The following is a 115,343-nucleotide window of genomic DNA, read 5'->3' on the forward strand; positions in this document are numbered from 1 at the left end:
GTTGCCGGACAGCGTCAGGGTGCCATCGCCGGTTTTGGTCAGACTTCCTTGCGATGAACCATCAACAATATTACCGGCAAAGGCCGTGTTATCCGTTACCGCTGCATTGTTAACGGTCAGTGTTGCGCCATTAAGGCGCACGTCGCCAGCGGAACCTCCCAGACGATTTACCTGCTGGTTATTACCGTTCAGGTCGAACAGGCCGCCATTAATGTTCAGCTCACTGCTGCTGGCAATGCTGTCTACAGCGTCGGTACGCAAAGTACCGCCATTGAGTGTCGTGCTGCCGGTGTAGGTATTGAGGGCGGAGAGGACTAATAATCCGCTGCCAGCCTTCGTCAGACTTTTACCATCCCAGCCCGTCGCGAAACCGCCCGCAGGTACTGTCTGATCGGCCAGCACGGTGTCGACATCAAATGCAGTACTCTCATTTAACGTAAAATTACCGGTACCTTTCGCCTGTGAGCCTTCAGTCCATGCCAGGCGGAAGCCAAGGTTGTAATCCTTACCGTCTAAAGAGAGATGCCCATCGTGCAGCAAGTAGTCCAACCCGGACTCATCAAGTGGGTTGTTGACGAAGTCGCCTGTGATACCGTTCGTGGTATGGATGACTGTCCACGTGTTGTTGGCCACTTCGCTGGCCTTAACCGGCGTAGGGCTAGCAACAAATCCGTTGACGATAATCTGGCCATCAATGCTGGCCGTATCAGCCGTAATGACAGGTGCGTCTGGAGCTCGCAGTGTAGTATTCAGCACTGAGTTTGCTGCCTGGGTGAAGATACCCCCTACCGCCAGAGTGGAGTTATTCCGTCCGATATCAGTTGTGGCACCGGTCTGCGTGGTGTAATCCCCAGCCGTAGTGAACCCGTCTGCCTGCTCAAAGCGCAGCGTGCCTGCGGTGACTTTTGCATTGTCCACCGAACTGCCCGTACCGGATAACACGGTAGTGCCAGTGCCCTGTTGGGTCAGTGATCCGGTACCCGAGATCGTACCCGCAAGCGTTATTTGCGTTGGGTTATTAATGATCAGGGCTGCATTATCGAGAATACTCCCCACAATTGTGCCAGAAGTGGTGCCGTCACCGAGCTGCAGGGTCCCTGCACTGATGGTGGTGCCACCGGTATAAGTGTTATTGGCAGTCAGCACGGTGGTGCCAGCGCCGGTTTTGATTAACGAGCCTGCGCCCGCTGCACCATTGCTGATCACGCCAGCAACTGTGTATACACTGCCGCTAGTGACGTCAATGGTACCGCTGACACCATTCATAACGATATTGCGGTTCGCGGCTGTACTCGCCGTCACCTGCAGAGTACCGTTGTTGAACGTGTTACCTCCGGTGCTGCCAAATGTCAGAGTACCCGATTGTACGCCCAACGCGTCGTCGCTATTTATTCTCAGTATCCCTTGTGCGAGGGTCCACGGTGTCTTAGCCGAGGTCGTGCCGAGTAATGTCCAACTGCTAGTGCCTACTTTTTCGAAATGCCCGAAGCCAGCAAACTCCTGACCGGCATTGAGGCTGGCGGTATTGAAGGTGGATGGAGTCGCGCTGTTGCCACCCAACGCGAGGGTGTCATTCGTCGTTTGCCCCATGATCGCACCATCGATGACATAACCATTTTGCAACTCCAGGCGGTTAGTACCGCCGTTGAATTGAATCGCATTGGCTTGTACGCCGTTGGGAGTGCCGTTGATAAGCTTCCTGCCGCCTGCGATTCTACCCGATGTGATAATGTTAAGATCTGCACCGGTAATACCATTGCCACCAAGCCCAACCCCGTTTGCCCCTGAAATTGTGCCAGCATTAATAATAGTCAGATTGGCTCCGCCAATCCCAGAACCGCCACTACCGCCTGAACCACCCGAGCTGCCCGCGCCACCGGAGATCTGGCCCGCTGATTCGTTGGTTATCGTAACATGACTACCGTAGATCCCCAGTCCACCCCCGCCACCACCTGGACTCACCAGAGTGGGTCCAAAGCCACCCGCACCACCAGTGATGGAGCCAGAATTGGTTAATGTGGATGCTAATCCCGACAGGAATTCCACAGCGTTACCGCCCCCGCCGCCCCCGCCGCTTCGTCCACCGTTACCAGGAGCGCCACCAGCGCCGCCAGTAATGCTGCCGCTGTTGGTAAGGCTGTCAATGCCACTGGTAAAACGTATCGCGGCGTTGCCACCACCGCCACCACCGCCACCGCCAATATTATCGCCGGCCAGTCCACTACCGCCGCCGCCGCCACCGCCGCCGCCACCAGTACCGCCATTACCGCCATTACCGCCAGTGCCTGTATTACCCGAGCCCGTAGTCCCCGTGCCACCGAGACCGCCAAAAGCCCCCCCGAGACCGCCGCTGCTGCCGCCGCCACCGCCGCCACCGCCGCCGCCATTAGTCGCAGAACCTCCGTTGCCTCCACCTGTGCCACCTGTACCCCCCGTGCCACTTGCACTAGCAGAGCCAGCTGAGCCTGGAGAGCCTGCATTGGTGCCAGTTCCGCCACCGCCGCCGCCGCCGCCATTACCCCCAGCAGAAGTACCAGAAGACCCGTTAGATCCTGCCTCGCCGCTGTTACCAACCAACACCCCTGTATTGGTGATGGCGCCGGAGGATGGCGTAGTAGGGTTAGCACCAGCCGCACCACCGTTGCCGCCAGGGTCATTGTTAACTGGATTAGAGCCACCCACGCCGCCGCCACCGCCGCCGCCAGCGGCTCCTGAAGTGCCAGATTGACCATTCCCGCCAACAGTTCCACCGGAACCACCGACCTGGCCTGCAGCATCGACGCCACCATTACCACCAGTAGATAGAGCCCATGCTGGTGCCGGCAGCGTTGAGATCGCAAATAATACGGCTGCTGCAATGACAGTAAGGCGTGTTGCTGTCATATGCATCGCACCTCGGGTATTGAAGACCAACGGTAAATCGCCGCTTCTATAGGTACTATCGCTATAATTGTTGTGTGATATTACTTGTGTTTTCATCATGATAATATTTCTCGGTTGTATTAAACCACATGCTTGATTGATTTTGTAAAATGGCATTGCCTATTTTTATTATTTACCGCAAAGCAAAGCTCCGATGCGGTGATTATTCTTCCTTAGTTTCAGCATACATAAATCACACCAACACACTTCCCAAATGAAATGATAATTAGCTAATTCACGCCATCTGGAAAACATGTTGTTATTAATAAATAATCTCAAGTAAATTCTAGAGCGCCAATAGCAAGAATCTTATCATTCAATTACTTTGACGATTGCTGATACATATATCCTCATTCATTTTCTTTGCATAAAACAGAACTAAGCTGAAGTAAACATGACTTTAGTTCAGCCTTTAATAAAACAGCATCTTTAGTTGGCGTCAACCTCCGTCCCTCACGAATAAATAATGGTGCACCACAATATAATTGCGTGCGCTTGATGTTATGGCTAATGGTCGCCACCGAACACCCAAGCAATCGCGAGGCATTATATTGACTGCCTGTTTCCATCGTAACGATGAATGAAATAATTGATTTCAAATCAATGTCTTTTAGCCCATAAATTGATACCATATTTTATTTTAATCCATTATGATTATAGAGATTACCATTAACTTAACAGTGTCGCCCTTCACTCCTTATAAATATTAGCGCATTGAATTCGCCCAATATTCCTCACTACCGTACCGCAATCATATTTTACAGTTACATTACTGCCAACTTTCATGGCTAACACTTTATCTAACTTTAAGTAGTGACCGGTTTGCTTCGTAGTTTTAATAGTAATGATGCTCGTTGCGTGTATCGCACTTTAGTATTATAACAGGCTGACCAATATGAGAGGCTACGCGAGTCTAATATCACTCTGACACTCCTGTTATATCCAGTACCTAAATGCTCACTCAAAGGATTCGCAGCATCCCGTATCGAATAGGTCACCCCCTGTTTTATAAAATTAAATAGCTGCCTTATCAATTTTTTCGAAGGTAAGTCACTGTCACAGTCCACAACAGTTAACAACGATGATTTTTGTATTTGTAGTAGATAATGATTCATAATCGCATTCTGGCAAGTCAAATTATCCTGAGTTTTCCTCAACAATAAAACAGGCCTTTCAACGCCTGAAGCATCAGCTCGTAATCTCTCATATCGAAGAAAACTCACGACATCATCACCAAATAAAGAGGCTGATGACGTATTGATGATCACATAGCAAGACTCCTTGTCATCATTGCGGAAACTATCCCAACTCTTGTAATCTGTGAAGCATGAAAACGAATAAATTTCGCTTTCCTTATTGAAACAGGAAATAAAGGTCTCAATTGCCAGTCTGTCATAAACGCATTCATCAACAATCGCGATAACCTTAACCAACCCACATTTATGAGAGAAATCCTCCACCGCCATGCTCACCTTTATAGTTTCTTCAGTCATATCCGTCTCTGATGCTTTTACAGTATGAAACATTATTTTCAGATAGTAATACACAATTACATAAGAGTTCAATTTAGATAATGTTTGTCCGGCGGGAGGTATTACATAAAGAAAACTTATACTGTATATTCAGATTCAACGAAAAAAACCAGTAGACATAAAAACACAACCCACTGATTCGGAATAAATATATTCTATAAAACATTAATAAACAGTCATGTTTTTTAAATAGTTAAAATTATTTAAATAATTAAAACAGAAACACCTCTTAATTATTTCGCAGCTTGAAATCATTGCGATCTTTGAAATTATAAGTACATGCTAATGTTAACATGCGTACAGCCTTCACAGTAAATTGACATATATCAATTTAAATCTTATTTCATACGCAATGAACCGAACAATGATTAGGCATATTTAACAATTCACAAAATCATAAATGTTAGACTTCTCTAGTATATTAATTGCAATTGCGTGATGCGCATCACAATTATCTAGCGATTATTCCAAAGAGAATCCCTCTTTGAGCGGAGTTTAATCAATTTGTCGCAGGTGGCTGATAAATGCAGCCGGTGCAGCGTTAAGGTAACATAAAGGGCCTTAACATGTTTATGCGGAAAGATATTAATGAAATCAGCCAATTGATGGGATGTCTCGCCAATTCAGGCGGGTAAGATTTTTGACCTTCCCCCTGAAAACATTTGCCAATCCGGGCATGACCGAGTTACGGCATCTACAGCAGCGACAGGATGAAAATCTGCGGCTGAAGAAACTGTCTGGATAAGGAGATGCGATAAGAAGTGCTGAAACTAAAGTTCTGAGGCCAGTTCAGAAACTCCAGCGCACAGCCTGAGTAAAAAACACGCTGCAAAATCAACAAAATATAATCAACTTGCTTAATTACTCTGCAATCGGGTGAAAACATGCAGAAAAACACAATTTCCCTCTTGCCTCATTCGTTCTGTGCCGCTAATATTCGTCCCCGTTGTCACCTACAACGTTGCGTTCATAGCTCAGTTGGTTAGAGCACCACCTTGACATGGTGGGGGTCGTTGGTTCGAGTCCAATTGAACGCACCATTTTGCGTCCGTAGCTCAGTTGGTTAGAGCACCACCTTGACATGGTGGGGGTCGGTGGTTCGAGTCCACTCGGACGCACCAAATCAATTCCCGTTGATTTGGTGCTTACTTTCTCGTTTTCCCTCAATATTTTCATTTTCTCAAAAAATAATTTCACTGATTGCTATTCAGCCTTCAACAATTGGCTGTGGCTGCCTGCCATCCTCACCGTCCTACAGGCAACCATCCGTTTAGAAAAACGCCTTAATTCACATCTGCTATACAGACCACATGACTGCTTTTTCTGGTATTCGTCACTATCCCGTTACTCATATTCAACGTATTTTTACTGCCCAGTTCATCTATCCAGTACGACGCGTTGACCCAGCTGCCGCCAAAGTTGTACAACGGCCCCCATTCGCTCCACCAGCGTCCGGTTGATGCCGCTCGCTCGCCGTTGCGGGTCGATTCTTCTGCGGTCGGTCGGCGATAGCCATCATCTTGTTTACCGCACCAGTCATTATTAAACCCTGTTGGATTGCCGTCAGTAATTAGCCACTTCGTGACCGTAAAGGTATAAGCATAAGATCCACCATCATTTTTCGACCGTAGGGTAATGGTGGCGGTTTTCTCCGCCCCCTCAGGCCGACGGTTAAACGTCACCACGCCCTTCTCATCCACGCTCAACCACGACCGATTATCGCTCCAGCTGTAATCGCGGTTGCTGGCAGCATTGCCATTCATACGCAACTGAAAGCTGGCGCCGACCAATCCACTGTGAGGAAATCCGCTCTGAGTATCAAACGTGGCGCCATTGACGTGAATCGTCGTTGCTCCGGGAACGACGCTGACGCCACCTGCTGCGACGCGTTCACTGACCGTACTGACCATTGTCCCCGTTACCGTGTCATAGCTTGCCGGCGTGGCTTCCACCACCAGATAGCGATTTACATCCTCCGCAACGGGGGTATAGCTTTTTTCAACCGCCCCACGAATTGCCGTTTTTCCGGCTGTACCTGCGGCATTATCCGCACGAAACCACTGAAAACGTGACCGGTCGGGAATCGTTGCGTTCCCCTGATAGAGATAGTAAAGCGTGATTTCATCCCCCTCACGTGGCGCCGGTATCGCTAAATTGACGATCGCCGGGAGCGTGTCCGGCGTACCGGTTTGCGCGCACACCACGGTCTGTCTGCTGGCGTTTGCCACCGCGCGACTCCGCCCATCGGTAAACGCGTTAATCACCGTATGGTGCGTATCATTGAGCGCGCGTGTCGTCCAGATAGCGTTACGTCCAGCAATGCCATAGGTATGTTGTAAATCGCCTTTAGAATCTTGCCCCACGCGGTTTGCCCGAGTGTAGGTCACAAACATATCCTGCAGATCGCCCTCGTCGGGTAAACGCATGCTGTTATTCGCACAGTGCATATACGCATCCCCCCAGCGCAGCGCTGGCGAAGCATAATTAAACGCAGCCGCCAGATCTGTTCGCGCGGGCAGCACCGGCGCGTTCGCGTTTGGGCTGATAAAAGGCGCTTCCGGTCGGTCGGGATCGGAAGGTTCAATCTCAACCGGCAACACCTCGACCGTCAGGTAGCGTTTATTCTGCGCGGGACCGGGAGTGAAAAGCCGCTGATTCGCCCCGGAGATGACCCGTTCGTCGGCCAACCAGCGAAACAGGGTCTCTGAGGTACTTTCCTGCAAACCATCGGGATCGTGAAATTGATACGCAATCTCCAGCGCATCTCCCTGAGCCGGATTTAACCCCGGCGCAGAGGTGTTGATCACTTGCAGTTGACCGGCAACGGGCAGGCGTCCTTTTACCGTCCCGGTCTGTGCTGTCACCGCCAGGGCTTCAGTGGCGACAAAAACAACCAATATGCCCGCGGCGCTGCGCACAATGGGTGGCATTAATTCACCTCGATCTGGATCTTACGTTTCTGATCCCCGGCAACCGGTTTGTAAGTCTTACCGTTCGCACCTGGAATATTTTGGTATACGCCAGAACCAATCGCGGTCTCAATCTTCCACTGATAGGTGCCAGCATCACCGGTGCTGCCGTCAGCCAGTTGTACGACAGCGCTAAGTTCAGTATCAACCTGCGGGAAGCCATTCACTGCGCCATCGATTTGTACGGCGATCGGCGTCGATGCAGAAGCCGCCGACAGCTCATTTGACGCAACGGCGATACCGGTATCCGGATCGGTTATCGTCGGATCAGTATGCGGCGTAACCAGCACGGTTATCTTTTTGCCTAAATCACTCGCCGTCACGGTGTAGGTATCACTGGTGGCCCCCGAAATATCTGCCCCATCGGCCTGCCACTGATAGGTTCTTTGCGATTCAGCATCCCCGTCCGGATCGCTGAACGCACCCTGCTGGCTGATGGAAATCACATCGCCAATGTCGAAGACGCCGTTGCTGTTGGTATCGGCAGAAACAATCGTGCTCTGGGTGATAACCGGCACGCGCCCTTTTACGGTATCGGTTGGATCGGACAAGACGGCCAGGGCTGGGAATGACAGTATTAACATCGCGCTGCTGGCGGTTAAGGTAAAGTTTTTGCGTTTCATTTGCGTACTCAATAATAAAAAAGAATTAAGGCGTCAGCCGGGAAAATATGGTTTCAGGGTGATTCTTGTGTTTCCACGCGCAAAGCACGTTTTTGCCATTCGCCAGACACAACATAGATATGGCCCGTCGCCTGTGGAATCGCGGTGAACTGGTTACTGCCTGCAGCGGTTTCCCCCTGCCACTGAAAATGTTCTGGCTGCTCTTCGCAGACAATCTCACCGCACATGACGACAGCGGATAAGCGGTCGCCCACCTGCGGATGGGTGGTCAGCACTTGCCCATTGCGCAGCACTTTCACCGATGATGCAAAGGGCGCAAAATTAACCGACACGTGCTCGCCGCGACGATTAATCAGCGCCACAACCTCGCTGCGCCCCGTAGTCGTACTCGTCAGGGTCGCGGTTATCACACCGTTCGCATCGGTCACACCCTGTGCAGAAGCTCGTGCGCCGTGGCTGGCCCTAAATTTCACCTGTTGCCCCGCCACAGGATTACCAAACGCATCCCTGACGGTCGCGCTGACTTTATTTTCAGCCGTACCGTTAGCTAAGGCGTTATCCGCGATGATGCGCAGGTCGCCAGGGAAGATGGTGGCGCTACCTTCATCAGGTAAAAAAGTGAGTTCAACCTGCTGAACATGCCCGTTTAACATCACCGACACCACGGATTTTCCGGCGATACGGTTAGTCACCATGGCCATTGCTTCACCTTCGCTATTGGTCATCACCGAGGTGGGTACTGCTGCTCCGTTAGTCGCCACGAATCGCACCGCCTGCGCGCTGGCCGGACGCCCATCCGCATGGTGTATTGTGACTTTCACCTGATTTGCCGATCTGCCATTGGCCGGCGCATTGTTTGTGACCACCTGGGTGACGCCCTGCCCGGCTTCCCCCACTTTTGGCGTGAGCGTGACGCTCACCGGAGTAACCGCAAAGTGATGGTCATTCACATTGACAGAAATCTCGGCAACCCCCGCCGTTACGCCAGATAACGACACTTTATACAGGCCGTTATGGTTATCCTTAGCCTGACTGATGGTCGCGCCCTCAAGAGGAGTGGTGAAGGTCACTTTTTGCCCGGCAACCGGGTTGCCCTGCTGATCCCTTAATAAAAAGTGAATAAATGATTCAGCATTGCCATTCGCTTCAATACGTTCAGGGACAACGTTCAGTCGGGATTTCGCCGGATCCAGGCTGTCATCATCAACGGCAAAACTCGTTGCAACTTCCTCTGTGCTGCCGTTCAGCTCAACAATGACCGTAACCTCACCCGCGACCCGACTGGTCAACGACACCGTGACCTCGCCGTTCGCATCGGTGGTGGCAGCCGGTGGAATATCCGCATGATTGTTCGCATACAGTCGTACGGTTTCACCCGCTGCAGGCGTCCCATCCGCGTTAAAGGTGGTGATTTTAATGACATTCTCATCTACACCATCCGCTAGCGCATGATCGTCAAGCACCACCACCGCCTCAAGACTGACCGAATTGTCATCACGTACCAGCTTGACCACCGTCGGCTCGATGGTGGTCAAAAAGCCGTTAACGTGTGTCCTTATTTTTGCGTTTCCGGTTGCAGTGCCCGTCAATGTGGCGGTATACGTACCATCTTCCCGGTTAGTGATGTTGCTTATCGTCGTTCCGGCGAGGCTACTGGTAAATCGGACGTTTTTTTCTGTCAGTGGGTTTCCGCTGCTGTCGGTTAACTGCAGCACCAGAGTCGATTCCGCATTACCATTGGCAGATATTCTGCCCGGTGTCGCATTCAAAGAAGATTGCTGCGGGTCGACCGGGTTACCGGTGGAGATGAGGGTGACCGGACGGCGCAAGGTCTTCGCCACGACATTTCCCTGCATAACCTGCACCACGCCTTTCCCGGCATGAATACCACTCAACTTCGCGCGATAGATACCCGGCGCGACTTCACGCACTGCACTGGAGGTGGTATTGGGCACACCGGTCACCTGAAACGACACGTTCTCCAGCCCGGTCACCGGTTCACCCTCGCTGTTACTGGCTTTGTAGGTCATGTCAGCAACATCTTCGCCATCGGCCCGAATCACCGCCGGGTTCACCAGCAACGCAGAATGCATTTCATCGACACCTGAATTTGCCTGGCTATACAATACTTTTACGCTCTGGCTCAGTTCATGTACCCTGGCCGTCGCCGTTGCCTGACCTGCAACGTGAGATACCACGCTGTACATCGCACGCCCAGCCGCATCACTCATCACATCCTCAGCGGTGATACTGCCGTCGGCGAATGTCATTCCCATGGTGATATTTTTTCCGCTAACCGGTTTGCCATCATCATCAACCAGGGTTGCGGTCACAGTGACCGGCGTTTTACCATCAGCGGGCGCGCCGTTACCGGTGACCTGTAACGCATCGCCAAAAGCCAGATTTACCGGCAGAACCTCAATCAGCAAAGTCTGGGCATTGCTGGTATTCCCTTCGGTATCTTCTGCCATCGCAACGACGCGATACTGATTTGCCGTCCCGTCTGAGGATGGCGAGCGTTGGTAAGGAGGCAGCGTCAGCGAAAACATATTCCCGCTCAGCTCGCGAAACTCTCCGCCAGCCGCCAGAAACGCCGCGTTATCCCAGGTGACCTGCGCCAGCGGGTATTCACTCATGACATCGGTCGAAATCGTATGCACCGTATATTCAGCGTCCTGAATCGCCTCTTCAGAAAGCGTCAACTGCACAAGATCCTGTGCCTGATATTCCAGAGTGATGACATTATTACGATCAACCAGGCTGTAGCGGCTACCTTCCAGCTCGCGCAGAGAGGCCACTTCATCAGGCGAAAGTTGAGACTCCAGGGTTTCACCCGGTCGCCACGCCAGCTCCATCTGCACGCTGGTGTCACGTTCATCCCCCTTTTCCATACTCTGCTCAATACCCAGCGTCATCAGTGGGAACGGCGTCCAGGTGATGCCGGTCGTGAAAGCCCAGGCATTTTTCTCACGTTCATCTTCGCCAGACAGCCCAACCTCATCGCCAAAATACTGCTCATAGATAAACTTGCCGCCAAGGTGCGGATAATCAGGCAGCCAACCTTGCACTCTGACATCAAAACCGTTCGCCGGGCGTTCATCATAATTTTCCACATCTTTCGAGGCCTTCCAGTCAGACAGTCTGAAATACCCGTTGGTAGCAAGTTGAAAATAGTCGCGCCACAGCTCAGCCCCAACGCCAAGGCGACGATGATCGCCACTCAAATCGGCGTCATAAAAGGTGTTAAATCCCAGCATCCAGTCATGGCTAAAATGACGCACGCCCACACCGACGTTCAGCGTATTGCGGTCGTCCTGATTCTGATAACCCAGTTGGGTGAATAAAACGTTCGTCTGTGTTTCATATACCGGCACGAGCCAGTCTATGCTGCTGTCATCAAGGGAAAACTGTTCACCGACATTCAACTGCGCCCGTACCGTGCCAAACTGCCCTAACCAGCCAGTGACCGTTTCGTTCGCTTTACTGTTAATTTCAGAACGGACCAGACCGCTGGCCGCTTGTGCCGCATCGCCGTTTTCCAGAATATTCGCCAGGCCCGAAGCACCGCTGGCAAGGCGTTTAACCCCGGCGTCGCTTTCCTGTTCCTGGTATAGCTTGTTACTCGCGCCTGCCGCCTTATTCCCACCGGAGGCCGGGGCCGGAATATCAAGCTCATCACCCTGACCTAATTGTTCAAACGGTTTGTTAAATGTTCTGAATTGGTTGAAATAGCGCAGTTGGGTGGCCGTCAGACCTAAGCGTTCGGCAACGGAATCCGTTGTTTCTTCGGCCTGTAGTACATATACGACAGAAGGTCGTGCAAGTAATTCGCTTTGCCATTGCGACGATTGAGGTTTGCTTGTTATTGTTGCCAGTACCGGCGTCGTGATGATCGACAGGTGTACAATCAGGCAAAGCCATGCAGTTCTTTCGATCATAATAAGTACGCGAATTTTTATAGAGGGTTCGGGGTTTAATTTGTAATACAAGTTAATTAAACGTTATTCATTCGGTAAAATTTGCTTAAGTATTAACTCGTTACCCCTGAATTCTGACAGTGTCCCTAAATTTGCGCGGTATTCTAGTCAGATTCATCTCATGCGTCTTGCAAACAATGCGCATAACATTATGCGTAATAGATATAATGCGTTATCGTTTCTGCTACAGTAGTATCAGCAGTTGTTTTCTACCGCACCATTGAATTGTATAAATTGATATAATCTGCGTAATAATACATCGCAGATAACCTTCACAAGACATATCTGAGGTCTCAGTGGTCCAGAAAATTAGCTTTAACGATAATGAACTCCGTATCCTTTATGAACTTTCGTGTACCCGTAGTTTGAGTCTGGCTGCGGAAACACTGAAAATTGCGCAACCTAATATCAGTAGAACCTTGCAACAGCTGGAGGACCGTTTTGGATTCTCCGTGTTCGACCGCTCCTGTCGGCCGATCAAATTGACCCGTTTCGGTGAAGAGCTTCTCCCCTACGTCAAAAAACACATGAAGTCATGTGAAGATATCCAGACGTTTACAATGGCCTATAAGCTGGCGTCTGATGGGTTTGTCAGAATCCATGCCCCTACCGGTCAGCTGTTATTTATCTCCAAGTACGTCATTCCTGGGTTGAAAGCGCAGCATCCGGAAATTAAGTTAATGCTGACCACCAGTAACCTCAGCAACGCTGAATTTACCCTTGGCGTCCCATTTAGTGATGACTGCGATATCCTGTTTACACATTCATTACCCGACAATGATGAACTTATTGCGCGAAATATTGCATCGATTCCGGCCAATATATATGGCACCCGCGACATGATTGCGAGATATCCGATCCACACCATTGAAGATTATGGGAACAGTCCCTGTATACTTTTTTTCTCGCATATGGAAGACAATCATAACATCTGGTATATAAACGACGACTCACATAAAGAAATAAGAAAGATAATCATTAACGGTGATTTTGCCTGCGATAACTCTTATGCCGCAGTCGAACTTGCCAAAGCGGGACTTGGTTATTTATTTATGCCTGAGTTGATCATTAAAGAAACAGATATCGATGGTCTGCTCCCTACGCTCCCTGATAACTTCTCCACCCAGCTGGATTTGTTTGTGATTTACAGTAAAAAAACACAGCAGCCTTTCCGGGTACAGCTAATCATTAATTCAATTGTTAATATCTTAAAAGAATTATTACCCAGGTAATTATTGTCATTTGCATTGAATAGCCGCTCAGATACAATAATACAACGTTTTAGACGTCCGTCATTCATTTCGGACCTTGAATTCAGGACTCTCTACATTATGTCATGCCCCGTGACGCTCTTCGCTGCCGGCAGTTTACGACTGGCCTTTACCCCACTGATAAACCAGTTCACAAAAGAAAGCGGAATAGAGGTTTGTGTTGAATACGGCCCGGCCGGATTATTACGCGAACGTATAGAAGCCGGTGAACCTTGCGCCTTATTTGCCTCAGCTAATCCGGCGCATACGCAGCTGCTGCTGGCCAGCGGTCAGGCGGTATCCACGCAGACATTTTGCTGGAACCAACTCAGTCTCACCACCCGCAAAACCGGTGAATGGCTGGAGTTATTGCGCGATCCAACCCTGCGTATTGGCACCTCAACCCCCGGCTGTGACCCTTCCGGGGATTATACCTGGGCATTATTCGATAGCCTCGATGTGCTCGAACCCGGCCTTGGACAGCGCCTGCGCGAACGCGCTATTCCCCTGGTGGGCGGGCGCGACACGCTCAGCGTACCAAAAGGTGAACTGGCCAGCGCATGGATTATTCGCCAGGGCATGGCGGATCTGTTTATTGGCTACGCGCACTATGCAACAGCACTTGCCGGGCAGCCCGATATTCGCTGCGTGTCGATCCCCTCTGAATATAACGTTCGCTGCGAATATCAGCTGGCGGTGCGCGATGCGTCAAAAAACGTCCAGGCGTTGGTTAATTATATTCTTGCCCGCGGCGGACAAGAATACTTAACCGCCGCCGGTTTTGAACCGCTTAACGCCGAATGGTAAACAACGGCGCGATAAACGGCGTCTGGTAATGCTCCACGTTGAATTTTCTCAGCGGTAAACCATACGCCTGGAATAAATTATCTTCCGTCACAATCTCCTGCGTTGGCCCCGCCAGCCATCTCCCCTGCGGCAACAACAGCAGCGTATGACTGGCTATCTGTAGTGCATGCTGCGGATCGTGCGTTGTAAAGAGAATGCTGCAGCCCTGGCGATACGCCAGATCGCTGATCAGCTGCAGCACCACCTGCTGGTTGGCTAAATCCAGCGCAGAGCAAGGTTCATCAAGCAGCAGCGTCTGACAATCCGTGACCAGCGCCCGGGCGATCATCACCAGCTGTTGCTGACCGCCGGAAAGCGAACGAAAGGTACAGGACGCCAGGTGCGCAATGTTCAGCTGTTCCAGCGCCTGCGCTGCCCGTTTTTGATCCTGCTGGCCGGGTTGCGCAAACAGCTTCACGTGCTGCGCGCGCCCCATCAGCACGACGTCGCTAACGCTGTAGGGAAACGGCAGATGCGTATGTTGCGCCACAATTCCTATCCCCCCGGCGCTGTCTATGCTCCCACCCAGCGACGGCAGCGTACCGGTCAGCGTATCCAGCAGTGTGCTCTTCCCCAAACCATTACGCCCGAGCACGGCCCAGATATCGCCTTTCTCACAACAGAACGTGATCGGCGCAAACAGCGGTGTCTGGTAGCCATACTCCAGCTGATTGACGTTAAGTGCGGCAGTTATCATCGTTTCCCCCGACGGCTGGACTGAATAAGCAGAAAGGCAAACAACGGCGCACCGAGCAATGCGGTGATGATCCCCAGCGGGATTTCAGCATGCAGCAATGTACGCGCGATATCATCAACTGCAATCATAAAACCGCCGCCCAGCCAGAAAGCACAGGGCAGCAACCGACGGTGATCAACGCCCACCAACAGGCGCGCCAGATGTGGGATCACCAGCCCCACCCAGGCAATACTGCCGCTGACAGAGACCTGCGCCGCAACCAGCAATGCGCAGCACAGCAACACGCCACGCTTTAAAGGAACCACCGCCACTCCGAGCGCTTTGGCGTCTTTATCGTTGAGCGATAACAGGTTGATTCGCCAGCGCAGCTGGTACAGCACCGTCGCCGCGATGCCGACCGGCACCGCCAGCAGCCACACTTTATGCCAGTTGGCGGTCGCAAAACTGCCCAGCAGCCAGAATACGATGCTGGGCAACGTCTCTTCGGTATCGGCCTGATATTGAATCAGACTCACCAGCGCGGCAAAAAAACCGCTTAAAATAATGCCCGACAGGATCAGCACCAGCGTGTTTTCCAGCCCCTGTAGCGCGGCAATGGCATACACCAAAATTAATGCCGCCAGACCAAAGAAAAACGTCGACCCCATCATCAGGAACGGATCCAGCCCAAGCAAAATCGCCAGCGTACCGCCAAATGCTGAGCCAGAGGTCACCCCAATAATATGCGGGTCCACCAGCGGATTATGAAACACCCCTTGCAGCGTCGCCCCGCATAATCCCAGTGCGCCACCCGCCAGCAGCGCCATCAAAATACGCGGGAGCCTGACGGTCCAGACAATCTGGTGCGCCATCCCCTGGGTGTCGGCATAATGGCTCAACTGATAAAACACATCACGCAGCGACAGCGGATATTGCCCCACGCACAGGGAGCCAACACCTAACAGCAATACCCCAGCAATCAGTATCGATTGCAGGGGGAACGCGCGATTACTTAGCAGCATCAGGTTGCCAGTTCACGCGATAAAAACGTGAGTAGTAATCCTGAGCCTGCGCGTCAACATCGACATGTTTATAGGCATCCGGATAGAGTTTTTTTGCCATCCATAGTTCACCCAGCGCCAGCGCTTCCGGCATCGGATACCCCCAGGCTTTGGCATATTCCGGCATCAGCCAGACGCGATGATTTTTGACCGCGTCGATGCCCTGCCAGTTGGGATCGTTAAGAATTTCCGTCACCACCTGCGGATAGCGGTCCTGAACAAAAATCACCTGCGGATCCCACGCTAACACCTGCTCCAGCGAAACCTGTCGTGCGCCTTTGACGCTCGCCGCCGCCACGTTGAGCCCACCGGCATGCTGCATCATCAAGCCCGTATACTTCCCGGAGCCATAGGTCATGAGATCGGGGTTGGCCATATAGATACGGACTTTTTGCGCCTGTGGGATCGCCGCCACCGGCGCATTAAATTTCGCTCGGGCCGCAAAGACGTAGTCGATCAGCGTTTCTGCCTGCGGTTTACGCCCCACCACGTCGGCAATCAGGCGGATCCCCTGCTTTAGCCCTTCGTTGTAGGCCTGCTCTTCATCAGCCATCACCGGGTTCATTTTGTTCTGCTCCCCGGCAGCATCCTGACGCAATGAAATAGCCACTACCGGAATACCGGCATTCTGAATCTGCTGGATCATCTCGGCAGGCGCATAGTTGGCAACAAACACCACCTGTGGATGAATAGCCAGCAAGCTTTCGATGTTCACGCTAGTGAGGTCACCCGGCGTCGGCAGGGTGGATATGGTCGGCATAAAGCGCGCGAATTCAGGCCCGAGCTGTTTTTTCCAGCTCGACATCACGCCAACAATATCCTGCGCGGCATCGAGTTGAACCAGAATATTCAGCGTCTGGTGTTGCAACACCACCACCTTACTGACGCTATCGGGAAGAGTGACCTGACGGCCAAGCTGATCGGTGATAGTCCGGTCTGCCTGCGCCGAAAACGCAAGGAACATGCTGGCACATACCAGCACAAAAGAACGAAGAGTTAACATAGATACCATCTGGACAGGAGGAAAAAATCGATGTGTATTAAATTATATAACGAAGTGGCTGGCAACCCATTCTCGACATGCACTGCGCCATTCCCCCGTTTCACCGTGGCAAAAAAGGGGTGCACGCCTGTCTCTGCCACGCTGTCGCGGGAGCGATACTACTCTGGGGGTAGCGCCTTTAAAATTCGCATCGCGTCCTGCTGGCTGAGTGAATAATCAAAGAACTGGCGATAGAATTCCCGCGTTATGCTGACCATATCAAGCCCGGGAAAACGTGTCGGATGCAGCTTCGATGCCGCCCATTGCAACTGTAGTGCGCTTTCCGTCCCATAGCGGTCCCAGGGGAACACCCCCGCAGGATTGCGCCAGACCCTACCATTTTTTACGGCGTTAAGTTCGTTGAACAGCGCCGCGTAAGGCGAGCTGGCAATGTCGCCACATCCGGCCCCAAGAATAATTATCTCTGGCTGCCAGTAAAGCACCTTCTCGGGCGACACCTCCTTCATATTACCGACGATTTCGCCTGCGGCGTTCCGTCCGCCAGAAAGCGTGATCCAGGTGTCGATTAACGTGCTACTGCCGTCGACCTTTAGCGGATTCAGCGACTGGATATGCAGAACCCGGGGGCGCTGACTTTCCGTCAGCCCTGCGGTTTGAGTCCCCACGCGATGAAGAACGCGTTGTAAATACTGATTGTACGCAACCGCCCGGGTACGCGCCTGCTCAGTGCCCAGCGCTTGTGCCGTTGCGGTGACTGATTTTTCCATTGAGGGATAATCAGTAAACGCCATTTCTAAGGTTGGGATCCCCGCCTGACGGTAGCTCTGGGCATCACCCTTACCTTTTGCGACAAACAGTACATCGGTATTCAGGGCCAGCAGGGCTTCACTATTAAATGATGTCCCCCGGATTTGTACAGCCTGATTAAGAGACGGATTAATTTTGAACATCCATGGCTGACTCTGCGCATGGTTGACGGTCGCCACAATTTGACTGCCGGCCCCCAGCGTCATTAATACCGAATGGTGAGCAAACCAGCTATCGGCAATACGCTGAACATGATTGGGCACACTCACCGTCTGGCCGGCATCATCCACCACCTGGCGCGCGGCTAGGACGGGAAACGCCAGCCACACACAAAGTAGCCATGTGTGGCACGTTTTCATCATTAGTCCTTAAAAATCAACCTGAACAGAAAACTGCGCCTGGCGTGGAGTCCCCAGCTGCGCGCTCGCCGCCCCGGCCCCCGTATAGCCTGTTAATGCCCCCGGAACAATATTGGTCCAGTAGTGGCGATCGGTCAGGTTAGTGATATCAAAGCGGAAGGTGGTTGGCGTGTTCCATAATCGGGTGGCATAACGACTGCCAATATCCACGGTGGTGTAGCTTCCAACCCAGCTGTCGTTCGCATTATCTGTCGCCCGGCGTCCGACATAATGCACGTTAGCGTCCACGTCCAGCCCCTGCACCTGCTCAATGGTGTAGATGGCGAGCACATTCGAGGCAAAGCGCGGTAAGCCAACCACTTGCTTACCCTCCGTATTACTGGCAGCGGTATTATGCAGCACAGGATCAAGCCAGGCGCCGCCCCCTAACACCCGCAGATTTTGGGTGATATGCCCGTCAGCCATCAGTTCCAGACCACGGTTCTTCTGTGTACCGTCCTGGGCAAAGCTCCCCTTGTCGTTGGTATAGGCAAAGGGTCGTTTTGCTTCAAACAGCGCGGCGGTGAGTAATAGATCCTTCACCGGCGCGTATTTTGCCCCCACCTCGACCTGATGGCTGCGGTAGGGATCTAACACTTGTCCTGCATTCTGCGCACCGGCGGGCGCAGTATCGCCCTGCTGGAGGCTGTCAGCCCAGGTGGTATACAGCGTAACGTTCTCAACCGGTTTATACATCAGGCTGCTGGAACCACTCATGCCGTTATCTTTTTGACGACTGCTTTCATGACCGGCTTTGTTGTAGTTACTGACGGTGAACAGGTTTTCACTGCCCGACAGTAATAAACTCCATTGCGGGCTAAAATGCAGCGTGTCGCTAAGCAGGAAGGCATGCTGAGTAGTGGTTGCTGAATGATAGCGATCGGTAAAGTCCGGATAAGGCGGGCGCGGATAGTCGGTTTTTTTTCCGAGAGAAGAATGGCCCAGCGTGAACGTTCCCCCCATCCTCGGGTTATAGTTTTTCCACACAAACCCGCGCAGGCCGGTGGCAATATCCTGCGTCAACCAGCCGCTATCAATGCTCCCGGTCAGATTCGCTAAATAGCTGTTGATCGTAAAGCGGCTGGCCGCAGAGTTGGAGGTCGTAGTGGTGTAATTGCCCCGATTATCCGTCAAGGTATTGGTGACTGCCGTCGATTCGCGGTCGGAAACCTGATGCAACGCGCCAAAGTCCAGCATCCAGTTGCCGTTAAAATCATGCTTGATGTGCATATCCACGGTGGTCGTTTCGTCATCATGCCCCGCATAAGACTGACCATATTTCCCGTCAGTCGGGTCAAACGCCGACGGAAACTGCACGCCTTTTGCCAGCGCAAAACTTCCCGGCATCCCTTTTTCGTAATAATGGTAATAACTGAAATTGCTCTCCAGCACGGTTTTATCCGTTAGCTGAAAATCCAGTCCTAATCCGCCGTACTGCCGGCGGACATGGCTGTCGGTGGTGTAACTGTGCCCTTCATCATTGAGTAAATTAAGGCGATATTTCACCCGGTCTCCCGCATCAATGGGGCCGCTAAAATCCATCGATGCCAGCGTGCCCGACCCCGAGCCCTGTCCCACGGTGACACGGTGTAACGGCGTATCGCCAGGTCGTTTAGACACCAGATTAAACATGCCTGCCGGATTGGCTGGCCCGTATAACGCCCCCGCAATGCCGCTCAGTACCTCGATGCTCTGGAACTGCTCCGTCGGATATTCGGTGGTGGATACGGCATTCAGACCATCAATCATGTGGTTTTGCACCACACTCCCCTGCATTCCGCGGGTCTGCGGACGCACACCATCCCCCTGAACTGACGGGATATAACGATAAACGTCTTTAACATCGGTGATTTGCTGCCGATCAATCACCTTTTTGGACAGGGTTTGCACCGACCAGGGCACATCAATCACTTCGCGCTCACCAAGACTCCCCAGCGTCGCTTTTTTTTCACTGGCCGGTGGCTCGTGTTCCGCGAACGAAGAGGCCGAAGGCGCGGAGGCTGAAACGATAACGGTATCCTCAGCGTGCACCGTCACCGCGGCGGAAAGACAGGAAAACGTCAGCAACCCGGAGGCAATGGGCGTAATTTTATTATTTAACATGTATTGATTCAGTTATTTAGATAGAAAGACTGGAGGTCGCTAACACAAGCACCTTCTCTTGCGGGGTACGGTTATTATATTTGTGTGATGAATAGGATATGCCTGACCGATATATATGTAAATATACAACGAAGGGGTAGATAGGCTAACGGTCATAAAAAAGCCGACGATAGCGATTATCGTCGGCTTAATGAAGAGGAGGACGCGATTGCAGGTGGAACTATTTGGTCGCGGATTTAATAATTTCCAGCGCTTTTACGAACTGTTCCTGCGGAATGGTCAGCGGGTAGAGGAAACGGATCACGTTGCCGTACTGGCCGCAAGTTAGCAGCAGCAGTCCCTGCTCAAGGGCTTTCTTCTGTACGCGTTGCGCCGTGGCCGCAGAAGGCTCTCCGGTGCTGGCATCACAAAACTCAGCGGCAATCATCGATCCTAACCCACGCACTTCGGCGAGTTCCGGGCACCACGCGCGGGCATCGTTCAACGTGGCCCGCAGTTGTTCACCCAGCGCCGCCGCCCGCTGACACAGTTGCTCATCATGAATAATATCAAGCACCGCATGAGCGGCTGCTACGGCAAGCGGGTTACCGGCGTAGGTACCACCCAGGCCACCCGGGGCAGGAGCATCCATAATTTCAGCTTTACCGACCACCCCGGACAGCGGCATGCCGCCTGCAAGGCTTTTCGCCATCGTCATCAGATCGGCTTTGTGGGCGTAATGGTCCATGGCAAAAAGCTCGCCGGTGCGGGCAAAACCGCTCTGGACTTCATCGGCAATCATCACAATACCGTGCTCATCGCAGATGCGGCGAATAGCGGCAACGAATTCAGGCGGGGCCACCACAAATCCCCCTTCCCCCTGGACGGGTTCAAAAATAATCGCCGCGACCTGGCTGGCGTCGATATCAGCTTTAAACAGACGCTCGATGGCTTTTATCGAATCTGCGGTGGTGATGCCCTGCAATGCAGAAGGATACGGCGCGTGGTACACCGATCCCGGGAACGGCCCGAAGCCTTTTTTATACGGTGCAACTTTGCCGGTCAGCGCCATCGTCATATAGGTACGGCCGTGAAATCCCCCGCCAAACGCGATCACGCCAGGGCGACCGGTGTGGGCGCGGGCAATTTTAACCGCATTTTCTACGGCTTCTGCGCCGGTGGTAAAGAACGTGGTTTTACGCAAACCGTCAATCGGCGCGGCCGCATTGATTTTCTCCGCCAGCGAGACGTAGCTTTCGTACGGGACAATCTGATAGGCCGTGTGGGTAAAGGCCTGAAGTTGCGCTTCAACCGCCTGCACCATACGAGGATGACGGTGTCCAGTATTCAGGACGGCAATCCCGGCAGCAAAATCAATATATTGATTGCCTTCGATATCGGTAATGGTGCTGTTTTCTGCCGACTGGGCGAAAAAGTCACACATTACGCCCACGCCGCGCGGGGTGGCATCCAGACGACGTTGTTGCAGGTTTTTATTATTCATTCTCTACACCTTGTTCATAAACACATTCAGGGTTGAATTACCCTTTAAATCTAGACGCCATCTGGTACTTTAATCGAGAGCCAAATCGTTTTATTTTAAGGATCCAAATGCGTTCACTTGCCGGAGATGTGATCAAGCATGCATTTAGCCAACAAGCCGACGAGAAACTGCACCGGCGTTTATATGCCGCCATCTGCAGCTGTATTCTTGAAGGCAGCCTGAAGCCCGCTACCCGCATGCCGCCTTCGCGCGATCTGGCGGGTGAACTGGCGTTATCGCGCAATACCGTTTTGCGGGTGTACGAGCAACTGCAGGCCGAAGGGTATATTTCTGCACGTACCAGCAGCGGCACGTTTGTCACCGACAGCGTGCTGGACAACCTCGCGCAACGGCCCGATAAAAAAAACGCGCCCCCCGCACAGGAAGACCGCGCCAGCCTGTCCACCCGCTGCCTGGAGCTGCTCGGTAATGCCAGCGCCAGCCCGCGCCAGTGGGGGGCGTTTATTCCTGGCGTTCCGGATGTGCAACATTTCCCCCACCGCACGCTTAAAAAAATTCAGGACAGGCTGGCAAGACGCCTGCGCCCGGAGTTTCTCACCTATGATGCGGCGGGTGGCGACGGTGAACTAAAAGAAGCGCTGGCGGACTATTTGCGTACCGCGCGCGGCGTCAGGTGTGCTCCTGAGCAGATCCTGATCACCGAAGGCATCCACCAGGCGCTGGATCTGGTGACCCGCGCCCTGTGTAACCCTGGCGATAACGCCTGGATAGAAGAGCCGGGCTATTGGGGAATCAAAAATATTCTGCGCATCAACGCGGTTAACTTCTCGGCGATGGCGGTTGATGAACAGGGCATGGTTCCGCCAGCGTCGTCAGCAGTGGCCCCGAAACTGATTTTTGTGACACCGTCACATCAGTACCCACTGGGGTCGGTGATGAGCCTGAGTCGGCGGCGGCAACTGCTGTTTCGCGCCCGTGAAACGCACAGTTGGATCGTGGAAGATGACTACGACAGCGAGTTTCGCTTTTCGGGTCAACCCATTCCTTCACTGCAAGGGCTGGAGGAAGAAAGTCCGGTTATCTACATCGGGACGTTCAGCAAAACGCTCTATCCCGCTCTCCGACTCGGGTATGTTGTGCTGCCCAAACCGCTCGCTGCCCCGCTAAAAAAAGTTCATAACGATCTCTATCGCGGCGGACACCTTCTGATTCAGGCCGCGCTGGCGGAGTTTATCCGCGAAGGCTACTACGCCGCGCACATTCGTAAAATGCGCCAGTTATACAGCCGTCGTCGTCAGACACTGGTGGACCTGATCGCCACGCAACTTGGAGAGGCGTATCTGGGACCGTTCAACAGTAACGCCGGGCTGCATCTGATTTTACAATTGCCAGCCCATGCCGATGACAGCACGATTGCGCAGTTGGCGAATGCGCAAGGATTGCTGGTACGACCGCTTTCTCGCTACTACGTCAACGAAGAGAAACGCCGTGGTCTGTTGCTGGGTTTTGCCAGTATTGAAGAACATGAGATGGCCGCGGCGTTTACCCGACTGGCGGGGATAATCAAAACAAACGTAGGATAAACGTTGCCGGATGGCGTCGCTAATGCGTCTTATCCGGCCTACGTTAAGGCTTTACAGGCCGGATAAGCGCTGCGCCATCAGGCATGACGCTTAGTGGGTGGCGGGTTTAAGTCCGGCAAGCTCCTCCTGACTGACCTCGCCATTGCCTTCACCCCAGCTTTTGCGCACATAGTTGATCACATCGCGCATTTCGCCCTCGGTCAACAATCCGTTATACGCGGGCATCTTAAACGACACGTTGCCGCGCGTGGTCGGCGTTTCCGCGCCCTGCGAAATCACTCTGAACAACGGGGTTGGATCGTCAACCATCACCAGCGGATTATTGATAAGCGACGGCGCGTTGTTATCCGTGCCTTTGCCTTCCAGACCGTGACAGGTTGAGCAATAGCGGTTATAGACCACTTTTCCCGCTTGCGGTGAGTTCGACCAGGTCGCCGTGGTGGTAGCCGCACGTACCGCCTCCGGTTTGGCGCTTTTCAGGCTCCGCAGATACTGTGCAATCGCAGCTGCATCGTCATCCGTCAGGTATTGCGTACTTTGACTCACGACTTCAGCCATCGAACCCGAAACCGCAGCGTGCTTGCTTTTACCGGTCAGCAGCAGCGACGTTAACTCCTGCTCAGACATCCCGGTGCCCCGAAGAGACGGAGCATACCAGCCGTCAATCATCGCACCGCTCAGATACCGTGCATCGGCATGGGTGTAGGCTTTCTCGTTCATCGCCATTCCCCTCGGGGTATGGCAGGAGCCGCAGTGGCCTGGTCCTTCAACCAGATAAGCACCGCGCTGGATCCGCGCGGCGCTGGCATCGGTGCTGCTGCCGGCAGCAGCCGTTGCCGGCGCGTCGGTAAAGAGCCAGTTCCAGATATGCAGCGGCCAGCGGGCTGAAATCAGCCAGGGGATCTCACTGTCTTTATTTGCTGTCGCAGACGGCGTGACATCATGCATAAAGTAGCGATACAACGCCTGGACATCTTCGTCGGACAGCTTTGCGTAAGACGGATACGGCATGGCCGGGTAAAGCGGATGGCCATCTTTGGCAATGCCCTGACGCACCGCTTTTTCAAAATCCTCGTAGGAATAGTTACCGATGCCGTGGGTTTTGTCCGGCGTGATATTTGTCGAGAAAATATCACCGACCGGCGTGGGAAACTTTTTGCCCCCGGCCATCGCATCCCCACCCTCAGCGGTGTGACAGGCTACACAGTCTGAAATTCTGGCGATGTACTCACCGTGAGAGTCAGCGGCGGACACCGTCGCGCTAAACAAACAGGCGACAAGAACAGTTACATTACGCATAGATCACCCCATATCCTTGAGTTCGTTAACCGCACGCCATGCCTGATCGATAGCCGCATGAGCATAGGCGCTCCAGTCAGCATCAGAGTTGGCAATCGCGATCCGGCCGATGGGCTGGCGCGCCCGTTCGACAACCTTCTCCATTTCATCCATGTCGTCGAACAGCGGGTTGGCGTAATAAGCATAGCCATGCGCCCAGCGGTTAACCGTAATAGCGGCGATATCCCGTTGATTATCAAAACCCGTCGAGCCAAACATCTCCTGCAACTGGCCACGGATCATCTCTTCATGCGCAGCAAACGTGGTCCCCAGCAGATAGGCCCGTCCCAGGCGGAATTGTTCTCTCGCCGGTAAGTTACTGCCCGGATAGGTTGGCACATAGACCATATGAATCACCATCGGATCGTCCGGGGTCGCCGGGTGCTGATAGCCGCCAATGCTGACTGGATAGTCGAGCTTAATGCGGCTGTACGGCGCAGCCGGGGAATAAAACTCATGTACGCCGAGTTGCTTAAACGCCTGCCAATTTTTCACCACTACGTTGGTGTACACCAGCGGCGCCTTTACGTTCAGCTTGAGGTCTGCCTGCTGTTGTTTCGGCATTTCCGGCACCAGGTACGGGATCATCATGTTGTAACCCGCCATGATGGCGTTTTTTGCGTGCACTCGATGCAATTTGCCGTCACGCAGATAGGTTACGGCCACGCCGCCCGGCACGTTGGCCGCATTAATCACGCTACTGTTGAGGCGCAAACGCGTGGTATTTTCCGGCAGATCCAGCTTTTCGTAATGCAATCTGGCGAGGACGGAATCCTCCATGGTGGTCCCCGGCAAGGCATCTGGGAGCATATATCTGACCATTATTCGTGCCAGTCCCGCGTTGCCATCGGGAAAGTGATAAACATACGGCTCTTCGAGGTCGGCCAGTGACTCGCCGTCCAGCGGCGGCAGACCTAATGCTTCCATGCCCGGTAAGGCGCATGCCCGGGCATCGCTACAGGAAATGCCCTCTATGCCGATAGCAAAGAAATCGTTGGAGCGCTGCTGGAAATAGAGCAGTGCCATTTTGCTTAAACCGACTTTCGTCGCCAGAAATTCACTGTAGCTGTGGGTATCCAGCCAGCTACTTTTCTCCTCGACCGTCATGCCCGGAAGGTAGTCGCCAGGGCGTACATGCAGATCGATAAGCGCTTTTCGGTCGCTCTCACTCAACGGAAAATCATTGATAAAGTCTTCAATCTTACGACCGTTGAGCCGGTCCGGTGGAATATCGTCGGAAACCGCGCGTCCCGGATCGCCGCTGACGATTTTGGTCTCGCCAAAATTCTTTTTGTCGAAAAAGACGCCGCGACTGAGCTGCCAGTCTGGATAGAAGTTGACGTCAAAACTCTCTTTGAGCTTGGTGGCGCTCACGCCGAGTGTTTCCATCAGCTTTTGTACGTCCGGGCTGAAATTATGCGCTGGCGACTGAAACGACTCACTGCCGCCATAGCCGATCAGTTTTTTTCCGGCTGTGCTAAATTCGTTACGTTTGGCGTGGCCGCCAAAATCATCATGGTTGTCGAGGATCAGAACCTTGCTGTTTTGCCCGACAAGTTGCCGCCAGAAGCATCCGGCCGCCAGCCCGCTAATGCCGCCACCGACCACCACCAGGTCGTATTTTTCCTCGATGGGAAGCGCCGTTAAATCAAATTTTTTCTGTTCACGGCCCAACGCGTGAGCCATTTCAAACGAACCCGGATGGTTACCGCGCAGCCCCGTCAGGCTGGGTGGGTAATAACTTCCATCGATAAATTCATGTCCTTTTCCTGCCGCTCTGACCATATCCAGAGGGGTCAGCCCCGCGGCGATGGTGACCGCCACACCGTTGAGAAAATCACGTCGGGTAATTGCCATTAACTTGTCCTTTTGTCACGCACACACAGCCCAAAAAACAGCACAAATGTTCGAATTATTCGTCGTCGGACTTGCTGTCCGTCCGCTGCGATTTGCCCGCTATTCAGCGATATCGCACATGATATGTTTAACTCTAGTATATTCATCAAGAGCATAGGAAGAGAGATCTTTACCGTAGCCGGATTTCTTGAATCCGCCGTGCGGCATTTCCGCACACAGGGGAATGTGGTTGTTGATCCACACCGTGCCAAAATCGAGGTCAATGCAAAAACGCTGTGCGCGGCCGTGGTTACCGGTCCAGACGCTTGCGGCCAGGCCGTATTCCACATCATTGGCTTTGTGCAACGCGTCTTCGTCAGTCGAAAAGGACTGAATCGCCATTACCGGACCAAACACTTCATGTTGAATGGCTTCGTCGTGCTGATGCAGACCGGAGATGATGGTTGGCTCAAAGTAGAAGCCCGGTCCGGGCCCTGCTCTGCCACCCGTTTCAATTTTTGCATGCGCAGGCAGACGCGCAATAAAACCTTGCACCTGCTCCAGTTGGTTCCGGCTATTCAACGCGCCATATAGCGCATCCCTATCCTGCGGGGGACCAAATTTGATGCTTTTTGTTTTCTGGATCAATTTTTCCAAAAACTCAGCATAAACGGACTGCTCGACGAGAATTCGCGTGGCGGCAGTACAATCTTGCCCGGCATTGAAAAAGCCGGCGGTAGCGATCGTCTCAATCGCCCTGTCGATATTCGCGTCGGCAAATACCACTGCGGGCGCTTTACCGCCCAACTCCAGATGGGCTTTGGTCAGGTTTGCCGCCGCCGACGCGGCCACCTGTAGACCCGCACGTACCGAGCCAGTAATCGAAACCAGTGAGGCCGTCGGGTTCGACACCACCAGCGAACCGGTTTTGGCTTTCCCTAATACCACATTAAACGCCCCTTTCGGGAACAGCGGCGCGGCCAGCTCAGCCAGCAGCAGCGTGCTGACCGGCGTGGTGTCACTCGGTTTAAGCACCACCGTATTGCCTGCCGCCAGCGCAGGGGCTATCTTCCACACCGCCATCATAAACGGGTAATTCCACGGCGTGACTTGCCCCACAATACCCAGCGGTTCGCGACGAATGGTTGAGGTGAACCCGGCAGAATATTCACCGGCAGCCTTCCCTTCAAGGCAGCGCGCGGCACCGGCAAAAAATCGAATGGCGTCGCAGGAGGCCGCGATCTCTTCTTTCTCAATAAAATGGCGCAGCTGTCCAGTTTCCTGACTCTGGGCGTTAACCAGTCGCTCTACATTGCGTTCGATTTCATCAGCCAGCGCCAGAAGCGCTTTTTGCCGCTGTGTGGGCGTCGATTTCTTCCAGATACTGAACGCGGCAGCGGCGGCCGAGTAGGCCAGATCGACTTCTGCTGCCCCACCATTGGGCGATAACGCGTATGTTTCACCGTCCACCGGGCTGACCAGCTCAAACGCGTCTTCGGTACTGCCCGCCACGTAGTGTCCGTTAATAAAATGCTTCAGGGTTTTCATGACTGTCTCCTGCCCGTTAATACATAAAGAATCTTATGTAATATATATATTGTAAAATTTTTTCAAATGCGCAACATTGACAGTATGATAAACGTCGCATTTTTAACTTAAATTTTACATTTTCGCGGTAAGGTTATTCATCGTCATTTGACGCTAACGGGACACACATCCGCCTGTGCAACGGTTTTGCGCATGGGCAGGTAAAATAACGCGACCATTCTGACCTTCCTTGCCTGACGGGCTTGTGTTAGAAAGGTTTGTGGTTTCAGGGAATTGAGTGCAGAAAAGATTATGATTACTCATGCGGTCATATTTGCGCCTATCGGGCAGGTCAGTCGTTCCGACCAGATTGTGCAGCGCCTTTCAAACGCCATCATTACGGGATTGCTCGAGCCAAAAGAGCAACTGCCCAACGAAACCGACCTGGCAAAGATGATGGGCGTCTCTCATATCACCATCAGAGAAGCACTTAACACGCTTCGGGCGAATAATCTTATCCATACGGTTCGTGGCCGAAATGGCGGCAGCTTTGTTTGCGAAAATATTAATGGCAAAAATAGCGCCCTGCATCCGTTTAAATCGATTGGCACAGATTACCTTTCCGACTTAGGCGAAATGCATTGCGCCATTATCAGCCACAGTGCCAGGCTGGCCTCCCGGCGCATGACCAATGCGGATATCGCTAAATTTCGCGAGTTTGTTGAGGTGTTAAGAAAGGCGGATTCGCCCGAATTAATGACCCAGGCCGACATGCGTTGTCTGCTGGCGATCGCCGCCAGTTCGCATTCAGCGCGGCTGGCGAACCAGGAGCTGCAGGTGCAGGCGGAATGGGCCTCGCTGGTCGCTATACTCTATCGTTCTGGCAATATTCACGCCGAGATTATTGCACTCTATTCAGCGCTGGCCGATGCGCTGGCCGTGCATAATGAGGCAGAGTCGGTGCAGTTTGCCACCCAGATTATCGACACATTTACCTATTATCTTATTGAAAAAAAGCTGAAATATAACGCGAACTGACCATCAGTGAAGGCAGGACAGACCATGAGCTCTTCGACATCCCTTAGCGCATTAATCCGTAAAATTGATGATATTACTGTCTCTACCGTAGAGTCTACCGTTGCGCTGGCGAGGAGCATCCACGAGGCTATTGCCGGTGTACAAAAAGGCTCGGCAGAGGTGGTCCTCGACCCGGCAGTGAGAGCCACTGTTCAGCAGCACATTAAACACACGCTGAATCACAATCACTATTGCTCAGGCGCAGGGTTCGCCAGCCATATTGAGAATACGCCAACCCGCAACGAGTATTGGCTGCTGGAGTGGTGGTATAAGAAAGATAACGGTCTGAGTCAGGCGCATCTGGATTTAGATCAGGCCACCCAGCAGCGGTTGGATTTCAGAACCTTCGAGTGGTTTAAGCATTCTCCTCCGGCAGGTGAAGCCTATATTCACGGACCGTACGTCGACTATATCTGCAACATTTCTTACACCCTGACCTCGGCGGTGCCCGTTTACTACCATGACCAGTTTCTTGGCGTCGCCGCCGTCGACCTGCTGGTAAGCCAGATAGAGGCAGAACTGCTCTCCTGCCCCCAACCTGACTATGTCATTCTGACCAATCTGGAAAACCGGATTATCTTCTCCAGTTGGCCGCGCTATCGCGTGGGCGAATTACTGTCACCGACTAATACCCGCATTGTGTATCAGAGCGACTACTTTATTCTTTACCACTATCAACACTAAGGGCCCGAAGGCCCTTTGTTTAATTATCCTGCCCCATATTGAGCTTGTTTGCGTAGGCTATCGCATCATTTTCCGGTGCCGCAGAGCGACCAAACGGACGCGTCAGGAACATGTAAACCAGTCCCGAACCCACCACAATCGCCAGGCCAAACAGCACTGTCCAGCGGTCGATGAAATCGCTGCTGTCGGCAGGCTGAGCCAGCAGCCAGATCCCGCACAGTCCGTAAGCTAACGCCAGCACGTTAACCAGAGTACCCCAACCGCCAATGGTCCACTCACCCGCCGGTTTCCAGCCTTTCAGGCGCTGGCGCAGCGCAGCCAGTACGACCATCTGGAAAGAAATGTAGATACCGATAACGGCAAACGCGGTAATGCGCGACAGATTATCGGGCTGGAAATAGACCCAAACACAGATAATCACCGGCAGTAAGCAACTGACCACCATGGCATTATCGGGAACACCATTTTTAGAGATTTTGGACATCCACTCGCTTCCCGGCAGCATTCTGTCACGGGAGAAAGAGAAGATAAGGCGGCTCAGCGCAGCCTGGAGAGACAGAATACACGACAGCATGGCGATAATCGCGACGATGATAAAGACCGTCGCGCCGGTTTCCCCCAGGGCCTCATTGAGGATAGCCGGGATCGGATCGGCCGTTTTACCGTTGACAATGCTGACCAGATTCGGCGAAGCCAGCAGATACCCCATGACGGAAATAATGGCCGAGATCGCGCCAAACACGATACTCAGGATCATCGCAATCGGGATTTTTTTGCTTGGGTTCTTCACCTCTTCCGCAACGTTGCCGCAGGCTTCAAAGCCAAAGAACATAAACAGACCCATCAGCGCGGCGGACATAAAGGCGGTGGAGTAGCTTCCGTCCTGGGCCAGCACGCCCATGGAATCAAATATCACCGAGAATGGCTGTGAACGGTGGAATATCAGCAGGTAAATCCCCAGCGCAATCACGCTGACAATTTCACACCAGAAACCAATTTTGGCGACCCGGGCAAGATTCTTTGTCCCGGACATATTCACCGCCATCATCAACAGCAGCAGCACCACGGATGTCAGCAGCATGGTGGCCGGCGTCTGACCATAGTGGAACAGCGACTCGACGAAGGTTGAGGTGTACTCCGCGATTGAGGTGATAGTTACCACCAGCGCCCACAGATAGATCCAGGCGGCGATCCACGCATATTTTTTCCCCCACAACCTTCTGGCCCAGGGATACAGCCCCCCGGTAATCGGATACTGAGAGGCCACTTCACCAAACACCAGCGCCACCAGAAGTTGCCCACATGCAACGATTAAAATCCACCATACCGCCGGTGGCCCTGCCAGCGTTACGGCAAGCGCAAACAGCGAATACACGGCGGTGAGCGGTGACAGGTAAGTAAAACCCAGCGCAAAGTTAGAGATAAGTCCGATCGAACGGTTGAACTGCTCTTTGCCATCTTTCTGAAAATTATCGTTTTTATTATCAGGTATCTGTTCCATATCTCTTTCTCTTTTGTGGAATAGTCACAGGGGTTAACGATTAATGTATAAAAGATATTAAGTTATATGTATAGTTGTTTTGTCATGAAATTGTTAAAAATGATCGCGCATCACGTTCCTGAATAAACAGGCTTACCGCATCATTGCGAAACATATCATTAACATTACGGCGGGTTGTGACAGGTTCAGAAAGGGACACAATAGAGGCGTTTAGCGAGGTCCGCCGCGCACCAGATCGGTGTTTCAGTTCAGGCGCGCGGCGTTGGTGTGCATGTCAGGTTATCGGTTCGGACAACACCGACAAACCGAACTGTTCAATAAAGCGATCGACCGTATTAATATCCTCATCCGTTAAGGTCCAGCCAGGTTTTCGACAATAATCATCGGCAATAATCCCCCGGCGCAGCAATAACGTTTTTTCAATCTGAATGATGTATTCACAATGCTGCATCCAGCGCTGAATATAGGGTAACAGCGCATCATGCAACTGCGCGGCCTGCTGCTGCTCTCCGGCCAGCCAGTGATGATAAATGCGCACATAAATTTCGCTGAACGAGCACCCCGGCATCACGCCTTTTCCCCCCGCGTCCAGCATTTGCAGCATATACAGGCCGGCATAGCCGTTCAGAACATGGGCCTCGGGTGCATGCTGGAGAAATTCACGCGTGTACGCCACCGGCGGATTACATTCAATCTTAAATACCGCGTGCGGATAGCGTGTTGCCACCTCGGCCAACTGCGCAGGCGTGACCGGAAATCCGGTCTCACCCGGTGCGTATTGCACCATCACGGGAATAGTCACCGCCTCCAGCACCGCAGAAATATGCGCCTGTACGGCCGCAAGCGACGGTTGCAGGAAAAACGGTGGCAAAAGCATCAGCGCGTCAGCCCCCATACTCTGATACCGACGCGCCCGACGTACAGCAAGGTCGGTGCTGTGGTCGGTAACAGAGACAGCACGAAACACGCGGCTATCCGCCAGTTCCGCCAGAAAGATTTCCGCCAGCTGCACTCGTTCAATATCGTCAAGCTTGGGAAATTCGCTGGCAATGCCAAACAACGTCAGGCCGTTAACGCCGGTGGTACTGAGATGGGCTAACAGGCGGCGAAAACTCCCCCTGTCAACGTCACCCTGCGGCGTAAACGGCATCGCCACAATAGGATTGACGCCCTGAATTTTATCGACCGAACTCATGAAAAATCCTCCCGGTCAGCCAGCACAGCGCCCTGCGCTGCCGGTAACGCCCAACGACGATACAAACGCAAGAATCCGCGCGGGACCTCTTTGTGCACCAACTGGCAACGTTGCTGACGTTGGTTCAGCTCGTGCTCTCCGACATTCAACGTCAAGGCGCGCTTTGGAATATCAATGCTGATGGAATCACCGTTTTCAACCAACGCCAGCACGCCGCCATCGCTGGCTTCGGGTGAAATATGCCCCACGAATAATCCGCGATTCGAGCCTGAAAAACGCCCGTCAGTGATCAGCGCGCAGGAATCAGAGAGGTTCATCCCTTCGAGGAATTTCATTGGCTTGTACATTTCCGGCATCCCGGGGCCACCTTTTGGTCCTTCATAGCGCAGAACCAGCACGCTGCCGGGCTGGATATCGCCCGAAAGGATCATCGCCACCGCGTCGTCTTCACTGTTAAAGACCACAGCAGGCCCGGTGAATACCATCAAATGATCCGGGACCGCTGCAGGTTTCACCACACAACCCATCGGCGAAAGATTGCCGTGCAGCACGGCGACGCCTGACTCATTTCGCACCGGGATTGCCAGAGTATGAATCACTTCCGGGCGACGGGTGACCGGAACGTCTCTCAGCCATTCTCCTTTTGTCTGCCCATTCACCGTCAGGCAAGTGAGATCGAGCAGATTGACGATCTCTTTTTCCACCGCCGCTACGCCTCCCGCTTCCCAGAAATCGATCATGTCGTATTCCGATGCAGGATAAAGCGAGGCTACCAGTGGCACCTGATGACTGAGGGCGTCAAATTCCGAGAGAGGAAGATGGCCCAGTTCCGCTTCGTAATAAATGGCCTGTAGATGCAGAATGGCGTTCGTTGATCCCCCCGTCGCCAATAAATAGGTCATCGCATTAAGGATAGATTCGCGCGTAATAATCTGGCGGGCGTTCACCCCACGCTTCACCAAATCGACTGCGGTCATCCCTGTTGCATAGGCGCACTCCCGTCGTTCGCCCGAGATAGCGGGCAACGTACTGCTCCCCGGCAAGCTCATGCCCAGCACTTCCGCAATACAGCACATGGTATTAGCCGTACCATACATAGTGCAGGAACCGTGCCCCGGCTCCGCAATATCTTCAATATGGCGGAACTCAGCGTCATCGATTTCGCCGCGACGTTTCCAGCCAATAGCCTCGGTGACAATATTGCCGTCCCAGTGTTTGCCTTTATATTCTGCGGGATACATCGGCCCGCCGTTCAGCAGAATCGCCGGAATATCGAGTCGCGCCGCCGCCATCAGCATGGCCGGTACAATTTTGTCGCACGAGCCCAGCAACACCATGCCGTCAAAGCGGTGGGCACGCATCATCACTTCTATCGAGCTGGCGATAATTTCACGCGCCGCCAGAATATAGCGCATACCGAGATGCCCTTCCGCAATACCGTCGCAGGGGGCGATAGTGCCAAATACCATCCCCACCCCGCCCGCTTCATCAATCCCTTTCAGGACATGCGCGGTCAGCTCATTGAGATTGGCATGCCCCGCCGTCGCATTGGTATAGCTATTGACTACGGCAATCACCGGACGGCGAAGTTGCTCGTCCGTGTGGCCCATCGATTTGTAGAGGGCGCGCTTTAACGCGCCATCATCACCACTGAGGATCGGATTGAAGTGTTCGCCACCACAACCGCCACATCCGCTGCCACAACTGCTCATATATGACCTCTTTTGGTTAATACGGTGTTTTCTGCCTGTACCGCCGTTTTTCGATCGCGAGGGTTAACCAGGCGAGCCGGGATGAGGAAAATTAGCGGTGCGCACAGCACCAGAAATCCCGCCAGAATGTACAATCCACTGCTGGTACTACCGGTGGTGTCCTTCAGCCAGCCGAGAACCGTGGGGCCAAAGAACCCGGCCAGATTACCGATGGAGTTGACTAATGCGATGCCAGCGGCGGCGGCCGTGCCCGAAAGCAGCGTCCCAGGCAAGCTGATATAGGTGGGAATCAGTGATAACGTGCCGGACATCGCCACGCAGATCCACGCCATCATCCAGAACGTTGAACCTTCATTCAGGGCGCTGAATGTCAGTCCAATGGCGCCAACGATTGCCGGGATCGCAATATGCCAGCGACGCTCCTGTTTCAAATCCGAATGACGACTGTTCCACAACATGAAGGCTGCGCCGAAGATATAGGGAACTGCTGCCAGCAGACCAATCGTTAAATCATCCTGCACACCTGAGCTTTTTATGATCGACGGCAGCCAGAAGTTAATCCCGTAGTAGCCAATGTTGAAGCTAAAGAAGATCACCGCCAGCAGCCAGACAAAGCGGTTACGCAACATCGCAGACAGGCTATGTTGTGGCATTCCCGCATTGGCGGCGTCTTTATCCAACTGGTCTTTTTGCAGATCCTGCTCAATAACTGCTTTCTCCTGGTCCGATAACCAGGTCGCCGATTTCACATCGTTGTCGAGATAACGCAGTACCACAAACGCCAGCAGGAATGAGGGGATCGCCTCCACCAGGAACAACCACTGCCAGTTGTGCAGATTACCCACACCTTCAAACATTTTCAGGATCAACCCTGACAGCGGGCTGCCGATAATAGTCGAGAGCGGAGTCACCAGAATAAACAGACCCAGCGTGCGCGCCGAGCGCCATGAGGGAAACCACAACGTTAAATAGTACACAATACCCGGGAAGAACCCGGCTTCCGCTACACCGAGCAGGAAGCGAATGACATAGAACTGAGTTGGGGTGGTGACAAACATCGTTAATGCGGATAGCACCGCCCAACTGGCCATAATGCGCGCTATCCAAAAACGGGGGCCAAAGCGCTGCATCAGCAGGTTACTGGGTACTTCAAAAATAAAGTAACCAATGAAAAAGATGCCCGCGCCAATGCCATACACCGTATCGCTGAGATTCAGCGCATCCTGCATATGGAGTTTGGCAAATCCCACGTTCACACGATCAAGGTAAGCAAAGAAATAACACAGGATTAAAAACGGGATCAGCCGTCGGGTCACTTTACGATAAACCGCATTTTTATTTTCGCTATCAAGGGTACGCGTATTCATCTTTCAGCCTCTTGAAGGGTTATTGATGCACGATCAGGTGTTTACCTGTTGCCATGCCTGCGCATAGGCCTGTGCGTTATGAAGAACCTGTTCACGACTTACGCCCGCACGGTACAGACCGCCGCCGCAGCCAAAGCCTTTTGCACCGCCCATGCACCAGCGTCTCAGCTGCTGCGCCTCGGCGGAAACGCCGCCAACCGGCATGCAAACAATATGAGGTGGCAGCACCACGCACATCGCCCGCAGTATCTCCGGGGAGATCATTTCCGCCGGATAAAACTTCAGCCCACTGGCTCCGGCCTCCAGCGCCATAAATGCTTCGCTCGGTGTCGTCACACCCGGTAAGCTGATGACGCCACGTTCCCGGCTGCGGTGGATCACTGACGTGTTCATATTTGGCGAGATAATCATCTGCCCGCCCGCCTCCACGACATTGTCGACCTGTTCAGGCGTCAACACGGTACCCGCCCCGACGATAGCATGCGCGCCAGCGCGTTCACGTAGCAGCGTGATCGAATCGAGCGCTCGTGGTGAATTTAGCGGAACCTCCAACCAGGTGAATCCCGCCTCAAGCAGTGCATCACCAATTTCAGGCGCATCCTCCGGCGTCAGGCCGCGCAGAATGGCGATCATCGGCAGCGGCGTTTTCTGCCACAGCGTGGCAAAATCAAAACTGTCCATTACGTTTCTCTGTTAATTGATGTTGAAGAGACTGCATCCCGGCGATAAAACAGCGATCGCCATCAATGCAGCGTGTCTGGACCCCACACGCAGTCGCGGCAAGCTGATAGCGACGCGTCAATGCCGCGCTGCCCACCAGCCAGATTTGCCCGGCGTAGTCCGTGGTAAACTCCGAGCCCATTAATAGGCCGGAGAGATAGTCGCCTACCGAGGAAGCAGGCAATTCTCCCGAAAGCCGCAGCGTTCGGGCAGAAAAAAGCAGTTGGCTTAACGGCTGGTCCCGACGAGCAACGTTCACGCCGCGCAAAAAAGCAGACTCATCCTCAACGGCTTCCGGTAGTGAGCGTCCGAGAAGCGAATGCGCGAGCAGCAGGTGGTACAACTCACCGGTCATGTAGGTTGAAAAATCGGTGACCTGCCGCTGCCGGACCCGAGCGTGTTTACTGTGCGTACCGGGTAAAATCGCCTGAAAATCGTCAAGCCCTTCCAGTAAAGCCAGCCCGAGCAACTGGACCTCTTCACCGCGCATCACATCCGGTATTTCACCCGCGGAAGATTGACGAAGACCCGGAATAATCCACGCCTCGCTCCCCCATGAGGTGGTGAAGTATTTGCTGCGCGAAATCAGACCGTCGGCCCCGGCAGGGAGCGGACAATAATCCACGTCATGCCAGCCCTGCTGCGATCCGACCATCCCGGCCATCACGATGACCGGCGAGGCATGCGCAAGCCAGTCGCCTAACAGCGTTTTCAGCGTCGCGTCAAACTGACCTTGCTCGACATGAAGCAGCCCGCAGTTGGCGCTGCGCTTATCCAGCACGTCTTTATCGTTGATCAACCACGCTCGGAAGTTAGACGTTCCCCAGTCAATCGCAATCCACGCCCCAGCCATCTTGTAACCTCAATAACTCAATCTTGTATGACAAGAATGTAGTTAATTTTATATGAACGATCTGTGAGCGCGATCGAGAAGTGCAACAAATCGTTATATTTATTAATCTGAACGGACATGAAATAAAATCTTGTATGCGTTACCTACTGCTTTATAGTTACAATGAAAGGACTCTCTTATCTTCAAGGCACACTATGACGACGCCCCAGGCCACAATTTCCGAAACGATCACCCGCGATCTGGCAATGAAGATCATCTGCGGGACCCTGAGCGATGGGGAGATGCTCCCCGGTGAAAATGAACTTGCCGTGCAGTACTCTGCCTCACGAACCTCAGTGCGAAATGCGCTGCATGTCCTGTCAGCCAAAGGCTTGCTGTCAATTCAGGCAAAACGACGCAGCACGGTAAACCCGCGCGAACTCTGGAGTTTTCTCGACACCGACGTGCTGGGCTGGATGGAAGAAGTGGGTATTGCGCCTGATGTCGCAGAACAACTGGTGGTAACGCGTCTAATGTTCGAACCTAACGCCGCCGCGCTGGCCGCCGCCAACGCCACGGCCCGCGATTTGGCCGCCATTGAGGAGGCCTGGACGCTGATGTCGCGTGGGCAACAGCAGGATAAGATCGCGCTGTTTGAGGAAGGCGATCTGGCCTTTCACACGGCGCTGTTAAAGTCCTGCCATAACCCGTTTTTGATGTCGATTGGCAATGCGCTTTCAGCAGCTATGATGCTGTCATTTAAACAGACACAGGAGGCTTCGGTCAGGGAAACAGAGCATGCTGTAGAACAGCACCGCCTGCTGCTGGAAGCCATTCGCCTTCGCCAAGGCGTTACGGCGCGGGAGTGCATGCGGGATATCATCCTGAGCGCCGCCAACCGACATCTGTGGACCACGCTACCGGAAAAATACGCGCATCTGATTTGACAGACGCCTCTAAATCGCAAGAATCGCTGCTGTTCAGCAACATTTTTGCAATATAATAAGGGGATGTTAAACGCTGAACCTGAACAGGTGACTGATGGAAATTGATCTCGATAATCTGGTCTTTGATGGACTTGATGAAGCGCAAGAGCGCAATGCGGAACGTCTGGAAGATGCAGACAAAAAAGCACAGGAAATGATTGCGGATAATGACTGCGGCGATGCCTGCAAAATCTAATCCCTGAACCGGCGTAATGCCGGTTTTTTTATCTCCAGTCAGCGTGTATAGCGCAATGCTTCAATCAGCGGTGCAAAGGCAGCGGTGTGCTGTTTGCGGCTGGGATAATACAAATAATAACCCGTAAACGGCGCGCCTGACCGTCTTTGAGATAATAGAGATCGTTAAAATTATCACGCAGCATGACTGGCCCCAATCCAACATCGGTTATCGGTTATCGGTACAGGCCCGCATGGAAATACAGTAGCGTTTCTGGATAATTTGCATTGTATTTACCCATTGTTAACAGCTATTTCACTAATATCATTTTGTATATAGATAAGAATTTTTTCTTATTTTGCGCCATCGATAAGTTATGGGAGCGTTAATAGCACAAACCAATAACTACAGGGATTTCATATAATGATGGCAACGAAAATTCAGCGCGCTAAAAAATCAATCCTGGCACTTAGCATATTGTCCGCGTCGGGCATGATGGCTTCGCAGGCTCAGGCCGATCAACTGGCCGATATCAAAGCTGCAGGCGTGGTGAAAGTCGCGACATTCGACGCGAATCCACCATTTGGCTCTGTTGATGCGAAAACACATAAAATTGTCGGCTACGACGTGGACTTTGCCGAAGCGCTGGCAAAATCACTCGGTGTAAAACTGGAACTGGTGGCAACCAATCCGGCCAACCGCATTCCGCTGTTGCAATCCGGTAAGGCCGATTTAATCGTTGCGGATATTACGATTACGCCGGAGCGGGCGCAGGTCATCGACTTTTCGGTCCCCTATTTTGTCACCGGACAGCAGTTCCTGGTGCCCGCAAAATCCCCGGACAAGCTTGATGATTACAGCAAGGCACGCATCGGTGCGGTGAAAGGCACTACCGGTGAACAGGCGCTACATCAGCGCTTCCCACAGTCACGCGTACTGGCCTACGACGATATTCCGCTGGCGCTGACCGCGCTGCGTAATGGCAATGTTCAGGCCATCACCCAGGACAGTACGATTCTGGCGGGCCTGTTAGGTGGCGCACCGGATAAAGCAGATTTCAAAATTTTACCTGACCTGCTGAGTAAAGAAGAGATCGGCGTAGGGGTGAAAAAAGGCGAAACAGCGCTGTTAAACGCGGTAAACGACGAGCTGCTGAAGCTTGAGTCGACCGGTCAGGCGGCCAAAATCTACGATGTCTGGTTTGGGCCTGACACCAAAAATTCCCAGCCCCGCGCCTTTAAAATAGAAGCGAAGTAATATGCTCTCAGGTCTGTTTCCTCGCTCCGCAGCACCAGCTGCGGATTTTACGCAGTTGCGTCAGGCGCGGGTCGAGCTGCGCAATGTGCATAAACAGTATGACGCGCAGGTGGTGTTAAATGACGTTAACCTGACCGTGGAGCCCGGTGAAGTGGTCACCATTCTGGGCCCTTCCGGCTCAGGGAAATCTACGCTTATTCGCCTGATCAATCAGCTTGAATCACTTAGCGGGGGCGATATTTTCATTGATGACCACCCGATCGGCCAGCTGCGCGGCGCGGCCTTACGTCAGTTACGCAGTCGCATTGGTTTTGTATTCCAGCAGTTCAATCTTTACGCACATCTGACGGCGCAGCAGAACATCTCGCTGGCGCTGGAATATGTTCACGGCTGGAATAAAACGGAGGCGAAACAACGCGCACTTGAGCTGCTGGAACAGGTCGGACTGGCTGACAAAGCCGAGGCCTACGCCGCACAGCTTTCCGGCGGTCAGCAACAGCGCGTTGCCATCGCCCGCGCCCTGGCCTCCTCTCCACAAATCATCCTGTTTGATGAACCCACTTCCGCGCTGGATCCCGAAATGATCGGCGAAGTGCTGCTGGTGATGAAAAACCTCGCCCATAGTGGCATCACGATGATTGTCGTCACTCACGAAATGCATTTCGCCCGCGAGATTGCCGATCGGGTGGTTTTCATTGATGGCGGCGACATTCTCGAAGTGGCGCCCCCCGAGGCGTTCTTTACCCGCCCGCAGCACCCAAGGACCCGACGTTTCCTGAAAAAAGTTCTCGACCCGTTACATCAGGAGTCATCGTTATAATGCACGCAATGGACTGGCAGGGAGTGCTGAGCGGGCAACCTCTGCAATGGATAATGTCAGGTTTTCTGACCACGCTATGGGTGACACTGGTGGGGATCGTACTCGCCACATTGCTGGCCATCTTACTGCTCGGCCTGCGCCTTTCGGGTAATCGCATCGCCGGTGGCATGGTCAGCGTGTGGGTTTCAGTTTTTCGCAACACGCCGTTACTGGTACAACTGATGTTCTGGTATTTCGCCGCATGGAATCTGCTTCCCCGAGGGGTAATTACCTTCATCAATGCTGAGCACCCGTGGTCCATTCTGCCGGGAGAGGTCTGGTGGTTAACGCCGGAGTTTCTCTGTTCGGCCTGGGGGCTGGGGATTTTTACGTCAGCTTTTTTGGTGGAGGAAATCGCCTCCGGTTTACAGGCGGTGTCCAGCGGGCAGCGGGAAGCCGCCGTGGCGCAGGGTTTTTCTTCCTGGGCGGTCTTTCGGCATATTCTGTTGCCTCAGGCCCTGGCGAACGCCTGGCAGCCAATCGTCGGGCAGTATCTCAATTTAATGAAGCTCTCATCGCTTGCCAGCGGTATTGGTTTCGCTGAACTGACCTACCAGGTTCGGCAAATCGAGAGTTATAACGCCCACGCGCTGGAAGCGTTTGCCGTCGGCACCGGGCTGTATCTGCTCACTGGGCTTGTGCTGGGAATGCTGCTCACGCGACTTGGCCCTCGGCCCGTACCGGCAAAGCGATCTACGGTAAAAACCCACATTTTGAGCATCCGGAGTCCACAGCATGATCGCTAATATTTCGGTGATTACCGACAATCTGGACTATCTCCTGTGGGGACGCGCGGCACAGGGACAGCCGGGGGGAGTTCTGCTCACGTTACTGATGGCAATTGGCGCTGCGGTGCTGGCGCTGCCCGCCGGGATTCTCCTCGCCTGCTGCGCGTGGCGGTTCCCGGGCGTGGTGCGCAAGGGACTGTTTGTCTGGGCGGAGTTTATTCGCGGCATTCCGCTCATTTTTGTCATTTTCTGGATGTGGTACCTGCTGCCCATGCTGACAGGCAGCGATCTACCAGGGGCGGCGACCGTCACGCTGGCGCTGGCCTGGTTTACCGCCGCCTCGGTGATGCACTCCGTGTATGCGGGCTTAAATGCGCTGCCTGGCGGTCAGTATGAGGCGTCAGTGGCTCAAGGATTTCGCCCGTTTCAGACGTTGTGGCTGATTTTACTGCCACAGGTGCTGCGTAATATTCTGCCATCGCTGACGGGGATTTTTATTGGGTTACTAAAGGATACGTCGCTGGCGTTTATCGTCAACGTTCCTGAACTGACGACGGTTGCCGGTCAGGTGAACAGCCGCGTGCAGATTTATCCGGCTGCGATTTTTGTCTTTACCGGACTGGTTTACTACCTGCTGTGTTTTGGGCTGGAGAGAGTCGCCCGGCATCGGTTCGCACTAAAATAATGCCACGGCTCAGCAGGCCACAAACTGGTGGTCGTCGTTGAGCCGGTATTTCACACCGGCACGGATATTATTCTCGCCCTCGATAGCCACGGCAAACCGCATTCTCTCCCCGTCGTGATAGGCAAGCGCGGCACATCCACCGGGGCCGAGAATGATTGAATCGACCTCGCCGGTACTGGCAACGACCGCATTTTCACCGCTGGCAATAATGTGCACATTGTCAGCACAGTTAGCAATCTTTGACTCAGGGCCAAAGCTGGCGATCTGCGTGAGATCGCCGCTGCTGGCAATACGGCTGCGCTCGCCCAACGAACTGATACGCACACGCATGCCGGTACTGGCGATGCGCGTACTGTTTCCCACGCTGCTAATGCGCGTGGAGTTTCCCGCGACCGCGATTCTGCTGCGATTACCGGAGCTGCCGACATGCGTATTGTACCCCACGCTGCCAATGCGGGCGCTGTACCCCGCGCTGGCAATCTGTGCGGCGTACCCGGCGCTGGCTATTTTGACGTTATCACCTGCACTGCCAAGGCTGTCGCTGTCCGTCGCACTCGCCAGCTGTCTGCCGTTGTCGTCAGCCGTTTGCGGGCTGGCTAAACGCGCCATGGCGAAAATATCCTGCTGCACAAAGCGCGCCTCATTCAGCCATTTAGACCAGCCATATTCCACGAGGCTGTCTGCCCAGTCGCCGAAACCCTCTCGTTCAAGCGCTCGGTGAACATCCGCATAGCTGCCGCCGTCGGGAAACGAACGCAGAAACCAGCGGTACAACACGGGCCCGACGCGCCAGGCCCGTAAGTCACTAGAGGTTATCATCATTGCTTAATGCCGATGATAGCCATCCACCATGCACCTGAAGGTTTCGCCCGGTGTGCGTCCCGTGGTGCAGAGATAAAGATGTCCAAAAATGAAAAACAGACTCACTATCGCCAGCGCAAAGTGCGCCTGCAGCAACCAGTAACGCACACCCGGGAACAGATCGCCCACCGCTTGCGGATACAGCGACAGCAAACCAGAAATCAGCAACAGCGGTAACAGTCCGTACATTACGCCGACATAGGCCGCCTGCTGTAACGGGTTGAACTTAGACCGCGTGGATGCCGGGAACGGGTGTGCCTCACCCTGCATAATGCCAAACAGATAAAACCGCGTCTGTCGTTGCGCCCGCCCAATCCAGCCCTGGCGTTTAATCATATAGTGATGCCCGTTGCCACCGATCAGGTTGATCAGCACAAAGCCAATCCAGCACGCCAGCAGCAAGAAGCCACAGATTTCGTGCACAGCATGCAGGCTTTTCATTACCGGGGCGCTGACGGCAGAAAAGTGGTTGAGCAGGCCACTGCCCAGCAGCAGTAAAAACAGCAGCGCATTCGACCAGTGCCACAGGCGGACCGCCTTAGAGTACAGATAAACTTTCTCACCGTGCCCGGCTGACGCTTTATTGGCAGAGCGAAAGCGCAACATGGCGTGTAGCGCCAGCACCAGCCACATCCCCACCAGCATTAACCCGGCAGCCACCAGCCAGACGGGCCAGTAGTCGGGCTTAAACAAGGGGACGTACTGCGCAAGTTGCGCATGAAACTGTTCGGCATTCTGCGACGCGTTCATACATTATCCTTTTTAATCAAATGTTGACCGAACCGACGATACAGATGGGGTTTCCCGGCGCCTGCCAGCTGATACTCGTAAAACTTGTTTTCGCGCAGCCAGGCCTGAACCTGCGGACTATCTTCGCGCCCAAATATCAGCGCATGTTCCGGGCACGCATTCACGCAGATAGGCGGGAAGCCTTTTGCCAGACGTGACTCGGCGCAGAAGTCACATTTGTCGGCCACTTTGGTTTGCGGATTAAGATAGCGAACCTGATAAGGACAGGCCCCTATGCAGTAGCTACAGCCAATGCAACGCGCGGCGTCAACCCGCACAATCCCATTCTCATCGCGCCAGGAAGCACCGGTCGGACACACCTCAATACAGGGCGCATCGTCACAATGCTGGCAGGACTGGCGGAAATAGTGATACAGGGTTTCGTTGTCGTTATCCGACACCGGAATATGGGCAATCGACAAACGGCTACCCTGGGCTGGAACATGGTTGGTTTTTCTGCACGCTCGGGCACAAATATTACAGCCGTTGCACAATGACTCATCATGAATCATGACATAACGAACCGCTTGCGTATTTTTGGTACTTGCTAACAAGGTTTGGCCTGGGCCGGTGAAAAAAATCACCGTCCCCATGCCAATAACAAATTTTCGTCGGGTGAAGGACATCGGGTTATCCTCTAATGCTGTGACAGTGATCGTCCACACGTTCCATGACATTTACCTGATCAATTCAGGGGTTCTGGTACTGCTCAACCTCAAGCCATTCACACAGGCCGTACGCCTTGCCGTAGCGCATAAAGCGCTCGCTAAACAGATAAGGTTCCGCATTCGACGCTTCCACAACGCGTATATCTGCGTAATCCGGGTGCGTTTCCATGGCAGTCAGCGCCGCGGCTATCTGTTGAGGTGCAAAGTGATACGGCGACTGTCCGAGCATGGCGACCTTATACGGGCGAGGATACGTTCGGCAGTCAAAGCGCACCGCCTCGGCGATCGCCCGGCAGATATCGTTTTCCACCACCTGCACGCACATGTCGGCATAGTTAGCCGTCATGGTCTGCGTCGAGTAGAAATACACATCTTCCGCACCCTGCACGCAGGTAATATCCGCACTTCCCGCCTGCTCATGCATGGCGTCCAGCAGCAGCGTAAGGTCTGTTTCAGGCATTGAATAAGGTGGCTGCAAAAACACACCGCGCGCCACCAACTGGCCAGACGCGGAGTGCTGGCGGATAAAATCCGCCATTATTGACTCCGCCGTCACCGGCTCTTCGACCTGCGGCGTGTTGCTGTGCTCTACGGCCGGGTGTAACGCCTGTAGCCACTGTCGTTTTTGGCTATCCACCTCATCAGGAAGCGCTATACACGCTTCCTCATCGGCGACCAGAACGTCGCTCACGTTAGTCATCTCGCGTTCCTTACGCCGGCAGCAGATTCTGCGCAGCCAGATCGGCTGCCACATCCTCAAGACCGAGGCGATTCAGGGTTTCACGCGTTGGGCAGCCGAGTTCCGGGTCCCAGCCCATTTCCTGATAGAACATCGTCAATGACTGGCGCATATCTTCCCGATCCATTTTGTCGGTCCCTTCGGTAAACACCGGGATCTTAGGATCTTTGTCGAAGACCCAAGAGCAGATAAGATCGTGCTCATTGCGCATATCTTTGGTTTGCATCAGTTTCACTGTATAGGCACGGTGCAACGTAAAAATACGCTCGGCGGCGAGATCCAGGCTTGCCTGCGTTGTTTCATCACCGGTTACCGCCTGGAAGAATTTCGCTTCCAGATCCAGATCCCCACGATAGTTTCGACTCTTCAACGGCGACACCGTCATCGGCCAGACCCAGTTGCACAGCGTGACGGCGTTATGGAGACAGACCTTCAGCAGCGTCCATTTGGCATATTTAATTTTGGCGGCGTTGATTGGGGTGTAGTTTTTTGTTTCGTCGTAGGCATCCTGTGAGCCAAACAACTCACCCGCCACTTCACGCTGTAATTTCAACGGCAAACCAGAGCCGATGAAGTTGATGTGGGTGTGCGCCATGCAGTCACGGTTAAACATGCAGTTGGTGATCGCCCCCACCTGTGCCGAGGCCTCGTTAGCATGGTGAACAGGAAAACCAAACGGCGACCACAGTTTGTTTTTGGCATAGCCCCAGTACTCGTCGCCTAAATTCCAGCGTTCGGCAATGGCATATGACCCATCTGCAAGGTGGCTGAGTTCACCGACGCGATGCGCCAGGCGGTAGTAGAAATCTTTAATAAAATTAGGATCGCCCGCTTCCAGCTGATCCCAACGGATCTCGGCATACTCTTCGGCCGGCAGCACGCGTTTAAAAACGCCTTTGGCGTAGCAGTAGGTGAAATCACGGTGCAATTGCCCGTAGTTACACCAGATACCGTAGTCGTCGAACAGGTTCAGGCCAACCAGATTCCCCACCACGCGGCCATCATCTTTCTCGTCAAAATCTTTCGGGCCGTGCGGGAAAATCGTGGTGTGCACGAAGTTCGCCACGCAGGTGTTACCACCGGTACTCGGTACACCAAAATCTTTAACACGCGGGACGTTGAGCTGGGTCATACAGCGAATCGGGCATGAGTGACAGCCGCTCATTTTGACCGTGTATTTTTCTGCGGCCGGTCCGAGATCGAACACCGACTTGTAGGTACGAAAGCCGACGGTATTTTGGTTGCCTGGCGGGATTTCCCCCGTTTCAATCGGGCCGCCTTCCGCCGCGCCCCAGAACAGCCCTTTACGCGCCGTCCAGCGTGAGTTTGGCGATGAATATTCAGCCCACGCCTGTGGCGTGCTCGGCACCACATGGTTGTTGTTAGCGCCGATAAGCTCGGTCATCATGTAATCGTTCAGCCGCTTCATCTCTTTGCGATCGGCGATGTTGACCCCTTTTGTGCCTTCAACCGCAATGGCCTTCAGGTTCTTCGAGCCCATCACCGCACCGGTGCCAGCACCGCCGCTGTGGTTGCGGCTGTTGATCATACAGGACAGAGGTACCAGATTTTCTCCCGCCTGACCGATGGCGGTGACGCAGGTTTCCGGGCTGGTGATGCGACAAATTTCTTCGGTCGTAGCGCGTGTACCCTTGCCCCACAGGAAGTCGGCTTTTTCGATGCTGACTTTGTCGTCTTTGATATTGATCCAGACAGGCGATGCCGCCTTACCTTCAATCACAATCGCGTCATAGCCGGCAAATTTCATTTGTGCCGCAAAGAAGCCGCCCATATGGGCATCAACGACTAAATTACCTTTGGTAAAGGTTGATAATGAGGTGATATTGACGCGTGAACTGCAGGGTGCGCCCGAGCCAGTGAGGGGACCGGTGGCGAAAACCAGTTTATTCCCTTCATCAAAAGGTTTTGTGCCTGGCGGGACTTCGTCGTACATAATTTTATAACCAAAGCCCATCCCACCGACAAATTTTTTAAATTTACTGGAATCTTCCACGGTGATATTACCCGTCGTGAGATTGACCCGTAAAATATTACCTGTCCAACCATTAGCCATCATGTTTTCCTTTGCGAGAAGGTTTAATAGATATACCCGTCATACTTCAAGCTGCATGTGCGTTAGCTACGTTCCTTCACCCCAGTCACATAGTTATCTATGCTCCTGGGGATTCACTCACTTGCCGCCTTCATGCAACTCGAATTATTTTGGGTATTTACCCGTCATTTTGCTGGCCGCATTTCTGTACATAGCGGCAATATTATTGACAATTAATGACGCGTATCAGGCAAGCCTGCTTTCCATCAAACGGTAATCTCTTTCCATTCGATAATTTTTAATGCTCCAGTCGGACAAGCATTGGCGCATTCCCCACACAACACACATTTTGAGGATTTTTTGGTTTCGGTATTTACAGTCGCCATCATCCAGGGACAGGCCGTGGTACACGCGCTACAGCCAATGCAGCGCTTGTGATCCACCGCAATACAGCCGTCTTCCTGTTTCCAGGTAATTGCGCCAATCGGGCAGACAGCCATACATTGCGGATCTTTGCACTGGCGGCAGGTGTCGGCGGTGTAGTTTAAATCGCCGTACAGTCCGCCACCGGAACCGACGCCGTTGTCACCAAAGAAAAAGTTGCGATGGATTTTGATACGGGAAAAGAAGGTGCCAACGGCGCCATCATTATAATTCGTACAAGAAATTTCGCAGCGGTGGCATCCTGTGCAGCGTGCGCGTTGCGTCACCAGCACTCCTTTCGGCGTGTTAATCAGCCCGACAGTGCCGCTATCGACATCTTCCTGCTTACAGCCAAAAAGTGATAACAGTGCGGGGGCAATGGTTAACCCTGCCAGACCTTTTCCTGATATCCGCAGAAATTCAAGTCGCGTTAAACCACAATCTAAAAATGGACGATCAACCTGGTTCATTTATTTCGCATCCTCTTCGCAAACGCTGTAGCAGCAACACATCCAGTGCTCATGTTTATACGCGCCGGGCAGGCCAAATCGGGCCACTGATGTTGCCGACAACACGTGTTATTTTTGCCCTAACCTGATCGCATCAATGACGGTGGTTAAACGGAGTGAATCTTTACCCTCAAGACAGGAATAACCCTTTGGGGTTAGGCGGATAAATAATGTGGTTATTCATAGCCTGTAACCTTGATCGTTATCAAGTAAAAACGGGAAGGAGAATAATTAATGCGGAGTGATATTTATTATCATTAAGGCAGGTTGAAATAGTATTTCATCTGCATTAAAAATATTTGTGATTACACCTCCAAATATAAGCGTTTGCTTTAATCGATATATAATACAATACATAACGACAGATACATTTTTCTGCACTTTTTATTTTCAAAGATGAATTATATATATTGATAGAATACCGTGGAAAAATTACAGGGCGGCAGCCTTGCTCCACCGCCCTTTTCAGGTCAACCGGCTAACGCTTTAATCACCGTCTCCATGGCCTGTTTTTCTAACTCACTGCGTTGCACACGCTGATTGGCGAGGGTGGTTCTCAGTACACCGGCAATGACGATATGTTTAGGCTCTTGTCCCAGATCGCGCATTTCCAGTACTACTTTACCAACAACTCTGCACATCTCGCGGTACAGTTCGTCATCTTTGGTCTGATTACCCATATTTGCCTGCTCGTCATTAGCTCAAACCAACAGCATATATCAGTCTGGCTAATTAGACAAAAAATCAATGAAAATCAAATAACTGTCATGAATCTACAGAACCTGCTGCAGTCGGTTAACCAGCTCAGCCAAGCTCCCTGCCTGCATTTTTTCCATCACTCTTGCCCGGTGAACCTCAACGGTACGGACCGCAATATTCATTGCATCTGCGATTTCCCGGTTCATCAATCCTTGTGCCACCAGACCGGCCAGTTGTCGTTCCTTTGGGGTAAGCTGTTGGTAACAGGCGACAATCTCATGGCGTGTGCATGCCGTAATGGAAACCTGCAGAGCATGTTCCAGTGCGTCCTGAAGCGGTCCGGCAGAAACCGGCTTTTGCAGAAAATCGACCGCTCCACGTTTCATTTGCGTGACCGCCATCGGTACATCGCCATGCCCGGTAAGAAAGACCACCGCCAGCGTGCTGCCGCGCCGTAGCATCTCGTCATGTACACCTTGTCCATCCAGCCCCGGCATACGCATATCCAGTAACAAAACCCCGACCTGATGCAGATTAACCTCGGCCAGGAAGGTTTCTCCGTGCTGCCAGCATCGGACCTCGTATCCCAGACTTTCCAGTAAAAATGCGCAGGCCTGGGTGACGGCTACATCGTCATCCAGCAGATGAATGATCGCCACAATCGCCCCCTTTCTGTGTTGGCTTAAAATGTAATCTTACCGCGACGCCTGCCCGACCATCCGGAGCCTGCTGATTGTTGATGCTGATCTCGCCGCCGGCATAGCGAACCAGGCGTTGGCATATGACCAATCCCAGCCCCATTCCTTCTTTGCGGGTAGTCATAAACGGTTGGAACGCCTGAAAAAGCTGAGTTTCATCGATGCCTCCGGCGTTATCCTGTACCTGTATGCTGATACCGTCGTCCTCATGTTGAGCGGTAAACCACACCGTACTGGCCCCTGCCTGAGCGGCGTTAAGCACCAGATTTGCCAGTACTTGTTCCAGCAGAACGCTGGGCAGCGTCAGCGTTAAGTTTGCGCTGACCGTCGTTTGCAGCGTGACGTCAGGAAATTGCTGCGCCATACGTAATAATTGCCAGACGTGGTGGACAGCATCGCGGATGTTGATCGCCTGCCAGTCATCCGTCATTACCGGATTGCCCTGCGCCTGGCTGGCCCACAGACGCAGATTGCGCAACGTATCAGCCCCCCGCTGTGCCTGAGCGTCAATCTGCTCCAGCGCAGGTAACAGCGGGTGCTGTCTATCCTGGCCGCGCAGGCGAATCAGGCAGCCTTGCGCGTAGTGACGGATAGCCGAGAGAGGCTGGTTAAGTTCATGGGCAAACCCGGACGTCATCTCGCCGAGGACGCTCATCTGACGCGCGGTTTCCAGGGCCTGCTCCTGCTTGCGCAACAGCACATTGTTACGCTCGAGCAGCCTGCCACGACGACGGACCAACAGCATCACCCAGATGTAGTTGAGTGTGAGCAACAGCAGAACCACCGCTGCGGCCCCCATTACCAGTTGATGCTGGATAAACCAGCTTTTGATATCCAGCCACAGTTGACGCTGCTGCGGGTGCTGGCGAACGTCACGGAGCAACGTTTCGACCTCGCGGGTCGAGGCGGGAGCTCCCCAGCGAAAAGGCGCATCTTGTGGGGCATTAAACAGCACCCGGGTGACGCGATCGGCAAGTTCATCACTCACTGCCGGCAGTGCGGCGAAGGACCAGTCAGGATAAAGCGGCGTGCTACTCAGGCAGGGAATCGACGTCGGATGGTTGAGCACCACCTTAAAATCGGCTTTATGGATCAGCCCTTCTTCATCCATTTTTTCCAGCAGACATACCGGCACAATCACGGCCTGAACGGCTTGCTCACGCAATAAATAGACTAACGCGTCGGCGGGAAAGCCAGTGAACCTCAGGCGCAAATCGCGCTCCGGGCGCAATCCCGCATCGATAAGCGCTTTATAACCCAGCAAATAGCCGCCAAATGCCTGGGCATCGATCGCCCCCACCGTTTTGCCGATCAGATCGTGTGCCGACGCGATCCCTCCGTCACGCCTGACCAGGATCGCACTACCAATCACATTGCTGGTTGCTTTTCCGCCGCGGGTGGAGCGTAAGGATGCCAGCCAGCGTAGCGCTGCGCGGTTGTTTAACTGCACAAACTGCGCCGGATTGGTCACCACAAACTGCACGGTTCCCCGGTTCACGGCATCTTGCATCTGGTGCAGGTCCAGCGGTTGAATATGAAACCGTTCACCGGCGATTTGCTGATTCAGCAGGGTTTCCAGCGGCTGCCAGTGATTACGTGTGGTGACCTCCCCACGCATGGCTAAGACGCCAATGTTCCATGTCTGCGCCCAGGCCGCTCCGCTCAGCATCCACACCGCTGCCAGCACCGTCAGGCAATGTACTACTTTACCTCTCACGCCATTATCCCTGTCATTTATGTTGTTTTAGATCAACAACAAGCCGGGTATGTGGTTAACCACAATAGAGTACCCCCCGCCACGATTTTTACACTGTAAATCATCAAGATTCTTTATTCATCACACGCAAACCAACGGCGTGACCAATGTTTCGTTGTTGCATTGTGACGGGAGAAAATATGGACAGCAGTAAACGGCAGTTTCTCCAGCAACTGGGCGTTCTGACCGCAGGCGCGTCTCTGGTTCCCCTGGCTCAGGCCGAGTTTCCCTTTTCGCCCGAACGCCATGAGGGTTCGCGCCAGCATCGCTACGCCATGCTGATTGATCTGCGGCGGTGTATCGGCTGTCAGGCCTGTACCGTCAGTTGCGCCATTGAAAACCAGACGCCTCAGGGCGCGTTTCGGACCAACGTCAACCAGTATCAGGTACAGGTTGAGGGTCAGCAAAGCGTCACCAACGTGCTGCTGCCGCGCCTGTGTAACCATTGCGATAACCCACCTTGTGTGCCCGTTTGTCCGGTGCAGGCCACCTTCCAGCGTGAAGATGGCATTGTGGTGGTCGACAATACGCGCTGCGTGGGCTGCGCCTATTGCGTGCAGGCCTGCCCGTACGATGCACGGTTTATTAACCATGAAACGCAGACCGCCGACAAATGCACATTTTGCGTGCACCGCCTGGAAGCTGGATTGCTCCCGGCTTGCGTGGAGTCTTGTGTGGGCGGCGCGCGCATTATTGGCGACATCAACGATCCGCACAGCCGGATTTCACGCATGCTGAACGAACACCATGACACCATCAAAGTCCTGAAACCAGAAAGCGGTACTTCGCCCCACGTGTTCTATCTGGGGCTGGATGACGCCTTTGTTACCCCGTTGATGGGACGTGCTCAACCCGCTCTGTGGCAGGAGGTTTAAATGACCCATTCTTTGATTATTGAAGAGGTGCTGGCCCATCCGCAGGAGATAAGCTGGCTGCCCTGGGCGGTACAGTATTTCTTTTTCATCGGCATTGCCGCCTGTGCGGCGCTGTTCGCCTGCGTGCTCCACTGGCGTAAAAAAGCGCAGCCGCAGCTCGAAAACCTGACGCTGCTGATCGCCCTGACCTGTGCCATCACAGCCCCGCTGGCGTTGACCGCAGATTTACACCAGACCTCACGCGTCTGGCATTTCTACGCTTATCCGACACCGTGGTCATGGATGCCGTGGGGGGCACTGTTTTTACCGTTGTTTACCGGGTTTCTCGGTCTGTGGTTTCTGGCGCAGCAGGTCAAACGGTTTACGCATAAAAGTTACAGTGTCACAAAATGGTTAGCCGTGGGCAGCGCGCTCTCAGCCGTTGGTTTATTGGTGTATACCGGCCGCGAAGTCTCCGTCGTACAGGCGCGTCCCATCTGGTTCAGCTACGCCTTCCCGTTGGCGATGTTCCTCAGCGCGCTGCAAACCTTCTTCGCCCTGCTTATAGCCAGCGTAAACCGCGACAGCACACTGCCGCGCAAGCTGGCATGGGGGCAGATTGTCACGTTGATCGTCCTGGCCATTGTGATGGCGTGGTGGGTGAGCGGCGATACCCTTTCTGGCTCGGCTATCCGCCAGTGGCTGGATGTCGCCGCGTCTGCACGGCACTACGCCATCGGCTGGGTAGTGCTGTGGGCTGTCTCACTGGCACTTTGCGGATGGGTGATACGTCACCCATCGTCATTACCGCTGCGCATTACTCTGGCCTTCAGCGCCATGGCGCTGTGCTGGCTGATGCGCTGGACGATACTGATTCAGGTGCAGACCATCCCCAAATTTAACGCGCAATTTAATCCGTACTCCCTGCCCGGCGGCACAGATGGCTGGCTGGCCATTGTAGGCACCTTTGGCCTGTGGGTTGCGCTACTCATTATTGTTCATGAAGGCCTCAACGCGATCGCAAGGAGAATGCAACATGGCTAATTTAACCCGTCGTCAGTGGCTTAAAGTTGGTCTCGCCGTTGGCGGGATGGTGACCTTTGGCCTGAGTTATCGGGATGTGGCGAAGCGTGCGATTGACGGTTTGCTGGATGGCACCTCGGGGAAAATCACCCGTGATCGCATCTTCGGCAATGCGCTTCCCCCCGAAGCCAACGCCCAACCACGCTGGCTGCAGAACCCGCAGCAGGTGATTTCCATGACCCAGTGTTTCGGCTGCTGGACCCAGTGCGGGGTGCGGGTTCGCGTCGACAGCGAAAAGGGCAAAGTGTTGCGTATTGCGGGCAACCCGTACCACCCGTTGTCGCATGAACATCACATCGATTCTGCTGTTCCGTTTGCCACGGCGATGGAACAACTGGCGGGCGAAAGCGGTCTTGATGCGCGTTCTACTGCCTGCGCCCGCGGCGCAACCCTGCTCGAAGGCCTGTACAGCCCGCTGCGAATTCTGGAGCCGATGAAGCGCGTCGGTAAGCGTGGCGAAGGAAAATGGCAGCGCATCAGCTTTGAACAGCTCATCAAAGAGGTGGTCGAAGGCGGCGACCTGTTTGGCGAAGGCCACGTTGACGGCCTGCGGGCCATCCACGACCCCATCACCCCATTGGATGCTAAGCACCCCGGCTTTGGCCCGAAATCCAATCAACTGCTGGTCACCAATACCAGCGACGAGGGACGCGATACGTTTATCCGCCGTTTCGCACTGAACAGTTTTGGTAGTAAAAACTTCGGCGCGCACGGTGCGTATTGTGGGCTAGCGTATCGGGCCGGTTCCGGCGCGTTAATGGGCGATCTGGATAAAAACACCCACGTCAAACCGGACTGGGATAACGTCGAGTTCGCGTTATTTATGGGCACCTCCCCGGCGCAGTCCGGCAACCCGTTTAAGCGCCAGGCTCGCCAACTCGCCAGCGCCCGCTTACGCAATGATTTCGAATATGTCGTTGTCGCACCCGCCCTGCCATTAACCACGGTACTGGCTGACGATCGCGGTCACTGGCAGCCTGTGCACCCGGGGAGCGACTCGGCGCTGGCAATGGGAATGATCCGCTGGATCATCGAAAAGCAGCGCTACAACGCCGATTACCTCGCCATCCCTGGTGTCCAGGCCATGCAACAGGCCGGAGAAAAAAGCTGGACCAACGCCACGCATCTGGTGATTACCGATGAGATCCCAACGCTTGCCGGACAGCATCTCACGCTCGCCCATCTTCACACCGACGCGCCTGGCGAACCGCTGGTCGTTAACGAGGCCGGTGACATGGTCGCAGCCAGCAGCTGTCAACGCGCACAGCTGTTCGTGACCCGCGAAGTGACGCTGGCCGACGGGCAAACCGTGACGGTGAAAAGCGGGTTCCAGCGACTAAAAGAGTCCGCCGAAAAGCTGTCACTGGCGCAATACAGCCAGCAGTGCGGCGTGCCGGAAGCAAAAATAGGCGCGCTGGCGGACGCCTTTACCCGTCACGGGCGTAAAGCCGCGGTGATCACCCACGGCGGGATGATGGCAGGCAACGGATTTTACAACGCCTGGGCGGTGATGATGCTGAATGCGCTGATTGGCAACCTCAGCCTCGAAGGCGGCGTCTTTGTGGGCGGCGGTAAGTTCAACGGGGCCACCGACGGACCGCGCTATAATATGGACAGTTTCGCCGGAAAGGTAAAACCGAAAGGTCTGAGCATCGCGCGTAGCAAAACCGCCTATGAATCCTCTGAAGAGTACCGTAACAAAGTCGCCGCCGGACAATCGCCCTTCCCGGCGAAAGCCCCATGGTATCCGTTTGTCGCCGGGCAGTTGACCGAACTTCTCGTCTCGGCGCTCGAAGGCTATCCGTATCCGCTAAAAGCCTGGATATCCAACATGACCAACCCGTTCTACGGCATTGCGGGGCTGCGTGGCGTGGCGGAAGAAAAACTCAAAGATCCAGCGCGTCTGCCGCTATTTATTGCCATTGATGCTTTTATGAACGAAACCACCGCGCTGGCGGATTATATTGTTCCGGATACCCACAACTTCGAAAGTTGGGGATTCAGCGCCCCATGGGCAGGCGTCGCCAGTAAAGCCACCACCGCCCGCTGGCCGATTGTGGCGCCCGCCACCAGCAAAACCGCCGACGGCCAACCGGCGTCGATGGAGTCATTTTGCATCGCGGTGGCAAAACGCATTGGGCTACCGGGCTTTGGCGATAACGCCATTACCGACCCGCAGGGTAATCACTACCCGCTGAACCGCGCGGAAGATTACTACCTGCGCCTCGCCGCCAACATTGCGTTTATGGGGAAAGCACCGGTTGCAGAGGCTTCGCCGGACGATATTTCACTGACCGGTGTGACGCGGATCCTCCCCGTCATCACCGATACGCTGAAAGCCGACGAAGTTCGTCGCGTGGCGTTTGTTTACTCGCGCGGAGGTCGCTTTGCGCCAGATAAGAGTGGTCGTACCGATAACCGTGTCGGTAATGCCTGGGAAAAACCACTGCAAATCTGGAATGCGGACGTCGCCGCGCACCGCCATGCGATCACCGGCGAGCGCTACAGCGGCTGTCCGGCCTGGTATCCGTCCCGCCTGTCCGACGGGCGTTCGGTGGACGAATTATTCCCTCAACAAGCGTGGCCGCTGAAGATGATCTCCTTTAAGTCCAATACCATGTCCAGCGCCACGGCGGTGATCCCGCGTCTGCACCACCTTAAACCGGTGAATCTGGTGGCGCTCAATCCGCAGGACGGCGCACGCTATGGCGTGGCCCACGGTGATACGGTACGCATCATCACGCCGGGTGGACAGGCACAAGCGCAGGTCAGCCTGCTCAACGGCGTCATGCCAGGCGTTATCGCAATTGAACATGGTTACGGACACAAAGAAATGGGGGCGGCACAGCACACGCTTGACGGTGAACCGATGGCGTTTGATGAAAAGGTAAAATCGGGGATCAATATTAACGATCTGGGTTTTGCCGACCCTACGCGCCAGGTAGCCAATACCTGGCTGGACTGGGTCTCAGGGGCGTCTGTGCGCCAGGGGCTTCCGGCGAGAATCGAGCGAGTGTAACTCGGGTGCCGGATGGCAACGCTAACGCGTTTTATCCGGCCTACGATGTCCTGTAGACCGGGTACGGCAAAAGCGGATCAGTTATTTACCGGGATCACCGCGCCTTTATATTTGGTGCGGATCCAGTCCTGAATTTCTTTTGAGTGCAGTGCGTCAACCAGCGCCACAATATCCTTTTTCTTCTCATCGCCGCGATGCACGGTAATGATGTTGGCATACGGGTTGTTTTCGCCGCTTTCGACGGCAATCGGATCTTTCACCGGATCCAGCCCGGCATCGATAGCGTAGTTGGCGTTGATCACCACCGCATCGCCTTCATCGTTGTTATACATCTGCGGCAATAACGCCGCTTCAACGTTAGGCAGGAACTTCAGCTTTTTCGGGTTCTCAACGATGTCGCTGATACGCGCGGTGACTTTATCAATGCCCGGCTTGAGCTTAATCACACCCTCTTTTTCGAAAATAGACAGAATGCGGCCTTCTTCGGACACCGCGTCACGCATGATGACCTTTCCACCCTCTGGCAGGTCTTTCAGCGACTTCACCTTTTTCGAATAGATACCAATCGGCTCAATGTGAATCGCTCCGGCGCTGACGAAATCATAGGTCTTATCACCCGCATGATCCTTCAGTACGCTGTTCAGGTACGGAATATGCTGGAAGTAGTTGGCATCAATCTCACGGCCCGCCAGCGCCGTGTTTGGCAGAATGTAGTCCTGGAACGGTTTAATCTCCAGCTCGATCCCCTGCTTCGCCAGGATCGGTTTCGCCTGTTCGAGGATCTCAGCGTGCGGCACGTTGGACGCGCCCACGGTCAGCGTATCTGCCCACGACGCAAAGCTCAGGGCGCTTAAGGTGGCGGCGGCGAGTAATGTCAGTGATTTTTTCATGATAATGGTTTCCGTATTTTATTAGCGTTTATCTAACAGAGAGGTGATCACATCGCCGCAAAACTGGATGATGAAGACAATAACCAGAATGGTCACCGTCGCCACCAGCGTAACGTCGCTGTGGTTGCGCTGGAATCCTTCCAGATAAGCCAAATTCCCTAAACCACCGGCACCAATCACACCAGCCATTGCGCTGTAGCTAACCAGGGCAATCAGCGTCACGGTGATACCGGACACCAGAGCGGGCGATGATTCCGGCAGTAAAACCCGAAAAATAAGCGTACTCAGACGTGCCCCCATGGAGCGGCTCGCTTCAATAACGCCTTTATCTACTTCACGCAGGGCAATTTCGACCAGACGGGCATAGAACGGTGCGGCACCCACGATCAGCGCGGGTAGCGCGGCGTTGGCACCAAGAATGGTGCCAACCAGCGTTTTGGTCACCGGGATCAGCAGCACGATCAAAATGATGAACGGGATTGAGCGGAAAATATTCACGATCAACGAGATGGCGCTGTACAGCGTGCGGTTCTGATACAGGCCGCCACGCGCGGTCAGAAATAGCGCCAGTCCGAGCGCAATACCCAGTACAAAGGTCGCCACACCGGAAAGCGCGGTCATGTAGAGCGTTTCCTGAGTTGCCGCGAACAGTTGGTCCCATTTCAGATGGGGAAACAGGGAATCAGCCATGTTGGATAACCTCGCCGTCAACGTCGCTGTGGCGCAGATCGGCCAGAATATTGTTGAGTTGTTCTTCAGTGGCCACCACGTGCACCCACAGTTGACCAAACGCGCCATGGGCGGTTTGCGTCATCTTGCCGTGCAGAATGTTAAACGGCAGGCCGTAGCGCAGGGTCAGTTCCCCGACCACCGGCCGATGGGTACGCTGTCCGGTAAACGTTAACTTAATCACCGCACCGCCGAGTTCGCTTGCCAGTTGCGGATTAAACTCATCTTCCTCGGCATATTGGCTTACCTGACGGACAAACTGACGGGTGATCGGCTGCTGCGGGTGGCTAAACACGCTGAGCACATCGCCCTCTTCAACCACTTTGCCGTTCTCCATCACCGCCACGCGATCGCAAATTTTGCGCACCACGTGCATCTCATGAGTGATCAGCACAATGGTTAATTTGAAACGCCGGTTAATATCGAGCAGCAAATCCAGGATTTGATCGGTGGTTTGCGGATCCAGCGCGGAAGTGGCTTCGTCGCACAACAGCACGTCCGGGTTGTTCGCCAGCGCACGGGCAATCCCGACACGCTGCTTTTGCCCACCGCTGAGCTGCGACGGCCAGGCGTTTTCTCGACCATCCAGCCCGACCAATGTAATCAGTTCGGCCACTCGTGCTTTAATTTTTGCTTTTGGTACACCGGCGATTTGCATTGAGAAAGCGATGTTTTCGCTGACGGTCCGCGACCACAGCAGGTTAAAGTGCTGAAACACCATGCTGATTTTCAGTCGTGCCTGGCGTAACGATTCCCCGCGCGCCGTGGTGATATCGTGACCATTGACGGTCACACTGCCGGAGGTTGGCTGTTCAAGGCCGTTAAGCAGGCGAATCAGGGTGCTCTTACCGGCACCGCTGTAGCCAATAATTCCGTAAATCTGCCCCTGTTCAACCGTCAGGTTGACGTTATCGACAGCGGTAATAGCAAGCCTGCCTGGCGTAAACACTTTCGAAATATTTTTCAGGACAATCATGTCGTTTGGGTATCCGCTGCTGCTTATCGTTATCCTGCTAACGCTTTTGGCTGTTTAGCAGTATGGATGTCCAAACGAGTGTAATCAGGGAAATAGGCTTTTGATATGAATTAAAAAGAATTTGATATAACTATAAGGAATAACTGTTTTGCGCTATTGTCGTTTGCAAGAACCGGGAATGAAGAACGTCGTGTTGTTGCGCAACAGACCGCCGCTGCGGACAACCTCTTTATCCATAGCAATGAACAAATTCGTGAATATTTTTTCGTGAAACTGCACAGAACGCTTTTGAAACACCGTTTCCATTTTCCTTTTAGATAATTTTCAGCGTATAATGCGCGCCAATTGTCTCTTGAATGGTTTCAGCACATTGACCTGTAAAACTCAACGACTACAAAACTCTCCTACCCGTTGGGCTGAAACGCAAGCACACATTCCTCTGCACGCTCTTTCGATGTCACCTATCCTTAGAGCGAGGCATCACAACTTTCGTAACTCAGGTTTAGCTTCCCATCCGTGCGCGACGGAAGCCAGATTTCCATATCCTTCTCAACTTAAAGACTAAGACTGTCATGAAAAAGACGAAAATTGTTTGCACCATCGGTCCGAAAACCGAATCCGAAGAGATGTTAACCAAAATGCTGGACGCGGGCATGAACGTCATGCGTCTGAACTTCTCCCACGGCGATTACGCAGAACACGGTCAGCGCATTAAGAACTTGCGCAACGTGATGAGCAAAACCGGTAAGAAAGCGGCTATCCTGCTCGACACCAAAGGTCCGGAAATCCGTACCATTAAACTGGAAGGCGGTAACGACGTTTCTCTGAAAGCGGGTCAGACCTTCACGTTCACCACCGACAAATCTGTCGTAGGTAACAACGAAATCGTTGCTGTTACTTATGAAGGCTTCACCAATGACCTGTCCGTTGGCAACACCGTGCTGGTTGACGATGGTCTGATCGGCATGGAAGTTACCGCAATCGAAGGTAACAAAGTTATCTGTAAAGTGCTGAACAACGGCGACCTGGGCGAAAACAAAGGCGTTAACCTGCCGGGCGTTTCTATCGCGCTGCCAGCACTGGCTGAAAAAGACAAACAGGACCTGATCTTCGGTTGCGAGCAAGGCGTTGACTTCGTTGCAGCGTCCTTTATCCGTAAACGTTCTGACGTCATTGAAATTCGTGAGCACCTGAAAGCGCACGGCGGCGAAAACATTCAGATCATCTCCAAAATCGAAAACCAGGAAGGCCTGAACAACTTCGACGAGATCCTCGAAGCGTCTGACGGCATCATGGTTGCACGTGGCGATCTGGGCGTAGAAATCCCGGTTGAAGAAGTTATCTTCGCGCAGAAGATGATGATCGAAAAATGCGTGCGCGCACGTAAAGTGGTTATCACCGCGACTCAGATGCTGGACTCCATGATCAAAAACCCACGTCCGACCCGTGCTGAAGCCGGTGACGTGGCAAACGCCATCCTCGACGGTACTGATGCAGTCATGCTGTCTGGTGAATCCGCTAAAGGTAAATACCCGCTGGAAGCCGTTTCTATCATGGCAACCATCTGCGAGCGTACCGACCGCGTGATGACCAGCCGTCTGGACAACAGCCATGACAACCGCAAACTGCGTATCACCGAAGCCGTTTGCCGTGGTGCAGTAGAAACCGCTGAAAAACTGGAAGCTCCGCTGATCGTCGTAGCGACCCAGGGCGGTAAATCCGCTAAAGCTGTACGTAAATACTTCCCGAACGCGACCATTCTGGCGCTGACCACCAACGAAGTCACTGCGCGTCAGCTGGTTCTCAGCAAAGGCGTGGTGCCACACCTGGTGAAAGAAATCGCTTCTACTGATGATTTCTACCGTCTGGGTAAAGAAGTTGCGCTGCAGTTAGTTGAGCGCGGCCTGGCACAGAAAGGTGACGTTGTAGTGATGGTTTCCGGTGCGCTGGTACCGAGCGGCACCACCAACACGGCATCTGTTCACGTGCTGTAATAATTCCATCGGGAATAATTTGCCTAAAAAGCGCCCTTGCGGCGCTTTTTTTATTTCCGCGATAGCTACTATTAATAAAAAATCAAATCGGATTTCACTATCTAATTAGAGATTATCTAAGATGAATCCGATGGAAGCTTTCTGTTTTCACTCGGGTTTTTAGCCGTTTTTGCACAATTCGATGCTTCTTTGAGCGAACGATCAAAAATAAGTGCATTCGCATCAAAAAAATATTCTCAACCTAAAAAGCTTTGTGTAATACTTGTAACGCTACATGGAGATTAACTCAATCTAGAGGGTATTAATAATGAATCGTACTAAACTGGTACTGGGCGCGGTAATCCTGGGTTCTACTCTGCTGGCAGGTTGCTCCAGCAATGCTAAAATCGATCAGCTGTCTTCTGACGTTCAGACTCTGAACGCTAAAGTTGACCAGCTGAGCAACGACGTGAACGCAATGCGTTCCGACGTTCAGGCTGCTAAAGATGACGCAGCACGCGCTAACCAGCGTCTGGACAACGCAGCTACTAAATACCGTAAGTAATAGTATCTGTGTAATAGAAATGGCGCACATTGTGCGCCATTTTTTTTGCCCTTCATTTCTCCTTCCCTGTTACTGCATCGTCCGCACGTCCCCTGCTTCTGGCAATCCATTCTGTGCCGACTTCACCTCTGGCCCGTTGGCCGCAATCGGTGCCTGCCCGGCCGTGACGGTAACCGGATAACCTGCCCGACGATACAGCGCCCGATCCACCAGCCCCAGGTCTACGGCTTTACTGTCTTTAAACTGGGTAAAACCGGCTGGCAGCACATACGGCATGGTCTGTACGTTTTGTTCTTCCTCTGGCGACAATGGTCGGTGCACTTCAACATAACGCATACCGTTAGGCTCGATGGCGTATTTTATCGGTTCATTAATCACTCTGACCGGCGTGCCGGTTCTGACCTGAGCAAACAGGGCTTTGATGTCCGGCGCGTTCATGCGAATACAGCCAGAGCTGACGCGCAGGCCTACACTGTCGGGTGCGCTGGTGCCGTGGATAAGGTATTCACCGTTTCCATGCGCCAGACGCAGCGCAAAGCGTCCTAACGGGTTATTTGGTCCAGCGGGTACAACCGGCGGTAACGTAATACCGCGCTCCAGAGAGCGTTTACGGATGCCTGGCGTCGGTGTCCAGGTCGGATTAGGGATTTTCTGCCCAACCCGAGTTTCCATCACCGGGGTCTCCAGTCCCTGTAAACCAATGCCAATCGGGAATACCTGAACAATATTCTCTCCCGGCGGGAAGTAATACAGACGCAGCTCCGCCAGATTCACAATAATGCCTTCGCGCGGCGCATCCGGTAACAACAGTTGCGAAGGGATCGTAATCAGGGTGCCGGGGCTGGGTACCGGGGCAATCGTATTATTTGCTTCGAGGATCAGCATCGCGGCGGTATCAAACCGGCGGGCTATCGCCTGCAAGTTTTTATCGCCTTCCTGCACGGTGTAGGTTTGATTCTGCCCGACAAGACGACTGTTCGCCGCAGGCAAAGGATAATCGACCGCCCAGGCGGCCTGTATAGCGCTGTAAGCGCCGATTAGCATTAGAGTAATAATAGACGCGCGTTTCATACTCACTCACCCCCCTGGCGTTATTGCCGGATAACGGCTGCTGCGGTATCCGGCCGACGAGTCATTGCATAAATCTGCTCAGCGCTATCCTGCAAGGTTTGCCGGATAACGTGTTTTATCAGTTTAGCTAAGAGTTGCCGCTTGCGTACGAATAGCGCGAATCATCGCTTCCAGCCCCTGTGAACGCGATGGCGTGAGATGTTGCGTCAGTGCCATTTTCTCGAACCACGGACGCACATCAAAACGCACAATATCTTCGGCAGTCATTCGATCATATAAAATGAATACCACAGCAATCAGTCCTTTCACAATTGCCGCATCACTGTCGCCCTGTAATTCAATAATTCCGTCAGCATTCTGACGCATTGTTATCCATACCTGACTCTGACAGCCCTGAATGCTATTTTCCGCACAGCGATCATCAGCATTTAATTCTGGTAAACGCTGACCTAATTCAATGATATACAGATACTTCTCTTCCCAGTTCGCGCAGCGCAGAAAATTACGCAACAACTTTTCTTTATCCGGTAGCGCAGCCATAACGCCTCCCTGTTATCTCAGCAGGCGGTGAATTCGGACGAGGCCTGTGACCAGGCGATCCACCTCTTCATGGGTGTTATACATTGCCAGAGATGCCCGACACATCGCAGGGACGTTATAATATGCCATCAACGGCATGGCGCAGTGGTGCCCGGTGCGCACGGCGATGCCGTAGTTATCAAGAAAGCTGCCGACGTCATAAGCGTGGTGTTTGCCGAGGTTAAACGCAATCACTCCCAGACGGTTATCCGGCCCGTAAAGCGTTAAATCTGGCACATCCGCCAGTTGTTCCAGCGCATAGCGCATCATGAACTGCTCGTACTCGCTGATGTTATCCAGACCCAGCGCACTCACATATTCAATGGCAGCGCCCAGGCCGATAATACCGCCGGTATTGGGCGTTCCCGCTTCAAAACGCCACGGCGCTTTCGTCCAGGTGGTTCCCTGGCTCAGGCTAACCGTTGCTATCATTGAACCCCCGCCTTCCCAGGGCGGCATCTCCTGCAACAGCGACTCACGGGCATACAGCACGCCAATGCCGGTGGGTCCATACAGCTTATGGGCGGAGAAGACATAAAAGTCGCAATCCAGCGCCTGCACGTCTACTTTATGGTGCATCACCGCCTGCGCGCCATCGACCAGCACTTTTGCCCCGTGCTGATGCGCCAGCGCAATCATCTCTGCTAACGGGTTTTCGGTGCCCAGCACGTTGGATACATGGGTAATCGCCAGCAGTTGGGTGCGTTCGTCGAACAGAGTTGGCAGAGTATCCAACTGCAAGGTGCCATCAGCATTCAGGGGTATGATACGCAGCTCAGCACCCACGCGGGCACACAGCATCTGCCATGGCACGATGTTGGCGTGGTGTTCCATCTCACTGATGATGATGTTATCCCCCGCCCGCACATTGCTGGTGCCCCAACTGTTGGCTACCAGATTAATGCCCTCGGTCGTGCCACGCACAAATACCAGTTCTTCAGCGGAGCGGGCATTAATAAACAGCGACGCCAGCTTACGCACATTCTCCATTTTTTCCGTCGCCTGGGCGCTTAGGGTATGAATACCACGGTGAACCGCCGCATAGCCATGGCGGTAAAACTCAGCTTCGGCATCAATCACCTGATTCGGCTTTTGCGCGCTGGCAGCGCTGTCCAGATACGCCAGCGGCAGGCCGTTCACTTCACGAGTCAGGACCGGAAAGTCGGCCCGCACTTTTTCAATCGGAAATGTCATGCTACGCCTCCCGGCAGGCGTTGGGCTATACGCGCCAGAACCTGTTGTTTAAGCGTTTCATCGCTCAGGGCTTCCGTCAGCTCAGCGGCAAACGCATAGAGAATCATCTGTTGAGCATCCTGCTGGCCGATCCCACGCGAACGCAGATAGAACATCTGCTCATCGTCGATCCGCCCTACCGTCGCGCCGTGGCTGCATTTCACGTCATCGGCATAGATTTCCAGTTGCGGTTTGGTGTCCACTTCCGACAGCTTACCAAGCAGCAAATTATTGTTCGTCATCTGTCCGTCGGTTTTAATCGCGTGCTGCGCCACGTTGATCAGACCATTGAACACCGCCCGACCTTTATCGCTGACGATGGTTTTATGCAGTTGGCGGCTGTTGCAATAGGCTTTGTTATGCTCAAGCCAGGTGCGAGTATCGAAGACTTCGTTTTTCACCGGCATCGCCAGACTGTTAATCCGCAGCGTGGTGTTTTCGCCGTTCAGTTGGGTGCTGGTGTTATGGCGCAACACCGCGTCGCCAAGCAAAAAGCTGTGGCTCACCGCCGTAGCATCTGCGCCCAACTGAATGTCGTTATGGGCGAAGTGATGGCTGACCGGGTTCTCAAACGCCAGCTTGATATGCTGCAAGTGGGCATTGGCCGCCACGTTCATCGTAACGCGCGCGCCGGTAAAGTGCTTCAGCGCATTGAGGCTGACAAAATGTTCGATGAGGGTGGCTTCTGCGCCCTCCGCCAGTTCAAGGTGGTGGCGATAATGCGCGGTATTGACGTCATCGCCCGCCACTCCCTGGGTGATGTGCATCAACAGCAGCGGTTTCGCCGGGCGCTGATTACGTTTCACCTTGATATGCGTCACACTGCGCGACAGGCTTTCCGTCAGATGCAGAAATACCTCTGGCTGAATCGGTGCCGGCAGCGACAGGTGCGCATCGTCAACGGTAATGTCAAAGCCGCTACCGTCCGTGCTGTCGCTAAGCGCTTCGCAGAATTGCCCGTCGACAAACACCAGCCGCACGGCATCAATGCCAGCGGCTAACGCCTCGCACTGCGCCGGGGTTATCGCGGCAAGATGACTAACAAACTGGCTACCGGTTAATCCTTCCAGCGGCGTGTATTTCCAGTCTTCATGCTTACGCGTAGGCAGCCCAAGACGCAGCATCTGCTGTAAGTGCTGCTGCGCGTGCTGCGAGCGGGTTTCGCCCTGCGACTCAAACAGGTGATGCCACTGCTGCAGCACATTACTGCTGTTCACTAAGCCAGCCATATCCTTGCTCCTCCAGTTGTTTAACCAGCGTGAAATCGCCGGACTTAACAATGCGCCCCTGATATAAAACATGGACGTAATCGGGTTTGATATAGTCAAGAATACGCTGATAGTGAGTAACGATAATGAACGAACGCTTGCCGTCGCGCAGCGAATTGACGCCATCAGCGACAATTTTTAGCGCATCAATATCCAGCCCCGAATCAGACTCGTCGAGAATGCACAGCTGAGGCTCCAGCACCGCCATCTGCAAAATATCATTGCGTTTTTTCTCACCGCCGGAGAAACCGACGTTTACCGAGCGGGTGAGCAAATCCTCCGGCATTTTCAACAGCGCGATTTTCTCCTCCATCAAATCCTGGAAGTCGAATCGATCCAGCGCCTCTTCACCACGGTAGCTACGTACCGCATTGAGCGCAGTTTGCAGGAAAAACTGATTACTGACCCCGGGGATTTCCACCGGGTACTGAAACGCCATAAAGATGCCTTCACCGGCCCGGTCTTCCGGCGACAGCTCCAGTAAGTCTTTACCGTTAAATTCCACCGTTCCACCGGTGACGGCATAATCATCACGCCCGGCCAATGTCGCTGACAGCGTGCTTTTCCCTGAGCCATTAGGCCCCATAATGGCGTGAACTTCCCCCGGGCGGACCTCCAGGCTCAGCCCGCGCAGGATCGCCTTCTCTTCGACGCTGACCTGTAAATCTTTAATGCTTAACATGTGCTTTCCTTAAATTTTAACCGACGCTGTGTTCAAGGCTGATGGCGAGAAGTTTTTGCGCTTCAACAGCGAACTCCAGCGGCAGTTCAGAGAACACGTCTTTACAGAACCCGTTGACGATCATCGAGATGGCGTCTTCTTCGCTGATACCGCGCTGCAGACAGTAGAACAGCTGATCTTCACCAATACGTGAGGTGGTGGCTTCGTGTTCAAGGTGGGCGCTGTTGTTGCGACACTCTACGTACGGGAAGGTATGCGCCCCGCAGTCTGCACCAATCAGCATTGAGTCACACTGGGTATAGTTACGGGCGTTGGTGGCGGTCGGCATAATTTTTACCAGGCCGCGATAGCTGTTCTGGCTGTGCCCGGCGGAGATCCCTTTCGAGATAATGGTCGATTTGGTGTTCTTGCCGATGTGGATCATCTTGGTGCCGGTATCGGCCTGCTGATGACCGCTGGTCAACGCAACGGAGTAAAATTCGCCGATGGAGTTATCGCCGCGCAAAATACAGCTGGGGTATTTCCAGGTGATGGCCGAGCCGGTTTCCGACTGGGTCCACGACATTTTGCTGTTTTCGCCTTCACACAGTGCGCGTTTGGTAACGAAGTTAAGGATGCCTCCGGTATTTCCATCGCCAGGGAACCAGTTTTGCACCGTCGAGTATTTCACTTCAGCATCTTTGTGGATGATCACTTCCACCACCGCCGCGTGCAGCTGATAGCTGTCGCGCACCGGAGCAGAACATCCTTCAATGTAGCTGACGTAGCTGCCTTCATCCGCCACCAGGATAGTGCGTTCAAATTGCCCGGTTTTTTCCGCATTAATACGAAAATAGGTGGAAAGCTCCATTGGGCAGCGCACGCCTTTTGGCACATAAATAAACGTACCGTCTGAGGCAACCGCTGCATTCAGCGCGGCAAAGAAATTGTCGTTGCCCGGCACCACTGTGCCGAGATATTTTTTCACCAGCGCCGGGTGATCGTGAATGGCCTCACCGAACGAGCAGAAAATAATGCCTTGCTCCGCCAGCTTTTCACGATAGGTGGTCGCCACCGAAACCGAGTCAAAAATGGCATCGACCGCCACTTCTCGCCCTTCACGTACCGGCACGCCAAGTTGTTCGAAAGCGTCCTCAACCTCTTTACTTAAAAACGCATTCGCGCCCGTTTGCTGTACCGCTCCCGGCTCGGAGGCGCAGGTCTCATCGCAGTTGCCGCAGGAAGGTGCGGAGTAATAGCTGTAATCCTGATAATTCAGCTTATCGTAATGCGCTTTTAACCAGTGCGGCTCCTCCATCGTCAGCCACGCCTTAAACGCATCCAGGCGAAATGCCAGCATCCAGTCCGGTTCGTTGCGTTTCGCGGAAATCGCCCGCACGACCTCTTCATTGATGCCCTTCGCCAGTTCATCAGTTTTTAGTTGGGTGAAGAATCCCTCTTTATAATTGAGGTGTCCGCCAGCCCAGGTGTTGACATCGTCAGTTGCTTCAGTGTTACGCGACATAGTACCGCCTATACCCCAAAACTTTCGCCACAGCCGCATTCGTTCTGGGCCTTCGGGTTATGAAATTTAAATAACTGATTTAATCCTTCACGAACAAAATCGACTTCGGTTCCGTCAATAAACGGCATCGCCTGTAACGGCACATACAGCCTGGCGCCATCGGTTTCGAACACCAGATCGTCTTTTTCCGGTTGGCTGACGGTATCCAGCACATAGCCAAACCCCGCACATCCTGTTTGCTTCACGCCTAACCGCACGCCCAGCATATCGGGCTGTTTCGCCACCAGCTCACGAATATGCGCCGCGGCGGCTGACGTTAACGTCAACCCACGCCATGCAAAATCGTTCGGATTAAATGTTCCTGAATGCAATTCCATAGGGTTACCTCGAGTCATTAACCTGCACGCTACAATACCATGTTAGTGATAATGATTATCACTTCAACCCCTGATCAGCAGGGGCATTCGGGTTAACCGCCCTTTTTGGTTACTTTTATTAAGCATAGACCCTGCGGCGAGGGTTTACAGAGAGGGATTATTTTGTTCAATGCTTTGATAAATAATGGGTTACAAACCGTTAATCGTTCAGCAAGGTAAAACGCAAAAAGATGTATAGAAAATGTCTATTTAAGAGATAGGGGAAAGACGGAGAAATAGAAGTAACCGCCTGCAAAACGGCGCAGACAGACAATAAAAAACCCTTAAGGCTGCTATGTTAGCAGGCTTAAGGGTTCCGACCCCATCCGGCGCTTATCTCCGGCACTCACGATGGCTTAGCTCTTGAAGGGGCGATTGGAATAATCTCACGACCTGACGCCGTGTTTTTAACACAAACTGCGGTTTGTCTGATTTACAGGCAGACGCAGCTCACATATTCAGACCAGAATCTCATGCAGGGCATCCAATAGCAGACGCAGCCCTGCCGGTTGATGCTCACGCGAAAGATATAACCCATAAATCGGCAAACATCGCGGCTTGAGCTGGGGCAAAAGCCGGATCAACCGACCTTGTTCCAGTCCTTCACGCGCCTCTTGTTCCGGCACCAGCGCAATGCCCATACCGGCCAGTGCCGACTCACATAATAGCGCAGAGATCCCGGCACTGATATTTCCCTTTATTGCCACCGATACGGCATCGCCCTGCTCATCGTGAAAGTGCCAGGATTTTCCGGCGAAACCGCTGTAGTAAAGGCAATTGTGTTGGGCCAGTTCGTCAAGATTTTGCGGAGTGCCATGCTGGCGCAGGTAATCCGCAGAGGCACATAACACCGACTCACAGTCACCCAGACGGCGGGCGATGGTGCCTGGTTCAGGGTTATCCGTGATGCGGATTGCCGCATCAATACGTTCACCGACCAGGCTCACCGGTTGATTGTTAATCTCAACCTCAATGCGCAGTTCAGGGAAACGCGCCAGAAAAACGGGCAGTACCGGTGCCAAAATATGCATCGCAGTAAAATGGGCGCAAGCCACACGTAGCGTGCCGGAAGGAATCTCTGCTGCGCTGGCGGCGCTGATATCCAGCGACAACTGCGCCAGCGAGCGCGTCTTCACTAACGCCTCTTCCCCCGCGGGCGTAATGGTCAGCCGACGCGATGAACGGTGGATTAACCTTGCACCTGCCCATTTTTCCATCTCGTCAAGATAGCGACTGACCATCGGACGGGAAAGCCCCAGCGCGCGCGCAGCGGCGCTCAGACTCCCCAAATCGCAGATATGGTTAAATACCGTTGCCGCCATGACTCTGTCCATTGCATCCCATCCGATCGTTTTATGAAACTCAGCATGTCCTGATAGAGGAATTCTAACAGATCCAAATATCCGTAAAATAAAGAACAAGAAAAAGACATTTCATCTGCAAAAGGTTATCCCCCATGAAAGTGAACGCCCTGGCCCTGCTGTTACCTCTGTTTGCCTCGCCGGTTTTCGCCGCGCCACTCCAGCTTGACGTCTACAATCCCCAGGAAAAAGCTATTTTTCCGGTATCCTCAACGCTGGTGTCCGGCCCGAAAGAGGCCATTTTATTTGATGCGCAATTCAGCACCAAAGACGGTGAAAAGCTGGTGCAGATGATTCGCGACAGCGGCAAAAAACTGCAGGCCATCGTGATCACCTCCGGTGACCCGGATTTTTATTTTGGTCTGCAGCCAATTGTTAACGCCTTTCCCGAGGTAAAGGTTTTGGCAACCCCGCAGGTCGTGGAGCACATTCGTGCCACCAAAGACGCCAAACTGCAGTTTTGGGGCCCGCAGATGAAAGACGGCGCGCCAACGACGATCATCGTGCCGCAGGTCACGACGCAAACGCGCTTTACCATTGATGGTGAAACGCTGGAACTGCGCCACTCGAATGATTACGCGGCCTATGTCTGGATCCCGGCTAACCGGGCGATCCTCGGCGGCACCGGCGTGGCTTCCGGTATTCATGTCTGGACTGCGGACACACAGTCTCCTGAACAGCGTCGCGCATGGCGCAACGTGCTGAGCGAAATGCAAACCTTACGCCCAAACGAGGTGATCCCCGGTCACTACATCGGTGAACGTCCGGCAGACGATCAAGCGATCCGCTTCACCGGTGATTATTTGCACGCTTTTGAGCAGGCGCTGGGCGCGAAACAAGGATCCGCATATGTGATTCAGACGATGAAGGCCGCATGGCCAGGGCTTGCTGACGAAAGCTCGCTGGATCTGAGTGCGAAGGTCAATACCGGGGAGATGAAATGGTAAACCCAATTTAAGGCAAAAAATAACCCCGAACAGGTGTCGGGGTTTTCATCACGATAAGCATACTGGAATCAATGAACGCCGTGCCGCCAGGCAAAATAGATTTCTTCTTTGAGTTCAGTCGAAGAAAGCGCCAGTAAATCAGCAAACTCCAGCTCTAATTGTTTCAGTCTTTTGAGATACTGAGCCGGTGAAAGATCGCTGTTATCACGACGTATAAATTCTATTGCCAGTTGGGCCGGGTCTAATTGGGTAGACATATCATCCTCGCTTGTGTTCAAAACCTGCACAGTATAGCACCTTTCCCTGCGCAGATAATGACCAAACGCAACATGCATCACAAAATAGCGGTCGTCAGACGCGATGTGCAACACAACCGTCCCTGCTCATCGAAGATTTCGATTTGCCAGACCTGATGGCGAGAACCGGTATGCAGCGCGCTGCACACCCCTCTCACTCGCCCTTCCCGCGCGGAGCGGATATGGTTGGCATTGACCTCAAGACCCACCACTTTTTGATCACCTTGAGTGCATAAATACCCGGCCACCGAGCCAATGCTTTCGGCCAGCACCACCGACGCGCCACCGTGTAACAGGCCAAAAGGCTGTTTGGTTCGGTGATCCACCGGCATCGTGGCTTCCAGCGTATTGTCACCAATGTGCTCAAAGCGGATATCAAGCAGACCCACCATATTTCCCTCACCCATGGCATTGAGCGCCTCGAGTGAAACTTCACGTTTCCAGATCATCCAATAATCTCCAGCAGTGCCTGTAATGGGTGGCGAACGCCCGTGCCTTCCACGCGTTTTACCTGGCTGCGGCAAGAATACCCTGCCGCCAGACAGCGGCTGCGCGGTAATCGCTGCATCGCCTGGTGCCATGATAACTCATAGATGCCCAGCGAGTTCTGGTGATTCTTCACTTCATGACCGTATGTGCCCGCCATGCCGCAGCACCCGACGCTGACGTTTTCCAGCCTCGCGCCGAATTTGGCAAAAATGGCCGCCCACTGCGCAGGCGCGCCAGGCAGGGCCGTTACCTCGGTGCAGTGTCCAAAGAAATACCACGGCTCACCCGCAGTTGCGGCAGGCTGCTGAGACGCCAGGACGGTTGACAGCCACTCGTTCACCAGAAGTACATGGAAATCGCCACGCTGCTCGCCCAGCGCCAGCTTGTATTCATCGCGATAGCACAATACCAACGCCGGATCGACACCAACCATCGGGATATTCAACGCCGCCACGCGATTGAGAAATTCAGCGGTTTTTTTCGCCGTTTTGGCAAAACGGTTTAAGAAGCCTTTAATGTGCTGCGCCTTGCCATTAGGCGAGAACGGCAGCAGGACCGGCTGTAAACCGAGTTTTTCCACCAGGCGGATAAAATCAGCTACCACCTGTGCATCGTAATAGCTGGTAAACGGATCCTGGACCACCAGCACCGTACGGGCCTTCTGTTCCTGACTCAATAGCTCAAGCTGTTCCAGCGTCATATTGGCGGAGCGGTGCCCAACCAACTGACGCTGTAACGACGGTGCGGACAGTAGCGGCAAATCCACCATGCCAATATGCTTTTTGGCCAGCGTACGCACCAGCGGCTGGTTAATGAAGAAGTTGAATGTTTTTGGCGCGCGCGCCATCAAAGGCGCATAGCTTTCAACGGTTGCCACCATGTGATCGCGCAGCGGACGCAAATAACGCGTGTGGTACAGTTGCAGGAAACGGGAACGGAACTCCGGAACGTCAATTTTGATTGGGCACTGCGTGGAACAGGCTTTACACGCCAGACAGCCTGACATCGCCTCTTTGACTTCGTGCGAGAAATCGTACTCACCCTTACGCGCATGCCAGCTGTTACGCGTGCGGGCAATCAGCGTACGTAAACTGGTGCGTTTTTCCGGTAACTCTTTTTCCAGATGCACCGGATCGATGCCGCGGTCGGCGAGCAGGCGCAACCATTCCCGTACCAGCGTTGCACGTCCTTTGGGGGAGTGAATTCGGTTCATGCTGATTTTCATCGACGGGCACATGGGGCTGTTGGCATCGAAGTTAAAACATAACCCGTTGCCGTTACACTCCAGCGCCCCACGCCACTCCTGCCTTACGGCCAGTGGGATCTGGCGATCGTAGGTGCCGCGTTTAACTGCATCGACTTTCATCATCGGCGCATCAACGCCTTCCGGTGGGCATATTTTGCCAGGGTTCAGCCGATTTTGCGGGTCAAACGCCGACTTCACCTTGCGCAGTTCACCGTACAACTCATCACCAAAGAACGCCGGACTGTACTCCGCGCGAAATCCTTTGCCGTGTTCGCCCCACAGCAGGCCGCCGTATTTGGCCGTCAATGCCACCACGTCATCAGAAATGCGTTTCATCAGCACTTCCTGCTGCGGATCGCACATGTCCAGCGCCGGCCTGACGTGTAACACCCCGGCGTCCACGTGACCAAACATGCCATAGCTCAGGCCGTGGCCGTCAAGCAGCGCGCGAAACTCCGCGATGTAATCCGCCAGATGTTCAGGCGGTACGCAGGTATCCTCCGCGAACGGAATCGGCTTGGCGGCCCCTTTTGTGTTGCCCAGCAAACCGACAGCTTTTTTGCGCATCGCGTAGATACGCTCCACGCCTGCCAGCTCAGTACACAGCTGCCAGCCAATGACGCCTGCTTCCTGACGGGCAATTAAACCGTCCAGGCGCTCACACAGTGCGCTGACCTGCAAATCAATCAATGCTTCGTCGTCACCGGCAAACTCGACGATATTCAGCCCCAGCATCTCTTTATTCGGCACATCGGTAATCAGTTCGCTTACCGAATGCCAGACAATGTCTTCGCGTGCCAGATTCAGGACTTTAGAGTCCACGGTTTCTACCGACAGCGCGCGCGCGTCAACCATTACCGGGGCATTGCGCAAAGCGGAATCAAATGAGTCATATTTGACGTTGACCAGCCGCCGCACTTTCGGCAATGGCGTGATATCGAGGCGAGCCTCGGTAATAAATGCCAGCGTGCCCTCGGAACCGGTGAGGATGCGGGTTAAATCAAACTCGGTCATCTCATCGTTAAAGACGTGCCGCAGATCGTAGCCGGTTAAAAACCGATTCAGCTTCGGAAACTTATCTACGATCAGCTGGCGGTTTTCACGACAGCGCTGGTAAACGGTCTTATAGATGCGCCCGATGGTGGTATTGGTGTTACCGAGCATTTCAGCCAGTTCCACCGGCATCGGCTGCGTATCAAGGATATCGCCGCCCATCAGTACCGCACGTACGCCCAGCACGTGGTCGGAGGTTTTACCGTATACCAGTGAGCCCTGTCCGGACGCATCGGTGTTGATCATCCCGCCAAGCGTTGCCCGGTTACTGGTCGACAATTCTGGTGCGAAGAAATAGCCGTACGGCTTCAGATACTGGTTAAGCTGGTCTTTTATCACCCCGGCCTCGACCCGTACCCAACCTTCCTGCGGATTGATTTCAATAATGCGGCTCATATAACGGGACATATCCACGATAATGCCCTGATTCAGCGCCTGACCATTGGTACCCGTGCCGCCGCCGCGCGGGGTAAAAATCAACGAGGAAAAGAGAGGTTCCGCCGCCAGACGGGCAATCAGCGCCACATCCGCCGTTGAACGGGGGAAAACTACGGCATCAGGAAGAAGCTGATAGATGCTGTTATCCGTCGACATTGTCAGGCGATCGGCATAGCTCGTTGCCGTGTCGCCCGTAAATCCTTGCTGCTCCAGCGCCTGCAAAAAATTGAGCACCAGTTGAACGACACCAGGTGCCTGAGAAATTTGTGGAATCATTATAGTGACCCTTTCCTGCGGTCTGTGTTGTGAATTTAATCGTTTGCGTGTTGCTTTGTTTGTTGTATCACATTTTTTTCTAATACGCCCAGCAGATTTAAAGGCAGAATCGGCCTGTTAAAAACCGCTGAAATTGCTCATCATTATAGGGTGTGGTTTAAGCGTTCACGTCGCGTCAACGTTCTGACGTACAGAAAAGGTGAAAAAGTATTTATGGTAAATTTCCGTCAGCCCAGGGATATCGCACAAGTGCTGCTCTCGGTGCTGTTTTTAGCCATCCTGATTGTGGCCTGTTTATGGATAGTGCAGCCCTTTATCCTTGGTTTTGCATGGGCTGGAACCGTGGTCATTGCGACCTGGCCCATTTTGCTGCGTATACAGAAATTGTTATGGGGGCGTCGTTCTCTGGCCGTGCTGGTAATGACCCTGCTGCTGGTCCTTTTGTTTATCATTCCTATCGCGCTATTGGTCAACAGTATTGTTGATGGCAGCGGACCGTTGATCCATGCCGTAACCGCGGGCGATATGACGTTGCCGGACCTGGAGTGGCTGAACAGTATTCCGTTAGTGGGTGCCAAAATTTATGGCGCATGGCACAGCCTGCTGGATATGGGCGGCGCGGCAATTATGGCCAAAGTGCGTCCTTATATCGGCACAACCACCACCTGGTTTGTTGGTCAGGCCGCGCACATTGGTCGCTTTATGATGCACTGTGGCCTGATGCTGCTGTTCAGCGCCCTGCTCTACTGGCGCGGCGAGCAGGTGGCATTAGGGATTCGTCACTTCGCCTGTCGCCTGGCTTCTAAGCGTGGTGATGCTGCTATTTTGCTGGCGGCACAAGCGATCCGCGCGGTGGCATTGGGTGTGGTCGTCACCGCACTGGTGCAGGCCGTTCTCGGGGGTATTGGTCTGGCGGTAACGGGTGTGCCGTACGCCACGCTGCTGGCGGTGTTGATGATCCTGTCCTGCCTGGTGCAGTTGGGTCCTCTACCGGTGCTAATCCCGGCCATTATCTGGCTGTACTGGACGGGGGACTCCACCTGGGGCACGGTGCTGCTGGTCTGGAGTGCCGTGGTCGGCACGCTGGATAACGTAATCCGCCCGATGCTGATTCGTATGGGCGCCGATTTACCGCTGATCCTCATCCTGTCGGGTGTCATCGGCGGGTTAATTGCCTTCGGCATGATTGGCTTGTTTATCGGCCCAGTGGTCCTGGCGGTATCCTGGCGTCTGTTCTCCGCTTGGGTGAACGAAGCCCCGGCGCCAGGTAACGATCCGGACGAAATCCTCGAAGAAATCGCTGAAATCGAAAACAACAAATAACCCTGACATCAGGCGGCATCGCCGCCTGATTGTTTAACGCTGCTTATTGATGCTTCAGCACTCATTGCCCCAATCCCACGCCTCCTGCCTTAAAACCCTCATTTGTGTCGCAATTTCTTTACAGTTTTTAAACTATTGAGATGAATCTGATCGACGTGAAAAATCGACATGCCTACTATTGTCTCAAGGCTTTAGATCAACACATTGATTTATAAGCATGGAAATCCCCTGAGTGAAACAACGAATTGCTGTGTGTAGTCTTTGCCCATCTCCCACGATGGGCTTTTTTTTAACATTTACTCGCAGCTCACCACGCAACGGCTCATCATCTGCCAGTTCTTCGGCATAATCTGTAGCGTACCAACCACATTGACCGTCGTGCTCGCCCAGATGTTCGCAGATGAATTCCCGACCATCAGGTCGAACTCGCCGGGTTCCACCACCCGTTTGCCATCCCTGCGGGTGAAGTTGAGCATATCCACCGGCACATAAAAGGTCAGCGTTGCGCGTGCACCGGGGTCCAGAGTTACGCGCTGAAACGCTTTCAGCTCTTTAACGGGACGAACCATCGAAGCCACTTTGTCGTGTACATACAGTTGCACCACCTCACTTCCCCTACGCTCGCCACGGTTACGCACCACAACCTGAAGCGCAACCTCGCCCTCCACCGGAACGTCCGGACCCAGCAGCGTAATACCCTCGCAGGCAAACTCGGTCCAGCCTTTACCGTAGCCGAAGGGATAGCGGGAGCCAAAATGGAACGCAAACGGCGTACCACCGCTTTTTAGTTTGTGATTGTAGTAATAGGGCATAGCACCTGCGCTTTTCGGCACGCTAACCACCAGCCTGCCCAGCGGCTCAGCCCGTCCGGTCAGCACATCGGCAATAGCCCAGCCTCCTTCCTGACCCGGCGCCCAGGCCATTAACAGCCCGGCGACATGGTCCTCCAGCCCCTGCAGGTTGTATGGCCTGCCGCCTGTCATCACCACAACAACCGGTTTACCCGTCGCCACCAGAGCCTCCAGTAGTTGTTGCTGTACACCCGGCAGAGTGAGGCCGTCTGTATCCGAGCCTTCTCCCACCGTGCCGCTCTGGAAAAGTCCGGCCAGATCGCCGACACAGACCACCACCACATCGTTGCGACGGGCGACGGCAACCGCTTCAGGAATCAAACGTTGGTCAGTGGAGACCGGGGAGGACTGCATCGGTTTGCCACTGCTGTCACCGGGAAACACCGGTGCGCCCGCCAACCGATTCTCTATGATATGACAGCCCTTCGCATAGTCGATATGGTCATCGCCCAAATAGTGGCGCAGCGCGGACAGCGGGGTCGTCACCTGCACGGCGTTGTCAGCCATATCGCTGATGATCAGATGCACCGGGAAGCTGTAACCACTGAGCAGCGCCAGCGGATCGTCCGCCGTGGGGCCGATCACCGCAACGCGCGGTCTGCCCTGCAGCGGCAAAATACCGTTATTTTCCAGTAGCGTTATCGAGCGCGTGGCAACATCACGTGCGACTTTGCGTGTTTCTTCGGACTGCAGGTCAATCGCAGACTCATCGGTGTACGGCTGCTCGAACAGGCCAAGACGAAATTTCTCCGTCAGGACGCGGGAGACAATCTCATCGACTTTGGTCATGGTTATTAGTCGACGTTCTACCGCCATGGCTAAATGGCGCGCGCAGTCGTCTTTCGGCAACTCAACGTCAAGTCCGGCATTAAAGGCCAGCGCTGCAGATTGCGCGGCATCATGCGACACGCCGTGATGTTGATGCAGTAAACTGACGCCGCCGTAATCGGCCACAATGATCCCGTCGAACCCCCATTGTTCACGCAAAATCGTGGTTAGCAGGTAGCTGTCGCTGTGCCCTGGTTGGTTATCAATATCATGATAGGCAGGCATTACCGATCCAGCATTAGCTCGTTTTACCGCCATCTCGAACGGCAGCAGGAAGGTATCGTTAAGCTCGCAGAACCCCAGATGCACCGGCGCATGATTGCGCGCCCCTTCGCTAAACGAATGCCCGACATAGTGTTTCAGCGTCGCCAGCACATCGCGTTTTTCGCCCTGCAACCCCTGCACATAGGCACAGGCCATCACCCCCACTAGCCATGGATCTTCACCAAAGGTTTCTTCCGTCCTACCCCAGCGGACATCGCGTGAGACATCCAGCACCGGTGCCAGCCCCTGGCGGCATCCGGTTGAACGCGCCTCCAGGCCAATCTGCCTGGCGGCACGCTTGACCAGTTCAGGATCCCAGGTTGAACCGTAGTTCAGCGACGAGGGAAACAGGGTGGCATCTTTACATAACAACCCCACCAGGCACTCCTCATGAAACAGCGCGGGAATGCCCAGCCGCGTCTCTTCCATTAACATCTTTTGTAAACGATTCGCCGCCCGCACGCCCGTTTTTGCCTCAACGATATGGGTGCCCAGCGGGCGCGTAATCTGTCCAACACCCATTCTCAGTCGCTCGGTGAGTGCCGCCTGACCGCTCATACCGGCAAACTCGTCACTCATGTCGCTGCGTTCCCGGTGGTCGCCCTTTTCAGATAGCACCAACCAGTAAGCATGCATTTGCGCGAACTTCTCTTCAGGTGTCATGCGCGCCAGCAAATCAGCCACGCGTTCGTGCACCGGCCGTTTTGCATCCTTGTAAATACTCATCATTGTAACTCCCCTCTCTCCATCAACCATTGCTCTGACAAGTATCAAGAGGCGCGACAACGTGAACAATTGCGGAAATAGCCAGTGGAATTACGTTATTTAGTTAATGTGATCGGCCGCAAGGGGTGATTTACTCGCGACCTGAAAGGCCAATCCCCGTCGTATTTACAGATCAATAACAAATAATATTGCACAAGATAGTGTGACTCTCTTCAAGTTGAAATATCCACAGTAATGTTATTACTACTCCACCGTTTTTATTAAGTGATGACATGATGAACGCATTCGAATTGCAGGCATTCCGCCACCTTTTTGCGCTATCGATTGAAGAAAGTGCGAGTTATATTGCGGGTGATGGCAATGTTACCACCTGGCAACAATGGGAAAATGGTGATCGTGATATACCAGAGAGCATTGTGCAGCGCTGTGCAGAAATGAAAGCAAAGCGCAAATTGCGAATTAATGCCATCATCGAAAAAATCAACAATCGTATTGGTAATAATACGATGCGTTTTTTCCCCGACCTGATGTCTTTTCAAGCGGTGTATCACGACGATAATTTCCTCGACTGGAAAATTTATCAATCGACGGCAGTTGAACTTTTTGCCCATGACCTCGAGCGTTTGTGCTAGGAAACCGCGACGCCACACCCTTTAGCCTCTTCGCTGAGTAACACATTATGAAAAATACCTATTTCTCCACTGCGATAGGGCTGTACCTTAATTATCTGGTACATGGTATGGGGGTCATTTTGATGAGCCTCAATATGTCCTCACTGGAACAACAGTGGCAAACCAATGCGGCAGGCGTGTCGATTGTTATTTCTTCTCTCGGCATTGGTCGATTAAGCGTCTTATTACTGGCGGGTTTACTCTCCGATCGCTATGGGCGCAGGCCGTTTATCCTGCTCGGCATAACCTGCTATCTCTGTTTCTTCGTGGGTATTATCAATACGCACAATATTTACATTGCCTACGCGTTTGGTTTTTTAGCCGGGATGGCGAACAGTTTTCTCGATGCGGGAACATACCCCAGCCTGATGGAGGCATTTCCCCGCACACCCAGCACCGCGAATATTCTGATTAAAGCCTTTGTCTCCAGCGGCCAGTTCCTGTTGCCGATGTTCATCAGTCTGTTGGTGTGGGGTGAATGTTGGTTTGGCTGGTCCTTCCTGCTGGCGGCAGGCATCATGATTTCCAACGGCATATTTTTATTTCGCTGCCGATTTCCTGCGCATCCGGGACGCCAACCCACCGTCAAGGAAGCACCCGAAACAACGATGGCTACGCATCGTTGTTCCCTGATCGATCTTGGCAGCTACACCCTGTACGGCTACATCTCAATGGCCACCTTTTACCTGGTGAGCCAGTGGCTGGCTCAGTACGGTCAGTTTGTCGCTGGCATGTCCTATACGTTATCCATCAAGCTGTTGAGCGTTTACACGTGCGGTTCGCTACTGTGCGTGCTGATCACCGCCCCGCTGGCGAGGAAGGCCGAACGCGCACCGACGCTGTTAATGCTTTACACCTTCATCTCGTTTATTGCTCTGCTGGCGGTCTGCCTGCACCCTACGCCAACGGTGGTGATCGCGTTTGCTTTTGTCATCGGTTTTTCATCTGCTGGCGGCGTGGTACAAATCGGGCTAACGCTGATGGCGGCGCGTTTCCCGCATGCCAAGGGGAAAGCCACCGGGATCTATTACAGTGCGGGCAGTATTGCCACTTTCACCATTCCCTTGATTACGGCAAAACTCTCACAATCCAGCATTGCCCATATCATGTGGTTTGATACCGGCATGGCTGCCATCGGCTTCTTGCTGGCACTGTTCATTGGTTATCGCAGCCGCATGGCGACAAAGTATCCATTAAAAATGGCGCCACTCGCCGAATAGCACGGATGCAATATTGTTCCCCCCGTCTGCAAAATAATTTGCGGACTATTTAAAACAACAGCAAAACGGCAACAGGAAGAATTAATTTCACACTTTGCTATGCAATATACCTGGTCACTTAAGCGTCATGCTATGTAGGTACAGCATCCGTCACTCGGTATAGTAATGACATCATCATCGCAATCAATATTATCACGATGAAAACGAACCCTATTAAAATCTGCAAGGAGTTATGCGAAATGTCTCAGAGCAAGGCTTTTAATACGCCATTTCTTCTGGCGATAACCTGTATTTATCTCAGCTATTTCCTGCATGGCATTAGTGTCATTACGCTGGCACAAAACATGACTTCCCTGGCAGAGAAATTTTCCACCGACAATGCGGGGATTGCCTATTTAATTTCCGGTATCGGATTGGGCCGTCTGGTCAGTATTTTATTCTTCGGCGTACTCTCCGATAAATTTGGTCGTCGGGCCATTATCCTGTTAGGCGTCATTCTTTATATGCTGTTCTTCTTCGGTATTCCCGCCAGCCCAAATCTGATGATTGCTTTTATTCTGGCGATTTGTGTGGGCGTCGCCAACTCCGCGCTGGATACCGGTGGCTATCCGGCGTTAATGGAGTGCTTCCCCAAAGCGTCCGGTTCGGCGGTTATTCTGGTGAAGGCGATGGTGTCTTTTGGGCAGATGCTCTACCCGCTCGTTGTCAGCACCATGTTATTGAATCATATCTGGTACGGCTATGCCGTCATTGTCCCGGGCATCCTGTTCGTGGTGATTACCTTAATGCTGCTCAAGAGTCGCTTCCCCAGCCAAGTGGTGGACGCAGGTGTGGCGAAAGATCTGCCGCAGATGAACAGTAAGCCGCTGGTGTGGCTGGAAGGTGTGGCATCAGTGATGTTCGGCGTGGCCGCATTTTCAACCTTTTACGTCATCGTGGTGTGGATGCCGAAATACGCCATGGCCTTTGCCGGGATGGCCGAAGCCGACGCGCTGAAAACCATCTCTTACTACAGCATGGGTTCCCTGGTCTGCGTGTTTATTTTTGCTGTACTGCTGAAGAAATTAGTCCGTCCGATCTGGGCCAACGTCTTTAACGCCGGGCTGGCAACGATTACAGCAGCGGTGATCTATTTGTACCCCTCGCCGCTGGTCTGTAACGCAGGCTCATTTCTCATCGGGTTCTCTGCCGCTGGCGGTATTTTACAACTGGGCGTCTCGGTGATGTCGGAGTTCTTCCCGAAGAGCAAAGCCAAAGTCACCAGCGTTTATATGATGATGGGCGGCGTTGCCAACTTCATTATCCCGCTGATCACCGGATACCTGTCTAACATCGGCCTGCAATACATTATTTTGCTCGATCTGGTCTTTGCCCTGCTGGCATTTATCACGGCCATTATCGTCTTTATCCGTTACTACCGCGTATTTGATATACCCAAAAACGATGTGCGGTTGGGCGAACGTTATTTTCAATAAAGAGTTCACAAGGAGTTAAAAATGGATGTTACTGCAAAATATGAACTGATTGGCCTGATGGCCTACCCCATCAGACACAGCCTGTCGCCAGAAATGCAAAATAAGGCGCTGGAAAAAGCCGGACTGCCGTTTACCTATATGGCATTTGAAGTCGATAACACAACCTTTGCGGGTGCCATTGAAGGGTTGAAAGCGTTAAAGATGCGCGGTACCGGCGTCTCGATGCCCAATAAACAACTGGCGTGCGAATATGTCGATGAATTAACCCCCGCCGCTAAACTGGTCGGTGCCATCAATACCATCGTCAATGACAATGGCTATCTTCGTGGCTACAACACCGACGGCACCGGCCATATTCGCGCCATTAAGGAAAGCGGCTTCGATATAAAAGGCAAAACCATGGTACTGTTGGGCGCGGGCGGTGCATCGACCGCTATCGGCGCACAGGCCGCCATTGAGGGCATTAAAGAGATTAAACTGTTTAACCGTCAGGATGATTTCTTTAGCAAAGCGCTTGAGTTCGCCAAACGCGTGAATGAAAACACCGACTGTGTGGTGACCGTTATCGATCTGGCAGACCAACAGGCCTTCGCCGAGGCTCTGGCCAGCGCAGACATTTTGACCAACGGCACAAAAGTCGGCATGAAACCACTGGAAAACGAATCCATTGTTAGCGATGAATCGCTGTTACGCCCGGATCTGCTGGTAACCGAATGCGTCTACAATCCGCATATGACCAAGTTACTGCAGCAGGCGCAGCGTGCCGGTTGCAAAACCATTGATGGTTACGGCATGTTGTTATGGCAAGGTGCTGAGCAGTTCAAATTGTGGACCGGGAAAGATTTCCCGCTGGAATACGTTAAGCAGGTTATGGGGTTTGCCGCCTGACGGGCAACAATCTGTGAATTTTTAAAGGGTAATCAATGAAAACCGTAACCGTAAGAAACCTCGTGATTGGCGAGGGTGCGCCGAAGATCATTGTTTCGTTAATGGGTAAAGACATCGCCACGGTAAAAACCGAAGCGCTGGCCTACCGCGACGCGGACTTCGACATCCTGGAATGGCGTGTTGACCATTTTGCCGATGTCTCTTCCATTGACGCGGTGCTGGAAGCGGCCCGCACGATCCGCGACGTGATGAGCGATAAGCCGCTACTTTTCACCTTCCGCAGCGCCAAAGAAGGCGGTGAACAGGCGCTGTCTGTTGCAGACTATATTGCGCTTAACCGTGCGGCGGTGGATAGCGGACTGGTGGATATGATCGATCTGGAGCTGTTCACCGGCGATGAACAGGTCAAAGCCGCCGTCGAGCATGCGCACGCGAAGCAGGTCTTGGTGATTATGTCGAATCATGATTTCCACAAAACACCGGCAGCAGAAGAGATTATCCAGCGGCTGCGTAAAATGCAGGAACTGGGCGCAGATATCCCGAAAATTGCGCTGATGCCACAAAACAAGACGGATGTCCTGACGCTGCTTAGCGCTACGCTTGAGATGCAGGAGCACTACGCCGACCGCCCAATCATTACTATGTCGATGGCCAAAACCGGCGTAATTTCGCGACTGGCGGGTGAAGTTTTTGGTTCTGCGGCGACCTTTGGTGCGGTGAAAAAAGCCTCAGCGCCCGGGCAGATCTCGGTTTCCGATTTGCGCAGCGTACTGACCATTTTACATCAGGCTTAATAACAGAATATTTCTGTACTGTTTTAAATAACCCCCCTGCCCTGTTATTCATATTATTTTGAATATCGGGCAGACGGTTAGTTATTTTTAAAATAAATAAATTTCTTTTATCGAATAAAACGATAGGCAGCCTCACGCCTGTAACCTGGAGTTTATATGAAACTTAACAGACCTGAACGTATTAACGGTCGGGTGCCGGTATTATCGGCAGCGGATGCAGTTGATTATATTCCTGATGAAGCCACGCTCTGCGTATTAGGCGCCGGCGGCGGTATTCTGGAGGCCACCACATTAATTAGCGCACTGGCCGAAAAATATAAAACCTGTCAAACTCCGCGTAATTTATCGCTAATTAGTCCGACGGGCCTGGGCGATCGCGCCGACCGGGGTATTAGCCCGTTGGCACAAGAAGGATTGGTCAAATGGGCGCTATGCGGACATTGGGGGCAATCACCGCGCATTTCCGATTTAGCTGAACAAAATAAAATCGCCGCCTATAACTATCCTCAGGGCGTATTGACGCAAACGTTGCGTGCAGCCGCAGCCCACCAGCCGGGTATTCTGAGTGATATTGGGATCGGCACGTTTGTTGACCCCCGCCAGCAGGGCGGCAAGCTCAATGACGTAACCACCGACGATCTGATCAAACTGGTGGAGATAGACAACAAGGAGTACCTCTACTACAAGGCCATCGCGCCCACCATCGCCTTCATTCGCGCTACCACCTGTGACAGCGAAGGCTACGCCACGTTTGAGGATGAGGTGATGTACCTCGATGCGCTGGTGATTGCCCAGGCCGTGCATAACCACGGCGGCATCGTCATGATGCAGGTACAAAAAATGGTCAAGAAAGCCACCTTACACCCCAAAGCGGTGCGGATCCCGGGCTATCTGGTGGACATCGTGGTGGTTGACCCTGATCAGACCCAACTGTACGGCGGGGCGCCGGTTAACCGTTTTATTTCCGGCGACTTTGTCCTTGATGACAGCCAGCAAATCGCCCTGCCGCTCAACCAGCGTAAACTGGTGGCCAGGCGCGCCCTGTTCGAAATGCGCAAAGGCGCGGTGGGTAACGTTGGGGTCGGTATCGCTGACGGTATTGGTCTGGTTGCTCGTGAAGAAGGCTGCGCCGACGACTTTATTCTGACGGTCGAAACCGGCCCAGTGGGAGGGATAACCTCGCAAGGCATTGCCTTCGGTGCCAACGTTAACACCCGTGCCATTATGGATATGACCACCCAGTTCGATTTCTACCACGGCGGCGGTCTGGATGTGTGCTATTTGAGTTTTGCTGAAGTGGACAGCCACGGCAACGTCGGCGTACATAAATTCAATGGCAAGATTATGGGCACCGGTGGATTTATCGATATTAGCGCCACTTCCAAGAAAATTATTTTCTGCGGCACACTCACTGCCGGAAGTCTGAAAACAGACGTCGCCGACGGCAAGCTGAATATTGTCCAGGAAGGTCGGGTGAAAAAATTCGTCAGTGAATTACCTGAAATAACCTTCAGTGGAAAAATTGCTCTCGAACGCGGATTAGAGGTGCGTTACATCACCGAACGTGCCGTCTTTACCTTAAAAGAGGATGGTCTCCATTTGGTAGAAATTGCCGCCGGCGTTTCTTTGCAAAACGATATTCTGGACAAAATGGATTTCGCCCCGGTTATTTCTCCTGAGTTAAAACTGATGGACGAAAGATTATTTATCAATACCCCCATGGGTTTTGTCTTGCCCGACGCAGCCAATTAAAAGGAGTACCCTAATGGACTTTTCGTTAACTGAAGAACAAGAGCTGCTGCTTGCCAGCATTCGCGAACTGATCACCAGCCATTTTCCGGAAGAATATTTCCGCACTTGCGATCAGACCGCCACCTACCCAAAAGAGTTTATGCGCGCCCTTGCGGATAACGGTATTTCGATGCTGGGCGTGCCGGAAGAGTTCGGCGGCATACCGGCAGATTATGTCACCCAGATGCTGGCGCTGATGGAAGTGTCAAAATGCGGCGCTCCGGCATTTTTAATCACTAACGGGCAGTGTATTCACAGCATGCTCCGTTTTGGTTCCGCCGAGCAGTTACGCAAAACGGCGGAAAGCACCATGGAAACCGGTGATCCCGCATATGCTCTGGCGTTAACCGAACCGGGTGCCGGATCTGACAACAACAGTGCCACCACCAGCTACACGCGAAAAAACGGCAAAGTGTATCTCAACGGGCAAAAAACGTTCATTACCGGTGCTAAAGAGTACCCGTACATGCTGGTACTGGCCCGCGACCCGGAGCCAAAAGATCCGAAGAAAGCCTTTACGCTGTGGTGGGTCGATTCCAGTAAACCGGGTATTAAGGTGAACCCGTTGCACAAGATCGGCTGGCACATGTTAAGCACCTGCGAAGTCTACCTCGACGACGTTGAAGTTGACGAAAGCGACAGGGTCGGTGAAGAAGGCATGGGCTTCCTCAACGTAATGTACAACTTCGAAATGGAGCGGCTGATCAACGCCGCACGCAGTACCGGCTTTGCCGAGTGTGCCTTCGAAGATGCCGCGCGTTATGCCAATCAACGTATTGCCTTTGGCAAGCCCATTGGCCATAACCAGATGATCCAGGAAAAACTGGCGTTAATGGCGGTTAAAATCGAAAACATGCGCAATATGGTGTTGAAGGTCGCCTGGCAGGCCGATCAGAAGCAATCACTGAGGACCAGCGCTGCGCTGGCAAAACTGTACTGCGCGCGTACGGCGATGGAAGTGATTGACGACGCGATTCAAATTATGGGAGGACTGGGGTATACCGATGAGGCTCGCGTGTCCCGCTTCTGGCGCGACGTACGCTGTGAGCGCATTGGCGGCGGCACGGATGAAATCATGATTTACGTTGCGGGCCGTCAGATCCTGAAAGATTACCAGAACAAGTAAGCGTTAATGGCCCGGTAGGCGTCAAACTTACCGGGCACGCAGAAAACCGCTAATTAGATCTCCGGCATCAGGCATTCCTGCTCAAGCAGATTGTTTTTAAATTGCTTGCGATACTCGCTGGGCGAGCAGCCTACGTGGCGCTGAAAGAGTTTGGCAAAGTGATCGACATTTTCATATCCCACTCGCCACGAAATTTCTGCCAGTGATGATTCGGTATTGGTCAGAGAAAATTTAGCCTCCGTCATTCGCCGCTGAATAACATAATTAATCGGTGAGATCCGATACTCTTTAGTAAATTCATGACAAATGTAACTGACGCTGGCGCGAAATTTTTTTGACAACTGTTCAAGTGTAATTTTTTCCCGAAAGTTGTTATTTAAATACACCAGCACATCTTTAATTAAGATATCTTTTTTAATATATCCCTGCTCAGAACGGTACGCATTTTTGAAATTTTCATAATACAGCACGGTTAACGCATAGGCGAAAGCTGCGTAAGCCGTCGAGGTCGGGTTATTTTTGCTTCGTGGCAGCATAATACTCAGTTCATTAAAAATACTTTTAATCACCTCCTTTCCCTGTCCGACGCTGATAACCGGGCACGAATGCGCCTGCAGCAGTTGGTTATCCTGCCAGCCGTTAAAGCGGAATCCTGCCAGTGCGCAAGTGTAGGTGGTAGCCGGTGTGCTGCTGTCAGACGCGACCGCATGCAACCTGCCTTGCTCTATCACCACAATATCGCCAGCGTGGGCAACATACAGTGACGAGTCGATAATGAACCTGGCGACACCTTTTTTGACATAAATGAGCTCGGTTTCATTGTCATGGACATGGTGGCCTGACTCCCAGTTCGGATCGTCGCTGATGACGAAGCGTGAAAACACAGGGGTTTTCCCCTGCTCAAAAAGGGTTTCCATGGCATTATCAAAACATCGTTGATACATGACAACCTCCACCTTAAGACCGGATAATTTTGGATGAATATTAGCGATGAAATAAAGGGACTGAGCATGTTATACAACGTTATTTCACCCTGAAGAAACAAAATTATTGGGGCCTCCTGCAAGATGGTACGCATAGTCAACAGGCATTATCCGCACAGCTTATTAACGTTTTAAAATTAATAAAAAGCATAAATGTTATTATTTAGCCGTCAATTATTCACATAACAGAAACATAAATAATCATATGTTGATTAAAAACATGATGCATTTCGCAATTTTCACATCCTGCGCGTTTTTTCTGTTTATTGCCGCCCCCCATGACGTTTAATCAGCGCTTATCAGTAAAGCGTCCGGTCGACACTTTTTTTTGCAAGATTGTTGGAAACGAAAACAGATTGTCCCGTCGAAAATGCCCCTCACCTGCCGCACACTAATTTCAGTCAACTTTCCCTACTGCCGATAATGACGCTCCCCGTCATCATCTGAACATGATTCACCGGAGATGCCATGAAAATAGTCACCTGCTTTAAGTTGGTCCCTGAAGAACAGGACATTGTCGTTACCCCTGAGCGTTCGCTTAATTTCGACAGAGCCGAAGCCAAAATCAGCCAATTTGACTTAAACGCCATCGAAGCCGCAGCGCAACTGGCTGTAGAAGGTGACGAGATCGTCGCCTTAACGGTTGGCGGCTCGCTGTTACAAAACTCCAAAGTGCGTAAAGACGTCTTGTCCCGCGGGCCGGACAGCCTGTTTATGGTCCAGGATGCGCAACTGGAACATGCATTGCCCAGAGATACCGCCCAGGCGCTGGCCTGCGCCGCAACAAAAATCGAATGTGACCTGATGTTATTCGGCGAAGGGTCGGGCGATATCTATGCACAGCAGGTGGGCTTGCTGGTAGGCGAACTCCTGCAGTTGCCCGTCGTCAACGCGGTGAGCAAGATTGAACGTCACGGTGAGCGGATTCTGGTCGAGCGCACGCTTGAGAACGAGATCGAAGTGCTTGAACTCCCGCTCCCCGCCGTGCTTTGCGTCACGTCAGATATCAACACGCCGCGCATTCCGTCAATGAAAGCCATTCTTGGCGCCGGGAAAAAAGCCGTCACCCCCTGGCAGGCCAGCGATATTGGCTGGACGCCTGTGCCGCCGTTAGCGGAACTGGTGGCAATAACGGTTCCGCCACAAACCGAGCGTAAACGCATCATTCTGGAAAATGATTCAGCGGACGCCATTGCTGAACTGGCCGACCACCTGAAAAAAGCCCTGAATTAAGCCCAACGGAGAGAAAACATTATGAGTAAATTAGCCAACGTCTGGGTATTTAGCGATAACGCTGAACGCTACGCAGAATTAATGACCGGCGCGCGTCAATGGGGTGAACAGGTCCATATCATTGTGCAAGGTAGCGAGCAGGCCAGTCAGGTTCTGCCGCTGGGGGCCGATAGCATTATCGTGCTTGAGCAATCTTCCGGCTTACAGCGCATTGAAAACTATGCTGAAACCTTCACTTCGCTGCTGCAAGATCACAACGGTTTACTGCTGATGCCCGCCACCAAGCGCGCGAAATCCCTTGGCGCGCGTCTGAGCATTCAACTCAATGCGGCGATGGTGAATGACGCCACCTCGGTAAGTCTTGATGCTGGCGCACTGTTCGTTGAACACCGAATGTATGGCGGTCTGGCATTCGGCAAAGAAAAGCTCAATAGCGCGCTGGCCATTATCACGCTTGCATCCGGCGTACTGGAGTCGAGCGAGGCCAACCCGGCACACACCTGCCCTGTTACCGCTGCGCCGTACATCCCCCCTCGCCATGAAATTATGTGTCAGGAGCGTCGCGCCAAACCCCTGAGCAGCGTGGATCTCAGCAAAGCCAAACGCGTGGTGGGCGTCGGCCGCGGTCTGGTGGCACAAGCCGATCTGGAGATGGTACATAAACTGGCGGCCGTGTTGGGCGCAGAGGTCGGTTGTTCCCGCCCGATTGCTGAAGGCGAAAACTGGATGGAGCGCGAACGCTACATTGGCGTTTCCGGCGTGTTGCTGAAATCTGACCTGTACCTGACGCTGGGCATCTCCGGACAAATCCAGCATATGGTCGGCGGTAATGGTGCAAAAGTCATCGTCGCCATCAACAAAGATAAAAAAGCGCCGATCTTTAATTATGCCGATTACGGCCTGGTGGGCGATATCTACAAAGTTGTGCCGGCCCTGATCGAACAGTTAAGCCGCTAACCCCCCTCATTTAATCCACATCTCCCGCTGCGCTCGCGGCGGGAAGGGAGCATAAGCATGTCAGATGAAAAATTTGATGCCATCGTGGTTGGTGCTGGCGTGGCGGGAGCGGTCGCTGGCTACGTAATGGCAAAAGCCGGACTGGACGTACTGGTCATCGAGCGCGGAAACAGTGCAGGCAGTAAGAACATGACCGGCGGGCGGCTCTATGCACACAGCCTTGAAAGCATCATGCCAGGATTTGCCGAGGAAGCGCCTGTCGAGCGTAAAGTGACGCGCGAGAAAATCTCCTTTCTAACCGAAGAAAGCGCCGTCACGCTCGACTTTCATGGAGAAAAAAACACGGCCGCAACCCAGGATTCGTACACGGTTTTACGCAGCCGTTTTGACCCGTGGCTAATGGATAAAGCCGAACAGGCTGGCGCGCAGTTTATTCCAGGCGTACGCGTCGATTCATTAATCCGCGAAGGCAATAAGGTTACGGGCGTTCAGGCCGGTGACGATGTTCTGGAGGCTAACATCGTCATCCTCGCTGACGGCGTCAATTCCCTACTCGGCCGCTCGCTTGGCATGGTTCCCCCCACATCAGCACACCACTATGCCGTCGGCGTGAAAGAGTTGATTAGCTTGCCGCCCGCTATCATTGCAGACCGCTTCAATCTTTCGGGCAACGACGGTGCAGCCTGGCTGTTTGCTGGTTCCCCGTCTAACGGGCTAATGGGCGGTGGTTTTCTGTACACCAATCAGGATTCAATTTCTCTGGGGCTGGTTTGTGGACTGGGCGATATCGCTCACGCGACGAAGAGCGTTCCACAACTGCTGGAAGACTTTAAGCAGCATCCAACCATTCGTCCGCTGATTGCCGGAGGCGAACTGCTGGAATACTCGGCGCATATGGTGCCAGAAGGCGGTCTGGCAATGGTGCCTGAACTGGTCGGTGACGGCGTGATGATCGTCGGCGATGCCGCCGGTTTTTGCCTGAATCTGGGGTATACGATCCGCGGCATGGATTTGGCCATTGCCTCCGCAGAGGCGGCGGCGAAAACGGCTATCGCGGCGAAAGAACGCCAGGATTTCTCCGCCAACAGCCTGAGGGAATACCAGCATACCCTCGAGCAGGGTTGCGTCATGCATGAGTTACAGCATTTTCGCAAGATCCCGGCACTGATGGAAAACCCACGTCTGTTCACCCAGTACCCGCGCATGGTGGCGGATATCATGAGCGAAATATTCACCGTTGACGGACGTCCGACGCCCCCAATGCGCAAAAGGATCATGCCCCATGTAAAACGCATTGGGTTAATGAACTTACTGAAAGACGGCATTAAGGGAGCGACCGCGTTATGAACCAGAACAACACCGTGAACGTTGACGTCAAGCTGGGCGTCAATAAATTCAACGTTGATGAAGGACATCCACACATTATTCTGGCCACCCACCCGGATCTGAACGAGTTTCGCAAACTGCTCTATGCCTGCCCCGCCGGGCTGTACAAGCAGGACGAGGCCGGAAATATCCATTTTGATTCCGCCGGATGTCTGGAGTGCGGAACCTGTCGGGTGCTGTGCGGCGAAACAATACTTGAACAATGGACGTACCCGCTCGGCACTTTTGGCATCGATTTTCGTTATGGATAACGGATATTGCCAGTTGCAGGCCGGATAAGGCCCAGTCGCCGTCCGGCAAGACGTATGCCGCAATCATCCAGGGACAAAGCAATGAGTGTCAGATTAACGTTTAACGCCGAGCGTCGTCATGCCTGGCGACAGCAAGGACTGTGGGGTGATGCCTCACTGGGCGATTACTGGAGCCAGACCGCCCGGGCCGTACCGGATAAAATTGCCGTGGTCGATAATCACGGCGATGCATACACTTACGCCGCACTCGACCGCGCCGCCAGCAGCCTGGCCACCTGGTTTTTAGCCAGCGGCATTCAACCCGGCGATCGGGTGGCCTTCCAGTTGCCGGGCTGGTGTGAATTTACCGTGATTTATCTGGCTTGCCTGAAAACCGGCGCCGTTTCGGTACCGCTACTGCCCGCCTGGCGCGAAGCGGAGCTGGTGTGGGTGCTGAACAAATGCAAGGCGAAGATTTTTTTTGCACCAACCCTGTTTAAACAGAGCCGTCCGGTGGATCTGATCCTGCCCTTACAGAATCAGTTGCCGCACCTGCAACAAATTATTGCCGTGGATAAACTGGCCCCGGCAACTGCTTCGCTGGCGCTAAGCCAGCTTCTGACCTCCCCCCCGTTAACCCACACCGTTAGCGTGCACGCCGACGCGTTAGCCGCCGTGCTGTTCACCTCCGGCACGGAGGGTATGCCAAAAGGAGTAATGCTGACCCATAACAATATTCTCGCCAGCGAACGCGCCTACTGCGCCCGCCTTAACCTCAACTGGCAGGATGTTTTTTTAATGCCTGCACCGCTGGGGCACGCCACCGGTTTTCTGCACGGCGTCACGGCCCCCTTTTTAATTGGCGCACGCAGCGTGCTGCTGGATATTTTTACCCCAACCGCCTGCCTTGAACTGCTGGAGCAACAGCGCTGTACCTGCGTCCTCGGCGCCACACCCTTCGTCTATGACATGCTGTGTTGCGTGGAAAAAAAGCCTTACGACCTCTCATCGTTACGCTTCTTCTTATGCGGCGGCACCACTATTCCACAGAAAATTGCCCGCGAGTGCCAGCAGCGCGGCATTAAACTGTTAAGCGTTTACGGCTCGACCGAAAGCTCACCGCATGCAGTGGTGAATCTCGATGATTCGCTTTCCCACATGATGAATACCGACGGCTACGCCGCTGCGGGTGTCGAAATTAAAGTGGTCGACGAGGCACGTAATACGCTGCCGCCAGGCGTGGAGGGCGAAGAAGCCTCGCGCGGTCCGAACGTGTTTATGGGCTACCTTGATGAACCCGAAATGACCGCCAGAGCACTGGATCAAGACGGCTGGTACTACAGCGGTGACTTATGCCGCATGGATGAGGCGGGCTACATTCAGATTACCGGACGTAAGAAAGATATTATCGTGCGCGGTGGCGAAAATATCAGCAGCCGCGAGGTCGAGGACATTTTATTGCAGCATCCGCGTATTCACGATGCCTGCGTGGTGGCAATGCCGGATGAACGTTTAGGGGAAAGGTCGTGCGCTTATGTGGTGCTTAAACCGCCGCATCATTCGCTGTCGCTGGAATCGGTGGTGGCCTTTTTCAGCCGCAAGCGGGTGGCAAAATACAAGTATCCGGAACATCTGGTGATTGTCGAGAAATTACCGCGCACCGCCGCCGGTAAAATTCAGAAGTATCAACTTCGTCAGGATATTATTCAGCGCCTGAGCAAAGTATGAATGCCGGATGGCGATGCTAACGCATCTTATCCGGCCTACGTTGAAAGCTAACCGTAGGCCGGATAAGGCATTGATGCCGCCATCCGGCAGAGTATTACTTGTTCAGTTCCGCCAGGCTCAGCCAGGTCTGTACGACGGTATCCGGGTTCAGCGACAGGCTGTCGATCCCCTCTTCCATCAACCAGGCTGCGAAGTCTTCGTGGTCAGAGGGGCCCTGACCGCAAATACCCACGTATTTACCCTGTTTCTTAGCTGCGCGAATCGCCATCGACAGCAGCGCTTTCACCGCATCGTTACGCTCATCAAACAGTTCAGACACCACGCCGGAATCACGGTCCAGACCCAGCGCCAGCTGCGTCATGTCGTTCGAGCCGATGGAGAAACCGTCGAAGTATTCAAGGAACTGCTCAGCCAGCAGGGCGTTGGATGGGATCTCACACATCATGATTATCTTCAGCCCGTTTTCACCGCGCTTCAGACCCTGACGAGCCAGCTCTTCCACCACTGCCTTAGCCTGCGCCACGGTACGCACAAACGGCACCATCACTTCAACGTTAGTCAGTCCCATCTCGTTGCGCACACGTTTCACCGCGTCACATTCAAGTGCGAAGCAGTCGCGGAAGCTGTCTGCAACGTAACGACCCGCGCCACGGAAGCCCAGCATCGGGTTCTCTTCGTGCGGCTCATAACGCTCACCGCCGACCAGGTTGGCATACTCGTTGGACTTAAAGTCTGACATCCGCACAATGACACGTTTTGGATAGAACGCCGCACCCAGCGTCGCGATCCCTTCGGTCAGACGACCGACGTAGAATTCACGCGGCGAATCAAAACCTTTCATCATCCCGCGGATTTCGTTTTGCAGTTCCGGCGTCTGATCATCAAATTCCAGCAGCGCACGAGGATGCACGCCAATCATGCGGTTGATGATAAATTCCAGACGCGCCAGTCCGACACCTTCGTTTGGCAGGCAAGCGAAGTCGAAAGCACGGTCCGGGTTACCGACGTTCATCATCACCTTCAACGGCAGATCCGGCATCGTTTCGACGCTGGAACTCTTAACGCTAAAGTCGAGCATATCGGCATACACGTAGCCGGTGTCACCTTCGGCACAGGAGACGGTCACATTCTCGCCTTCCGTGATGCGATCGGTCGCATCACCACAGCCTACTACCGCTGGGATCCCCAGTTCACGGGCGATGATTGCCGCGTGACAAGTACGACCGCCACGGTTGGTGACAATCGCCGCCGCTTTTTTCATAATCGGTTCCCAGTCCGGGTCGGTCATGTCAGTGACCAGCACGTCACCAGGTTCAATGCGGTTCATTTCGCTGATGTCATGAATGACTTTTACCGGACCCGCACCGATGCGATGGCCGATAGCACGGCCTTCAGCAATGATTTTGCCCTGCGCATGCAGCGTATAACGCTCCATCACCTGGCCGCGAGAACGAACGGTTTCCGGACGCGCCTGCACAATAAACAGCTTGCCGGTGTGACCGTCTTTCGCCCATTCGATGTCCATCGGACGACCGTAGTGCTTCTCGATTTGCACCGCCTGCTTCGCCAGTTCCTGCACTTCCTCGTTCGTCAGTGAGAAAATATCGCGCTGTTGCTGCGGCACATCTTCGATCGTCACCTGTTTGCCATGTTCCTGGGTCGGGGCGTAGATCATGCGGATTTTTTTCGAACCCATGGTGCGACGCACGATAGCCGGACGGTTAGCCGCCAGGGTCGGTTTGTGCACATAGAATTCATCCGGGTTAACGGCGCCCTGAACGACCATTTCGCCCAGACCCCATGCGGAGGTGATAAATACCACCTGATCGAAGCCGGATTCGGTATCGATAGAGAACATGACGCCCGAAGAGGCCAGGTCAGAGCGCACCATCCGCTGAACGCCAGCAGAAAGCGCCACACCGCGGTGGTCATAACCCTGGTGCACACGGTAAGAAATTGCACGGTCGTTAAACAGCGAAGCAAAGACGTGCTTGATGGCCACCAGCACGGCATCAAAGCCCTGGACGTTGAGGAACGTTTCCTGCTGACCGGCAAATGAAGCATCAGGCATATCTTCTGCGGTGGCGGAGGAGCGCACGGCAAAAGAGGCATGGGCATCGTCCGCGGAAAGCTGCGCGTAGGCATCGCGGACGGCATTTTCCAGCTCAGGCTGGAAAGGAGTGTCGATAATCCACTGGCGGATCTGCGCCCCGGCTTTGGCAAGCTCGGTGACATCGTCGATATCCGTTTTATCCAGCAGTTCATAAATGCGCTGGTTTACACCGCTTTGCTCCAGAAACAGGTTAAACGCATCGGCGGTCGTTGCAAAACCATTCGGTACGGAAACACCCATACCTGAAAGGTTAGTAATCATTTCACCCAGGGAGGCATTTTTGCCTCCAACTCTGTCTACATCATTCATGCCGAGTTGGTTATACCAAAGCACCAGCGGTGACGAGCCATTGTTGGACATCGAACAATCCTTATATATGAACGAGGTTAGGAAACTCAATTTTGCGTAATTATCTTTGCATATTTACCGCGGCGAAAAAAACGGTGAATCGTTCAAGCAACTTTATTTTTTATTTTTTCAGATTGTTTCCGCATTTGCGCAAACCCGCGAGCGGCACGGGATCACCACAAAAACAGTCGGTCTAAACATTCGTTCCGAAAAATGAAATGTACTTTTCAGTAAATATAAAAATACCGTTTCACTTTATAAAATGGCGACAACAATATTCGCTTCTTACGCATTTTAATTTATGCTTTCAGAGAATTATATCTGCCCCCAGGATGAGCAAAATGGATAATGCTGTTGATCGTCACGTATTTTATATTTCTGATGGCACGGCCATCACCGCAGAGGTATTGGGCCACGCGGTGATGTCGCAATTTCCGGTTACGATCAGCAGTATTACGCTGCCGTTTGTTGAAAATGAGAGCCGCGCCCGCGCGGTGAAAGACCAGATTGACGCCATTTACCAGCAAACGGGTGTGCGTCCGCTGGTGTTCTACTCCATCGTGTTGCCGGAAATTCGCTCAATCATTTTGCAAAGCGAGGGCTTCTGTCAGGATATCGTCCAGGCGCTGGTCGCACCGCTGCAAGATGAGATGAAACTCGACCCGACTCCAATCGCTCATCGCACGCACGGACTGAATCCCGGCAACCTCAATAAGTACGACGCGCGCATTGCCGCCATTGATTACGCCCTCGCCCACGATGACGGTATTTCGTTGCGCAACCTCGATCAGGCGCAGGTTATTTTGCTCGGCGTCTCCCGCTGCGGTAAAACGCCAACCAGCCTGTATCTGGCGATGCAGTTTGGCATCCGGGCGGCGAACTACCCCTTTATTGCCGATGATATGGATAACCTGGTACTGCCTGCGTCGCTAAAACCGCTGCAACATAAACTTTTTGGTCTGACCATTGATCCGGAACGCCTGACGGCGATCCGCGAAGAGCGCAGAGAAAACAGTCGTTATGCCTCGCTGCGCCAGTGCCGAATGGAAGTGGCCGAAGTTGAAGCGTTATACCGTAAAAACAAGATCCCATGGCTCAACAGTACCAACTATTCGGTAGAAGAAATTGCCACCAAGATCCTCGATATTATGGGACTAAATCGCCGCATGTACTAGAATGCTAGTGCAATGGTTCATTTTTTTGTTAGCATAAACGCTGGCTTGCGAGGTGTGACACGCCTCGCACTTGAAATCAGCAGGGATTGGTTTATCGTGATGCGCATCACTTCCCGGTAGTCCTGCCGTTGAAGCAACAAATTTCTGAGACACGTAATGAACCGAACTGATGAACTCCGTACTGCGCGTATTGACAATCTGGTCACTCCCGCTGAGCTGGCGCAACGGCATCCTGTGTCGTCCTCTGTCGCTCATCACGTGACGGATTCCCGACGCCGGATAGAAAAAATACTGAATGGCGAAGATCCTCGTTTGCTGGTGATCGTGGGTCCCTGCTCGATTCACGACCTCGATGCGGCCCTGGAGTACGCCACGCGCTTGCAGACGCTGCGCACCCAACACCAGGCACGCCTGGAAATCGTGATGCGGACCTATTTTGAAAAACCGCGCACCGTCGTCGGCTGGAAAGGCTTAATTTCCGATCCGGATTTGAACGGCAGCTACCGCGTCAACCACGGCATTGAGCTGGCGCGTAAACTCCTGCTACAGGTCAACGAGCTGGGGGTCCCTACGGCCACCGAATTCCTCGATATGGTCACCGGCCAGTTTATTGCCGATCTGATCAGCTGGGGCGCTATCGGCGCACGTACCACCGAAAGCCAGATCCACCGTGAAATGGCCTCTGCGCTCTCCTGCCCGGTTGGGTTTAAAAACGGGACTGATGGTAATACGCGTATCGCCGTCGATGCGATTCGCGCTTCCCGCGCCAGCCATATGTTCCTCTCACCGGATAAAACCGGCCAGATGACCATCTATCAGACCAGCGGCAACCCGTACGGGCATATCATCATGCGCGGTGGTAAAAAGCCGAATTACTTTGCAGAAGATATTGCCGCCGCCTGCGATACGCTGCATGAATTTTCGCTGCCCGAGCACCTGGTGGTCGATTTCAGCCACGGCAATTGCCAGAAGCAACATCGCCGCCAGCTGGAGGTATGTGATGACGTCTGTCAGCAAATCCGCAATGGCTCAACGGCCATCGCCGGGATTATGGCAGAAAGCTTCCTGCGCGAAGGGACACAAAAAATCGTCAGCGGTCAACCGCTGGTGTACGGTCAGTCCATTACCGATCCGTGTCTGAACTGGGAAGACACCGAGCTGCTGGTCGAGAAACTTGCAGCGGCGGTCGATAGCCGATTCTAACCTTTTCGCCGGGTAGCACAGTGCTACCCGGTGACAATCCTTTGTTTTCTCCCTCTTTTTTGCTCAATAATCGCTCTCGTCACAATTTTTTCACAAAAAGGCTTGCTGCAAATTTTTACTTTGATGATAATGATTATCATTGTTACATTGATTGTTATTTTTAAACACTATGTCACGTATGGATAACACAACGGCAACGCCTGCAAAAAAGAAGACACCGCCCCCAGCCCCCGCAGCTGAGCGTCGAATTGACAGCAAAAGCCTGCTGGGCAATGAGGGACGCGTGATCATTGAGCATGACGGACAGCATTATCTGCTGCGCCAGACCCATGCCGGAAAACTGATTTTAACGAAATAAACCCACACATTTCGCCAGCCACCCAGGTTATCCCCAGGCAGCCAGCGCTTTTCGAGTTTCTAATGGAGAGTTGCTATGCCTCACCTGCACACCGCGAGCATGCGCCCATCGCTGCTGGCGCTGGCGATCGTCTGCAGTCTTCCAGGCACCGCCTACGCGGCGGCTGAAGACATGACCGTTACCGCGACCGGCAACGCCCGCAGCGCCTTTGAAGCCCCCATGATGGTCAGCGTCATTGATGCGACGGCCCCGGAAAATCAAACCGCCAGCTCCGCCGCCGACCTGCTGCGCAGGGTGCCCGGCCTGACACTTGACGGCACCGGTCGTACCAACGGTCAGGACGTCAACCTGCGTGGCTACGACCGACGCGGCGTGCTGGTACTGGTCGACGGCGTGCGTCAAGGCACTGACACCGGACACCTCAACAGCACCTTCCTCGATCCGGCCCTCATCAAGCGTATTGAAGTGGTGCGCGGCCCGTCTGCGCTGCTGTACGGCAGCGGCGCACTGGGCGGCGTCATTGCTTATGAGACGGCGAATGCCAGCGATCTACTGGACGCGGGAAAAAACAGTGGGTACCGCGTGTTCGGTACCGCGGCAACAGGGGATCACAGCCTCGGGATGGGGGCCAGCACGTATGGCCGCACCGATACGCTGGACGGACTGCTGTCCTGGTCCAGCCGTGACCGGGGTGACATCCGTCAGAGTAATGGCACCACCGCGCCGAACGACGAAGCGATTAACAACATGCTGGCAAAAGGCAGCTGGAAAATTGATAACGCCCAGACGCTGGCCGGCTCACTGCGCTATTACAACAACGATGCACGGGAACCTAAAAACCCACAGGCCAGCGACGCGGACAGCAGCAATCCCATGACCGACCGTTCGACGATCCAGCGCGATGCCCAACTGACCTACTCGTTAGCCCCGGCGGATAATGACTGGCTGAATGCCGATGCGCGTATTTACTGGTCTGAGGCGCGCATTAACGCGCAAAACCCGGATGCCACCGGTGAGTTTCGCAAGCAAACGACCAAGGGTGGGAAGATTGACAACCGTACACGCCTGTTTAACGATACCTTTGCCGCACATTTGCTGACGTATGGCGGCGAATACTATCGCCAGGAACAACAACCCGCTGGCGCGACAACCGGCTTCCCGGAAGCGAAAATTGATTTCAGCTCCGGCTGGTTACAGGACGAAATCACCCTGCGCGACCTGCCAGTGACCTTGCTGGGCGGCACACGTTATGATTCTTACCGCGGTAGCAGCGACGGCTACGCGGATGTTGATGCCGATAAATGGTCCTCGCGTGCAGGAATGACCGTAACGCCTACCGACTGGCTGATGCTGTTTGGATCTTACGCTCAGGCCTTCCGTGCGCCGACGATGGGTGAGATGTACAACGATGCGAAGCACTTCTCCATCGGCCGCTTCTACACCAACTACTGGGTGCCTAATCCGAACCTGCGCCCGGAAACCAACAAAACGCAGGAGTATGGCTTCGGGCTGCGCTTTGACGATCTGCTGCTGGCGAACGATGCCCTTGAATTTAAAGCCAGCTATTTTGACACTAAAGCGAAAGACTATATCTCCACCAGCGTCGATTTCGCCGCCGCGACGACCATGTCCTATAACGTCCCTAACGCCAAAATCTGGGGCTGGGACGTGATGACAACCTACTCCACCGATCTGTTCAGTCTGGATTTGGCCTATAACCGCACGCGCGGCAAAGATACCGACACCGGTGAGTACATTTCCAGCATTAGCCCGGACACCGTTACCAGCAAGCTGAACGTGCCTGTCGCGCACAGCGGTTTCTCGGTTGGCTGGCTCGGCACCTTTGCCGACCGCTCAACCCATATCAGCAGCAGCTACACTAAACAACCCGGCTATGCGGTCAACGACTTCTATGTCAGCTACCAGGGCCAGCAGGCGCTGAAAGGCATGACCACCACGCTGGTACTGGGCAACGCCTTCGACAAAGCGTACTGGTCGCCGCAGGGCATTCCGCAGGATGGGCGCAACGGCAAAATTTTTGTGAGTTATCAGTGGTAATCACTTTGCCCCGGCGCGCCGGGGCAGTCATCAGGAAGGAAGAGGCAATGAATCACTACACACGCTGGCTGGAACTGAAAAAAGAACAACCTGGCAAATACGCCCGTGACATCGCCGGGCTGCTGAATATCAGTGAAGCGGAACTCACCTTTGCACGCGTTAGTCACGACGCCTGGCGCCTGCGCGGCGAGGTGCGAGAGATCCTCAGCGCACTGGAGACCGTGGGCGAAACCAAATGCATCTGTCGCAATGAATACGCTGTGCATGAAGTCATCGGCGCGTTTACGAATCAACACCTGAACGGTCATGCCGGACTCATTCTGAATCCGCGGGCCCTCGATCTACGCCTATTCCTGAATCAATGGGCCAGCGCATTTCACATCAGCGAAACCACCGCCCACGGCGAGCGCCAAAGTATCCAGTTTTTTGATAATCAGGGCGACGCATTGCTAAAAGTCTACACCACGCAGCATACCGATATTGCTGCCTGGGGCTCGCTGCTGACCCGTTTCATCTTTGCGGAAAACCCACCGCTGATGCTGCAAACACTCGAAACCGCCGTTTCTGGCGTTAACGCAGACGCGACGACGGTAGACAAAGAGTGGCGTGCCATGACCGATGTCCATCAGTTCTTCAGTCTGCTGAAACGCCACAACCTTACCCGCCAACAGGCCTTTCACCTGGTGGGCGACGATCTGGCCTGCAAAGTTGCTAACAGTGCGGTGGCCCAATTGCTGGAAACAGCACGTCAGGATGGCAACGAAATTATGGTATTTGTCGGCAACCGCGGCTGCGTGCAGATTTTCACCGGTGTGGTAGAAAAGCTGGTGCCAATGAAAGGCTGGCTGAATATTTTCAACCCGACCTTTACGCTGCATCTACTGGAAGAGACCGTCGCCGAGACGTGGGTCACGCGTAAGCCGACCGCTGACGGTCACGTAACCAGTCTGGAACTGTTTGCAGCCGACGGTACGCAAATCGCCCAGCTGTATGGGCAGCGTACGGAAGGCGAGCCGGAACAAAAGCAATGGCGTACGCAAATTGATGCGTTAACACCGAAAGGGCTGGCCGCATGAAAAAACTGTGGGTCCTGATAGCGCTTCTGCCACTGGCGATGCAGGCGGCTGCCGAGGAAAAGGTGGTCGCCCTCGGCGGTGACGTGACAGAGATTGTCTATGCGCTCGGCGCACAGTCATCTCTTGTGGCGCGCGACAGTACCAGCCAGTGGCCGGCGGCAGCAACGGCATTGCCTGACGTGGGCTATTTGCGCCAACTCAATGCCGAGGGGATCCTTGCCACCCGCCCTACGCTGGTTCTGGCCAGCGCACAGGCGCAACCCTCACTGGTGCTTAAGCAGCTTGAGCAAAGTCAGGTCAACGTTGTTACGGTGCCGGCAGGTAACACGCTCAGCGTGATTGATGAGAAAGTCCGGGTGATTGCGCAAGCGACCCATCGCGAAGCACAAGGCGAGGCGCTACGCCAAACCCTACGCCAGGCGCTGGCTGAACTGCCCTCCTCGGAACTCAACAAACGCGTGCTGTTCATTCTCAATCACGGCGGAATGACCGCCATGGCGGCCGGACAGCAAACCGGAGCCGATGCAGCCATTCGTGCCGCAGGTTTGCGCAACGCTATGCAAGGGTTTACCCGTTACCAACCCTTGTCTCAAGAAGGAGTGATTGCCAGTCAGCCCGATCTGGTGGTGATTTCCCAAGACGGCGTCAACGCGATGGGGGGTGAAGATAATCTGTGGACGCTGCCGGGACTGGCGCAAACGCCCGCTGGTCGTAATAAGCAGGTGTTGCAAATTGACGATATGGCATTGCTGGGTTTTAGCGTGCGTACGCCGCAGGCCATCCAGCAACTGCGTGCCAAAGCGGAGCAATTGCCCTGATGCCCTGGCGTATCACCTGCTCTTTGTGGATGCTGGCCGCTACGCTGGTCGTGATGACGATTGTGGCCACCGGTTTTGGCGCATTGCGTCTGCCGGTAAGCCTGTTCTGGCACGAGGGAGATGGCACGCTGCGTCAAATCTGGCTCACTATTCGACTGCCGCGCGTGCTGCTGGCGCTGGTGATTGGCGGTTCACTGGCGCTGGCGGGCTGTGTGATGCAGGGGTTGTTTCGCAATCCACTTGCCGATCCGGGCCTGTTGGGGATCAGTAGCGGAGCCGCCTGCGCCGTCGCATTGTGGGTAGTATTACCGGTCACCTTACCGGCGCTGCTGATGCTGTATGCCCCGATGTTGGCGGCATTTCTCGGCGCACTCGCCGCCACCGGGGTGATTTTTATCCTTAGTCAACAGCGCGACGGTTCACTCTCGCGCCTGTTGCTGGTGGGTATTGCTATCAACGCGCTTTGTGGCGCGGCGGTCGGCGTGTTGTCATGGGTCAGCAATGATGCGCAGCTGCGCCAGCTGTCGCTGTGGGGGATGGGTAGTCTGGGGACAGCGCAGTGGTCAACGCTGCTGGCGGTCACGTCGCTGATGCTGCCCACGGTGCTTTTCATCTGGCGTTTAGCCCCGGCGCTGAATCTGCTACAACTTGGTGAAGAAGACGCACATTATCTTGGCGTTGACGTGCGATGGGTACAACGCATTTTACTGCTGTGCAGCGCGCTGTTAGTTGCTGCAGCCGTCGCGGTCAGCGGCGTGATTGGGTTTATCGGCCTGGTTATCCCGCATTTGATACGCATGTGGCTCGGTTCCGATCATCGGGCGGTGGTCCCTGGCTCTGTGTTGGCGGGGGCATGCTTACTGTTGATTGCCGATACCCTCGCACGCACGGCCGTTGCCCCCGCTGAGATGCCGGTGGGTCTGTTGACCAGTATTCTGGGTGCACCGTGGTTTTTGTGGCTTATTTTTCGTCAGCGAGGCTCGCATGGCTGAACATTTCATCGCCGAGAATCTGCATTATCATTTGGCGGACCGATCGGTGATTCGCGACGTGTCGCTGACGCTGACAACGGGTGAACTGGTGGCGCTGATCGGCCCAAATGGTGCGGGGAAGTCCACGCTGCTGCGCCTGCTGACCGGCTTTTTGACTCCGTCATCAGGGCGCTGCTTGCTGGATGGAATACCTTTGCATGACTGGCGTACGCAGACCCTGTCTCGCCACCGCGCGGTCATGCGCCAACAAACACAGGTCGGCTTTGACTGGCAGGTCGAAGCCGTGATCGCCATGGGGCGGGCCCCCTGGACCCAACGGCCCGAACCGGCGCTTATCGCTCAGGTGATGGCGATGACCGGATGTACACCGCTAGCTGGCAGGCACTACGCCGCGCTTTCCGGCGGCGAGCAGCAACGAGTACAGCTTGCCCGTGCGCTGGCGCAGTTGTGGTGTGACGGTGCGCCACGCGGCTGGTTATTCCTCGATGAACCGACTTCAGCGTTAGATCTCTACCATCAGCAGCAGCTGTTACGTTTGTTAACGTCGCTAACGGCTGCGGGGGAGTTACACGTATGCGTTGTCCTTCACGATCTCAATCTTGCCGCGTTGTGGGCCGACAGAATTATCCTGCTCTATGACGGACATATTGTCTCTCAGGGGACGCCGGAAGCCGTATTACAGGCCAATGAACTGATGCGCTGGTACGGCGCCCAGCTTCACATTGGCCTGCACCCGGCTAACGCCTCGCCGCAGGTTTTTCTCTCCCGTTAGCTTGAACAACTGACTTCCAGCCGCTTACCCCAGTCAGGTGGACGGCTGACATAGTCATCGTCCCTGTCGGTAAACGGCGTGCGCAACGCGATGTGTAAGCGATGCAGTTCAGTGTAATCCCCCTGCTCTGCCTGGCTAATTGCCCGCTGCGCCAGCCAGTTGCGCAACACTATTGCCGGGTTGGCCGCTTTCATTTGCGCCTGTCTTACATCGTCCGCCACATTGTCCTGTTGCAAACGTGAACGATAGCGCGCAAACCAGTCATCAAATGCGGCCCGGTCGATAAACTCATCGCGCAACGGCGAAGACGTGCTGTGCTGTTCCGTCTGGCTCAGCATACGAAACGTTCGCGTAAAATCACTTCTTTCCCGCGCCATCAGGCTAAACAGTTCGCTGAGCAATTCGTTATCGTTTTTTTGCTCGCTAAAGAAGCCCAGTTTTTGTCGCATCCGCTGCCCATAACGGGTCAGCAGCGCCAGCTGATAGCTATCCAGCGCGTCATTGAGTGCGTCGACTGCAATAAACGGCGACAGGGTTTGCGCCAGCCGCTGTAAATTCCACAGCGCGGCAGCCGGTTGATTATCGAAACTGTATCGCCCCTGGTGATCCGAATGGTTACAGATAAAATCAGGCACATAGTCATCCAGAAAACCGAAGGGACCGTAGTCCATCGTCAGCCCCAGAATCGACATGTTGTCGGTATTCATCACCCCGTGCGCAAACCCTACCGTCTGCCAGTCGGCAATTAAGGTCGCGGTGCGCGTGACCACATCCTGAAACCACAGCTGATATTTATCCGCCTCGTCCTGCCAGTGCGGCCAATAATAGCGAATCGCAAAATCGGCCAGTTGACGTACTTTTTCCGGTTCACGACGATAGTAGAAGTGTTCAAAGTGACCAAAGCGCATATGACTTTGCGCCACGCGAATCAGCATCGCCCCGGCTTCCACCGTTTCACGGTAGACCGGCGTATCGCTGGTGACAACCGACAATGCCCGGGTGGTGGGGATCCCCAGGTAATGCATGGCTTCGCTGGCCAGGCTTTCGCGAATGGTCGAGCGCAGTACCGCGCGACCATCCCCCATACGGGAATATGGCGTTAATCCGGCTCCTTTCAGATGCCAGTCAAGCGTCGTGCCATCGGCGAGCAACTGTTCACCCAGCAGAATCCCGCGTCCGTCACCCAGTTGACCGGCCCAGACGCCAAACTGGTGCCCGCTATAGACCTGCGCCAACGGCGACATGCCGGGCAGCAGCGATTCACCGCCGCAAACGCCTGCGCCATGTTCATTATTAAACAGCGCAACAGGGATCCCTGATTGCTCAGCAAGCATATCGTTATGCCAAATTACGCGCGCATTTTTCAGGGGAGTAGGCGAAAGTGCCGTATAGGTTGCTGGTAATTCATCACGCCAGCGGGTGGTAAAAGACAGGGTCATAGGGCCTCCTGCCTCTAGTGTAGACTGTTAACGAACGGTTAAACACCGGCAAATGCAAGGGTTATCCTTGCATCAATGAGGTTATCTGCGCGGGTAAGACCGCCGGCCATAGCGCACCCTGCATGGCGCTGAATCCCAGGGGCAATACCCGTTCGAGCATCTCCTGCGTATCAATACCGCTGATGACTATTGATTCGCAGTCTGGGGATATTTGTGCCTGAATGGCGCGCATAAAAGGCTCAAACGAATTTTGCGTAATACGTTGTTGAATAAAGTGTTTATCCAGTACGACACGTTTGAACAGGCCATCAAAAATTGCACGCGTGGATATGCCTGGCGCACCGAAGTTGGTCAAGACTAATGGAAATCGCGCCGCTAATGCCGCCAGTATTGGATTTTCTTTACCCTTGTTTAACTCGGGAAAACTTTCATTAATGGTTAATTCAATAAATGAAAATCGTTCAATACGCGAAGCATATTCTGCATCTAATAATAAAGTATTAGCGACTGCCGGAGTTAAATTAAGCCACGCAGAAATGTTGCGTTGAATAAAAAAATGTTGGCATGTTTCGATTAATTCGAGTTTTTCGCTAAATAAACGACGCTGCTCATCGTCCGACATCCGAGGTATGACCAACCCTGATGGCATATGCACTACGCCGTCAGGACTAACAAAATGGGTGATGATGTCTACGTATTTAAGATCGCCTCCTGCACTTCGCGCAGGAAGAAAAGAGAACTCAGAATGATAAAGATTATCCAGTGAAACTATCATTGTGCCAGCCCCGCTGCATGGGTGTAATCCGGCATCCTGTAGCAAAGGATGGAAAAATACGTCACATCAGATGCAAATTGAGGCTCTTTCATTTTTCCCTTTTTAGCCAGTAAATCGAATCCTTTTTTTTAGCTTATCCTGATTATAAGCTAATATCCAGCTTTGTACTTTTTAATAACTCGGCATAAATCATATTTTTAGCAAAATACTCTCTTAATGCACAGGGTTATTGTCAGTGCAGCAGCTGAAGTGAAAGTTGACTTTAAATGGCGATGATGGAACTGCTTCATACATGACCAGCCCCATCACCCGGGAGATTTAAATACGTCGCGCCTGCCAGAAATTTTTACGCCAGTAGACATTATCAAGCGAGGAGCGCATCACGCCACGACTGGTGGAGGCATGAATAAATTGATTATTGGTATCGTAAATACCGACGTGTAGCCCGCTTTCACCCGATCCGGTTTTAAAGAAAACCAGATCGCCTGGTAGCAATTCATCTTTATCAATTTCGGTACCAATCTTTGACTGCGTGCGCGTATCGCGTGGTAATTGCAGGTCGAATTTATCGCGCATCGTCATCAGTACAAAGCCAGAACAATCCACGCCGCTCCGGCTCATTCCTCCATAACGATAAGGTGTACCACGCCAGTGCTGTAACTGGTCGTTAAGACCGGCAATCACGGCGATAGAGTCCGATAACCGGGCATTGGGTGCGGGAGCGCGATGGCTACTGCACCCTGCCAAAAACAAAGCTGTGATAAAAAGAAGCCAAAAACGCATGCAGGACGAATCCTCTATTTTTTATTCTTGCGCCAATTTAGCGTGGAAATAATGGGGTTTTCAAGAGCCCATTTAACTTAAGTGGTTGATATGAGCATTCTGTGGCCTTCGATATCCAGACGACGGAAGTTTACGCCATAAGCCTGAGAGAGATTAGCCGGCGTCAGCACCGCATCGCGTGTACCACTGGCCAGCAACTTCCCGCGCTTGAGTAACCAGGCTTTGTGCGCATGACGCAACGTATGGTTCAGGTCATGACTGCTCATCACAATTGCAATTCCCTGCTGACAAAGTCGGCCCAATAGGCGGTCCAGCGCATTTTGTTGCGCAACATCCAGACTATTCATCGGTTCATCTAACAGCAACAGTTGGCCGTGCGGATTAGCCTGCGGACAAATTTGCAGTATGACCGCCGCAAGACGCACCCGCTGCCATTCGCCGCCAGAAAGCTGGTTCGACCCACGTCCGAGTTTGTCACCCAACCCAAGCGCGTCGGCTGTCTCCTGCAGTAAATCGGTACGCGTTTTATCAGGCTGATGCAGCGTCAGAAAATGCCAAACCGGCATGGCAAACGGGGGATTTTGCTGTTGCGCAAGATAAGCGCGATGTTGCGCCAGCTTTGCCGCAGGCCAGTCATCGAGCGGCATATCACCCAACACGACGCTTCCTTCACCGGTCGTCAAACCCGCCATCCTCGCCAGCAGTGTGCTCTTTCCCGCGCCGTTAGGTCCGACAAGGTGCAGGATCTCCCCGGCCTTTATTTCACCGGAAAGCGGGCCAAGCCGGGTCGATTCCGCCACATCCTGGAGCTGCATCAAAGGAGACATTATTTTGCCAGCGCCGCGTTGATATGTTCAACAAGGATGGGATCTTCAGGTGTCATATCGGGTGAAAAACGCTGTAAAACCTGACCATCGCGCCCGACTAAAAACTTCTCGAAATTCCACAGAATATCGTCCGGATACAGCGGCGCACGTCCTTTACTCGCCATACGTTCATAGAATCCACTATCCGCAGGCGCAACCGCCGTTGGCGCGGCATCAATCAGCTTTTGATACAGCGGGTGGCGTCCCTCGCCGTTGACGTCAATTTTGCTGAACATCGGGAAGGTAACGCCCCAGGTGGTACTGCAATACGTTTTTATTTCCTCTTCGCTACCCGGCTCCTGACCGAGAAACTGATTGCAGGGGAACCCCAACACGGTAAAACCCTGCTGATGCCAGGCTTTCTGCAGATTCTCCAGTTGCTCGTATTGCGGCGTTAATCCACATTTTGAAGCAACATTAACAATTAACAGGACTTTTCCGGCATACGCTTGTAATGAGACGACATCTCCGTCGATAGTCGTCACTTCGGTATTGAAAATAGTGTCTTGCATAGCATCTCCAGGTGGATAGTCAGCGATCAATTTTCCGTGTTTAATCATAGTCCGAACCGCAGAGGCCTAGCGCCCGGATTTTAACAATAGCCAGATAAATACCGGTGCGCCCATGGTGGCCGTTACTACGCCGATAGGCAGTTCAGCCGACGCCAGAACCAGACGCGCAACAACATCCGCTAACAGTAACGCGATAGCCCCCGCCAGCGCACAGCCAGGCAGCAAGACGCGATGATCGGTTAATCCACACAGCCGCAGAATATGTGGGATAACCAGGCCGATAAAACCGATGGCACCGGCAAGCGCCACGCTGACCCCCACCATCCAGCCGGTGGCCACCACCAGCAGGTTCCGCCAGAACCACAGAGGCAACCCTAGCTGGCGCGCAGACGTCTCCCCCAGTGCCAGCATATTCATCGGCTGCGACTGACAGCAAATCCACAGCAAAACGGGCAGCAGCGCAACCATCAGCCAGGCCTGTTGCCAGTCGACGCCGCCAAAACCGCCCATCATCCAGTACATTAACTGTCGCAGATCAAAAGAGGTTGAGAAGTAGATAGCCCACGTCATCAAGGCGCTACAAATAATACCCAGCGCCACGCCCGCCAGCAGCAGACGACTGGTCGACAGGTGGCGGCGAGCAAAACGCAGGAGGATAAGCGTAATGATCAGCGCCCCGGCAATCGCACACAGCCCCAACGCCCAGCCGGGCAGTTTCCCCTGCCCCAACAGCACTGCGGCGATGAGTCCAACGCCTGCGCCGTTAGACACGCCCAGCAGGCCTGGTTCGGCTAACGGGTTTTCGAACAGCGCCTGCATCACAGCACCAGACAGCGCCAGCGCGGCACCAACCAGCAGTACGGCAAGCGTACGAGGAAGTCGAATTTGCCAGACGAACAGATCGCCACGGGCGCTAAGCCAGTCGCCAGGCGCAATCCACTGTTCTCCTGCGCACAGGCTGAGGATCGTTGCCAGCAGCATCAGCGCTGACAGAGACAGTATCCAGCGTACATTTCGTCGCTGTTGTTGATGGGCGAAGGTCAGCATGTTTTCCATTCTGCTGAAAAGAGATGGGGGGATTTTACGGTGCCGATTCGGTAGTGGAAAGGAAAAAGGCCGCAGAGCGGCCTTTTTAGTTATACCCGTCATACTTCAAGCTGCATGTGCGTTGGCTTTACTCGCTCACCCCAGTCACGTACTTATGTACGCTCCTGGAGATTCGCTGCGTCGCCGCCTTCCTGCAACTCGAAGTATTTAGGGTATATATACGTCATGCTTTGCACTGCCGCTTTTGATGGCGGCGTAAGTGACTTAGCGGAACGTCAAATCACTCTTCTTTGGGCGTTGCGTTTTCGACCCGACTTTTTAACTTCTGTCCGGGTCTGAAGGTCACCACGCGCCGTGCTGTAATGGGAATATCTTCGCCCGTTTTCGGGTTACGTCCCGGGCGTTGATTCTTATCACGCAGATCGAAGTTACCAAAACCAGAGAGTTTTACCTGCTCACCATTTTCCAGAGCACGACGGATCTCTTCGAAAAACAGCTCGACCAGTTCTTTGGCATCCCGCTTGCTAAGCCCAAGCTTATCAAACAGATATTCTGACATTTCAGCTTTTGTAAGCGCCATAGGTTCAATCCCTCAATGATGCCTGGAATCGCTCTTTTAATGCCTCTACACATTTGGCGACGGTAGCGGCAATCTCCTCTTCTTCAAGTGTACGGCTGGTATCCTGAAGGATCAGGCTGATAGCGAGGCTCTTATAACCCTCCGCAACACCCTTACCGCGGTACACGTCAAATAAGTTTACGCCAACTACCTGATTTACGCCAACTTTCTTACACTCGGATAAAATATCCGCAGCGGGAACGTTTTCTGCCACCACTACGGCGATATCACGGCGGTTCGCCGGGAAGCGAGAAACTTCACGCGCCTGAGGCACCACGCGGTCTGCGAGCTTGTTCCACTCCAGTTCAAACACTAAAGTGCGACCGTTCAGATCCAGTTTACGTTCCAGTTCAGGATGAACAACCCCAATGAAACCAATACGTTCACCTTTCAGATAAATCGCCGCAGACTGGCCCGGATGTAATGCCGGATTGGCTTCAGCTTTAAACTGAATGTCACCCAGTTTACCGGTCAGGTCGAGAACCGCTTCCAGATCGCCTTTCAGATCATAGAAATCAACGGTCTCTTTTGCCAGGTTCCAGTGTTCATCATGACGGTTACCGCAAATCGCACCTGCCAGCATCACATCCTGGCGGATCCCGAGGTTAGCCTGGGTATCGGGAACAAAACGTAAACCCGTTTCGAAAATACGCACGCGGTTCTGCTGACGGTTCTGGTTATACACCACCGTAGACAGCAAGCCGGTCCACAGGGACAAACGCATTGCCGACATGTCGATTGAGATTGGGCTTGGCAGCAACAGCGCTTCTTCACCCGGATGCAGCAGCGCCTGAACTTTCGGGTCGACGAAGCTGTAGGTGATCACTTCCTGGTAGCCTTTATCATTGAGCATGGTTTTGACACGCTTCAGCGATAAATCTGCTTCGCGATGCGTCCCCATGATCAGGCCTGCCTGAATAGGCGTATTCGGGATATTGTCATAACCGTATACGCGGGCAATTTCTTCGACCAGGTCTTCTTCAATCGACATGTCGAAACGCCAGCTCGGTGCAACCGCCAGCCACTCATCCTGGCCTTCAGTCACGTCACAACCCAGACGACGCAGAATATCGCTCACCTGCTCATCGGCAATATGATGGCCAATCAGACGATCCAGTTTGCTACGACGAAGCGTAATGGTTGCGCGTTTTGGCAGCGTGGCTTCGGTCGTCACATCGATAACCGGACCGGCTTCGCCGCCGCAGATATCAATCAGCAGACGCGTTGCACGCTCCATGGCTTTGTGCTGCAGCGCCGGATCGACGCCACGCTCATAGCGGTGAGAGGCATCGGTGTGCAGACCGTGACGACGCGCGCGACCCGTAATGGACAGCGGGCTGAAGAACGCACATTCCAGCAGGACGTTTTGCGTCTCATCATTCACACCAGAGTGCTCTCCGCCAAAGATTCCGCCCATTGCCAACGCTTTGTTGTGGTCAGCAATAACCAGCGTATCCGCATTCAGTTTTGCTTCGCTGCCGTCCAGCAATACCAGGGTCTCACCCTCTTTTGCCATACGCACAACAATTCCGCCTTCAATGCGGTCTTTGTCGAACGCATGCATCGGCTGACCCAGTTCGAGCAGTACATAGTTGGTCACATCAACCACGGCATCAATGGAACGGATCCCGCAACGACGCAGTTTCTCTTTCATCCACAGCGGCGTTGGTGCTTTAACATTGATACCTTTAACCACACGGCCCAGATAGCGCGGACAAGCGTCAACGGCTTCAACCTGGATTGGCAGCACGTCATCGACTGTCGCCGCCACAGGGACGATTTCCGGCTCAACCAGCGGGGCTTTGTTCAGTACCGCAACATCGCGTGCAACACCGATGATGCCTAAGCAGTCGGCGCGGTTCGGCGTAACGCTGATTTCGATAGTGTTATCGTCAAGCTTCAGGTATTCGCGGATATCGGTGCCAATCGGCGCATCCGCCGGCAGTTCGATAATCCCATTATGATCATCGGAAATACCCAGCTCAGAGAACGAGCACAGCATCCCTTCTGACGGCTCACCGCGCAGTTTGGCGGCTTTAATCTTGAAATCGCCCGGCAGAACGGCACCGATGGTCGCCACGGCGACTCTTAATCCCTGACGGCAGTTAGGTGCGCCACAGACGATATCCAGCAGACGATCGCCGCCCACATTAACTTTGGTGACACGCAGTTTGTCTGCGTTCGGGTGCTGGCCGCACTCAACCACTTCACCGACCACTACGCCGTTAAATTCACCGGCAACGGCTTCAACGCCGTCGACCTCAAGGCCCGCCATGGTGATCTGGTTTGACAGCGCATCGCTATCAATTGCCGGGTTTACCCATTCGCGTAACCACAGTTCACTGAATTTCATTGTTTTATCCTGCCTTTATTTAAACTGTTTGAGGAAACGCAGATCGTTTTCGAAGAAAGAACGCAGATCGGTGACGCCGTAACGCAGCATGGTCAGACGCTCCATACCCATACCGAAGGCAAAGCCGGAGTAGATTTCTGGGTCGATACCAACGTTACGCAGCACGTTCGGGTGGACCATACCGCAGCCCAACACTTCCAGCCATTTGCCATTTTTCCCCATTACGTCAACTTCCGCAGAAGGCTCAGTGAACGGGAAATAGGAAGGACGGAAACGTACCTGCAGATCCTCTTCAAAGAAGTTACGCAGGAAATCGTGCAGCGTGCCTTTCAGGTTGGTGAAGTTGATGTTGGTATCAACAATCAAGCCTTCCATCTGATGGAACATCGGGGTGTGCGTCTGATCGTAGTCGTTACGATACACGCGGCCCGGCGCGATAATGCGGATTGGCGGCTGTTTTTCTTTCATGGTGCGGATCTGCACGCCAGAGGTCTGGGTACGCAGCAGGCGCGTGGCGTCAAACCAGAACGTGTCGTGGTCAGCACGTGCCGGGTGATGGCCTGGAATATTCAGCGCATCGAAGTTGTGGTAGTCATCTTCGATTTCCGGTCCCGTCGCCACGGTAAATCCGAGCTCACCGAAGAAGCTTTCAATCCTGTCGATGGTACGTGTGACCGGATGCAACCCGCCGTTTTCAATACGACGGCCCGGCAGGGAGATATCAATGGTTTCTTCTGCCAGACGTGCATTCAGCGCAGCATTTTCTAAATCAGCTTTACGCGCGTTCAGCGCCTGCTGTACCTGCTCTTTGGCTTCATTGATAACCGCTCCTGCTGCCGGACGATCTTCAGGCGGCAGTTCGCGCAGTGTTGTCATTTGCAGGGTCAAATGCCCTTTCTTACCCAAATATTCGACGCGGACATTGTCTAACGCGGCAACATCTGAAGCCTGGTTAATGGCGGCCGTTGCACTGGCAACCAGCTCTGCGAGATGTGACATGGTTTTCCTCGTTGTGTGGCGATATTCATATGTCGCTCATATATACACAAAATCATTCAAGTTGCATCCAGGCGGCAAGAGAGCAAAATGCAGCCAATACAGGGGCCGCTTGAAGGATTACGTGTATAAAAAAAGCCTCCACCAGGGAGGCTCTTAGGCGCTGTTTTCCGTTTCTTCTTTCACGCGCTAGCCTCCCGGATTCAGGTGCTAAAGTAAAAAAAGAAGCGGAAAATAGCAGCATTCATGCTTGCGTTACCTTATGTAGTAAAAACCGGACAACCTTTATTGAAAAGGCTTACGGGTGAATTGTCAACTAATTGATTACGCTACAAATAAAAGAGAGGGAGCCAGGCTCCCTCTTTTCACCGGCTTATGCCAGAGCTGCTTTCGCTTTTTCAACCAGAGCGGTGAACGCTACTTTGTCGAATACTGCGATGTCAGCCAGGATCTTACGGTCGATTTCAACAGAGGCTTTTTTCAGGCCGTTGATGAATTTGCTGTAAGAAATACCGTTCTGACGTGCTGCTGCGTTGATACGCGCAATCCACAGTTGACGGAACTGACGCTTTTTCTGACGACGGTCACGATAAGCGTACTGACCAGCTTTGATAACAGCCTGGAAGGCAACGCGGTATACGCGAGAACGCGCACCGTAGTAGCCTTTAGCTTGTTTCAAAATTTTCTTGTGACGTGCACGGGCAACTACACCACGTTTTACGCGAGCCATATGTGCTCTCCTGTATCTATATTCTTAGTAAAAAAATTAATTAAACGTTAACGGCTTATGCGTACGGCAGGCACGCGATAACCAGACCCAGATCGCCTTTAGACACGAGGCCTTTTGGACGCAGGTGACGTTTACGCTTAGTAGATTTTTTGGTCAGAATATGACGCAGGTTTGCGTGCTTACGCTTAAATCCACCACCACCGGTTTTTTTGAAGCGCTTAGCAGCACCGCGTACGGTCTTAATTTTTGGCATTTTAATAACTTCCACTTCGCATTGTTAATAAACGAAACATAGGCGAACAAAACCTGCGAAGCCCGTAGGCTCCACAGGAATTGCTACTTGAAGGCCTTACTGTTTCTTCTTAGGAGCGAGCACCATGATCATCTGGCGGCCTTCGATCTTCGTAGGGAAGGATTCGACCACTGCCAGTTCACTCAGATCGTCACGGACGCGCGTAAGCACTTCCATACCGATCTGTTGGTGAGCCATCTCACGGCCGCGGAAACGCAGCGTGATCTTAGCTTTATCACCCTCTTCCAGAAAGCGTACCAGGCTGCGGAGTTTTACCTGGTAATCGCCATCGTCGGTGCCAGGACGGAATTTAATTTCCTTAACCTGGATAACTTTTTGCTTTTTCTTCTGTTCCTTAGAAGATTTACTCTTTTCATAAAGGAACTTGCCGTAGTCCATAATACGACAAACTGGCGGTTCGGCGTTAGGGCTGATTTCAACTAAATCTACTCCAGCTTCTTCAGCTTTTTCGATAGCTTCTCTCAGACTCACAATACCCAAAGCTTCGCCTTCCAGACCTGTTAAGCGAACTTCCAGGGCGCGAATCTCGCCATTGATACGATTCGGACGTGCCGTTTGAACTCGTTTTCCGCCTTTAATACCTTATTCCTCCAGTTGTTGAAGACTGCGGCTGCGAATCTCTTGTTGCAGCTTCTCGATAACTTCACTTACGTCCAGGCTGCCCAAGTCTTTGCCACGACGGGTACGCACGGCAACTTTGCCTGCTTCTACCTCTTTGTCGCCACAGACCAACATGTAAGGGACACGACGTAAAGTGTGCTCGCGGATTTTAAAGCCAATCTTCTCATTTCTCAAGTCTGCTTTTACACGAATACCCGCATTTTGTAGTTTCTGCGTTAATTCGTTGACGTATTCAGACTGCGAATCGGTAATATTCATGACCACAACCTGAACCGGCGCAAGCCAGGTCGGGAAGAAGCCAGCGAACTCTTCGGTCAGGATACCAATGAAACGTTCCATTGACCCAAGAATCGCGCGGTGAATCATTACCGGTACCTGACGCTCGTTGTTTTCGCCAACATAAGAGGCGCTCAGACGAGACGGCAGAGAGAAGTCCAGCTGTACAGTACCGCACTGCCATGCGCGATCGAGGCAGTCATACAGGGTAAATTCAATTTTCGGACCGTAGAATGCGCCTTCACCCAGTTGGAACTCAAACGGGATGTTGTTTTCTTCCAGCGCAACCGCTAAGTCCGCTTCAGCACGGTCCCACATTTCATCGCTACCGATACGTTTCTCGGGGCGAGTGGACAGTTTGACAACGATTTTCTCGAAGCCAAAGGTGCTGTACATATCGTAGACCATACGAATGCAGGCGTTAACTTCATCACGAATCTGCTCTTCGGTACAGAAGATATGCGCATCATCTTGAGTGAAGCCACGTACGCGCATCAGGCCGTGCAGCGCACCTGACGGTTCGTTACGGTGACAGCTACCAAATTCCGCCATACGCAGCGGCAGGTCGCGATACGATTTCAGACCCTGATTAAAGATCTGAACGTGGCCTGGGCAGTTCATTGGCTTGATGCAGTATTCACGGTTCTCTGAAGAGGTGGTGAACATCGCATCCTTGTAGTTGTCCCAGTGCCCTGTTTTTTCCCACAGCACACGGTCCATCATGAACGGGCCTTTCACTTCCTGATACTGGTATTCTTTCAGTTTCGAACG

100 protein-coding genes, 2 tRNA genes, 1 other RNA gene, 1 pseudogene and 1 other annotated feature (1 of these 105 running past the window's edge) are annotated in these 115,343 nt (G+C 53.4%); of the genes and pseudogenes, 41 read left to right on the forward strand and 63 right to left on the reverse strand.

The genetic code is table 11. The annotated features are described in order from the left end of the window. From QNN86_RS06610 to QNN86_RS06625, 4 genes are all read right to left on the reverse strand, one after another. The coding region (locus tag QNN86_RS06610; protein WP_414210800.1) for an autotransporter-associated beta strand repeat-containing protein at positions 1–2,046 on the reverse strand (2,046 nt) is incomplete at its 3' end. Then, positions 2,025–2,777 carry a hypothetical protein gene (locus tag QNN86_RS06615; RefSeq protein ID WP_414210801.1) on the reverse strand — a complete coding sequence of 251 codons (753 nt, stop codon included), beginning with the start codon at positions 2,775–2,777 and terminating at the stop codon, positions 2,025–2,027. The genes QNN86_RS06610 and QNN86_RS06615, both read right to left, overlap by 22 nt. A 495-nt stretch (positions 2,778–3,272) precedes the next feature. Next, positions 3,273–3,554 carry a helix-turn-helix domain-containing protein gene (locus QNN86_RS06620; RefSeq protein ID WP_153880362.1) on the reverse strand — a complete coding sequence of 94 codons (282 nt, stop codon included), beginning with the start codon at positions 3,552–3,554 and terminating at the stop codon, positions 3,273–3,275. 174 nt (positions 3,555–3,728) lie between these two features. Then, positions 3,729–4,415 carry a hypothetical protein gene (locus tag QNN86_RS06625; RefSeq protein ID WP_414210802.1) on the reverse strand — a complete coding sequence of 229 codons (687 nt, stop codon included), beginning with the start codon at positions 4,413–4,415 and terminating at the stop codon, positions 3,729–3,731. Between the two features lie 1,002 nt (positions 4,416–5,417). On the opposite strand from QNN86_RS06625, the gene QNN86_RS06630 reads away from it, so the two are divergent. Both QNN86_RS06630 and QNN86_RS06635 read left to right on the forward strand, forming a co-directional pair. Then, a tRNA-Val gene (locus QNN86_RS06630) sits at positions 5,418–5,494 on the forward strand. A gap of 4 nt (positions 5,495–5,498) precedes the next feature. Further along, positions 5,499–5,575, forward strand: a tRNA-Val gene (locus QNN86_RS06635). Positions 5,576–5,737: 162 nt separating this feature from the next. On the opposite strand, the gene QNN86_RS06640 is transcribed toward QNN86_RS06635, so the two are convergent. The 3 genes from QNN86_RS06640 to QNN86_RS06650 are packed head-to-tail and all read right to left on the reverse strand — an operon-like array spanning position 5,738 to position 11,984. Then, complete coding sequence (locus QNN86_RS06640) at positions 5,738–7,384, reverse strand: hypothetical protein (protein ID WP_414210803.1); 1,647 nt, start codon at positions 7,382–7,384, stop codon at positions 5,738–5,740. Then, positions 7,384–8,046 (reverse strand): ZirU family protein, encoded by a 663-nt coding sequence (locus QNN86_RS06645; protein WP_228758158.1) that lies wholly within the window; start codon positions 8,044–8,046, stop codon positions 7,384–7,386. Before QNN86_RS06645 ends, QNN86_RS06640 begins: the two co-directional genes overlap by 1 nt. 53 nt (positions 8,047–8,099) lie before the next feature. Beyond that, entirely contained in the window at positions 8,100–11,984 is a 3,885-nt protein-coding gene (locus tag QNN86_RS06650) for an inverse autotransporter beta domain-containing protein (protein ID WP_414210804.1), read from the reverse strand. Positions 11,985–12,319: 335 nt separating this feature from the next. Between QNN86_RS06650 and QNN86_RS06655 the strand changes: the two genes are divergently transcribed. Continuing rightward, positions 12,320–13,255, forward strand: a complete 936-nt coding sequence (locus tag QNN86_RS06655) for a LysR family transcriptional regulator (protein WP_181619333.1) — start codon at positions 12,320–12,322, stop codon at positions 13,253–13,255. Between the two features lie 99 nt (positions 13,256–13,354). After that, the gene (locus QNN86_RS06660; RefSeq protein WP_414210805.1) at positions 13,355–14,080 is read left to right on the forward strand and encodes a substrate-binding domain-containing protein; all 726 of its coding nucleotides are present in this window, start codon (positions 13,355–13,357) and stop codon (positions 14,078–14,080) included. On the opposite strand, the gene QNN86_RS06665 is transcribed toward QNN86_RS06660, so the two are convergent. The 6 genes from QNN86_RS06665 to puuE all read right to left on the reverse strand — a co-directional run bounded on the left by QNN86_RS06665 (position 14,064) and on the right by puuE (position 21,650). Next, a complete protein-coding gene (locus QNN86_RS06665) occupies positions 14,064–14,816 on the reverse strand; it encodes an ABC transporter ATP-binding protein (protein ID WP_414210806.1) in 753 nt (250 codons plus the stop codon). The genes QNN86_RS06660 and QNN86_RS06665 overlap by 17 nt on opposite strands. Further along, positions 14,813–15,817 carry a FecCD family ABC transporter permease gene (locus tag QNN86_RS06670; RefSeq protein ID WP_414210807.1) on the reverse strand — a complete coding sequence of 335 codons (1,005 nt, stop codon included), beginning with the start codon at positions 15,815–15,817 and terminating at the stop codon, positions 14,813–14,815. The genes QNN86_RS06665 and QNN86_RS06670 overlap by 4 nt, the downstream gene beginning before the upstream one ends. Continuing rightward, complete coding sequence (locus QNN86_RS06675) at positions 15,804–16,859, reverse strand: ABC transporter substrate-binding protein (RefSeq protein ID WP_414210808.1); 1,056 nt, start codon at positions 16,857–16,859, stop codon at positions 15,804–15,806. Before QNN86_RS06675 ends, QNN86_RS06670 begins: the two co-directional genes overlap by 14 nt. Before the next feature lie 158 nt (positions 16,860–17,017). After that, complete coding sequence (locus QNN86_RS06680; RefSeq protein WP_182269898.1) at positions 17,018–18,025, reverse strand: ABC transporter substrate-binding protein; 1,008 nt, start codon at positions 18,023–18,025, stop codon at positions 17,018–17,020. Between the two features lie 9 nt (positions 18,026–18,034). Next, entirely contained in the window at positions 18,035–20,167 is a 2,133-nt protein-coding gene (locus QNN86_RS06685; RefSeq protein ID WP_182269899.1) for a TonB-dependent siderophore receptor, read from the reverse strand. Between the two features lie 220 nt (positions 20,168–20,387). Then, entirely contained in the window at positions 20,388–21,650 is a 1,263-nt protein-coding gene (gene puuE, locus QNN86_RS06690; RefSeq protein ID WP_414210809.1) for a 4-aminobutyrate transaminase, read from the reverse strand. 107 nt (positions 21,651–21,757) lie between these two features. Between puuE and QNN86_RS06695 the strand changes: the two genes are divergently transcribed. After that, positions 21,758–23,233, forward strand: coding sequence for a PLP-dependent aminotransferase family protein (locus QNN86_RS06695; protein ID WP_414210810.1), 1,476 nt, complete (start codon positions 21,758–21,760; stop codon positions 23,231–23,233). Positions 23,234–23,323: 90 nt separating this feature from the next. Here QNN86_RS06695 and QNN86_RS06700 read toward each other — a convergent pair whose 3' ends face one another. The 3 genes from QNN86_RS06700 to QNN86_RS06710 form a co-directional block, all read right to left on the reverse strand. Continuing rightward, the gene (locus QNN86_RS06700) at positions 23,324–24,532 is read right to left on the reverse strand and encodes a cytochrome c (RefSeq protein ID WP_414210811.1); all 1,209 of its coding nucleotides are present in this window, start codon (positions 24,530–24,532) and stop codon (positions 23,324–23,326) included. 3 nt (positions 24,533–24,535) lie between these two features. Beyond that, the gene (locus QNN86_RS06705) at positions 24,536–26,428 is read right to left on the reverse strand and encodes an NAD(P)-binding protein (RefSeq protein WP_414210812.1); all 1,893 of its coding nucleotides are present in this window, start codon (positions 26,426–26,428) and stop codon (positions 24,536–24,538) included. 99 nt (positions 26,429–26,527) lie between these two features. Then, complete coding sequence (locus QNN86_RS06710; RefSeq protein ID WP_414210813.1) at positions 26,528–27,955, reverse strand: aminobutyraldehyde dehydrogenase; 1,428 nt, start codon at positions 27,953–27,955, stop codon at positions 26,528–26,530. Positions 27,956–28,246: 291 nt separating this feature from the next. Between QNN86_RS06710 and QNN86_RS06715 the strand changes: the two genes are divergently transcribed. Next, the gene (locus tag QNN86_RS06715; protein WP_414210814.1) at positions 28,247–28,972 is read left to right on the forward strand and encodes a FadR/GntR family transcriptional regulator; all 726 of its coding nucleotides are present in this window, start codon (positions 28,247–28,249) and stop codon (positions 28,970–28,972) included. A gap of 24 nt (positions 28,973–28,996) precedes the next feature. Beyond that, complete coding sequence (locus QNN86_RS06720; protein ID WP_182269906.1) at positions 28,997–29,695, forward strand: cache domain-containing protein; 699 nt, start codon at positions 28,997–28,999, stop codon at positions 29,693–29,695. Positions 29,696–29,714: 19 nt separating this feature from the next. Here the strand turns inward: QNN86_RS06720 and QNN86_RS06725 are convergent, their stop codons facing one another. The 6 genes from QNN86_RS06725 to QNN86_RS06750 form a co-directional block, all read right to left on the reverse strand. Beyond that, positions 29,715–31,196, reverse strand: coding sequence for an APC family permease (locus QNN86_RS06725; protein WP_414210815.1), 1,482 nt, complete (start codon positions 31,194–31,196; stop codon positions 29,715–29,717). Between the two features lie 274 nt (positions 31,197–31,470). Continuing rightward, a complete protein-coding gene (locus QNN86_RS06730) occupies positions 31,471–32,391 on the reverse strand; it encodes a dihydrodipicolinate synthase family protein (RefSeq protein ID WP_182269908.1) in 921 nt (306 codons plus the stop codon). Then, complete coding sequence (gene ilvD / locus QNN86_RS06735; protein WP_414210816.1) at positions 32,388–34,103, reverse strand: dihydroxy-acid dehydratase; 1,716 nt, start codon at positions 34,101–34,103, stop codon at positions 32,388–32,390. The genes QNN86_RS06730 and ilvD overlap by 4 nt, the downstream gene beginning before the upstream one ends. Then, positions 34,100–35,470, reverse strand: coding sequence for an MFS transporter (locus QNN86_RS06740; protein ID WP_115258610.1), 1,371 nt, complete (start codon positions 35,468–35,470; stop codon positions 34,100–34,102). Before QNN86_RS06740 ends, ilvD begins: the two co-directional genes overlap by 4 nt. A 33-nt stretch (positions 35,471–35,503) precedes the next feature. Next, a complete protein-coding gene (locus QNN86_RS06745) occupies positions 35,504–36,151 on the reverse strand; it encodes a 2-dehydro-3-deoxy-6-phosphogalactonate aldolase (RefSeq protein WP_174361079.1) in 648 nt (215 codons plus the stop codon). After that, positions 36,138–37,043 carry a 2-dehydro-3-deoxygalactonokinase gene (locus QNN86_RS06750; RefSeq protein WP_414210817.1) on the reverse strand — a complete coding sequence of 302 codons (906 nt, stop codon included), beginning with the start codon at positions 37,041–37,043 and terminating at the stop codon, positions 36,138–36,140. Before QNN86_RS06750 ends, QNN86_RS06745 begins: the two co-directional genes overlap by 14 nt. 194 nt (positions 37,044–37,237) lie before the next feature. On the opposite strand from QNN86_RS06750, the gene QNN86_RS06755 reads away from it, so the two are divergent. Both QNN86_RS06755 and QNN86_RS06760 read left to right on the forward strand, forming a co-directional pair. After that, positions 37,238–37,969 carry a FadR/GntR family transcriptional regulator gene (locus QNN86_RS06755; protein WP_115258613.1) on the forward strand — a complete coding sequence of 244 codons (732 nt, stop codon included), beginning with the start codon at positions 37,238–37,240 and terminating at the stop codon, positions 37,967–37,969. Between the two features lie 94 nt (positions 37,970–38,063). Continuing rightward, positions 38,064–38,204 (forward strand): hypothetical protein, encoded by a 141-nt coding sequence (locus tag QNN86_RS06760; RefSeq protein WP_096757192.1) that lies wholly within the window; start codon positions 38,064–38,066, stop codon positions 38,202–38,204. A gap of 38 nt (positions 38,205–38,242) precedes the next feature. Here the strand turns inward: QNN86_RS06760 and QNN86_RS06765 are convergent. Then, positions 38,243–38,335, reverse strand: a pseudogene (locus QNN86_RS06765) (LysR family transcriptional regulator); the annotation flags it as partial. A gap of 271 nt (positions 38,336–38,606) precedes the next feature. Between QNN86_RS06765 and QNN86_RS06770 the strand changes: the two are divergent. The 4 genes from QNN86_RS06770 to QNN86_RS06785 are packed head-to-tail and all read left to right on the forward strand — an operon-like array spanning position 38,607 to position 41,712. After that, the gene (locus QNN86_RS06770; protein ID WP_414210818.1) at positions 38,607–39,440 is read left to right on the forward strand and encodes an ABC transporter substrate-binding protein; all 834 of its coding nucleotides are present in this window, start codon (positions 38,607–38,609) and stop codon (positions 39,438–39,440) included. Between the two features lies 1 nt (position 39,441). Next, positions 39,442–40,260 (forward strand): amino acid ABC transporter ATP-binding protein, encoded by an 819-nt coding sequence (locus QNN86_RS06775; RefSeq protein WP_115258615.1) that lies wholly within the window; start codon positions 39,442–39,444, stop codon positions 40,258–40,260. Then, positions 40,260–41,045, forward strand: a complete 786-nt coding sequence (locus QNN86_RS06780) for an amino acid ABC transporter permease (RefSeq protein WP_414210819.1) — start codon at positions 40,260–40,262, stop codon at positions 41,043–41,045. The genes QNN86_RS06775 and QNN86_RS06780 overlap by 1 nt, the downstream gene beginning before the upstream one ends. Beyond that, complete coding sequence (locus QNN86_RS06785) at positions 41,035–41,712, forward strand: amino acid ABC transporter permease (protein ID WP_414210820.1); 678 nt, start codon at positions 41,035–41,037, stop codon at positions 41,710–41,712. Before QNN86_RS06780 ends, QNN86_RS06785 begins: the two co-directional genes overlap by 11 nt. A gap of 9 nt (positions 41,713–41,721) precedes the next feature. On the opposite strand, the gene ydhT is transcribed toward QNN86_RS06785, so the two are convergent. The 9 genes from ydhT to ttrS form a co-directional block, all read right to left on the reverse strand. Continuing rightward, positions 41,722–42,534: a protein YdhT gene (gene ydhT / locus QNN86_RS06790; RefSeq protein WP_414210821.1), complete on the reverse strand. Its 813-nt coding sequence runs from the start codon at positions 42,532–42,534 to the stop codon at positions 41,722–41,724. Between the two features lie 3 nt (positions 42,535–42,537). Then, on the reverse strand, positions 42,538–43,323 hold the full coding sequence (gene phsC / locus QNN86_RS06795) for a thiosulfate reductase cytochrome B subunit (protein ID WP_117343030.1): 786 nt from the start codon (positions 43,321–43,323) through the stop codon (positions 42,538–42,540). Further along, positions 43,320–43,988, reverse strand: coding sequence for a 4Fe-4S dicluster domain-containing protein (locus QNN86_RS06800; protein WP_096757199.1), 669 nt, complete (start codon positions 43,986–43,988; stop codon positions 43,320–43,322). The genes phsC and QNN86_RS06800 overlap by 4 nt, the downstream gene beginning before the upstream one ends. A gap of 64 nt (positions 43,989–44,052) precedes the next feature. Beyond that, positions 44,053–44,730: a YdhW family putative oxidoreductase system protein gene (locus tag QNN86_RS06805; RefSeq protein WP_182269913.1), complete on the reverse strand. Its 678-nt coding sequence runs from the start codon at positions 44,728–44,730 to the stop codon at positions 44,053–44,055. Positions 44,731–44,740: 10 nt separating this feature from the next. Continuing rightward, positions 44,741–46,843 (reverse strand): aldehyde ferredoxin oxidoreductase, encoded by a 2,103-nt coding sequence (locus QNN86_RS06810; RefSeq protein WP_137363036.1) that lies wholly within the window; start codon positions 46,841–46,843, stop codon positions 44,741–44,743. A 245-nt stretch (positions 46,844–47,088) separates the two neighbouring features. Then, positions 47,089–47,715, reverse strand: a complete 627-nt coding sequence (locus QNN86_RS06815; protein WP_096757202.1) for a ferredoxin-like protein — start codon at positions 47,713–47,715, stop codon at positions 47,089–47,091. Between the two features lie 509 nt (positions 47,716–48,224). After that, positions 48,225–48,434 (reverse strand): fumarate hydratase FumD, encoded by a 210-nt coding sequence (gene fumD, locus QNN86_RS06820; RefSeq protein ID WP_096757203.1) that lies wholly within the window; start codon positions 48,432–48,434, stop codon positions 48,225–48,227. A gap of 93 nt (positions 48,435–48,527) precedes the next feature. Further along, complete coding sequence (gene ttrR, locus QNN86_RS06825; protein WP_181619313.1) at positions 48,528–49,112, reverse strand: tetrathionate respiration response regulator TtrR; 585 nt, start codon at positions 49,110–49,112, stop codon at positions 48,528–48,530. Beyond that, positions 49,087–50,868, reverse strand: coding sequence for a tetrathionate respiration histidine kinase TtrS (gene ttrS / locus QNN86_RS06830; protein ID WP_182269914.1), 1,782 nt, complete (start codon positions 50,866–50,868; stop codon positions 49,087–49,089). The genes ttrR and ttrS overlap by 26 nt, the downstream gene beginning before the upstream one ends. A gap of 179 nt (positions 50,869–51,047) precedes the next feature. Between ttrS and ttrB the strand changes: the two genes are divergently transcribed. The 3 genes from ttrB to ttrA are packed head-to-tail and all read left to right on the forward strand — an operon-like array spanning position 51,048 to position 55,863. Further along, the gene (gene ttrB, locus QNN86_RS06835) at positions 51,048–51,782 is read left to right on the forward strand and encodes a tetrathionate reductase subunit TtrB (RefSeq protein WP_220470446.1); all 735 of its coding nucleotides are present in this window, start codon (positions 51,048–51,050) and stop codon (positions 51,780–51,782) included. Further along, positions 51,783–52,805 (forward strand): tetrathionate reductase subunit TtrC, encoded by a 1,023-nt coding sequence (gene ttrC, locus QNN86_RS06840; RefSeq protein WP_181619311.1) that lies wholly within the window; start codon positions 51,783–51,785, stop codon positions 52,803–52,805. After that, positions 52,798–55,863 carry a tetrathionate reductase subunit TtrA gene (ttrA, locus tag QNN86_RS06845; RefSeq protein WP_414210822.1) on the forward strand — a complete coding sequence of 1,022 codons (3,066 nt, stop codon included), beginning with the start codon at positions 52,798–52,800 and terminating at the stop codon, positions 55,861–55,863. Before ttrC ends, ttrA begins: the two co-directional genes overlap by 8 nt. 77 nt (positions 55,864–55,940) lie before the next feature. Here ttrA and QNN86_RS06850 read toward each other — a convergent pair whose 3' ends face one another. From QNN86_RS06850 to QNN86_RS06860, 3 genes are read right to left on the reverse strand one after another with little or no spacing between them, the layout of a single operon-like run. After that, positions 55,941–56,753 carry a MetQ/NlpA family ABC transporter substrate-binding protein gene (locus QNN86_RS06850; RefSeq protein ID WP_279276914.1) on the reverse strand — a complete coding sequence of 271 codons (813 nt, stop codon included), beginning with the start codon at positions 56,751–56,753 and terminating at the stop codon, positions 55,941–55,943. A gap of 21 nt (positions 56,754–56,774) precedes the next feature. Then, positions 56,775–57,443 (reverse strand): methionine ABC transporter permease, encoded by a 669-nt coding sequence (locus QNN86_RS06855; RefSeq protein WP_096757209.1) that lies wholly within the window; start codon positions 57,441–57,443, stop codon positions 56,775–56,777. Further along, the gene (locus QNN86_RS06860; protein ID WP_182269917.1) at positions 57,436–58,458 is read right to left on the reverse strand and encodes an ATP-binding cassette domain-containing protein; all 1,023 of its coding nucleotides are present in this window, start codon (positions 58,456–58,458) and stop codon (positions 57,436–57,438) included. Before QNN86_RS06860 ends, QNN86_RS06855 begins: the two co-directional genes overlap by 8 nt. 572 nt (positions 58,459–59,030) lie before the next feature. On the opposite strand from QNN86_RS06860, the gene pykF reads away from it, so the two are divergent. After that, positions 59,031–60,452, forward strand: a complete 1,422-nt coding sequence (pykF, locus tag QNN86_RS06865) for a pyruvate kinase PykF (protein ID WP_096757211.1) — start codon at positions 59,031–59,033, stop codon at positions 60,450–60,452. Between the two features lie 307 nt (positions 60,453–60,759). Then, complete coding sequence (gene lpp, locus QNN86_RS06870; RefSeq protein ID WP_003029373.1) at positions 60,760–60,996, forward strand: murein lipoprotein Lpp; 237 nt, start codon at positions 60,760–60,762, stop codon at positions 60,994–60,996. 69 nt (positions 60,997–61,065) lie between these two features. Here lpp and ldtE read toward each other — a convergent pair whose 3' ends face one another. From ldtE to QNN86_RS06910, 8 genes are all read right to left on the reverse strand, one after another. After that, positions 61,066–62,067, reverse strand: coding sequence for a L,D-transpeptidase LdtE (ldtE, locus tag QNN86_RS06875; protein ID WP_181540936.1), 1,002 nt, complete (start codon positions 62,065–62,067; stop codon positions 61,066–61,068). 123 nt (positions 62,068–62,190) lie between these two features. Next, positions 62,191–62,607, reverse strand: coding sequence for a cysteine desulfuration protein SufE (sufE, locus tag QNN86_RS06880; RefSeq protein ID WP_181619309.1), 417 nt, complete (start codon positions 62,605–62,607; stop codon positions 62,191–62,193). Positions 62,608–62,619: 12 nt separating this feature from the next. Next, positions 62,620–63,840 (reverse strand): cysteine desulfurase SufS, encoded by a 1,221-nt coding sequence (gene sufS, locus QNN86_RS06885; RefSeq protein ID WP_414210823.1) that lies wholly within the window; start codon positions 63,838–63,840, stop codon positions 62,620–62,622. Next, positions 63,837–65,108, reverse strand: coding sequence for a Fe-S cluster assembly protein SufD (gene sufD, locus QNN86_RS06890; RefSeq protein ID WP_414210824.1), 1,272 nt, complete (start codon positions 65,106–65,108; stop codon positions 63,837–63,839). Before sufD ends, sufS begins: the two co-directional genes overlap by 4 nt. Further along, complete coding sequence (sufC, locus tag QNN86_RS06895) at positions 65,083–65,829, reverse strand: Fe-S cluster assembly ATPase SufC (RefSeq protein ID WP_181619306.1); 747 nt, start codon at positions 65,827–65,829, stop codon at positions 65,083–65,085. Before sufC ends, sufD begins: the two co-directional genes overlap by 26 nt. Before the next feature lie 16 nt (positions 65,830–65,845). Next, the gene (gene sufB, locus QNN86_RS06900; RefSeq protein WP_414210825.1) at positions 65,846–67,333 is read right to left on the reverse strand and encodes a Fe-S cluster assembly protein SufB; all 1,488 of its coding nucleotides are present in this window, start codon (positions 67,331–67,333) and stop codon (positions 65,846–65,848) included. Positions 67,334–67,341: 8 nt separating this feature from the next. Further along, entirely contained in the window at positions 67,342–67,710 is a 369-nt protein-coding gene (sufA, locus tag QNN86_RS06905) for a Fe-S cluster assembly scaffold SufA (RefSeq protein ID WP_135912125.1), read from the reverse strand. Between the two features lie 497 nt (positions 67,711–68,207). Continuing rightward, a complete protein-coding gene (locus QNN86_RS06910; protein WP_182269921.1) occupies positions 68,208–69,083 on the reverse strand; it encodes a LysR substrate-binding domain-containing protein in 876 nt (291 codons plus the stop codon). Between the two features lie 122 nt (positions 69,084–69,205). Here QNN86_RS06910 and QNN86_RS06915 point away from each other — a divergent pair, with 122 nt between their 5' ends. Continuing rightward, positions 69,206–70,057 (forward strand): Vmh family MBL fold metallo-hydrolase, encoded by an 852-nt coding sequence (locus QNN86_RS06915; RefSeq protein ID WP_279276916.1) that lies wholly within the window; start codon positions 69,206–69,208, stop codon positions 70,055–70,057. Positions 70,058–70,125: 68 nt separating this feature from the next. Here the strand turns inward: QNN86_RS06915 and QNN86_RS06920 are convergent, their stop codons facing one another. From QNN86_RS06920 to QNN86_RS06930, 3 genes are all read right to left on the reverse strand, one after another. Beyond that, positions 70,126–70,314, reverse strand: coding sequence for a YdiH family protein (locus tag QNN86_RS06920; RefSeq protein ID WP_135912127.1), 189 nt, complete (start codon positions 70,312–70,314; stop codon positions 70,126–70,128). A gap of 77 nt (positions 70,315–70,391) precedes the next feature. Continuing rightward, entirely contained in the window at positions 70,392–70,802 is a 411-nt protein-coding gene (gene menI, locus QNN86_RS06925) for a 1,4-dihydroxy-2-naphthoyl-CoA hydrolase (protein ID WP_115258634.1), read from the reverse strand. Then, positions 70,799–73,855: an FAD-binding and (Fe-S)-binding domain-containing protein gene (locus tag QNN86_RS06930; RefSeq protein ID WP_181619303.1), complete on the reverse strand. Its 3,057-nt coding sequence runs from the start codon at positions 73,853–73,855 to the stop codon at positions 70,799–70,801. Before QNN86_RS06930 ends, menI begins: the two co-directional genes overlap by 4 nt. 213 nt (positions 73,856–74,068) lie before the next feature. Between QNN86_RS06930 and ydiK the strand changes: the two genes are divergently transcribed. Continuing rightward, on the forward strand, positions 74,069–75,178 hold the full coding sequence (gene ydiK, locus QNN86_RS06935; protein WP_279276918.1) for an AI-2E family transporter YdiK: 1,110 nt from the start codon (positions 74,069–74,071) through the stop codon (positions 75,176–75,178). A 185-nt stretch (positions 75,179–75,363) separates the two neighbouring features. Then, positions 75,364–75,471: antisense sRNA RprA (gene rprA / locus QNN86_RS06940), an RNA gene on the forward strand. Between the two features lie 3 nt (positions 75,472–75,474). Here rprA and QNN86_RS06945 read toward each other — a convergent pair. Further along, a complete protein-coding gene (locus QNN86_RS06945; protein WP_414210827.1) occupies positions 75,475–77,850 on the reverse strand; it encodes a glycoside hydrolase family 3 N-terminal domain-containing protein in 2,376 nt (791 codons plus the stop codon). Positions 77,851–78,122: 272 nt separating this feature from the next. On the opposite strand from QNN86_RS06945, the gene QNN86_RS06950 reads away from it, so the two are divergent. The 7 genes from QNN86_RS06950 (at position 78,123) to QNN86_RS06980 (ending at position 85,812) form a co-directional block, all read left to right on the forward strand. Then, a complete protein-coding gene (locus tag QNN86_RS06950) occupies positions 78,123–78,479 on the forward strand; it encodes a YdiL family protein (protein WP_146717030.1) in 357 nt (118 codons plus the stop codon). Between the two features lie 47 nt (positions 78,480–78,526). Further along, a complete protein-coding gene (locus QNN86_RS06955) occupies positions 78,527–79,738 on the forward strand; it encodes an MFS transporter (protein WP_414210828.1) in 1,212 nt (403 codons plus the stop codon). 239 nt (positions 79,739–79,977) lie between these two features. After that, positions 79,978–81,213, forward strand: a complete 1,236-nt coding sequence (locus QNN86_RS06960) for an MFS transporter (protein WP_414210829.1) — start codon at positions 79,978–79,980, stop codon at positions 81,211–81,213. 21 nt (positions 81,214–81,234) lie between these two features. After that, a complete protein-coding gene (gene ydiB, locus QNN86_RS06965) occupies positions 81,235–82,101 on the forward strand; it encodes a quinate/shikimate dehydrogenase (protein WP_115258641.1) in 867 nt (288 codons plus the stop codon). Positions 82,102–82,136: 35 nt separating this feature from the next. Next, positions 82,137–82,895 carry a type I 3-dehydroquinate dehydratase gene (gene aroD / locus QNN86_RS06970; RefSeq protein WP_414210830.1) on the forward strand — a complete coding sequence of 253 codons (759 nt, stop codon included), beginning with the start codon at positions 82,137–82,139 and terminating at the stop codon, positions 82,893–82,895. Positions 82,896–83,051: 156 nt separating this feature from the next. Next, on the forward strand, positions 83,052–84,647 hold the full coding sequence (locus tag QNN86_RS06975) for an acyl CoA:acetate/3-ketoacid CoA transferase (protein ID WP_279276920.1): 1,596 nt from the start codon (positions 83,052–83,054) through the stop codon (positions 84,645–84,647). Positions 84,648–84,660: 13 nt separating this feature from the next. Next, positions 84,661–85,812 carry an acyl-CoA dehydrogenase gene (locus tag QNN86_RS06980; RefSeq protein WP_115258643.1) on the forward strand — a complete coding sequence of 384 codons (1,152 nt, stop codon included), beginning with the start codon at positions 84,661–84,663 and terminating at the stop codon, positions 85,810–85,812. Between the two features lie 53 nt (positions 85,813–85,865). On the opposite strand, the gene QNN86_RS06985 is transcribed toward QNN86_RS06980, so the two are convergent. Beyond that, on the reverse strand, positions 85,866–86,756 hold the full coding sequence (locus QNN86_RS06985; protein ID WP_146716763.1) for an AraC family transcriptional regulator: 891 nt from the start codon (positions 86,754–86,756) through the stop codon (positions 85,866–85,868). Positions 86,757–87,263: 507 nt separating this feature from the next. On the opposite strand from QNN86_RS06985, the gene QNN86_RS06990 reads away from it, so the two are divergent. The 5 genes from QNN86_RS06990 to fadK all read left to right on the forward strand — a co-directional run bounded on the left by QNN86_RS06990 (position 87,264) and on the right by fadK (position 92,329). Further along, the gene (locus tag QNN86_RS06990) at positions 87,264–88,028 is read left to right on the forward strand and encodes an electron transfer flavoprotein (protein WP_181619297.1); all 765 of its coding nucleotides are present in this window, start codon (positions 87,264–87,266) and stop codon (positions 88,026–88,028) included. Positions 88,029–88,049: 21 nt separating this feature from the next. Continuing rightward, positions 88,050–88,985, forward strand: a complete 936-nt coding sequence (locus QNN86_RS06995; RefSeq protein WP_414210832.1) for an electron transfer flavoprotein subunit alpha — start codon at positions 88,050–88,052, stop codon at positions 88,983–88,985. A 57-nt stretch (positions 88,986–89,042) separates the two neighbouring features. Beyond that, complete coding sequence (locus tag QNN86_RS07000) at positions 89,043–90,332, forward strand: FAD-dependent oxidoreductase (RefSeq protein ID WP_414210833.1); 1,290 nt, start codon at positions 89,043–89,045, stop codon at positions 90,330–90,332. Beyond that, positions 90,329–90,622, forward strand: a complete 294-nt coding sequence (locus tag QNN86_RS07005) for a ferredoxin family protein (protein WP_115258648.1) — start codon at positions 90,329–90,331, stop codon at positions 90,620–90,622. The genes QNN86_RS07000 and QNN86_RS07005 overlap by 4 nt, the downstream gene beginning before the upstream one ends. Positions 90,623–90,703: 81 nt before the next feature. After that, positions 90,704–92,329, forward strand: a complete 1,626-nt coding sequence (fadK, locus tag QNN86_RS07010) for a medium-chain fatty-acid--CoA ligase (protein WP_414210834.1) — start codon at positions 90,704–90,706, stop codon at positions 92,327–92,329. Between the two features lie 94 nt (positions 92,330–92,423). On the opposite strand, the gene ppsA is transcribed toward fadK, so the two are convergent. Then, entirely contained in the window at positions 92,424–94,802 is a 2,379-nt protein-coding gene (ppsA, locus tag QNN86_RS07015) for a phosphoenolpyruvate synthase (protein ID WP_181619293.1), read from the reverse strand. Positions 94,803–95,131: 329 nt separating this feature from the next. Here ppsA and ppsR point away from each other — a divergent pair, with 329 nt between their 5' ends. The 8 genes from ppsR to QNN86_RS07055 all read left to right on the forward strand — a co-directional run bounded on the left by ppsR (position 95,132) and on the right by QNN86_RS07055 (position 103,242). Beyond that, the gene (gene ppsR, locus QNN86_RS07020) at positions 95,132–95,965 is read left to right on the forward strand and encodes a posphoenolpyruvate synthetase regulatory kinase/phosphorylase PpsR (RefSeq protein WP_181619292.1); all 834 of its coding nucleotides are present in this window, start codon (positions 95,132–95,134) and stop codon (positions 95,963–95,965) included. 156 nt (positions 95,966–96,121) lie between these two features. Then, entirely contained in the window at positions 96,122–97,168 is a 1,047-nt protein-coding gene (aroH, locus tag QNN86_RS07025; protein ID WP_096757239.1) for a 3-deoxy-7-phosphoheptulonate synthase AroH, read from the forward strand. A gap of 169 nt (positions 97,169–97,337) precedes the next feature. Next, positions 97,338–97,526, forward strand: coding sequence for a hemin uptake protein HemP (gene hemP, locus QNN86_RS07030; protein WP_182269931.1), 189 nt, complete (start codon positions 97,338–97,340; stop codon positions 97,524–97,526). A 75-nt stretch (positions 97,527–97,601) separates the two neighbouring features. Beyond that, positions 97,602–99,584 carry a TonB-dependent hemoglobin/transferrin/lactoferrin family receptor gene (locus QNN86_RS07035; protein WP_182269932.1) on the forward strand — a complete coding sequence of 661 codons (1,983 nt, stop codon included), beginning with the start codon at positions 97,602–97,604 and terminating at the stop codon, positions 99,582–99,584. A gap of 47 nt (positions 99,585–99,631) precedes the next feature. Further along, entirely contained in the window at positions 99,632–100,660 is a 1,029-nt protein-coding gene (gene chuS, locus QNN86_RS07040) for a hematinate-forming heme oxygenase ChuS (RefSeq protein ID WP_414210835.1), read from the forward strand. Further along, complete coding sequence (locus tag QNN86_RS07045; RefSeq protein WP_182269934.1) at positions 100,657–101,478, forward strand: heme/hemin ABC transporter substrate-binding protein; 822 nt, start codon at positions 100,657–100,659, stop codon at positions 101,476–101,478. The genes chuS and QNN86_RS07045 overlap by 4 nt, the downstream gene beginning before the upstream one ends. Beyond that, positions 101,478–102,470, forward strand: a complete 993-nt coding sequence (locus QNN86_RS07050) for a FecCD family ABC transporter permease (RefSeq protein WP_414210836.1) — start codon at positions 101,478–101,480, stop codon at positions 102,468–102,470. The genes QNN86_RS07045 and QNN86_RS07050 overlap by 1 nt, the downstream gene beginning before the upstream one ends. Further along, entirely contained in the window at positions 102,463–103,242 is a 780-nt protein-coding gene (locus QNN86_RS07055) for a heme ABC transporter ATP-binding protein (RefSeq protein ID WP_414210837.1), read from the forward strand. The genes QNN86_RS07050 and QNN86_RS07055 overlap by 8 nt, the downstream gene beginning before the upstream one ends. On the opposite strand, the gene selO is transcribed toward QNN86_RS07055, so the two are convergent. The 14 genes from selO to thrS form a co-directional block, all read right to left on the reverse strand. Further along, entirely contained in the window at positions 103,239–104,681 is a 1,443-nt protein-coding gene (selO, locus tag QNN86_RS07060; protein ID WP_414210838.1) for a protein adenylyltransferase SelO, read from the reverse strand. The two genes, QNN86_RS07055 and selO, sit on opposite strands and share 4 nt — an antisense overlap. Before the next feature lie 61 nt (positions 104,682–104,742). Then, a complete protein-coding gene (locus tag QNN86_RS07065) occupies positions 104,743–105,456 on the reverse strand; it encodes an EAL domain-containing protein (RefSeq protein WP_153880396.1) in 714 nt (237 codons plus the stop codon). A 318-nt stretch (positions 105,457–105,774) separates the two neighbouring features. Next, complete coding sequence (locus QNN86_RS07070) at positions 105,775–106,239, reverse strand: NlpC/P60 family protein (RefSeq protein WP_096757248.1); 465 nt, start codon at positions 106,237–106,239, stop codon at positions 105,775–105,777. A gap of 77 nt (positions 106,240–106,316) precedes the next feature. Continuing rightward, on the reverse strand, positions 106,317–107,066 hold the full coding sequence (btuD, locus tag QNN86_RS07075) for a vitamin B12 ABC transporter ATP-binding protein BtuD (RefSeq protein ID WP_181619285.1): 750 nt from the start codon (positions 107,064–107,066) through the stop codon (positions 106,317–106,319). Then, on the reverse strand, positions 107,066–107,617 hold the full coding sequence (locus tag QNN86_RS07080; protein ID WP_279276928.1) for a glutathione peroxidase: 552 nt from the start codon (positions 107,615–107,617) through the stop codon (positions 107,066–107,068). The genes btuD and QNN86_RS07080 overlap by 1 nt, the downstream gene beginning before the upstream one ends. Positions 107,618–107,683: 66 nt before the next feature. Continuing rightward, complete coding sequence (btuC, locus tag QNN86_RS07085; protein ID WP_181619283.1) at positions 107,684–108,664, reverse strand: vitamin B12 ABC transporter permease BtuC; 981 nt, start codon at positions 108,662–108,664, stop codon at positions 107,684–107,686. A 280-nt stretch (positions 108,665–108,944) separates the two neighbouring features. Continuing rightward, positions 108,945–109,244: an integration host factor subunit alpha gene (gene ihfA, locus QNN86_RS07090; protein WP_003030571.1), complete on the reverse strand. Its 300-nt coding sequence runs from the start codon at positions 109,242–109,244 to the stop codon at positions 108,945–108,947. A gap of 4 nt (positions 109,245–109,248) precedes the next feature. Next, a complete protein-coding gene (gene pheT, locus QNN86_RS07095) occupies positions 109,249–111,636 on the reverse strand; it encodes a phenylalanine--tRNA ligase subunit beta (RefSeq protein ID WP_414210839.1) in 2,388 nt (795 codons plus the stop codon). A gap of 15 nt (positions 111,637–111,651) precedes the next feature. Beyond that, a complete protein-coding gene (pheS, locus tag QNN86_RS07100) occupies positions 111,652–112,635 on the reverse strand; it encodes a phenylalanine--tRNA ligase subunit alpha (RefSeq protein ID WP_279276930.1) in 984 nt (327 codons plus the stop codon). 125 nt (positions 112,636–112,760) lie between these two features. After that, positions 112,761–112,885: a sequence feature (Phe leader region), on the reverse strand. Beyond that, positions 112,836–112,880 (reverse strand): pheST operon leader peptide PheM, encoded by a 45-nt coding sequence (gene pheM, locus QNN86_RS07105; protein WP_001386830.1) that lies wholly within the window; start codon positions 112,878–112,880, stop codon positions 112,836–112,838. It overlaps the preceding feature by 45 nt. Positions 112,886–113,005: 120 nt before the next feature. After that, entirely contained in the window at positions 113,006–113,362 is a 357-nt protein-coding gene (rplT, locus tag QNN86_RS07110; protein WP_003030578.1) for a 50S ribosomal protein L20, read from the reverse strand. Positions 113,363–113,417: 55 nt separating this feature from the next. Further along, on the reverse strand, positions 113,418–113,615 hold the full coding sequence (gene rpmI, locus QNN86_RS07115) for a 50S ribosomal protein L35 (RefSeq protein ID WP_003030583.1): 198 nt from the start codon (positions 113,613–113,615) through the stop codon (positions 113,418–113,420). Positions 113,616–113,711: 96 nt separating this feature from the next. Then, a complete protein-coding gene (gene infC, locus QNN86_RS07120) occupies positions 113,712–114,254 on the reverse strand; it encodes a translation initiation factor IF-3 (protein WP_071830666.1) in 543 nt (180 codons plus the stop codon). Positions 114,255–114,257: 3 nt separating this feature from the next. Further along, on the reverse strand, positions 114,258–115,343 hold the 3' portion of the coding sequence (gene thrS, locus QNN86_RS07125; protein WP_096757253.1) for a threonine--tRNA ligase. 843 nt of this gene lie beyond the right edge of the window; only the last 1,086 of its 1,929 coding nucleotides appear in the window; its start codon lies beyond the right edge, outside the window; the stop codon is at positions 114,258–114,260.

Source organism: Citrobacter sp. C348 (assembly GCF_047467975.1).
Lineage (GTDB): Bacteria > Pseudomonadota > Gammaproteobacteria > Enterobacterales > Enterobacteriaceae > Citrobacter > Citrobacter gillenii.

Bases quoted from the DNA above. Each gene is read 5' to 3' on its own strand.
- QNN86_RS06615 (WP_414210801.1), bottom strand. From the start codon at position 2,777: ATGCTGCAGGCCAGGTCGGTGGTTCCGGTGGAACTGTTGGCGGGAATG.
- QNN86_RS06620 (WP_153880362.1), bottom strand. From the start codon at position 3,554: ATGGTATCAATTTATGGGCTAAAAGACATTGATTTGAAATCAATTATT.
- QNN86_RS06625 (WP_414210802.1), bottom strand. From the start codon at position 4,415: ATGACTGAAGAAACTATAAAGGTGAGCATGGCGGTGGAGGATTTCTCT.
- QNN86_RS06640 (WP_414210803.1), bottom strand. From the start codon at position 7,384: ATGCCACCCATTGTGCGCAGCGCCGCGGGCATATTGGTTGTTTTTGTC.
- QNN86_RS06645 (WP_228758158.1), bottom strand. From the start codon at position 8,046: ATGAAACGCAAAAACTTTACCTTAACCGCCAGCAGCGCGATGTTAATA.
- QNN86_RS06650 (WP_414210804.1), bottom strand. From the start codon at position 11,984: ATGATCGAAAGAACTGCATGGCTTTGCCTGATTGTACACCTGTCGATC.
- QNN86_RS06660 (WP_414210805.1), top strand. From the start codon at position 13,355: ATGTCATGCCCCGTGACGCTCTTCGCTGCCGGCAGTTTACGACTGGCC.
- QNN86_RS06665 (WP_414210806.1), bottom strand. From the start codon at position 14,816: ATGATAACTGCCGCACTTAACGTCAATCAGCTGGAGTATGGCTACCAG.
- QNN86_RS06670 (WP_414210807.1), bottom strand. From the start codon at position 15,817: ATGCTGCTAAGTAATCGCGCGTTCCCCCTGCAATCGATACTGATTGCT.
- QNN86_RS06675 (WP_414210808.1), bottom strand. From the start codon at position 16,859: ATGTTAACTCTTCGTTCTTTTGTGCTGGTATGTGCCAGCATGTTCCTT.
- QNN86_RS06680 (WP_182269898.1), bottom strand. From the start codon at position 18,025: ATGAAAACGTGCCACACATGGCTACTTTGTGTGTGGCTGGCGTTTCCC.
- QNN86_RS06685 (WP_182269899.1), bottom strand. From the start codon at position 20,167: ATGTTAAATAATAAAATTACGCCCATTGCCTCCGGGTTGCTGACGTTT.
- puuE (WP_414210809.1), bottom strand. From the start codon at position 21,650: ATGAATAATAAAAACCTGCAACAACGTCGTCTGGATGCCACCCCGCGC.
- QNN86_RS06695 (WP_414210810.1), top strand. From the start codon at position 21,758: ATGCGTTCACTTGCCGGAGATGTGATCAAGCATGCATTTAGCCAACAA.
- QNN86_RS06700 (WP_414210811.1), bottom strand. From the start codon at position 24,532: ATGCGTAATGTAACTGTTCTTGTCGCCTGTTTGTTTAGCGCGACGGTG.
- QNN86_RS06705 (WP_414210812.1), bottom strand. From the start codon at position 26,428: ATGGCAATTACCCGACGTGATTTTCTCAACGGTGTGGCGGTCACCATC.
- QNN86_RS06710 (WP_414210813.1), bottom strand. From the start codon at position 27,955: ATGAAAACCCTGAAGCATTTTATTAACGGACACTACGTGGCGGGCAGT.
- QNN86_RS06715 (WP_414210814.1), top strand. From the start codon at position 28,247: ATGATTACTCATGCGGTCATATTTGCGCCTATCGGGCAGGTCAGTCGT.
- QNN86_RS06720 (WP_182269906.1), top strand. From the start codon at position 28,997: ATGAGCTCTTCGACATCCCTTAGCGCATTAATCCGTAAAATTGATGAT.
- QNN86_RS06725 (WP_414210815.1), bottom strand. From the start codon at position 31,196: ATGGAACAGATACCTGATAATAAAAACGATAATTTTCAGAAAGATGGC.
- QNN86_RS06730 (WP_182269908.1), bottom strand. From the start codon at position 32,391: ATGAGTTCGGTCGATAAAATTCAGGGCGTCAATCCTATTGTGGCGATG.
- ilvD (WP_414210816.1), bottom strand. From the start codon at position 34,103: ATGAGCAGTTGTGGCAGCGGATGTGGCGGTTGTGGTGGCGAACACTTC.
- QNN86_RS06740 (WP_115258610.1), bottom strand. From the start codon at position 35,470: ATGAATACGCGTACCCTTGATAGCGAAAATAAAAATGCGGTTTATCGT.
- QNN86_RS06745 (WP_174361079.1), bottom strand. From the start codon at position 36,151: ATGGACAGTTTTGATTTTGCCACGCTGTGGCAGAAAACGCCGCTGCCG.
- QNN86_RS06750 (WP_414210817.1), bottom strand. From the start codon at position 37,043: ATGGCTGGGGCGTGGATTGCGATTGACTGGGGAACGTCTAACTTCCGA.
- QNN86_RS06755 (WP_115258613.1), top strand. From the start codon at position 37,238: ATGACGACGCCCCAGGCCACAATTTCCGAAACGATCACCCGCGATCTG.
- QNN86_RS06760 (WP_096757192.1), top strand. From the start codon at position 38,064: ATGGAAATTGATCTCGATAATCTGGTCTTTGATGGACTTGATGAAGCG.
- QNN86_RS06770 (WP_414210818.1), top strand. From the start codon at position 38,607: ATGATGGCAACGAAAATTCAGCGCGCTAAAAAATCAATCCTGGCACTT.
- QNN86_RS06775 (WP_115258615.1), top strand. From the start codon at position 39,442: ATGCTCTCAGGTCTGTTTCCTCGCTCCGCAGCACCAGCTGCGGATTTT.
- QNN86_RS06780 (WP_414210819.1), top strand. From the start codon at position 40,260: ATGCACGCAATGGACTGGCAGGGAGTGCTGAGCGGGCAACCTCTGCAA.
- QNN86_RS06785 (WP_414210820.1), top strand. From the start codon at position 41,035: ATGATCGCTAATATTTCGGTGATTACCGACAATCTGGACTATCTCCTG.
- ydhT (WP_414210821.1), bottom strand. From the start codon at position 42,534: ATGATGATAACCTCTAGTGACTTACGGGCCTGGCGCGTCGGGCCCGTG.
- phsC (WP_117343030.1), bottom strand. From the start codon at position 43,323: ATGAACGCGTCGCAGAATGCCGAACAGTTTCATGCGCAACTTGCGCAG.
- QNN86_RS06800 (WP_096757199.1), bottom strand. From the start codon at position 43,988: ATGTCCTTCACCCGACGAAAATTTGTTATTGGCATGGGGACGGTGATT.
- QNN86_RS06805 (WP_182269913.1), bottom strand. From the start codon at position 44,730: ATGACTAACGTGAGCGACGTTCTGGTCGCCGATGAGGAAGCGTGTATA.
- QNN86_RS06810 (WP_137363036.1), bottom strand. From the start codon at position 46,843: ATGGCTAATGGTTGGACAGGTAATATTTTACGGGTCAATCTCACGACG.
- QNN86_RS06815 (WP_096757202.1), bottom strand. From the start codon at position 47,715: ATGAACCAGGTTGATCGTCCATTTTTAGATTGTGGTTTAACGCGACTT.
- fumD (WP_096757203.1), bottom strand. From the start codon at position 48,434: ATGGGTAATCAGACCAAAGATGACGAACTGTACCGCGAGATGTGCAGA.
- ttrB (WP_220470446.1), top strand. From the start codon at position 51,048: ATGGACAGCAGTAAACGGCAGTTTCTCCAGCAACTGGGCGTTCTGACC.
- ttrC (WP_181619311.1), top strand. From the start codon at position 51,783: ATGACCCATTCTTTGATTATTGAAGAGGTGCTGGCCCATCCGCAGGAG.
- ttrA (WP_414210822.1), top strand. From the start codon at position 52,798: ATGGCTAATTTAACCCGTCGTCAGTGGCTTAAAGTTGGTCTCGCCGTT.
- QNN86_RS06850 (WP_279276914.1), bottom strand. From the start codon at position 56,753: ATGAAAAAATCACTGACATTACTCGCCGCCGCCACCTTAAGCGCCCTG.
- QNN86_RS06855 (WP_096757209.1), bottom strand. From the start codon at position 57,443: ATGGCTGATTCCCTGTTTCCCCATCTGAAATGGGACCAACTGTTCGCG.
- QNN86_RS06860 (WP_182269917.1), bottom strand. From the start codon at position 58,458: ATGATTGTCCTGAAAAATATTTCGAAAGTGTTTACGCCAGGCAGGCTT.
- pykF (WP_096757211.1), top strand. From the start codon at position 59,031: ATGAAAAAGACGAAAATTGTTTGCACCATCGGTCCGAAAACCGAATCC.
- lpp (WP_003029373.1), top strand. From the start codon at position 60,760: ATGAATCGTACTAAACTGGTACTGGGCGCGGTAATCCTGGGTTCTACT.
- ldtE (WP_181540936.1), bottom strand. From the start codon at position 62,067: ATGAAACGCGCGTCTATTATTACTCTAATGCTAATCGGCGCTTACAGC.
- sufE (WP_181619309.1), bottom strand. From the start codon at position 62,607: ATGGCTGCGCTACCGGATAAAGAAAAGTTGTTGCGTAATTTTCTGCGC.
- sufS (WP_414210823.1), bottom strand. From the start codon at position 63,840: ATGACATTTCCGATTGAAAAAGTGCGGGCCGACTTTCCGGTCCTGACT.
- sufD (WP_414210824.1), bottom strand. From the start codon at position 65,108: ATGGCTGGCTTAGTGAACAGCAGTAATGTGCTGCAGCAGTGGCATCAC.
- sufC (WP_181619306.1), bottom strand. From the start codon at position 65,829: ATGTTAAGCATTAAAGATTTACAGGTCAGCGTCGAAGAGAAGGCGATC.
- sufB (WP_414210825.1), bottom strand. From the start codon at position 67,333: ATGTCGCGTAACACTGAAGCAACTGACGATGTCAACACCTGGGCTGGC.
- sufA (WP_135912125.1), bottom strand. From the start codon at position 67,710: ATGGAATTGCATTCAGGAACATTTAATCCGAACGATTTTGCATGGCGT.
- QNN86_RS06910 (WP_182269921.1), bottom strand. From the start codon at position 69,083: ATGGACAGAGTCATGGCGGCAACGGTATTTAACCATATCTGCGATTTG.
- QNN86_RS06915 (WP_279276916.1), top strand. From the start codon at position 69,206: ATGAAAGTGAACGCCCTGGCCCTGCTGTTACCTCTGTTTGCCTCGCCG.
- QNN86_RS06920 (WP_135912127.1), bottom strand. From the start codon at position 70,314: ATGTCTACCCAATTAGACCCGGCCCAACTGGCAATAGAATTTATACGT.
- menI (WP_115258634.1), bottom strand. From the start codon at position 70,802: ATGATCTGGAAACGTGAAGTTTCACTCGAGGCGCTCAATGCCATGGGT.
- QNN86_RS06930 (WP_181619303.1), bottom strand. From the start codon at position 73,855: ATGATTCCACAAATTTCTCAGGCACCTGGTGTCGTTCAACTGGTGCTC.
- ydiK (WP_279276918.1), top strand. From the start codon at position 74,069: ATGGTAAATTTCCGTCAGCCCAGGGATATCGCACAAGTGCTGCTCTCG.
- QNN86_RS06945 (WP_414210827.1), bottom strand. From the start codon at position 77,850: ATGATGAGTATTTACAAGGATGCAAAACGGCCGGTGCACGAACGCGTG.
- QNN86_RS06950 (WP_146717030.1), top strand. From the start codon at position 78,123: ATGAACGCATTCGAATTGCAGGCATTCCGCCACCTTTTTGCGCTATCG.
- QNN86_RS06955 (WP_414210828.1), top strand. From the start codon at position 78,527: ATGAAAAATACCTATTTCTCCACTGCGATAGGGCTGTACCTTAATTAT.
- QNN86_RS06960 (WP_414210829.1), top strand. From the start codon at position 79,978: ATGTCTCAGAGCAAGGCTTTTAATACGCCATTTCTTCTGGCGATAACC.
- ydiB (WP_115258641.1), top strand. From the start codon at position 81,235: ATGGATGTTACTGCAAAATATGAACTGATTGGCCTGATGGCCTACCCC.
- aroD (WP_414210830.1), top strand. From the start codon at position 82,137: ATGAAAACCGTAACCGTAAGAAACCTCGTGATTGGCGAGGGTGCGCCG.
- QNN86_RS06975 (WP_279276920.1), top strand. From the start codon at position 83,052: ATGAAACTTAACAGACCTGAACGTATTAACGGTCGGGTGCCGGTATTA.
- QNN86_RS06980 (WP_115258643.1), top strand. From the start codon at position 84,661: ATGGACTTTTCGTTAACTGAAGAACAAGAGCTGCTGCTTGCCAGCATT.
- QNN86_RS06985 (WP_146716763.1), bottom strand. From the start codon at position 86,756: ATGTATCAACGATGTTTTGATAATGCCATGGAAACCCTTTTTGAGCAG.
- QNN86_RS06990 (WP_181619297.1), top strand. From the start codon at position 87,264: ATGAAAATAGTCACCTGCTTTAAGTTGGTCCCTGAAGAACAGGACATT.
- QNN86_RS06995 (WP_414210832.1), top strand. From the start codon at position 88,050: ATGAGTAAATTAGCCAACGTCTGGGTATTTAGCGATAACGCTGAACGC.
- QNN86_RS07000 (WP_414210833.1), top strand. From the start codon at position 89,043: ATGTCAGATGAAAAATTTGATGCCATCGTGGTTGGTGCTGGCGTGGCG.
- QNN86_RS07005 (WP_115258648.1), top strand. From the start codon at position 90,329: ATGAACCAGAACAACACCGTGAACGTTGACGTCAAGCTGGGCGTCAAT.
- fadK (WP_414210834.1), top strand. From the start codon at position 90,704: ATGAGTGTCAGATTAACGTTTAACGCCGAGCGTCGTCATGCCTGGCGA.
- ppsA (WP_181619293.1), bottom strand. From the start codon at position 94,802: ATGTCCAACAATGGCTCGTCACCGCTGGTGCTTTGGTATAACCAACTC.
- ppsR (WP_181619292.1), top strand. From the start codon at position 95,132: ATGGATAATGCTGTTGATCGTCACGTATTTTATATTTCTGATGGCACG.
- aroH (WP_096757239.1), top strand. From the start codon at position 96,122: ATGAACCGAACTGATGAACTCCGTACTGCGCGTATTGACAATCTGGTC.
- hemP (WP_182269931.1), top strand. From the start codon at position 97,338: ATGTCACGTATGGATAACACAACGGCAACGCCTGCAAAAAAGAAGACA.
- QNN86_RS07035 (WP_182269932.1), top strand. From the start codon at position 97,602: ATGCCTCACCTGCACACCGCGAGCATGCGCCCATCGCTGCTGGCGCTG.
- chuS (WP_414210835.1), top strand. From the start codon at position 99,632: ATGAATCACTACACACGCTGGCTGGAACTGAAAAAAGAACAACCTGGC.
- QNN86_RS07045 (WP_182269934.1), top strand. From the start codon at position 100,657: ATGAAAAAACTGTGGGTCCTGATAGCGCTTCTGCCACTGGCGATGCAG.
- QNN86_RS07050 (WP_414210836.1), top strand. From the start codon at position 101,478: ATGCCCTGGCGTATCACCTGCTCTTTGTGGATGCTGGCCGCTACGCTG.
- QNN86_RS07055 (WP_414210837.1), top strand. From the start codon at position 102,463: ATGGCTGAACATTTCATCGCCGAGAATCTGCATTATCATTTGGCGGAC.
- selO (WP_414210838.1), bottom strand. From the start codon at position 104,681: ATGACCCTGTCTTTTACCACCCGCTGGCGTGATGAATTACCAGCAACC.
- QNN86_RS07065 (WP_153880396.1), bottom strand. From the start codon at position 105,456: ATGATAGTTTCACTGGATAATCTTTATCATTCTGAGTTCTCTTTTCTT.
- QNN86_RS07070 (WP_096757248.1), bottom strand. From the start codon at position 106,239: ATGCGTTTTTGGCTTCTTTTTATCACAGCTTTGTTTTTGGCAGGGTGC.
- btuD (WP_181619285.1), bottom strand. From the start codon at position 107,066: ATGTCTCCTTTGATGCAGCTCCAGGATGTGGCGGAATCGACCCGGCTT.
- QNN86_RS07080 (WP_279276928.1), bottom strand. From the start codon at position 107,617: ATGCAAGACACTATTTTCAATACCGAAGTGACGACTATCGACGGAGAT.
- btuC (WP_181619283.1), bottom strand. From the start codon at position 108,664: ATGCTGACCTTCGCCCATCAACAACAGCGACGAAATGTACGCTGGATA.
- ihfA (WP_003030571.1), bottom strand. From the start codon at position 109,244: ATGGCGCTTACAAAAGCTGAAATGTCAGAATATCTGTTTGATAAGCTT.
- pheT (WP_414210839.1), bottom strand. From the start codon at position 111,636: ATGAAATTCAGTGAACTGTGGTTACGCGAATGGGTAAACCCGGCAATT.
- pheS (WP_279276930.1), bottom strand. From the start codon at position 112,635: ATGTCACATCTCGCAGAGCTGGTTGCCAGTGCAACGGCCGCCATTAAC.
- rplT (WP_003030578.1), bottom strand. From the start codon at position 113,362: ATGGCTCGCGTAAAACGTGGTGTAGTTGCCCGTGCACGTCACAAGAAA.
- rpmI (WP_003030583.1), bottom strand. From the start codon at position 113,615: ATGCCAAAAATTAAGACCGTACGCGGTGCTGCTAAGCGCTTCAAAAAA.